The following is a 115,343-nucleotide window of genomic DNA, read 5'->3' on the forward strand; positions in this document are numbered from 1 at the left end:
TCAGTTCACTGCAAACCAAATACAAGAAGTGAAAGCAGCCGGATTCGACGTACAGGCAAGCCGGGTAATAGAAGAAGTCATATCGGGCAGCATCGCTGCCAGTGAACGCCAAGGGTTTCAAAAGCTATTGGATCGAATGGAAACAGGTGACGTACTGATTGTGACCAAACTGGACCGATTGGGTCGAAATGCAATGGATGTGCGTCAGACCGTTGAACATCTAGCAGGAATTGGAATTCGAGTACATTGCTTAGCATTAGGCGGCGTAGACCTGACCAGTCCGGCAGGCAAGATGACAATGCAGGTTTTGAGCGCCGTAGCTGAGTTTGAACGTGATCTGCTGATAGAACGTACTCAGCAAGGATTGATACGTGCCAAAGCTGAAGGAAAGCAGCTTGGTCGCCCAATCGCGGTAGATACTACAAACAAAGTGCAACGGTTAAAAAAGCAGGGGTTAATCCAGACACAGGTTGCCAGCGAACTAGGCATTGGGATTGCAACTGTCAAGCGTCACTGGAACACCCCCGGCACCCCTACGGGGGTCTAGATAAACGCCACCACCCTATTTGGGGTAAAGGGTAGATGGGTCCCATGCACGCTTGTACACCTACAACAATAAAAGTAAAGACTAAATATCAAGCATACATACTCATACGGCTGGGGCTGGGGCCACACCAGCGTCAATAGCATCCTTTGCCAAGCTATCATAATAACGCTTAGTAAGTTCCGACTGAAGAAAATCATCATTCAACAATTTCAAAAATAATGTTTGCGATGTTTTAGTACGCAAGTTGAACCGCTCTCCATCATCCGTTAGTTTAAACCGTCCTCGCAGGGCGGGGTGCGTACTTGCAAAACTGATGACTTCCGCGTTGGGGATCAGATTTAGAACCGGTGAAGCACTAGCGGCACGGACAAGCTTTCTCGAAAATGAAATATCATCCAGCCGGTCGGAAAGAACCTGTACATTATCAACAAGATCAGCCTGCCTGATATTTTCAATCCCTTTTGCAGCAATATTCTTAATAGCTTCATGAAATCCAAAAAAACGTTCCAACGCCTTCAAGTCCAAAATATAGTATTGACCATCTATTTTGAAGAACTCGAACTTTGCATTTATTTTCAACACGTCTTCATCAAGCTTTTTGAATCGATTGGTTCCGCGAGAACGCATCAAATTAAACCCTGTATCCTTTCTCAGCAATGACACCGGATATTGGTATTTGTAAAGCGCCATTTGATGTTCTGTATTACCAAGCAGAACCAGTATACCTTCAAGATTATTCAAATTATCATTGGCAAATGAAAACTCTTCAAAGTCATCCGCTGCTATGATGTTTCGCAGGTGTTGTAACTCCACAGGAACATCTGGTATATCATAATGATATATGGTTTCCCTGCGCTCATCCGCATTCGACAATTTGATCAGGGAAATCTCATCATTTAGAAGTATCTTATTGGTAATCGTATCTACAAACATTTTGGTTAGTTCTGCTTGGGGCACCTCGTCTATATCAGCCTTTTTAATTTGCATGCCATTATCAGAATCCAAAAGGAAAAATATTTCAGAACCGCAACCATCCGCTACAACTGCTGCTATTTTTGTTTTCAGATCGTCAATTGACATTACGCTTTCCTTACGAAGTAGACTTTATCATCTAGTCCCAAGCGACTTACTTGGTCCCCTTCAGCCAAACGTTCCTTTGAAATAACCACAACACCTTCAACCAATCCCAGACGCGTCTGCAAATTGACCTTATATACTCTAAATCCGAGTACAGCCAATGTAGGATTAGCATAAAACTTATCAGTCTTAACGTATATCACACCTATAACAAACAACAATATTCCCAAAGCAAGCAAATATCTGAAGCTGGTCAAATTGAAACAAATTAAAGGAATGATGTAAGTTGTTAGAAATGTAAGATGCTCATAATTCACATCTTCGATTTTCACAACTCTAGAAGCAATACTTTTACTTCCGGCGACCCGATAATCAAATCGAAAATAATACAAGGTGCCAAAAGCCAGAAACCCGAATGCAATAACAGAAATTATATTTCTCTGTAGTAAAGATGCCAAGCCTATAAACTTACAGTCTTCACCATAGCAAAATGGCACATCAATCGTAATTACGATAATTAAAAGAAATAAAAACCATAGCGAAAGTATATACAACTCAAACTTTTCACCACTGCCGCTGATCCGCATTGAGTCATCATCCCTTCGCCCAAGCTAGCTCATATATATGTCTATTTTCTCTACCGTATTCGATATCGAGATAGATGTCCATAGGCCAGCACAAAGCAATCTGCCATGAATACATGGCAGATGCGTGGGAGTGATTTTTGGGGGCGTCAGCGTTTCGGAGATGGTGAAGAATTTCGATTTTTGCCGACGATATTACTCGCCTTCTGCTTTGATGAATTGAGTCGACAGACTTGGTGCTCGTTCCCGAAGATAGGTGGAGGCATCATCCTCGATATCCTTCGCTTTCTCCGGCCGATCGGCAAGATTCATCGCCCATGAACGCCCTGGGTGTAAAACGTCCCAACGTGGACGCATGCCGGCGTGCCGACCTTTACCCGGATTATGGTTACCAAAACCATCGATTAGCGAATTCCAAACAGGGGTGAATCTCGCAATGATCAACGACTCTCCCAGAGGAATCCAAATATCGTCTACGACCAAAAACCGACAATGAAAATCATCGATACTCAGATTTTCTGCTGCGCGAATACTGTCTGCGTGCTCCTTCAATCGTTTTTGAAGAACCTTTCCAGGTGATGAACCTAAATCGCCACCCATACGGGCACCAGCAGGCACAGCTTTACCTACATAAATAGGCAACATGAACTGTCCATTTTGGTTCAATGACGCCAAACGCGCATACGCAGGAAAGTTGCCGGTGTAGTAAATCGCATACACACCTGCCCCGTCAAAAATGGGCAAAGCATTTAGAGGATGTACTTCCTTCGACAGCAACGCCTCTGCAACGCTGGCTCCCAGATTTTTCTTATCTAGCGGATTGAATGGAACGACCTTGCCCGTCATGCGACGTTTACCACCTTCTTGACGGTTTTTTGAATACGGATGATTTCAGCAATCGCCAATTTTTCCGCAACGCTCGACGCTACGTGCTGTGCCAACAATACAGGGACAGCATTGCCGAGCTGTCGCATGGTTTCGGACCAACTGCCATGGAACCGGAAACCGTCTGGGAACGTTTGAATACGGGCGCTTTCACGGACAGTGAAATAACGCACGTCTCCATTCTCCTTGACCAACATGTTCTCACCACCAGGTACGCCATGGTCACCAGCTTTCAGTGTTTTTGCTGGTAAATCTAACGGACTCCCAGTGTGGCCTGGGTAAGAGCGAGCCCCTCCCTGAAACGTATGGTTAGGCACTTTCAACGCTGCACGGGTTTCAGGATCAGGAAGATCAGCAATTGCATCACGAACTGTTCGCCATGGTGCTTTATCCACAGGAAACAGATCACTCTTCAACTTACGGACGCGTGACACCAGCTTTGCGGGAACTTCAGGCATTCTCAGACCGTGCCTGGCCCAGTATTCACCGGTAACCCACTGCGAATGCAACAAGGAATCATAGCTATGTGTCTCTTCCGGAAAGGACCATTCAACTCCAAGGTCGTCCCGAAATCCAACGATGAAGACCCTCTCCCTCTTCTGTGGTACGCCATAATCAGCAGCGTTCACAAGGGTTGGTACCACGTTGTAGGTGTGGCCTTTACCTTTGCGCTTACCAGAGGTTCGTTCGGCTTGCAGACGCATCAGATGGTCATGCCATCCCTCGTCCTTACGACGTGGTAACTCGGGGAACTCAAGCTGTAGCAAAATGTACTGGTAGTAATTTGCGAAAGCTGCACGCGTCAGACCTTTTACGTTTTCAACGATGAACGCTTTAGGCTTCAATCTGCGGATGATTTCAACGGTCGCAGGAAACATGTCACGACTGTCGTCGTATGCACCATGCTTACCGCCGATGGAGAACGGTTGACACGGAGGGCCACCGGCAAGCAATTCAATGCCCTCCGGGACGCTGCTCCAATCAAAACCACGCACGTCACCTTCGTGCAAATTCCAATGTTGCACCAATGGGTAGCCACGCTTCTGATTTTCGCGAACGGTATCGCAAGCCCACTTATCCCACTCAACGACAGCCAAATGTGAAAACCCAGCGATTTCACACCCCATAGCAAGGCCGCCCGCACCAGCGAATAGCTCAACGGATTTCATTGCGTGTTCCCCCGACCAAGAAAGCCATTCAGCATTTTCTCTAGTAAATTCAAATCTTTAAGCTCGCATTCCCAAATCACAAGAACATCCCATCCCAGTGAATTTAGCTGATGCAGCGTGCGTGTATCACGTTCCCTGTTGCCTTCCAATTTTGGAATCCAGAAGTCCAACCGAGACTTAGGTAATCGTGCGAGTGGGCAGCCATCATGTCGATGCCAAAAGCATCCATGGACGAAAATGACTTTCTTCCGACCTCTGAAAATAATGTCAGGGCTGCCTGGAAGGCTACGGTCGTGAAGCCGGTAGCGATACCCCATCGAAAAAAGTAGCCGTCGCACCACCATTTCCGGCTTGGTACCCTTTGACTTCACCCTAGCCATACGAAGGCTTCGATCAGAGGGGGTCAGCGTATCCACGAATCTTACCAGTCAGAAGGAATCCATTCATTATGAAATGCCCCGAATAGTGATGGCCTGATAACACTTGAAACGATGTTCGAAGGTATGAGGCCGGACCGCCCCTCATACCTGATGGCCATTACAGAGCGTTGCGCCTGCAATACTATCGTTGAGTTGCCCACGTTGGCATCAAACTCGGCTCGACCAACACATAGCTCAATCCGAGCACAATGGCCATAACGAGAAACCACATTTTCCCAGAGAAAAACATAGTGGCGCCAGTCAAAAACATCCAAAAACCTTGCAGTGGGCCATAGCTACGCTGGTTCATCAGTGCCAGATAGTGAAGCAGTGCGACCCCAGTGAAAACCATCACAAGAAAGATCAATGCCACACCAAAAACCTGAAAAATCATCAGGGACTGCCCGTATGTCGATAGGGTATGAACGTAAAAATCCAAAAACGTATGCTGAGATGCCAGTTGCGTTAGCTCAGGATCAAAAGATGCTTTTGCCAGCGATAGAAGGCGACCACAAACAGCAAGAATTACGACAGGCGCGGCTATGTAAACGCCCCAACTACTTGACGTGAACTGCCCTTTAACCAGAGAAACCAGGGCAGTGGTCAAGCTGAAAGACAGCAAAGTTGACAAAAGCGCCCAGAGACAATGATGCACAAGGTCGATATGTATCGCATATTTCCAGACCAGAAAGACCAGACCGAAACCTGCGGCGATTAGAACAGCCATAGCACCGCCACCATCGTCACCAGAACTTGAGCGTTGCTGGTTCACGACGACTTTTGTGATGTATGTATTTGTCGTCTGAGTCACGGTGACGGGTGCATTTACAGTTGGCGAATTAGTCACACCCGCGAACAAAGCACCAAAGACCACCCCCATCAAGGGTCCCCAAATCCAAGCCTGCATCGTTGCGTTTTCGATCAAATCCAAAATTGTCTGCATCAAATGTTCTCTGAGAGGTTTCATCCAAAACACTGGACAAATAACCAGTGATGGCCAATAAAACCATTTACCCGAAAGGAATGCAATTTTGACGTCAAAATCCCGTATCACCCTACCCAGCCTACATACCATTAAACCAACCGAGTCCGGGGAGCGATGAGACCAACCCAAGACTTTCAGTCCGTCCATATCGCTGATACATTTCCTATTCACTTCCTTGGGAAAGGGCTGTGAACGACGTGGCTTTCGGACGATGTATGCCCACTTTCCAATACATCGACTACCCGGCCGACAACCACAAGCTGGGCTGGAACGAGATGCTCGCGTGGCTGCGCGAGAAGCGCTGGCAGAGCATGAGCTTCGGCGGGATCGTTTATCTGGTGCTGCTGGTGCCGGTGGTCAACCTGCTGATGATGCCGGCGGCGGTGGCCGGGGCGACGCTGTTCTGGGTGCGCGAGCAAGGCGCCGAGGCGATGGCCACGCCTAAGGTGCCCAGGTCATAAATCCATCATCTGGATGACACAATGGCGACATGGCCCACCGGGACACTGTGGGTCATGACGACAGCTTCGCTCCATATCACCCTGATCACCGAAACCTTCCCGCCAGAGATCAACGGGGTGGCCAATACCCTTGGTCGCCTGTGCGACGGTTTGCGTGCGCGCGGCCATCAAGTCGAGCTCGTGCGCCCACGCCAGGGCGCTGATCAGAGCCGGCTCAGCGACGACGAACTCTTGCTGTGCCGCGGCTGGCCGCTGCCGGGTTATCCAGGCCTGCAATGGGGCCAGTCGTCGATGCACAAGTTACTGCGACGGTGGACACGCCAACGCCCGGACGTGCTCTACATCGCCACCGAAGGCCCGCTGGGATTGTCCGCACTGCGTGCAGCACGCCGCCTGGGAATCAGTGTGGTCAGTGGCTTTCACACCAACTTCCAGCAGTATTCGAACCAGTACGGCTTGAGCCTGCTGAGCCGTGTGGTCACGCATTACCTGCGCTGGTTTCACAACCGTTCGACCCTGACCCTGGTGCCCAGCGCCAGCCAACGCCTGGAGTTGGAGCGCCGGCATTTCGAGCGCCTTGGCATGTTGTCGCGCGGTGTCGACAGCCAGTTGTTCCACCCGGCCAAGCGTGACAATGCACTGCGTGAAAGCTGGGGTCTGGAGAACGACGATATTGCTGTGCTGCACGTTGGCCGCCTGGCCCAGGAGAAAAACCTCGGGCTGCTCAAGCGCTGCGTCGATGCGCTTCAAGCTACGTATCCATCGCGCCGCATGAAGCTGATCATCGTCGGCGACGGCCCGCAACGCGCACTGCTTGAGCGCGATCTGCCCGACGCGGTGTTCTGCGGAACTCAACGCGGCGAAGAGCTGGCACGGCATTACGCCTGCGGTGACCTGTTTCTGTTTCCCAGCCTGACCGAAACCTTCGGCAACGTCGTGCTGGAAGCCATGGCTTCAGGTCTTGGTGTGGTGGCCTACGATCAAGCGGCCGCAAGCCAGCACCTGCGACACGGCTATAGCGGCGCACTGGCGATGCCGGGGGATGAAGATGCGTTTTGCGATGCGGCCATCTGGCTACTGGAAGAGCGCGAAACGTTGCGCAGGGCGCGCCTGAACGCGCGCCAACATGCCAGTCGCCAGGGCTGGCCGGCGATTATCGAACAGTTTGAACGCCAGTTGCGCGGCGTGTGCAAGGACGGCCACCCAGTGCCCGCCCTGACGCCACTCAGACCAGAGTCGTCAACGCCTCACGACTGAACGGCAGAATGTCGCCCTCGCGACCTTCACGCACCTTCACGGCCCAATCCGGGTCAACCAACAGCGCACGACCTACGGCAACCAGATCAAACTCGTCGTTATTCAGACGCTCCAGCAGTTTTTCCAGGCTGGCCGGCTGCGCGACCTTGTCGGTGTTGACCATGAACTGCAGGAACTCTCCGTCCAGCCCGACGCTGCCGACGGTGATGGTCGGTTTGCCGGTGAGCTGGCGGGCCCAGCCGGCCAGGTTGAGGTCGGAACCTTCGAATTCCGGCTCCCAGAAACGGCGGGTGGAACAGTGGAAAATATCCACGCCGGCGTCGGACAAAGGCTTGAGGAATTCACCCAATGCCTCAGGGGTTTGCACCAGACGCGCGCTGTAGTCCTGCTGCTTCCACTGGGAGAAACGGAAGATGATCGGGAAATCCGGGCCAACGGCGGCGCGGGTGGCCTCGATCAGTTCGATGGCAAACCGCGAGCGGTTGGCGAGGCTGCCGCCGTATTCGTCGGTACGCTGGTTGCTGCCTTCCCAGAAGAACTGATCGACCAGGTAGCCGTGGGCGCCGTGGATTTCCACACCGTCCATGCCGATGCTTTGGGCGTCTTTGGCGGCTTGGGCGAAGGCGTTGATCACGTCCTTGATGTCCTGGGCGGTCATGCCGTGGACGACCACGTTGCCGTCCTTGAGTTTTTCCATCGGACCGTAGGCGGGAACGCTGGCGTCAGGCTCGGTGCCGATACGGCGCACGCTGCCTACATGCCACAGTTGCGGGACTATCTTGCCGCCTTCGGCGTGTACCGCATCGACCACTTTCTTCCAGCCGGCCAAGGCCGCTTCACCATAGAAATGCGGGACATTCGGGTAGCCGTTGGAGGCTTGGTGACCGACCACAGTGCCTTCGGTGATGATCAGGCCCACGCCAGCGGCAGCGCGGCGACGGTAGTATTCGATCACTTTGGAATTGGGTACGCCACCTGGAGAAAACGAGCGGGTCATCGGCGCCATGACCACGCGGGTCGACAGTTGCAATGCGCCGAGCTGGAAAGGTTTGAACAAGGCTTGGACGGGCATGGGGGCACTCCACGGGAGACGGGGTTTATGATGCAGATAATATGGAGAGTGCACAGCGCTGGGTAGCACTATTGATTGGGGTGATTAAGGGGTAAAAGCAGTGAGGTATTGGGCTGCTACCCAGCCCAGCGCGGGTGATGCGACGATTCGACAAACTCGCTCACCACACAAGCCCGCCGGCCAAAGGTTCAGCTCAGGGCTTTTTCGATGGCCTGGACGACTGCTGGATCATCCGGCGCTGTGCGCGGTGAGAAGCGCGCGAGCACGCGACCATCTTTACCGAGCAGGAATTTTTCGAAGTTCCAGGTGATATCCCCAGGAAATTCGGCGCCCTCACCTGCCAGCAAACGGTAGAGTTGGTGACGCTCCGGGCCGTTTACATCGAGCTTGCTGCCCAAGGGAAAAGTGACACCGTAGTTCAGGTCGCAGAACTTGCGGATTTCCTCTTCGGTACCCGGCTCCTGGCCGGCAAACTGGTTGCACGGCAGGCCCAGCACGGTAAATCCCTTGTTCTTGTACTGCTGATAGAGGTTTTCCAACGCCGCATATTGCGGGGTCAGGCCGCATTTGGAGGCCACATTGACCACCAGCACGACCTGCCCCTTGAAGGGCGCCAGTGGCAGCTCTTGTCCGTCCAAAGCTTTGAGTTTCAGGTCGTGGAAAGCACTCATGACGAACTCCAGATATCCCATATTCTTTACGTTGCGGCTCATCGAGATTACAACTCGCAAGCCTGCAATCATAGACGCCGATTACAAAACCCGCCTGCGGATTACTGAGCGGTCGGCCACGGCAAAATCGGAATCGCGGTCACGGCGTTCTGTGGGCTGCCTTCGATCAGGCGGTCGCTGTAGACCAGATACACCAGGGTGTTGCGCTTCTTGTCGAGGAAACGCACCACCTGCATGGTCTTGAACACCAGTGAGGTGCGCTCCTTGAACACTTCGTCGCCGTCCTTGAGCTCACCCTTGAAACGGATCGGGCCGACCTGGCGGCAGGCAATCGATGCTTCGGCACGGTCTTCGGCCAGGCCCAGGCCGCCCTTGACGCCGCCCGTCTTGGCACGGGACAAATAGCAGGTCACGCCGTCGACCTTGGGGTCGTCAAACGCTTCCACGACAATCCGGTCATTGGGGCCGACAAACTTGAACACCGTCGACACCTGGCCAATTTCTTCGGCCGAAGCCAGCAGCGGCGTCAGCAACAGCAGGCCCAGCGCGAACTTCACTAAACGCATCGTATATTCCTTTGGTTAAACCAGGATCAGGTTGTCGCGGTGAACCAGTTCCGGTTCGGCCATGTAACCCAATAGTCCGACAATCGCATCCGACGATTGTCCAATAATTTTCTGAGCTTCCAGGGCGCTGTAATTAGCCAGGCCGCGGGCGATCTCACGACCGTCGGGGGCCACGCACACCACCATTTCGCCACGGCGGAAACTGCCTTGTACCAGTTTGACGCCCACCGGCAGCAAGCTCTTGTTGCCTTGGGACAGCGCCGACACCGCGCCATCGTCCAGTACCAGGGTGCCACGGGTTTGCAGGTGACCGGCCAGCCACTGCTTGCGTGCCGCCAACATGCCGCGTTCCGGCGACAGCAGCGTGCCGATGCGCTCCCCAGCCTTTAGGCGATCCAGCACGCGCTCCAGGCGCCCACCGACGATGATGGTGTGTGCCCCGGACCGTGCAGCCAAGCGTGCAGCTCGCAGCTTGGTCTGCATGCCGCCACGGCCCAGGGCACCGCCGACACTGCCGGCCACGGCGTCAAGCGCCGGGTCATCGGCACGCGCTTCATAAATAAGCTGGGCATCAGGGTTGTTGCGCGGGTCGGCGTCGAACATGCCGTCGCGGTCGGTGAGGATCACCAACAGGTCGGCTTCCACCAGGTTGGCCACCAGGGCGGCCAGGGTGTCGTTGTCGCCGAAACGGATTTCGTCGGTGACCACGGTGTCGTTCTCGTTGATCACCGGGATGACCTTGAGCTCCACCAGTGCGCGCAACGTGCTGCGGGCGTTGAGGTAGCGCTTGCGGTCGGACAGGTCATCGTGGGTCAGCAGGATCTGCGCCGTGTGGCGGCCATGCTCGGCAAAGCTGGACTCCCATGCTTGCACCAGGCCCATCTGGCCGATGGCGGCAGCGGCTTGCAGTTCGTGCATCGCGCTGGGTCGCGCGGTCCAGCCGAGGCGGCTCATCCCGGCGGCTACCGCCCCGGACGACACCAGCACCAACTCGACGCCCGCTTCATGCAGGGCCACCATCTGCTCGACCCAAACGCTCATTGCTGCGCGATCCAGGCCTTTGCCATCCGCTGTCAGCAGCGCACTTCCGATCTTTACGACCCAGCGCTGCGCACCTGTCACTTTGCTCCGCATCATCTTCAACCTTAGATTGAGGGCTGCGCGACCCAGCGCGGCCCATAACGTTAAACCCGGATACTAAAACGCCGCTCTATAGAGAGCGGCGTTCAAGTTTACTGCAACGGATCAGTCACGCACGTAAATGATTTCCGGACCGTCTTCATCATCCACGTCTTCTTCGTCCCAATCGTCGTCGCCGATGTCATGGACCGACTTCACGCCGCTGCGGCGCAGGGCACGCTGGTCGTCCAGGGCTTGCAGCTGGGCGCGGGCTTCGTCTTCGATCTGCTGGTCGAGTTCGGCCAGTTCTGCCTTGAATACCGGGTCGGCGGCCAGGCGGTCGGCGCGGTCTTCGAGGTAGCGCATGATGTCGCGGGTCAGGCGCTCGGTGCCTTCTTTGGCGATGGCCGAGATCACGTAGACCGGACCGGTCCATTCCAGGCGGTCAACGATTTCCTTGACGCGCTCCTCGTGCTCTTCTTCGAGGATCTGGTCGCACTTGTTCAGCACCAACCAGCGATCACGCTCAGCCAGGGCCGGGCTGAACTTGGTCAGCTCGCTGACGATCACTTCGGCGGCGTCTGGTGCGCTGGTGTCATCCAGCGGCGCCATGTCGACGAGGTGCAGCAGCAAACGGGTACGGGACAAGTGCTTGAGGAAGCGAATCCCCAGGCCTGCGCCATCGGAAGCCCCTTCGATCAGGCCGGGAATGTCGGCGATCACGAAGCTTTTCCAGCGGTCGACGCTGACCACGCCCAGGTTTGGCACCAGGGTGGTGAACGGGTAGTCGGCGACTTTCGGCTTGGCGGCCGAGACCGAGCGGATGAAGGTACTTTTACCCGCGTTCGGCAGGCCCAGCAGGCCTACGTCTGCCAGTACTTTCATTTCCAGCTTGAGGTCACGCTGCTCGCCAGGCTTGCCCGGCGTGGTCTGGCGCGGTGCACGGTTGGTACTGGACTTGAATCGGGTGTTACCCAGACCGTGCCAGCCGCCCTGCACAACCATCAGCTTCTGGCCGGCCTTGGTCAGGTCGCCAATCACTTCCTGAGTCGCGGAGTCGATGATCGTGGTGCCGACCGGTACGCGCAGTACCAGGTCTTCACCTTTCTTACCGGTGCAGTCGGTGCTGCCGCCGTTGGAGCCACGCTCGGCATCGAAGTGCCGGGTGTAACGGTAGTCGACCAGGGTGTTGAGGTTCTCGTCGGCCATCATGTAGATGGAACCGCCGTCACCGCCGTCACCGCCGTTGGGGCCACCGTTTTCGATGAACTTTTCGCGACGGAAACTCATGCAGCCGTTACCGCCGTCGCCTGCTTTTACTCGGATGGAAACTTCATCAACGAACTTCATAACAAAACGCCTCTCGCCGCACGGACGAGCTTAAAAAACCAAGACATAAGACTCTTGCAAAAATGAGCGCAGCGACCTCAATCAGCGACCGCAAATCCAGCGCCGGAGCCCATCACAAACAGCTTTGCAAGAGACTCACCCCACAAACGAAAAAGCCCCGTCGCAAGACAGGGCTTTTCCAGCGATCTCGCAATTAAGCTGCGACAACGCTCACGTAACGGCGGTTGAACGCGCCTTTTACTTCAAACTTGATCACGCCTTCGATTTTCGCGAAGAGGGTGTGATCTTTACCCATGCCTACACCGTAACCGGCGTGGAATTGGGTGCCGCGCTGACGCACGATGATGTTGCCCGGAATGATTTTCTGGCCGCCATACATCTTAACGCCAAGGCGTTTGGCTTCTGAGTCGCGACCGTTACGGGTACTACCACCAGCTTTTTTGTGTGCCATGAGTCAATTCTCCTAGTGAGGAATTAGGCTGAAATTAAGCCTGAATACCGGTGATTTTGATCTCGGTGTACCACTGGCGGTGGCCCATACGCTTCATGTGGTGCTTACGACGACGGAACTTGATGATGCGGATTTTATCGTGACGCCCTTGGGAAATCACTTCAGCCACAACGGTAGCGCCAGCAACAACTGGAGCGCCGATGTTCACGTCATCGCCATTGGCGACCAACAGAACGCGATCAAAAGTAACGGATTCGCCAGTAGCGACTTCCAGTTTTTCGATCTTCAGGTATTCACCTGGGGCGACCTTGTATTGCTTGCCACCAGTAACAATTACTGCGTACGACATGGTATTTCTCCGATAATCCTGCTCACCCAGCTCTTTATAAGAAGAGGTATTGGCTGGCATGGCTGCATGGGATGGACGTCCCGAATGCAATTGCGTAAGGCAGGTGCTGCCCAGGAAGTTCAGGGTGCGCGATTGTACGCAAGGCAACGAGGCCTTGCAAGGGGCCGTCTATCGCGCCTTGACACTGCGGGGTCAGGGTCCTAGCATGCCGCGCAACCCTTCTGGAGCGACTGTCGCTGATGCAACCCCAAGCTTTCTACCGCGCGGTCGCGGACGATTTTAGCGCCGTCGACGGCATCATCAAGCAGCAGCTGACGTCTAAAGTGCCGCTGGTCTCCAAAATTGGCGACTACATTACGTCGGCGGGCGGTAAGCGCCTGCGTCCTTTATTAGTGTTGCTGTGTGGCAAGGCCCTGGGCCGCGAAGGCGATGACCTGCGCCTGCTGGCGGCCACCATCGAATTCCTGCACACCGCCACCCTGCTGCATGACGACGTGGTCGACATGTCCGGCATGCGCCGTGGTCGCGAGACCGCCAATGCCATGTGGGGCAACGCCCCGAGCGTGCTGGTGGGCGATTTCCTGTATTCGCGCTCGTTCGAGATGATGGTCGAACTGGGCTCGATGCCGGTGATGAAGATCCTGTCCCAGGCCACGCGCATCATCGCTGAAGGCGAAGTGTTGCAGCTGTCGAAGGTCCGCGACGCCAGCACCACCGAAGAAACCTACATGGAAGTGATTCGCGGCAAAACCGCGATGCTCTTCGAAGCCTCGACCCACAGTGCTGCGGCCCTGTGCGGTGCGACCGCCGAACAGGCCGAAGCCCTGCGTACCTTTGGTGATCACCTGGGCGTGGCCTTCCAACTGGTGGATGACCTGCTCGACTACAAAGGCGACGCCGAAACCCTGGGCAAGAACGTCGGTGACGACCTGGCCGAGGGCAAGCCGACCTTGCCGCTGATCTACACCATGCGCGAAGGTACGCCGGAACAGGCCGCCCTGGTACGCAAAGCGATCCAGAAAGGCGGGATCGAAGACCTGGAAAGCATCCGTGAGGCCGTAGAAGCTTCGGGCTCCCTGGAGTACACCGCACAGCTGGCGCGTGATTACGTGGCCCGTGCGATCCAGTGCCTGGAAGCCCTGCCTGCCAGTGAATACCGGGACGCCCTGGTTGAACTGAGTGAGTTTGCGGTCGCGCGTACTCACTAAGGCAGACCAATGTGGGAGGGGGGTTGCCCCCGATAGCGGTAGATCAGCCAGCCTCTGTATAGACTGGCACACCGTCATCGGGGGCAAGCCCCCTCCCACATTTAGATTTCATACAACCTGCAAGACTACAAAACCCTATATAATGTGCGACTTTTAGCCGTCCTGACCTTTAAGGAGCTTTAGTGAGCACGTTGCCACCCTGCCCGAAATGCAATTCCGAATACACCTACGAAGACGGCGCCCAGCTGATCTGCCCGGAATGCGCCCATGAATGGTCCGCCAATGGCGAGGCCGAAGTGGCCGGCGATGAAACCGTGAAGAAAGACTCTGTGGGCAACGTCCTGCAGGACGGCGACACCATCACCGTAATCAAGGACCTCAAGGTCAAGGGCACGTCCCTGGTGGTCAAGGTGGGCACCAAGGTCAAGAACATCCGTTTGTGCGACGGCGACCACGATATCGACTGCAAGATCGACGGTATCGGCCCGATGAAGCTCAAGTCCGAGTTCGTGCGCAAAGTCTGAATCCGCTGCATCCATCCCGCGCCCGCCGCGGGATGGCGTTTTGCCCTCCTTCCTGACCCACCTCAATATCCACACAGAAAAACCAACAAACTGCCAATAGACGCTTGCTATTCTACGAATAAGAATTATTCTCATTGAAACCCATCAAGGAGATGCACCATGACTTATTTGATAGATGCCTGGCTGGACCGCCCACACCCTTACCTGCGGATCCTGCATCGGGAAACCGGTGAAGTCTGTGCAGTGCTGGAAGAAGAAGCGCTGAATGAATTGCAGGACCAGGGTGACCTGGACGTCAACGGCCTGAGCTCAAGCGAACCCGGTGTGCTGAAGGAGGTGGTGCGTAATTTGTTTCTGTTCTGTTATGCCCGGGCGTTGCGCCCGGCGACGGAGCTCAATGGCAAGTTTCATCCATGAGCAAACGCGCAAAACACTGTTGGGGCGAACAGGTTCGCCCCAACAGGTAATCAGCAGGTCTTACAGAACGTCGAGCAGTTCGACGTCGAACACCAGCACGCTGTGCGGCGGAATGCTGCCAACGCCTTGAGCGCCGTAAGCCAGTTCGCTCGGCACGTACAGACGCCATTTGCTGCCGGCATTCATCAGTTGCAGGGCTTCGGTCCAACCGGCAATCACGCCGCCAACCGGGAATTCTGCTGGCTGGCCCCGCTCGTACGAGCTGTCGAACACAGTGCCGTCGATCAGGGTGCCGTGATAGTGGGTACGGACTTGATCTTCACGAGTCGGCTTGGCGCCTTCGCCGGCCGTCAGCACTTCAAATTGCAGGCCGGAAGCCAGGGTGGTGATGCCATCGCGCTTGGCGTTTTCAGCCAGGAAGGCCAGGCCAGCGCCAGCAGCGGCTTCAGCCTTGGCGGCTGCTTCGGCTTGCATGACTTCGCGGATCACCTTGAAGCTGGCAGCCATTTGCTCTTGGTCAACGCGGCTTGGCTTGCCAGCGAATGCGTCGGTCAGGCCAGCCAGGATTGCGTCAAGGTTTACGCCCGGTGGCGGGTTGTCGCGCAGTTGGTCGCCCAACTGACGGCCGATACCGTAGCTGACGCGGGTTTCGTCGGTGGACAGATTAACTTCGGACATGAAGAGGCTCCGCTGTAGGACAACGCGATTTCCCGCGCTGCCCGAAACTAAAAGGGCCCGCAGACTAGCACACAAGACCGCCCCTTGATGAGCCCTCAGTCGTGCTGCACACCGCTGGCGACCCTTCGTCGCCACATGGAATAAAACACCCTTCAGAATCAAGACCCGCCGCCGATACAGCGCTACACCTTGGCTGGCTCAAATAACAACACCGTCCAGCAAACAGACATCACTCTTGCGGAGCATTCGATGAATAGCTGGTTCGGTAACATAAGCGTCAACCTCAAACTGGGCCTGGGCTTCGGCCTGGTGCTTGTCCTCACCTCGATCCTGGCACTGACTGGCTGGACCAGCCTTGGCGGCCTGATCGACCGCAGCAACTGGATGAGCGACATCACCCAGCTCAACGCCTCGCTGACCAAACTGCGCATCGTGCGCCTTCAATACATGCTGGCCAACGGTGACGAAGCCGTGGCGCAAAACGTGCAGACCAGCCTCGATGCCTTCGCCGCCCAGCAGCAGAAACTGCTCGACAGTTTCAAGAGCCCGGAAAACCTCAAGCTGCTCAACGAGCAGAAAGCAGTCATCACCGCCTACCAGCAATCCCTGAACAAAATGCGCGAGGCTTACCGTAACGGCAATGCCTCTCGCCAGGTGATGGGCGACAAGGCCGACAGCGCCAACGCCCAGATCGACGCGCTGGAAGCCAGCGTCAAGCAGATGCCCGACAGCTCGGAGCATCTGGCCCAGTTCCAGGCCGTGGCCGAAGCCAAGATGCAATTCCAACTGGCCCGCTACGAAGTGCGCGGCTACACCGGCAACGTCAGCCCAGACACCGAAGCCCGCGCTGCCGCACAGATCGACAAAGCCATTGCCGGCTTGAAAGACCTCGGCGCCGCCGTTGGCGCCAGCCAGCAAAGCGCGCTGACCGCGCTGGAAACCGCTCTTGGCGCGTATCGCACGGCGGTGCAGAACTACAAGGCGGCCAACGCCAACATCGTTGCTGCCCGTGCTGAAATGACCACCCAAGGCGCTGATATCGTCACCATCAGCGACAAGCTCTACGATATCCAACTCAACCGCCGCGATGCCGAAAGCGCCCAGGCCCGCAGCCTGCAACTGATCAGCACCCTGCTGGCCCTGCTGGTTGGCATCATTGCCGCACTGGTCATCACCCGTCAGATCACCCGCCCGATCCAGGAAACCCTGGCCGTGGTGGAACGCATTGCCTCCGGCGACCTGAGCCACAACATCCAGGTGACCCGCCGCGATGAACTCGGCGTGCTGCAACAAGGCATCCAGCGCATGGGCACCACCCTGCGTGAGTTGATCAGCGGTATTCGTGACGGCGTGACCCAGATCGCCAGCGCCGCCGAGGAACTGTCGGCCGTGACCGAGCAGACCAGCGCCGGCGTGAACAGCCAGAAGATCGAGACCGATCAAGTGGCCACCGCGATGCATGAAATGACCGCCACCGTGCAGGAAGTCGCACGTAACGCCGAACAGGCTTCCCTGGCCGCTGCCGATGCCGACGGCCAAGCGCGCGCAGGCGACAAAGTGGTGGCCGAAGCCATCGCCCAGATCGAACGCCTGGCCGCTGAAGTGGCACGTTCCACCGACGCCATGAGCCACCTGCAACAAGAGAGCAACAAGATCGGCAGCGTGATGGACGTGATCAAGGCCGTCGCCGAACAGACCAACCTGCTAGCCCTCAACGCCGCGATCGAGGCGGCACGCGCCGGTGAAGCCGGTCGCGGGTTTGCCGTGGTCGCCGACGAAGTGCGCGGCCTGGCCCAGCGCACGCAAAAATCCACCGAAGAGATCGAAGGCCTGGTCGCCGGTTTGCAGAACGGCACCCAGCAAGTGGCCAACGTGATGAACAACAGCCGCAGCCTCACCGACAGCAGCGTGGAGCTGACGCGCAAGGCCGGTGTATCCCTGGAGAACATCACCCGGACAGTGTCGAACATCCAGTCGATGAACCAGCAGATCGCCGCCGCCGCCGAGCAACAAAGCGCCGTGGCCGAAGAGATCAGCCGCAGCATCGTCAATGTGCGCGACGTGTCGGAACAGACCGCCACCGCGAGTGACGAGACGGCGAAATCAAGTGTGGAACTGGCTCGTCTGGGCAGCCAGTTGCAGCAGATGGTCAGTCATTTCCGGGTTTAACAAACCAAAAAGCCGTCTCGGGATTAACCGAGGCGGCTCCACTTCTCAGACCTTACAGGTCATCAAAGCTGTCCCGCAGGAACTTCCATACGTGGTAAGCACGCAGGCAGTTCACTACGAGGTTCCAGGTACGTCGTGCAAATTTAGACATACTCGGCCCTCCGTGAGTTGGGCCTTACCTCCAGCGCACTTACCGGAACACGCGAGCCTTCGGACGCGGGTCAGCGCTTCCTGTGAGGCGGCCGGGCTAATGGGCCTCCCGCATTAATCCGGCACGGATTACTAGCCCGTGGCGGTTGGTCCAGAATTCGCGTGCACGCCCGGATCACCTCACATCGACGAACTTAGAACGGGGAGGAGCCTAACCAAAATCCCAGTCGAAGGTGTGACCAACGATGCTCAAACACCAGTATTGCTCGATAGATTCATTGCAAATTTTTACGGTGCAAAAAGGCAAGAGAAATCATCAAAACGATAATCCTCTGGCCTTGCGAGATGATATGAGCGGCGGTAGTATCCGCCTGTTGGTCAGCGCTTCCTGTGAGACCGCAACCCCAGCCGAAAACTGGGATTGCAATAAAAAACCGCCCTACTAAGGCGGTTTTTTATTGCCTGCGATTTGCCCTTCAGCCCTCACCTTCCTCGACAAACACCACCCGATTCCCAAACGGGTCCTTGATGCTCATCTCCCGCGAGCCCCACGGCGTTTCTTCAACACCGGGCTTGGCATAACGGTAGTCCTTCGCCTGCAATTGCTGCTGGTAGGCATCCACTCCCTGCGCCTGGATCCGCACCGCAGCCCCCGGCGAGGCATCGCCATGGTGCTCGGACAAATGCAGCACGCACTCACCCAACGACACTTGCAGGTACAGCGGGTAATTCGCTTCGAAACGATGCTGCCAATCGACCTTGAACCCGAGGAATTCCACATAGAATTCCAACGCCTTTGTCTCGTCGAAAATCCGCAGGATGGGGGTGACTTTTCCTAAGTGCATGGCAACCGCTCCGTGTAAAAGATCGCCCACTATAAAGACGAAAAACCGCGACGCAAATCCCCGCTGCGCGCAAGGAATCGCCCAGGGCGCTGACCGTTCGCCTGCCCGTCGCTGTAGCTCAGCACGCCATTGACCCACACCCCGTCAATGCCTTCTGCCGCCCGTTCCGGCATTTTAAAGTCCGCCATATCCCGCACCCGCAACGGATCAAACAACACCAGGTCGGCCCAATGCCCTTCACGAATGGCTCCGCGATCCGACAAGCCAAAGCGCGCTGCCGACAAGCCGGTCATCTTGTGCACCGCCGTATGCAGTGGAAACAACCCCACGTCACGGCTGAAATGCCCCAGCACCCGTGGAAACGCCCCCCACAAACGCGGATGGGGAAAGGGGTCTTCAGGCAACCCGTCCGAGCCTACCATCGACAACGGATGCGCCAGGATTCGCCGCACATCCGCCTCGTCCATCCCGTAATACACGGCGCCCGCCGGCTGCAGGCGGCGGGCGGCGTCCATTAATGAAACATTCCACTCGTCGGCGATAGCCTGTAGATCTCGCCCGCCCATGTCCGGATGGGGCGTGGACCACGTAATGGTGATGCGAAACGCGTCGGTCACCTGCTTCAAATCCAGGGTCGAAGAACTGGCCGCATAGGGATAGCAATCACACCCCACCGGATGGGTTTTCGCCGCCAGTTCCAGTGCGGCCAACAGCTGCGGACTGCGCCCCCAGTTCCCCGCCCCTGCACACTTGAGGTGGGAAATAATCACCGGTGCCTTGGCATGTCGGCCAATCTGAAACGCCTCGCCCATCGCCTCCAGCACCGGCTCGAATTCGCTGCGCAAGTGAGTGGCGTACACCGCACCGTAGGCCGTCAGTTCTTCACTGAGTTGCAGCACTTCATCGGTCTCGGCATTGAACGCGCTGGCGTAGGCCAGGCCTGTGGATAAACCGAGGGCGCCGGCTTCCAGACTCTCGTGCAGTTGCACCCGCATGGCGGCAATTTCATACGGTGTCGCAGTGCGATGCAGGTCGTCCATGTGGTTACTGCGCAGCGCTGTGTGGCCGATCAGCGCCGCGACGTTGACGGCTGGATGAGCGCTTTCCACGGCGCGGCGATAGTCGCTGAAACGCGGATACACAAACGCCGCAGCGCCACCCAGCAGGTTCATCGGGTCCGGCGGATCGCTGCGCAAACTGACCGGCGAGGCGCTGATGCCGCAGTTGCCGACAATCACTGTGGTCACGCCCTGACTGAGCTTGGGCAGCATCTGCGGGTGGCGTATCACCACGGTGTCGTCGTGGGTGTGCACATCGATAAAGCCTGGCGCCAATACGCGGCCGGTGGCGTCGATTTGATGCTCGGCCGTCGCAGCAGACAGATCACCGATTGTCTCGATACGCCCCTCGCGCACCCCCACATCCGCCACGTAACCCGGTGTGTTGCTGCCATCGATGATCAGCGCGTGGCGAATCAGCGTGTCGTACTTCATATCAGTCTCCAAGCGGCAGGCTACCGGGGCCGCCGCGATAATCGTCCAGGGCCAGTTTGATCCGGCGCAGGCGTTCCTGGTTAGCGTCCGGCAGGGCCAGCGCCAGCTCGGTAGCGAGCAGGTCGATGGCCAACAGCAGGCCATAGCGCGCTGCGGTGGGTTTGTAGATAAAACTGGTTTCGGCCGGTTGCAGGGGCAATACCACGTCCGCCAAACGCGCCAGAGGGGAATCGGCCAAAGTGATGGCGATGATGCGTGCGTCGTAGTTGCGCGCCAGCGCCACCACGTCCAGCAGTTCCGGCGTCAGGCCGGTCAACGAGCAGACGATCAGCGCATGTTCCGGGCCCAGCGTCGCAGCCGTGACGCGCATCATCACCGGATCGTGGCAAGCGGCAATCGGGTAGCCCAGGCGAACCAGGCGCACTTGTAACTCGTCGCTGCACAGGCTTGACGGGCCGCCCATGCCGAACGCATGGATCATCCGCGCCTTGCTCAGCAGGCTGACCGCATCGGCGAAACTGGCCTGGTCGAACCCCGATAAGTGCTGTCGCAACGTTGCCTCGATGTCCCCCAGAATCTGCCGATGAAACGCCGACTGTTCGGGCAACCCCGCCGGGTCCAGGAAACGACTGCCGACGCCACTGGCCTGGGCCAGTTGCAGGCGTAAATCGCGTAGGTCGCGGCAACCGACGCTGCGGGCAAATCGCGACAACGTTGCCGTACTGACCTCAGCCCGTTGGGACAACTCCTCCAGGCTGGCCGACGCCGCAAAACCGACGTCATCGAGCATCAGCTTGGCGATACGTCCTTCGCCGGCGCTGAAAGAAGCCTGGCGGGCGCGGATCTGGTAGAGGATGTCCATGGGGGCTCCAGGGTCAGAGGATGCAAGACAGACCGTACGTAAGACCGAAGGCGACCACCGAAATCAATGTCTCCAGCACGGTCCAGGTCTTGAAGGTCTGGATCACCGTCATATTGAAGTATTCCTTGATCAGCCAGAAGCCGCCGTCATTCACGTGGGAAAAAATCACCGAACCCGCACCGGTGGCCAGCACCAGTAATTCAGGGTGTGGATAACCCAAGCCCAGGGCGACGGGTGCGACCACGCCGGACGCGGTGGTCATCGCCACCGTGGCCGACCCGGTCGCAACGCGCATCAACGCTGCGAACAACCAGCCCATTACCAGTGGTGACAGGTGAAACGCATGGGCCAGGCCAAGAATTTCGTTGGTCACACCGGCGTCCACCAGGATGCGATTCAACCCGCCGCCCGCGCCCACCAGCAAGGTGATGCTGGCGGTCGGCGCGAGGCATTCGTTGGTGAACCTGAGGATCGATTCGCGGTTGAAGCCCTGGGCCAATCCCAACGTCCAGAAACTCACCAGGGTCGCCACCAGCAAGGCGATGACCGAGTTGCCGATAAACAGCAGGAATTGGTTGAAGCCGGTCCCCGGCGTGGAGATTACATTGGCCCAACCGCCAATCATCATCAGTACCACCGGCAACAGGATGGTGCCCATGGTCAGCGCGAAACTCGGCAAACGGGTGCGCGGTTCACGCTCGATAAACTGGCGCTCCAGCGGGTTTTCCGCCGGCAGGTGGATGTGCGGCACGATGAACTTGGCGTAAAGGGGGCCGGCAATGATCGCCGTGGGGATACCGATCAGAATCGCATACAGCACGGTCTGCCCCACCGACGCGTTATACGCCAGCACCGCCATCATCGCCGCCGGGTGCGGCGGCACCAGCGCGTGCACCACCGACAGGCCGGCGACCATCGGCAGGCCGACCATCAAAATCGACACGCCGACCCGTCGCGCCACGGTAAAGGCGATGGGCACCAGCAATACAAAACCCACCTCGAAAAACAGCGGCAGCCCCACCAGGAAGGCAATGCACACCATCGCCCAATGGGCATTGCGCTCGCCAAAACGGTTGATCAAGGTGCGCGCCACCTGCTCGGCGCCGCCGGACTCGGCCATCATCTTGCCGAGCATGGTGCCCAGCGCCACCACGAGCGCGATATGCCCCAGGGTCTTGCCGACACCCGCCTCATACGAGCCCATGATCGTGTCCGCCGGCATCCCGGCCATCAGCGCCAGGCCAATGGACACCAGGGTGATGACGATAAACGGGTTGAGTCGGTAACGTGCAATCAGCACGATCAAAGCAATGATGGCGATGGCAGCGTATGCCAACAGCCCGAAGCCCGGTGATGCGGCCATGCGGTACTCCTCGGAAAGGGTCACGTCGATTTGGTTGTGAAACTCATAAATCATTACCGAGGGGTGTTTTCAAATTTTATGAAAGTAAATTTCGCCCACAGACAAGCGCTGTCGCGTTGGGATATGCCCGACACCTGCGTATGAAAATTCAGAGGTTGTTCTTACATGAAGATCAGAGAACCGGAAACTCAACCCAGCCGGTTGAGTCATAGACTGCACATCCACTGTTGCCAGGAACATCGCCCATGATTCGCACGTCTCTCGCCGCCGGCGCCCTGCTTCTCGCCGTCTGCGGCGCGGCCACAGCCGCCGACAACCCAGCGCTGAAAAAATGCATGGACGGCGCCAACACCACCGCCGACATGGTTACTTGCAACGCCAAGCAAGCCAAGGTGCAGGACACGCGCCTGAACAAAGCCTACAAGATCGCCCTCGCCGCCCAGGAAGGTGCCCGCAAGCAGCAACTGCAAGACGTGCAGCGCCTGTGGATAAAGTACCGCGATGCCAACTGCGGGTTTATCGGCTCAGCCACCGGCGGCACCATCGATCAGGTCAATGGCACCGGCTGTGTGCTGGACATGACCCAGGCGCGCGCCCAGGAACTGGAAGACCTGGTCGGGCCGTGATCCCCCGCCACAGATGCTCCATCAGTCGTGATGCACCCGCGCCCGCTTGAGCAACTTCTTGCAGCGCTCCGACAAATGCAGCACCCGCAGATGCTTGCCGGCCTTGGTGTAGCGCTCGCGCAGGGTCATCAGCGCGGCAATCGCTGAATAGTCGACAAAACTCAGGTGACGGCAATCCAGCGTCACCTGCTCCGGGTCATTGGCCGGGTCGAACTGATTCAAAAACGGCGTAGTCGAGGCGAAGAACAAGGTGCCGTGCAGGCGATAGAGCTTGCTGCCGTCAGCTTCCTGGTGCTCATCGGCATACAACTCGCGGGCCTGTTGCCAGGCGAAGTTGAGCGCGGCGATCACGATACCGCACAGCACGGCGGTCGCCAGGTCGGTAAACACGGTAATCACCGTCACCGCGATAATCACCAGCACATCATTGAGCGGCACCTTGTTGATCACCCGCAGCGACGCCCAGGCAAAGGTCTGCTGGGACACCACGAACATCACCCCCACCAGCGCCGCCAGCGGGATCCGCTCGATCAGCGGTGACAGAAACAGAATGAACAGCAGGATCATCACCCCGGCAAACACCCCGGAAAAGCGCCCGCGCCCGCCGGAGCTGAGGTTGATCACGGTTTGCCCGATCATCGCGCAACCGCCCATGCCGCCGAACAGGCCCGAGACCATATTCGCCGCGCCCAATGCCACGCTTTCGCGGTCTGGGTAGCCGCGGGTTTCAGTGATTTCGTCGGTCAGGTTCAGGGTCAGCAGGGTTTCCAGCAGGCCGACCATGGCCATCAGGAACGCATAGGGCGCGATGATGCCGAGGGTTTCCAGGGTCCAGGGGATCTGCGGCAATGCAAAGGTCGGCAGGCCGCCGGCGATGTGGGCCATGTCACCGAGGGTACGGGTCGGCAGGCCAAGCAGGTACACCGTCAGGCCCACGCCGAGGATCGCCACCAACGCCGGCGGCACGGCGCGGGTCAGGCGTGGCAGCAGGTAGACGATGGCCATGGTCGCCGCCACCAACGCGGTCATCACATACAACGGCGTGCCGCTGAGCCAGGCTTCACCGCTCTTGAAATGCTCCAACTGCGCCAGCGCGATGATAATCGCCAGGCCGTTGACGAAGCCGAGCATCACCGAATGCGGCACCATGCGCACCAGCTTGCCCAGGCGCAGCAGGCCGAAGGCGACCATGATCAACCCGCCCAGCAGCACCGTCGCCAGCAGATACTCCACGCCGTGCTGCACCACCAACGCCACGATCACCACCGCCATCGAGCCCGCCGCACCGGAAACCATACCGGGCCGGCCGCCAAACAAGGCCGTCAGGGTGCAGATGATAAACGCGCCGTACAGGCCCATCAGCGGGTTGAGATGAGCCACCAGGGCAAAGGCGATGCATTCGGGCAGCAGCGCGAAAGACGTGGTGAGGCCGGCCAGGGCATCGGCGCGCAGACGGGTGAGGTTCATGAGGTACCAGGGAATTGCGGGGGATAAGGCAAGGGATGGTACGGAATTGATCAACTCGGGGCTAGTCTGGAAGAGCGAGTCGCCGCCATCGGGAGCAAGCCCCCTCCCACACTTGACCGCATTCCAATGTGGGAGGGGGCTTGCCCCCGATTGCAGCGACTCGGTCTCAAGCGAACCTCACACCCTCTCGCTGCAAATCCACTCAACGACCGACGTGCGCGTCTCAGCACGCATACCGCGCCAGCTTGGCCTGGATAAAGTCCAGGAAGCACTGAATACGCAACGCCAGTTGCGAGTTACGGTAGAACACCGCGTGGATCGGCTGGCGATAACCGCTGTTGAACGCCTCCAGCACTGGCACCAGCCGCCCGGCGTCGATGTCGGCGCTGGTCATGAAGTTCGACAGGCAACAAATGCCCTGCCCTTCCAACGCCAGCTGGCGCAAGGTTTCGCCGCTGGACGCGGCGATGCTCGGCTGGATCAGCCAGCGGTCGCCTTCCACATGGCGCAGCGGCCAGTGGTTGAGGGTTTCGGTCTGGGTGAAGCCGAGCAACGTGTGGTCGGCCAACTCGGCGACGGTCTGCGGCGCGCCGTACTGCTTGAGGTAGTCAGGGCTGGCGAGGATGTGCAGCGGTGTACACCCGAGGGCGCGCGCATACAGGGTCGAGTCGGCCAGAGCGCCGATGCGGATGGCAATGTCGGTGCTCTGTTCCAACAGGTCGATGATCAGGTCATCGCTGTTCAACTCCAGCTGGATCTCCGGGTACAGGCTGCGAAACTCGGCGATGTACGGCACGATCCCATGCAGCATGAACGGCACCGCGGCGTTGATACGCAGCCGGCCGGCCGGTTTTTTCTGGCGTGACGACAAGCGCTCTTCCAGCTCATCCATGTGCGCCAGGATCAGCTTGGCCTGTTCGAAGAAGTACTTGCCCTCTTCGGTCAGGTCCATGCGCCGCGTGGTGCGGTTGATCAGCGTGGTGTCGAGTTTGGCTTCCAGGCGCGACAAGGTACGACTGACCGCCGACGGCGTCTGCCCGACCTGCTCCGCCGCAGCGGAAATCGAGCCGCACTCGATCACGCTGACGAAGATCTGTAGCTCATCGGATCGGGCTTTCACGGGCGGTCCTCGTTATCGGTTCACCGCAGCTTACACCGAGAGGTTGAACACCTGCGCCAGATGCTGCTCGTAGCGCGCCACGTCCGCCTCGATGGCCGGGCGTTTCATCACATCCACGCACAGGAAAGTCGGCAGGCCGGTCATGCCGAGGAACTCGCTGGCCTTGTGGAACGGGAAGTACACCGCGTCCACGCCTTTGGCTTCGAAGAAATCGCTCGGGTCGTCGAAGGCTTGCTGCGGCGCGTTCCAGGTCAGTGAGAGCATGTACTGCTTGCCCTGGATCAGGCCGCCACTGCCGTATTTCTGCGAAGCATCGGAACGGGTGCGGCCGTCGCTGGCGTAGAGGCTGCCGTGGCCTTCGGTGAAGACTTCGTCGATGTACTTCTTGACGATCCACGGTGCGCCCATCCACCAGCCGGGCATTTGGTAGATGATCACGTCGGCCCAGAGGAATTTCGCGACTTCGTCGGCGACATCGTAGCCTTCGTCGATATGCGTGACTTTGACGTCGATACCGTTGCGGTCCAACAACGCCAGTGCGGTGTCATGCAAGGTGGTGTTGTAGCGGCCATCGGAGTGGGCGAACTTTTTGCCGCCGTTGAGCAGGAGTACTTTTTTCATGGGAGGGCATCCAGAAGTTGAAAATGTCTGGACGCAGACTATCGGCCCCAACCCTTCGGAATAAGCCGTGACCCCGCAAAATACCTTTGATCAAAAAGCACGAATCCAGCGAGCATTGTTAACCACCGATCAGCAGATGACCGCCCAGCAGCGCCATGCCGATGAAAAATACCCGCTTGAACAGCACCGCACTGATGCGCTGGCGCAGCACCTGGCCCAGCCACATACCCAGCAACGCCGGGACCAGCGCCAGCAGCGAGGCACTGACCTCACCGCCGCCCAAGGTACCGCGCCAGGCCAAGCCCGCCGCCAGCGCCAGGGTCGACACGGTGAACGACAGACCCAATGCCTGCACCAGTTGATCGCGATTCAAGCCCAGTGCTTGCAGATACGGCACGGCAGGAATCACGAACACGCCGGTGGCCGAGGTGATTACGCCGGTGATCAACCCACACAGCGGGCCCAACCAGCGTTCGGTTGACGGCTTGAGCTTGAAGGCGGGCAAAAACAATCCGCTCAGCGCATACACCAGCAACGCCGCGCCCAACGCCCGCACCACCCAGTGTCCGCCGTCCATGCCCAGCCACAGCGTGCCCAGCCCGGTACCGAGGAAAATCAGCAACAGCATCGGCCACAGGCGTTTGAGCAAGGCACTCAGGTGACCGCCGAATGCCAGTTGCCAGAGGTTGGTGACCGTTGAAGGAATGATCAGCAATGCCGCAGCCTGCGCCGGCAACATAGCCAGGCCGAGCATGCCCATGGCCACTGTCGGTAAGCCCAGACCGATGACCCCTTTGACCGTGCCGGCCAGCACAAAGGTGCCGATCACCAGCAGGGTCAAGGCGGGGCCGAGATTTTGGTAGAACGCGAGGAAGGTCGTCATGGGGGGATTGTGCGGGTTTGGATGTGCGCTGGAAATTCGCCATATACTGAGGCTGCCTCTTGTTTTGCGGGAGGCTGAAGGCCTCATCGAGAACCCCAGCCATGCACTTTGACCTCACCGACTTGCGCCTCTACCTGCACACCCTCGACACCGGCAACATCACCGCCGGCGCCAGCCGCAGCCATTTATCCCTGGCGGCGGCCAGCGCCCGCATCCGTGCGATGGAAGCGTCTTTTGGCATTGAACTGCTGGAGCGCGGCCGTCGTGGCGTTACCCCCACCGCCGCCGGTAAGGCTCTGGCCCGCCATGCGCGCCTGCTGCTGCAACAGGCCGAGCACCTGCAACAGGACCTGGCGGAATACGCCAACGGCATCAAAGGCCAGGTGCGCCTGCTGTGCAACACCACGGCGCTCAGTGAATACCTGCCGGAACTGCTGGCGGATTTTCTGCGCGAACACACCAACCTCGACATCGATCTGCAGGAATTGCCCAGCCTGCGCATCACCCAGGCTTTGCGCCAGGGCACGGCGGATCTGGGCATCATCTCCGATGCGGTGGATACCCACGGTTTGCAGACCCTGCCCTTTCGCGATGACCCACTGGTGCTGATCATGCCCCTGGATCATCCCTTGGCTGCCAGCCCGGTGAGTTTTATCGACAGCCTGCCACACGATTACGTCGGCCTCGCGGCCCACAGCGCACTGGCGGTGTACCTGGAAGAGCAAGCGCTGAACGCGGGGTTTCGCTTACACACGCGCATCCGCGCCGAGGGCTTTGATGGGGTGATTCGGATGGTCGCACGGGGCGCTGGCCTGGGCATCGTGCCCCAGGCCGCGCTGGATCGCTGGCCTTTGGAGCGCCACTTCCAGGCCCAGCCTCTGGCAGAAGACTGGGCCTGCCGACAGCTATTGCTGTGCACACGTTCGTTCGAACAACTGCCCGGTTACGCCAAAGCCTTGTTCGACGCCTTGGCCCTGCCCTTGCGGAAGAACCCGTAATACACCGCCGACAGAATCAGCAGGAACGGCACGCCAAACACCAACGTCATCTTGAACGCCTCGGTGAAATACGTGGTGATCATCACCGCGCCCATCAGCACCAGGCCCAGCAAGGTGCTGTAGGGAAACAGGCGCAGCTGGAATGAGAGCTTCGGCCCGCCGTGACGCTTGCGATAACGGCGGAAAAACAGGTGCGTGAGGAAGATCATGAACCAGGTGAAGATCGCGCCGAACATCGAGATCGCCATCATCAAGGTGAATGAGCTTTGCGGGTACACCACATTCAACAAGGTCGCCAGGGCAATGCCCGAACTGGACAGCAGCAGCGCATTCAGCGGGATGCCGCTTTTGCTCAGGGCGCCCATGGACTTGGGCGCGAAGCCGGCGCGGGACAAGCTGAACATCATGCGCGTGGTGATGTAGAGCTGGCTGTTCATCGCCGACAGCGCGGCAATCAGGATCACAAAGTTCATCACCCCGGTGGCGCCGGGAATGCCGATGGTCTGCATCACCGTGACGAACGGGCTCTGGGTCTGCCCGGCCTGGCTCCACGGCACGATGGCGAGCATCAGCGCCAGGGTCAGCAGGTAGAACACCACCAACCGCACGATGGTTGCGCGAAAGGCCTTCTTCACCGCCTGCTCCGGGTCGGCGGCTTCACCGGCAGCCACCGCGATCATCTCCACGCTGAGGTAGCTGAAGATCGACACAATCACCGCGATCCACATGCCGCTCAAGCCATGGGGGAAAAATCCGCCGTGTGCGGTGTAGTTCTGCACGCCGTAATCCGGGTTGCCGGAGCCGAACACCACGTACACGGCCAGGATGATGAAGCCGACAATGGCGCTGATCTTGATGGTGGAAAACCAGTATTCGAAGTTACCGAAGGTCTTCACGCTGATCGCATTGAGCACAATCAGCACACTGGAAAACGACACGATCCACACCCACTCCGGCACGTTGGCGAACCAGTACTTCATGTACATCGCCACCGCCGTGACCTCGGCGCCCACCGCCAGCACAATCGCCGCCCAGTACGCATAACGCACCAGGAACCCGGCCAGCGGGCTGATGTAGAACTCGGCGTAGGCGCCGAAGGAGCCCGAGGTGGAATGGGCCACCGTCATCTCTGCCAGACACCCCATCAGCAGCAAAGTGATCAGCGCGCCGATGGCGTAACTCACCAGCACACTCGGCCCGGCATAACCGATGGCATAGGCGCTGCCCATGAACAGCCCGGTGCCAATGGCACCACCGATGGCGATCATGCTCATCTGGCCGGAAGTCAGCTGGCGCCGCAGGCCCAGTTCGCGTTGGGTGATTTCGGCAAAGCCGGTGTCGGGTGTGGTCACGTTGGTGTGCCTCTTTATTATTGTGGTTGCACTGTTTGGATATTGTCGCGGATCCCTGTGGGAGGGGTTTAATCAGGTAACGCTGTGGCGCACTTTGAATTGCGGCTGGTCCCAGGTGTTTTCGTCGAGAATCTCACCGAGGATTTCCACGGCGTCCCACACCTCGGTAAAGCTCGTATACAACGGCGTAAACCCAAACCGCATAATCCGCGGCTCGCGGTAATCACCGATCACGCCACGGGCAATCAGGGCCTGGATCACCGCATAACCTTCAGGGTGCTCAAAGCTCACATGGCTACCGCGCCGCGCATGTTCACGCGGAGTGATCAACAGCAGGCCGTGCGCCGCGCAACGGGCTTCAACCAGCTCGATAAACAGGTCAGTCAACGCCAGAGATTTGCTGCGCAGGCTGGCCATATCGGTCTGTTCGAAAATCTCCAGGCCACACTCCACCATCGCCAGCGAAGTGATCGGCTGGGTGCCGCACAGGTAGCGCGCGATGCCGGCGCTCGGCGCATAGTTGGACTCCATGGCGAACTGCCGGGTATGCCCGAACCAGCCCGACAGTGGCTGACGCACCAAATCCACCAGCGCCGGGTTAACCCACACGAACGCCTGGGAGCCGGGGCCGCCATTGAGGTACTTGTAGGTGCAGCCAATCGCGTAATCGGCTCCCGCGTTGTGCAGGTCGATGGGCACCGCGCCTGCCGAGTGCGCCAAGTCCCAGATACTCAGCGCACCACATTCATGGCTCAAGGCAGTGAGCGCCTGCATGTCGTACATGTAGCCGGTCTTGTAGTTGACGTGAGTGAGCATCACCACCGCCACATCGCCGTCGATGGCCTGGGGCAGTTCATCCGGGCTGTTCACCAGACGCAGGGAGTAACCCTGTTGCAGCAACTCGGCCAGGCCTTCGGCGATGTACAGGTCGGTGGGAAAGTTGCTCGCTTCGCTGACGATCACCTTGCGCGCGGGTGCGCGTTGGCGCTGCACCGTCAGCGCCGCGCTGAGCACTTTGAACAGGTTGATGGAGGTGGTATCAGTGATCACCACTTCAGCGTCCCGCGCACCGATCAGCGGTGCCAGGCGATTGCCCAGCCGCTGTGACAAATCCGCCCAGCCCGCGCTGTTCCAACTGCGGATCAAGCCATTGCCCCACTCCTGCGCAATCACCTGTTGCGCCCGCGCCAGCGATGCCGCCGGGCGGGCGCCGAGGGAGTTGCCATCGAGGTAAATCACGCCCGCAGGCAAGGTGAACTGATTGCGCAACGGCGCCAGCGAATCCTGGGCGTCGAGGGCTTGGCAATGGCTTCGGGTGGTCATGGTCTGTCCTGGTTTTTATAAGTGAAGATGGACTAGATAATGAACGAAGATTTACAGAATTTTCGTGCAAAGTGGTGGGCAACCAGCTAATTAAGCTGTAGGAAATTCGAAGTTAACCCCCAAATACGCGGATTTATTCTAACCATGATTCTTGACGCCACCGACCTGCGCCTCCTGCATTTCCTGCAACAGGATGGCCGTATCAGCAACCAGGAACTGGCGGAAAAAGTCGCGCTGTCGCCCTCCGCCTGCCTGCGCCGTCTGCGCCTGCTGGAGAGCGAAGGCATCATCAGCGGCTACCGCGCGGTGCTGAACGCCGAACAATTGGGGATCGAGCTGGAAGCCATCGTCCACCTGTCGTTGCGCCAGGACGTGGAGGATTGGCATGAGACCTTTATCAAGAAGGTGCAGGGCTGGCCGGAAGTGGCCAGCGCCTATGTGATCACCGGCGCCAGCAACTATGTACTGCGGGTACAGGCGCGCAACCTCAAGCACTTCTCGGACTTTATCGTGAACCACCTGAACCGCACGGCGGGGGTGATGGATATACGCTCGGAGATTGTGTTGCAGAAGATCAAGGATCGGGATGAGGTGTTGAATTTGGTGCTGCGCAAATAACTGAAACACCATAAATCCAATGTGGGAGGGGCGGTGCGACGATTCGACTTGCCCCCGATAGCAGTGTGACAGTCACTGAATATTTGGCTGATGCACCGCCATCGGGGCATGGGTATCTACACAACTCTCAAAGGCTTATACATAACTCTGTGGTGAGCGGGCTTGTCCCGCTCACCACAACAGCCCAGTTGCCATAGATTCAGCATCCACGGGAAGTTGTGTAGATACCTATGCCCATCGGGGGCAAGCCCCCTCCCACAATTTTGACCGCATTTAGTCTTCGAGGGCACGAACCCGCTGCATGCGTTTCTGTTCTATCGGCGCGTCAGCCACCTGCAATTCAAAGTCAAAATCAATCTGCGCAAACCGCCCTTGCACACCAAACTCCCGCGCCAGTTGCTGATCGTCACTGAAGCGAATTTCAGCAATCAATTCATCCCGCGTCGCGTAGGCGAAGTCATCGTGCAGGTAAGGATCGTCCGACAGGTTGATCTGGGTGGTCAGGTGCCGGTGGCCCGGCGCCGAGATAAAGAAGTGGATATGCGCCGGCCGCTGCCCATGACGCCCGAGCTGATCAAGCAGTTGCTGGGTCGGCCCGGTCGGCGGACAGCCGTAGCCGGACGGCACGATGCTGCGAAAACGGTAGTTGCCCTGGGCGTCAGTCTCGATGCGGCGGCGCAGGTTGAACTCCGACTGAGCGGGATCAAACCACGAATAAGTGCCGCCGGTGTTGGCCTGCCATACGTCCACGATCGCCCCGGCCAACGGCTTGCCGTCGGTGTCGCGCACCTGCCCGCGCATGAACAGCGGCACCGCCGCATCTGTCCCATCATCCAGGCGCGCTTCGTACGTGGACAGCGGCGCACCGGCCACATACAGCGGGCCTTCGATGGTGCGCGGGGTGCCGCCGGATTTGCCGGCTTCTTCGTCGGCGGCGTCCATCAACAGGTCCAGGTAGTGTTCCAGGCCCAGCCCGGCGGCGAGCAGCCCGGCTTCCTGATTCTTGCCCAGCTCGTTGAGGTAGTTGACCGCCTTCCAGAACTCTTCAGGGGTCACGTCCAAGTCTTCGATGATGTTCACGGTGTCGCGCAAAATCCGGTAGATCAGCGCTTTGGTGCGCGGGTTACCGCCGTCATTGAGGTTGCCGCTGGCTTCTTCGAGAAACCGTTGGGCGTGGGCAGTCTGGGACAGTCGGGTGGACATGGTGCAATCCTCATCTTGTAATTATTGGGTGTGGAGCAGGCTCAACGGTCGTCCTCATGGATCGACGAAGGGTGTCGGCACAGGGCGTTCACTTCGATGGCCATGTAGGGATAAAGCGGCAGTTGCATCAGCAGGTCGTGCAGTTCTTGCACGCTGTCGACGTCGAACACGCTGTAGTTGGCGTAGAGCCCGGCGATGCGCCACAGGTGGCGCCATTTGCCCTGCTGCTGCAGGCGCTGCGCCAGGGCTTTTTCGTCGGCCTTGAGGCTGGCGGCGCGCTCGGGGTTCATGTCGACGGGCAGGTTCACGGTCATTTTTACGTGGAACAACATGGCAGGCGCCTCTTAGTGTTTATCACGACGCAAGAACGCCAGGCGCTCCTCGTCGATGGCCAGGCCCAAGCCCGGCGCGTGGGAAACATGCAGCTGGAAATCGCGGTACACCGGCGGTTCGGTGAGGATGTCTTCGGTGAGCAGCAGCGGGCCGAATAGTTCGGTGCCCCACGCCAATTTGTCGAGAGTCAGGAACGCATGGGCCGAGGCCAGGGTGCCGATGCCGCCTTCCAGCATGGTCCCGCCGTACAGACCAATACCGGCGGCTTCGGCAATCGCCGCCGTGCGTAACACCGCACGTGGGCCGCCGTTCTTGGCGATCTTGAGGGCGAATACCGACGCCGCGCCTTCACGGGCCAGGTTGAAGGCATCCTCGACACACTCGATGGACTCATCCGCCATGATCGGCGCCGGGCTCGACAGGTTCAGCCGCGCCATGCCGCCACGGTTGTTGCGCGAGATCGGTTGTTCGATCAGGTCGATACCGTTGTCGCCCAGTACCTTGCAGGCCCGCAGCGCGACGGCTTCATCCCAGGCCTGATTGACGTCGACGCGCACACTGGCGCGCTCGCCCAAAGCCTTTTTGATCGCAATCACATGGGCCAGGTCGCGGCCTACTTCGCCTGCGCCAATCTTCAGTTTGAAGATGCGGTGGCGGCGCAGGTCGAGCATCTTTTCAGCCTCGGCAATGTCTTGCTCGGTGTTGCCACTGGCCAAGGTCCAGGCCACCGGCAGCGCGTCACGCACGCGACCGCCGAGCAGCTCGCTCACCGGCAGGTTCAGGCGCTTGCCCAGCGCATCGAGCAACGCACTTTCAAGCCCGGATTTGGCAAAGGTATTACCGCGAATACTGCGCTCCAGGCGCAACATGGCGGCGTTGATGTTGCTGGCGTCCTGGCCGATCAACAGCGGCGCAAAGTGGCGGTCGATGTTGATCTTGATGCTGTCGGGGCTTTCGTTGCCGTAGCTCAAGCCGCCGATGGTGGTGGACTCACCGATGCCTTCGATGCCATCGGCGCAACGCACGCGGATGATCACCAGGGTCTGGTTTTGCATCGTGTGCATTGCCAGCTTGTGCGGGCGGATGGTGGGGAGGTCGACGATGATGGTCTCGATCGACTCAATGGCGCAAATCGGCATGGCAATACCCGTTGGGTTCTTTATAGGTTTGCGCTGATTCTGTTCCCGGTCTTTCCAGGGGGCCAATATAGAATTAGTCTCGAACAATACTCTTAAGGTATGAAAGGAGCCGTTATGGAGCTGCGTCATCTGCGCTATTTCCAGGTGCTGGGCGAAACCCTCAACTTCACCCGCGCCGCCGAACGCCTGCACATCGCCCAGCCGCCGTTGAGCCGGCAGATCCAGCAATTGGAGGATGAGCTGGGCGTGATTCTGCTTGAGCGCGGCCGACCGCTGCGGCTGACCGAAGCCGGGCGGTTTTTCTATGAGCACGCCAATCTGTTGCTGGAACAGTTGAACAAGGTCTGCGACAGCACCCGGCGCATCGGCCAGGGTGAAAAGACCTGGCTGGGCATCGGTTTTGCGCCCTCGACCTTGTATGGCGTGTTGCCCGAGCTGATCCGCCGCCTGCGCAGCCATGAGGCGCTGGAGCTGGAATTGGGCCTGTCGGAGATGACCACCTTGCAGCAGGTCGAAGCGCTCAAGGCCGGGCGCATTGATGTGGGGTTCGGGCGTATCCGCATCGACGACCCGGCCATCGACCAGCGCGTACTGGTGGAGGATCGGCTGGTGGCGGTGCTGCCTGCCGGGCATCCGCTGCTCACCGCCCCCGTCACCCTCGCCCAACTGGCCGCCGAGCCCTTTGTGCTGTACCCCGGCAACCCGCGCCCCAGTTATGCCGACCATGTGATCGCCCTGTTCGACACCCACGGCTTGAGCCTCAAGGTGGCGCAGTGGACCAACGAGCTGCAGACCGCGATTGGCTTGGTCGGCGCGGGCATGGGCGTGACGCTGGTGCCCGCCTCGGTGCAGGTGCTGCATCGGGCGGACATCGGTTACACGCCGATTGTGGAAACCACAGCGACCTCGCCGATTATTCTCAGCCGAAGGGTGAATGATCAGTCGCCGGGGCTCAGGCATTGTTTGCAGTTGGTTGAAGAGCTGATCTGAAGGGTCAGAGGCTGCGTAGGCGATTGCGCTGCAAGGTCTGGCTGGGAGATTCATCAAAGAGTTTTCTGTACTCCGCCGAAAACCGCCCAAGGTGGGTAAAGCCCCACCCCAGGGCGATCTCGGAGATGGTGCGGATAGAGCCATGTTCAAGAATTTCCTGGCGCACCGCACCCAGTCGGTACTTCTTCAGGTAGGCCATCGGCGACAAGGCAAAGTACTTGCGAAACGCGTCGAACAGCTTGAAGCGCGACACGCCCGCGGCGGCTTCCAAGTCTTCCAGGTGCACCGCTTCGCGGGCGTTGTCGTGAATGTACTGACGCGCGCGGATCAAATAATGCGGCAGCTTCACGCCGAGTACGTCACGCAGTTCCTCGGAGTAGTTATTCGGCTGGGCCAGGATCAAACCCTTGATCAGCGAGCTTTCCAGGTCGCGGGTAAACGCGGCCTGCTCGTACAGCTCGCTGCTGCGCTCCAACTCGGCGATAAAGTAGCGCGCCATGCGCCACCACGACGCCGGGGCGCCGTCCACCGCGTCCATCACGGATTCAAAGCGCAGCGGCGCGTCAATGGGCCGTTGCAGCAAACCTTCCAGGGATTCACTCATCGCCGCCCGCGTAATCACCACTTGCAGCTTGCGGCAGTCGCCGGAAATCGCCAGCACCTGGTGCTCGTTGGGCGAGATGATCACGCCTTGATCGCGGTTGGAACTCAGGCGCTCACCGTTTTTGCTCAACTCCTGTTCACCCACCAGCGGCAGGCTGAGGCTATAGCTGCTGAAGTGCTCGGCATCCTCGATGTCGATGGTCACGTCGGTGCCGTACTCGATCACACCCAACGTCGTGGCGCGGGACTTGAACACATTGGCGCTGTGGTGGAAACGCAGGCGCTCGGGGGTCGTCGTCGCCAGGCGGTGCGGCCCGCAGATGCCGGACATCCAGCTGCGGGCGCCTTCCAGGTCGAAGCGTTGGATATGGATATCGCGTGTCTGGCTGCTCATCAGGGTGCACCCACGGCGGTTAGGCGTTTGCGCGCTCTGGCGGCGCGTCGTTATCGTTGTTGGACAGCAAGTTCTGCGCCACGCCGGCAGTATCGCCACTGAGTGGATAGCAACGGCCGACTATGTGGATAAGTCACCGCATTTCACGTCCCTTGCGCCCTCTGACAGTAGCGCATGGCGTTACCCCGCCGCACCGTGATGGGTACTGCGCGCCCAACTTTGCGGCCCATCTTCCCCCATTAAGCGGATAGCCCGCGCCCTGCCCCGCTGCCTCTAATAAACCACCGATTAGCCCCTATCAAAAAAGGTGCCTCCCATGAGTGGTGCAAGAAGCGTCGAGCAGTGGAAAAGCTTTATCGATAGCTGCCTGGATTTTCGTCCGGCAGACGAAGTGTTCCGTATCGCCCGGGACATGTTCACCGAGCCTGAGCTGTTCGACCTGGAGATGGAACTGATCTTCGAAAAGAACTGGATCTATGCCTGCCACGAAAGCGAACTGGCGAATAACCACGACTTCGTGACCCTGCGCGCCGGGCGCCAGCCGATGATCATCACCCGCGATGGCGAAGGCCAGCTTAATGCGCTGATCAACGCCTGCCAGCATCGCGGCACCACCCTGACCCGCGTCGGCAAGGGCAACCAGTCGACGTTTACCTGCCCGTTCCACGCCTGGTGCTACAAAAGCGATGGCCGGCTGGTGAAGGTCAAGGCGCCGGGGGAATACCCGGAGGGTTTCGACAAAGCCACCCGCGGCCTGAAAAAGGCGCGCATCGAAAGCTACAAGGGTTTTGTGTTTATCAGCCTGGACGTGAACGGCACGAACAGCCTGGAAGACTTCCTCGGCGACGCCAAAGTGTTTTTCGACATGATGGTCGCGCAGTCCGCCACCGGTGAACTGGAAGTGCTGCCGGGCAAATCCGCCTACACCTACGACGGCAACTGGAAGCTGCAGAACGAAAACGGCCTGGACGGTTATCACGTGAGCACCGTGCACTACAACTACGTGGCCACCGTGCAGCATCGCCAACAGGTCAATACCGAGAACGGCACCGCTTCAGGCACAACACTGGACTACAGCAAACTCGGCGCGGGTGATGCGAACACCGATGACGGCTGGTTCGCCTTCAACAATGGCCACAGCCTGTTGTTCAGCGACATGCCCAATCCCTCCGTACGTTCCGGCTACAGCACCATCATGCCGCGCCTGGTGGAAGAGCACGGCCAGCAAAAAGCCGAATGGATGATGCACCGCCTGCGCAACCTGAATATCTACCCGAGCCTGTTCTTCCTCGACCAGATCAGCTCGCAGTTGCGCATCATCCGCCCGGTGGCGTGGAACAAGACCGAAATCATCAGCCAATGCCTGGGGGTGAAAAACGAGTCCGACGCCGACCGCGAAAACCGCATTCGCCAGTTCGAGGACTTCTTCAACGTATCGGGCATGGGCACGCCGGACGATTTGGTGGAGTTTCGCGAAGCCCAGCGCGGTTTCCAGGGGCGCCTGGAGCGCTGGAGCGATATCTCCCGTGGCAGCCATCGCTGGGAAACCGGGCCGACGCCCAACAGCGAAGCCATCGGCATCCAACCGGCGATGACCGGCACCGAATTCACCCACGAAGGGCTGTACGTCAACCAGCACCGCAATTGGCAACAGTTCCTGCTCAAGGGCCTGGACAAACAAGCGCTGACACTGCGGGAGGTGGAATGATGAACGCGCAATTGCAGTACCGGATCGAGCAGTTCTTCTACCGCAAGTCCGAACTCTGCGACGCCCAGGACTGGGACGGCTATGTGCAGTTGTTCGACCCGCAGAGTGAATTCCACCTGCCGCAATGGGACTCGGAACATGTGTACACCCGCGACCCCAAACGCGAGATGTCGCTGATCTACTACGCCAACCGTTCCGGCCTGGAAGACCGCATTTTTCGCCTGCGCACCGGCAAGGCCGCGTCAGCCACGCCAATGCCGCGCACTTTGCACCTGATCAATAACGTGCGCATTGCCGAACAGGCGGATGGCGCGCTGGAGGTGAAGCTGAACTGGCACACGCTGTTCTATCGGCTGGCGACGTCGGAGCAGTTTTACGGACAGGCCACCTACAGCCTCAAGCCCGATGGCGACAGCTGGTTGATCACCCGCAAGCATGCGTTGTTGCTCAACGACACCATCAACTCGGTGCTGGATTTCTATCACCTCTAAAGCGCCCTTGTTGTGGTGGTGAGCATGCTTTTTGTGGTGAGCGGGCTTGCCACAACAACCCGTGCGTACGTCATAAATAGGTGGGGAACAACACATGAATCACAAAGTGGCCTTCAGTTTTGCCGACGGCAAGACCCTGTTTTTCCCGGTGGGCGCCAATGAAATCCTGCTGGATGCAGCCTTGCGCAATGGCATCAAGATCCCGTTGGACTGCCGCGAAGGTGTGTGCGGCACCTGCCAGGGTCGTTGCGAATCGGGCGATTACACCCAGGATTACGTGGACGACGAGGCCCTCTCCAGCCTCGACCTGCAACAACGCAAGATGCTCAGTTGCCAGACGCGGGTGAAGTCCGACGCCACCTTTTACTTCGACTTTGATTCAAGCCTGTGCAATGCGCCGAACCCGGAGCAGGTGCGCGGGACAGTCAGCGAAGTGCAGCAGGTGTCGGCCAGTACAGCGATTCTCCACGTGCAATTGGACGCGCCGCTGGAGTTTCTGCCCGGCCAATATGCACGCCTCTCGGTGCCTGGCACGAACAGTTGGCGCTCCTACTCGTTCGCCAACCTGGCGGGCAATCAATTGCAGTTCCTGATCCGCTTGCTGCCCGATGGGGTGATGAGCAACTACCTGCGTGAGCGCTGCCAAGTCGGCGATGAACTGCTGATGGAGGCACCGCTGGGTGCGTTCTACCTGCGGCATGTCACCCAGCCGCTGGTGCTGGTCGCCGGTGGCACTGGGTTGTCGGCGCTGCTGGGCATGCTTGATCAACTGGCTGCCACCGGCTGCGAGCAGCCGGTGCATCTCTACTACGGCGTGCGCGGCGCCGAGGATTTATGCGAAGCGCCACGCATCGCGGCCTACGCGGCGCAACTGCCGGGTTTTCGCTACACCGAAGTCCTCAGCGACGCCGCAGATGAATGGCCGGGCAAGCGCGGCTACCTGACCCAACATTTCGACCTGGCCGAATTGCGGGACAGATCGGCGGATATGTATGTGTGCGGCCCCCCTCCGATGGTCGAATCCATCCAACAATGGCTGTCGGATCAGGCACTTGATGGCGTTCAGCTGTATTACGAAAAGTTTACGCAGAGTAATATCTGACTCCTCAGCACTTCTGAGGGGCGGGTGCGGCGTGCAATCAACCCCAAGAAAAACAAGTAGAAGGGAACGTTAATGGCGGATGACATGGTTAACCCGGTAGGCCTCAAGCGTGGCCTGAAGAACCGGCATATTCAGCTGATCGCCTTGGGAGGGGCGATTGGCACGGGATTGTTCCTCGGCTCGGCCGGGGTACTCAAGTCGGCGGGCCCGTCGATGATCCTGGGCTACGCGATTGCAGGTTTCATTGCGTTCCTGATCATGCGCCAGCTCGGCGAGATGATCGTCGAAGAACCGGTGGCCGGCTCCTTCAGCCACTTCGCGCACAAATACTGGGGCGGTTACGCGGGCTTCCTCGCCGGCTGGAACTACTGGGTGCTCTACGTGCTGGTGGGCATGGCCGAACTGACGGCCGTAGGCAAGTACATCCAGTTCTGGTGGCCGGAGATCCCGACCTGGGTCAGCGCGCTGGTGTTCTTTGTCGCGGTGAACCTGATCAACACCCTGAACGTGAAGTTCTTCGGTGAAACCGAGTTCTGGTTCGCAATCATCAAAGTGGTGGCGATTGTCGGCATGATCGTGCTCGGCTGCTACCTGCTGTTCAGCGGCACCGGCGGCCCGCAAGCGTCCGTCAGCAACCTGTGGAGCCACGGCGGGTTCTTCCCGAATGGCGGCATGGGGCTGTTGATGTCGATGGCGTTCATCATGTTCTCGTTCGGTGGCCTGGAGTTGGTAGGCATCACCGCCGCCGAAGCCAGCGAACCGCGCAAGGTGATCCCCAAGGCGATCAACCAGGTGGTCTACCGGATCCTGATTTTCTACGTCGGCGCCCTGACCGTACTGCTGTCGCTGTACCCATGGGACCAACTGCTGCAAACCCTCGGCGCGTCGGGCGACGCGTACAGCGGCAGCCCGTTTGTGCAGATCTTCTCGCTGATCGGTAACGACACCGCTGCGCACATCCTCAACTTCGTGGTGCTGACGGCGGCGCTGTCGGTGTACAACAGCGGCGTGTACTGCAACAGCCGCATGTTGTTTGGCCTGGCCGAACAAGGCGATGCGCCCAAGGCGCTGATGAAACTCAACAAGCAAGGCGTGCCACTGCGAGCCCTGGCGATTTCGGCGTTGGTGACGATGCTGTGCGTGGTGGTCAACTACGTGGCGCCGCAAAGTGCCCTGGAGTTGCTGTTTGCGCTGGTGGTTGCGTCGCTGATGATCAACTGGGCGCTGATCAGCATCACCCACATCAAGTTCCGCAAGGCCATGGGCGAGCAAGGCGTGACGCCATCGTTCAAGACCTTCTGGTTCCCGTTCAGCAACTACCTGTGCCTGGCGTTCATGCTGATGATCATCAGCGTGATGCTGGCGATTCCGGGGATTCGCGAGTCGGTGTATGCGATGCCGGTGTGGGTGGGGATTATCTACATTGCCTATCGGATGCGGGTTCGCAAAAGCAACGCGGTAGTGAACGCACAGTGATTCCTGTGGGAGCCCGGCTTGTGTGGGAGCCGGGCTTGCCCGCGATGCAGACGACTCGGTTTACAGTGAGACCCAAGTGATGCCATCGCAGGCAAGCCAGCTCCCACAGTTTTGAATGCATTCCAAATGAAAAAGCCCCGGTAATCCGGGGCTTTTTGTTTAGAGCGTGGAACGTACTCGCCAGAGCTCTGGGAACAGCACGGTGTCGAGCATCTTGCGCAAATACCCCACCCCTTCCGTGCCGCCGGTGCCCGGCTGGAAGCCGATGATGCGCTCAACCGTGGTCACATGGCGGAAGCGCCACTGGCGGAACGAGTCTTCCAGGTCAATGAACTTCTCGGCCAACTGATACAAGTCCCAATACCGGTTCGGATCGCGATACACCTCGCGCCACGCCGCCTCCACCGACTCGTCGTGCACGGTCGCTGCGGTCGGGTCACGCTCGGCACGTTTCGGATCAATCGCCAGGCCCGCCTTGATCATCAGGTTGATCGCTTCGTCATACAGCGACGGCGTGGCAATCGCCACTTTCAACTCGTTCAACAGCTCCGGCCGATGGGCATGGGGCCGCAACAGCGCCGCGCTTTTATTGCCGAGGATAAATTCGATCTCACGGTACTGGAACGACTGGAACCCGGACGATTGCCCCAGGAACGGGCGGATCGCCTTGTATTCCGACGGGGTCATGGTCGCCAGCACGGCCCACGCATGAACCAGTTGGTCAAAGATCCGCGACACCCGCGCCAGCATCTTGAACGCCGGCGGCAACTCGCCCAGGCGCACATGTTCGCGGGCTGCCTTGAGTTCGTGGAGCATCAGTTTCATCCACAGTTCAGAGGTCTGGTGCTGGATGATGAAGAGCATTTCGTTGTGGTCTGGCGACAGCGGGTGCTGGGCGCTGAGGACTTTGCCCAGGTCCAGGTAATCGCCGTAGCTCATGGACTCGGAAAAATTCAGTTCGGCGTTATGCCATTCTTCCGGCGGTTGGTAATCAGCAGAAAAGGGACATTGGCTCATCGCGTGGGCTCCTTGAGCGGACGGAGAATGGCGCGGACCGGGCTGGCGTCCAGGTTGGCAAAGCGTAGCGGCAGGGCGATCAGTTCATAGTCGCCCTCCGGTACGTCATCGAGCACGATGCCTTCGAGAATCGCCATGCCATGCCGGGCTACGGCGTTATGGGAATCCATGGTCTTGGACTGTTGCGGGTCCAGCGAGGGCGTGTCGATACCGATCAAGCGCACGCCGAGGCTGGCGAGCAGCTCAATGGTTTGCGGCGCGATGGCGGTGAAGTCCGAGTCCCACTCAGTCAGTGGCGCTTGTGGATAAGTGCGCAGCAACACCCGCTCCGGCAGGTTATCCACACGCCCTTCCAGTTGATGCGGTTGCACCAACGCGCCGCTGGCGAGGCAATGCAGCACCCGGCATGGGCCCATATACACGTCCAACGACACCTCGCCGATTGGCGCGCCGTCTGCGCTGTAGTGCAGCGGTGCGTCCACGTGGGCGCCGGTGTGCGGCGACAAGGTAATGCGCCCCACATTCACCGGGCACTCCGGGCCAAACTGCCAGACGCGCTCTTCCTGGAACGGCGTATCACCCGGCCAGGTCGGGGTCGCCGTACTCAAGGGTGGGCTGATGTCCCACCACGTTTTTATTGGGTTCATTTGAAGGCTCTCGGCGGTTACTGAAGTGAATGATACGAGGGCCAGCTGTGAATTTTCTTGCGAATTCTGGCGCGAGGCGGGAAATCTTTCGCACTTACTGCGAGGAAATCGCCTCTTTACGCTCAGAAGTGTCGCCTGGCCACAGTGGAGCTGCCACCAGGGATTAATGATTGACCTCGCTGTACCAGCAGAACCGTATTCACCTGCGCTTCTGGGCATCCCGATGTCGAGTTCAGACCACTGGCACAACGCTCAAGGCCTTAGGGTGCATCTTTCCATTCCCTGCCTCGGAGCCATCATGTCCAAGCCCATCACCGTACTGCGCGACACCCATCCCCTGCCGGTCCTGGATGCCTGCAAATGGGAGAAACTGGAAGGCGACCCGCACACCGTCAACCTCAACGCCTACACCAGCGAAGACGGCAGCAAGATCATGGGCACCTGGATCTGCACCCCAGGCAAGTGGTACGTGGACTACGTGAAATGGGAATACTGCCACTTCCAGGAAGGCTACTGCATCATCACCCCTGAAGGGATGGAGCCGATCCATTTGCGGGCTGGGGATATCTTCGTGGTAGAGCCGGGGATGAAGGGGACGTGGGAAGTGGTTGAGACAGTGCGTAAGTATTTTGTGTTTGCCTGAGTTTTTTGCGGTGCACCGATTGGTTGGGGTAAGCCACTTATCAGCGGTGCACTCGCTTTGTGCGGTGAGCGGATTTGCCCCGCGCTGGGCAAGCCCGCTCACCACAATGCTCGCCCCCGAATGCCCTTACTTGGGCTTGCGATAGCTGTTGATGATCGCCGAGAAGTCCTTGCCCCCCTCCCCACGCTGGCTCATCGATTGGTACAACTGCTGGGCCACAGCCCCCAGGATCACCGGCTGTTTCGCCTGACGTGCCGCCTCGGTAGCCAGGCCCAAATCCTTGAGCATCAGGTCGGCACCAAACCCGCCGGTATAACCCCGGGATGACGGCGCGGTTTCAATCACGCCCGGCCATGGGTTGTAGGTGTCCGAACTCCAGCAGCGCCCGGTGGAGCTGTTGATGATCCCGGCCAGCACTTGGGTGTCGATGCCCAGCGCATCGCCCAGCGCCATGGCTTCGCTGACGCCGACCATGCTGATGCCCAGCAGCAGGTTGTTGCAGATTTTGGCGATTTGCCCGGTGCCCACAGCGCCACAGTGCACAATGTTGCGCCCCATCTGCGCCAGCACCGGTTGCAGGGTGGCGAACAGTTCCGGGGTGGCGCCAACCATGAACGTCAAGGTCCCCGCTTGTGCACCACCGGTGCCACCGGAAACCGGCGCGTCTGCCATCACCACGCCTTGCCTGGCCGCCGCCGCCGCCACATCGCGGGCGGTCTGCGGGTCGATGGTGCTGCAATCCACGGCAGGTACGCCATTGCCGATCCCGGCTAATACACCGTCTTCATTCAGCCACACGCTGCGCACATGGGCGGCAGCGGGTAGCATGGTAATCACCAGTTCAGCGCCTTGGGCCGCATCACGCGGCGAGTCGCTGATGCTGCCGCCCAGCTCGGCGAGTTCCTTGAGTACCGTCTGGTTCAGGTCGAACAGATTCAGCGCGTGGCCAGCCTTGATCAGGTTGCGGGCCATGGGCGCGCCCATGTTGCCCAGGCCGATAAATGCAATCTTCATGGTCGTCTCCCGGAATCAGCGCAGGTTGATGGTGGTGTTCACGCCATCGTTGACCGTGTCGTCATCGAACCAGCGGCTGGTGACGGTTTTGGTTTGGGTATAGAACTGCACCACTTGCTTGCCGTACGGACCGAGGTCGCCAAGTTTGGAGCCACGGGAGCCAGTGAAGCTGAAGAACGGTACCGGCACTGGGATCGGGATGTTGATGCCGACTTGGCCTACATCGATTTCACTCTGGAACTTACGCGCCGCTGCACCGCTTTGGGTGAACAGGCCTGTCCCGTTGCCGAATGGGTTGGCGTTAACCAGCGCGATGGCCTGGTCGAGGGTGTCGACTTCCAGCACTACCAGCACCGGGCCGAAGATTTCCTGGGTGTAGATCTGCATATCGGTGGTCACACCGGAGAACAGGGTCGGGCCGACAAAGTTGCCTTGCTCGAAGCCCGGCACCTGGATGTCACGGCCGTCCAGCTCCAACTTGGCGCCTTCTTTCACGCCGCTTTCGATCAACTCCAGGATGCGGGCCTTGGCACGCTTGGAAATCACCGGGCCTACATCAGTCCCGGCTTCACTGCCGGCATTGACCTTGAGTTTCAGCGCCAGCGCCTTGAGGTCCGGCAGCCACTGCTTGGCCGCTCCCACCAGCACCACCACCGAGGTGGCCATGCAACGCTGGCCCGCTGCGCCGAAACCGGCACCGACCAAAGCATTGAGGGTATGTTCGCGGTTGGCATCCGGCAGCACCACGGCGTGGTTCTTGGCGCCCATCATCGATTGCACGCGCTTGCCGTGCTTGCCGGCCAAGTCGTAGACATGCGTGCCGACGGCGGTGGAACCCACAAAGGACACGGCCTTGATGTCTTTATGGGTGCACAGTGCATCCACTACATCCTTGCCGCCGTGCACCACGTTGAGCACCCCTGGCGGCACACCGGCTTCCAGCGCCAGTTCTACCAGCAACAGGGTCGACAGCGGGTCTTGCTCGGAAGGCTTGAGTACGAAGGTGTTACCGCAGGCGATGGCCATCGGGAACATCCACAGTGGGATCATCGCCGGGAAGTTGAAGGGGGTAATACCGGCGCATACGCCGATGGGTTGGCGCAGGGTGTAGGTGTCGACGCCGCCCGCGACGTTTTCAGCGAATTCGCCCATCTGCAAAGTACCGATGGAGCACGCATGCTCGACCACTTCCAGGCCACGGAAAATATCGCCATCGGCATCGGCAATGGTCTTGCCCTGCTCGGCGCTGAGGACTACGGCGATGCGCTTGGAATGTTCACGAATGAGGGCTTGCAGCTTGAGCATGATGCGCATGCGTGCGCCGATCGGCGTCAGCTTCCAGGTCTGGAAGGCGCGATGGGCGGCGTCGATGGCGGCGTTGACTTCATCGGCCGTGGCGAACGGGACTTTCGCCAGCACCTCTTGGGTGGCCGGGTTGACGATGTCTTGCCATTGGGAGGTCTTGGACTCGACCCACTCGCCATTGATCAGCAACTTGACCTGTTTAACGGAAATATCGGCAGATGCGTTCATGTGGTCTCCAACTCTTATATTTATGTAGAGACAAGGCGCGTGGATCGCCTTGAAGAATGAGGCGTTCGGACTGTTTTTGGAGTATAGATGTGCAAATCTCTAATAAGAACGCACATAAAAGCCGGTCCAATATGCAAAAAAACATCACATCATTGGGCTCCCTTAACTGGGACGACCTGAAGTTTTTCCTCGAAGTGGCCCGCACCCGCAAGGCAAGCGTCGCCGCCAAACGCCTGGCGGTGGACTACACCACCGTGTCGCGGCGCATCAGTTCATTGGAAGTGTCCCTCGGCACGTTGCTGTTCGAAAAATCCCGGACCAACGGCTTCGTGCTCACTCCAGAAGGCCAGCGCCTGCTGGGTTACGCCGAGTCCATCGAAAGCACCTTGCACATGGCCTGCGAGCAAGTCTCCGGCTCAGGCGTGGCGCTGTCCGGTCACGTGCGCATGGGCTGCACCGAAGGCTTTGGCAGCTTCTTCGTGACCCCGCAGTTGAGCCATTTCGTCGACACCTACCCGGCCATCTCGGTCGACATCCTGCCCCTGCCCCACTTCATCAGCCTGTCCAAGCGCGAAGCCGACATCGTCATCGCCCTGGAACGCCCGGAACATGGGCCGTATGTGTGCTGCAAACTGTGCGACTACAAATTGCAGCTGTACGCGACCCAGGACTACCTCGACCAACACCCGCCCATCCGCAAACCGGCGGATTTGGCCGAGCATCCGTTTATCAGCTATGTGGATGACCTGGCGTTCAGCTCGGAGCTGCTGTACCTCGCGAACGTAGTGCCCGGCGCCAGCGCGAGCTTGCGCAGTACCAGCGTGATTGCGCAGTACGTCGCGGCGCAGCAAGGCCGGTCGATGGCGATATTGCCGTGCTTTTTGGCGGCGCAGGATCCACGGTTGTTGCCGGTGCTGGGGGAGCAGATTGCGATTACGCGGCAGTTCTGGATGTATTGCCGGGAGGACTTGCGCAAGCTGAAACGGATTACGTTGTTGTGGGACTACATCCGGGAAGTGACGGAGCAGAACCAGGGGTTGTTGATGGGGGAGACGCGGGAGATCAGGTTTGCGGATTAAAGGGCCAGCGACGACGTGAGATGAGCAAGGCCGTGGTGGATGACTTGAGCCAGGCGATGACGCCCCGCAGTTAAATATGGGAGGGGGCTTGCTCCCGTGACAACCTGATAGCCGACGCGTATCTAATTGATGCCCGCGATTTAAATGTGGGAGGGGGCTTGCCCCCGATGGCGGCTTGACAGCCGACCAGGATGTTGGATCTGACCGAGTACATATCCGTTTCTGCGGTAACGGCTACTTAGGGTTACGCCCTTACGGCGTGTCACTTTTGTAAAGGCACAAAAGTAACCATGGACTTGCTCCCTCAAAACGTACGCCATAAAGCGAGCGTTAAGCAGTTTGCTTCAGTTGCTTTGCGTAGTCATTAGGTGAGCTGTATCCCAGCGCCGAGTGCAGCCGTGTCGGGTTGTAAAAACCATGGATGTAGCTCGCGATAGATGCGTGAGCCTGTGCTTTGCTGGGATACACACCGGTAGCTTCTTCCTTCTTGAGTGTGGCAAAAAAGCTCTCTGCTACAGCGTTATCCCAGCAGTTGCCCTTACGGCTCATGCTTTGCACAAACCCCCTGTCCAAGATCATGCTGCGAAAACCGCTGCCCGTGTATTGCCGACCTCTATCAGAGTGAAAAATTACACCCTGATCAACTGGTGTATTCGTCCAGGCGTTCAAAAAAGCCTGCTGCACCAGACCCTCAGGCATCCGTTCCGACAGGCTGTAACCGAGTACCTGGCGTGTTTGGATGCTCAGCACCACGGCCAAATATAGCCACCCCTGACGCGTCGAAATATAGGTGATATCGCCCACCCACGCGGGAGTTGGGCTTGTCACAGAAAAACGTCGTTTCAACACGTTGTCGGAAATTGGCTGGATATACCGATTATCCATCGAGTGTTTGAACCGAGCCTTGATTTTCCCTCGCAACATTTCTTCTCGCATCAACCGGGCCACTCGCTTATGCCCAACTGAAAAAGATCGGTTATGAAGTGCCTTGACCATCCGCGGGCGCCCATAAGTGCCGCGACTGGCATGATGAATCGCACGAATTTCCAGGCGAATTTCAGCGTCTGGATCAGGACGTTCCCGGCGTTTCAAATAGCCGTGAAAGCCCGACACCGAGACTTCCATCACTCGACATAACAACCTGACTGGAAAGCGAGTCCGTTCACGGGCGACGAAGGCGTATCTCAGTTGGACTCTCTGGCAAAGAACGCCGTCGCTTTTTTTAGGATTTCTCGTTCCATTTTAAGCGTGGCATTTTCAGCTCGAAGCCGGGCCAGCTCGCTTTCCAGGTCAGAGACCGGATGCCGGGCAGGAGAACTGAGAGGACGCCCGTTGCGTGCGGCGTCCAGCCAATTACCTAAGGTTTTGACCGAGATATCTAACTGTCGAGCTGCTTCTCCTCGACCAATGCTTTCAGCGAGTGTCACTGCCTGAGCTTTGAAGTCGTCGGTGTAACTGCGGCGGGTTTGCTGTGACATAGGTGCCTCCAAGGTTGCGATTAAAATATCGCTTCTTGGCGTCCGCTGCGAGGGAACAAGTCCACCAAAAGGCCTTCGCCCCAACACTCGGCACCTCGCTTAGGCTCGGTGTGCCCTCACTCCGGCTTGAATCCGTGGGCCGCCGCGATGGGCCATCCTTGGCCCAGCGCGGCTAACCCGGCGTCCTGCCGGGTTACCCACGGATTCAAGCCTGCGTTCGGCCAGCGTGTTTTACGGGGCGCCTGAGATCAAGATCAAAAGCCAGAGCCAGAGCAACAGCAGCGCAAGAGGCAGTTGTGTAGATACCTATGCCCCGATAGCGGAGTGTCAGATCAAATGTACAGGCTGACACACTGCTATCGGGGGCAAGCCCCCTCCCACACTTTGATTGCATTTCAAGTTGAGAGGGGTGAGGCGACTCAGTCCGCGATGACCACAATCGATACCCGACGATTCTCCGTACGCCCCGCCGCCGTGGTGTTGGACGCCACGGGCTCGGCGCTGCCCAACCCGCGCAGTTGAATGTTTTCTTCTTTCATGCCCACGCCTTGCAGCACCGTGGCGACGCTTTTGGCGCGGCGCAAGGAAAGTTGTTGGTTGTAGATTTCCTTGCCCGATGCATCGGTGTGGCCGTCGACGCGCACGCGTTCGATGCCCACGCCCAGCAGGGCTTTGCCGATGCGTTGGACGATGTCAGTGCTGGGCTGGTTGAGGGTTTCGACGTCGCTGCCGAACAGTACTTTGCCCGACAGGCCGAATGCCCAGCCTTCGTCGGTGAGTTCGAAGCCTTGCTGTTTAAGGACCGCGACCTGCGCCGGGGTCAGGCCTTTGGGTGGGGCGGTCTGGCAACCGCCGAGGGCAAGGAAAGCCACCAGCAATGAGATGAATAAAACGCGCGCGGTCGAGAACAAGGGATCAACTCCTGTGTTGAGTGTTGACGGTAAAGTGCTCCGACTCTGCCGTTTGCTGGCCGCCCTGAGAAAACCGTTTGGCCTGGTACATCGCCGCGTCAGCGGCATTGAGCAAGGTGCCGGGAGTGACACCATGATCGGGATAAATGGCGATGCCGATGCTCAAAGAGGTCGATACGTGAGTATTGCCGGGCACGGCAATCGGCAGGTCCATGCTGGCGATGATCTTGTCGGCGATGCGCTGGGCATCCTCCACTTTGTGCAGCGGCGCCAGCAGGATGGCGAACTCATCACCGCCCAGGCGCGCCACCAGGTCATCGTCACGCAGTTGTGCACGCACGCGGTCGGCGACGGCCACCAGCACGGCGTCGCCGGCGGCATGGCCGAAGTTGTCGTTGATGTCTTTGAAGCGGTCACTGTCGAGGAACAACACGGCGACCCGTTCGTTGACCTTGGCAGCGCTGCGCAGTGCGCGGATCAGCCGGCCTTCGAAGAACGCCCGGTTGGGCAGGCCGGTGAGGCTGTCGTGGTTGGCCTGGTGGGCGAGGGTTTCGTTTTCGCTTTGCAGGTGGCTTTGCCAGGCTTCCATCTCGCCGAGCAAGGCATTGAAGTCGCTGCCCAGGCTGTCGAGTTCGGCGATGCGCGCCGGTGGCACGCGACGGTCGAAGTCGCGTTCGCTGCGCGCAGCGTGGGCCACCGCGGCGAGGCTTTGCAGCGGCCCGGTGATGCCCTTCAGCAGCCGGCGCGCCAGGTGCAGGGCAACCCAGGCGCTGAGGACGGTACAGATCAGGATGCCCGCCAGCCCGCTGAGCAGGAAGCGCAGCAAACTGCCACCGTGGCCGGTCAAGTGGATGCTGCCGATGGTACGGCCCTGGTGCAGGATCGGCTGGCTGATGGGCTGTTCAAGCAGGGTATGCGCCAGCGCCAGTTCAACCCGTGAAAGCATGCCGGTTTCCGGGCGTTCCCAATGCGCCAGCAGCCTGCCGCTGGCATCGAACACATCGGCCTGGGCCACTTCTTCCGTAGAAGCAATCAGGCTAAGCGCCTCGGTGGCCGCCGCGCGGTCGTTGAACACTACCGCCGCTTCGACGGTGTAATTGATGGAACGTGCGATCAGGTGCAGGTTGTGTTCGGCGTAGACCCGCAGCGCCAACACGCCAAGCAGGGTCAGGGACACGCTGGCCAGGGTCACGGCCACCAGCGCCAGGATCAGGTGCCCTCGGCCAATGACCGAGCGCAGGGTTGGGCGCACAATCACGGCTGTCATGAGGCCGGCGCCCGGCGACGGGACAGTTGCAGCACACTGGGGTGAATACGCACGCCGCTGCGTGCCACCGAGTCGAGGTTGACCTCGAACGACACTTGCTCATCGCCCACCCGCAGGCAGAACAGGCTGCCGACGGTGCACTGGTCGCCGCCTTCGCTGATGCTGAGCACCGGGTGACCGATCAACGAGGCAAACAGGCGGCTGCGTTCATCCGTGCTGAGTTTGCCGATGTACACGGCGTCGCAGGCGCTGACGATGTCGGGATGGTCGGCCAACAGGCGGCGCACCACCACCGGACGGCCGGTGGCCTGGGTGGTGCCTTTGATCAGGTCGTCGGTGTATTGGGTGGGGCCGACGATGCACAGGCGCAGTTGTGCAGGCTCCACGGGCCAGCGGGCATAGCTGAGGATGCCGAGGACCACTTGGGTGACCGCCTGGGCGCGTTGGACAGCCGGGCCTGGGGCCTCAGCAAACACGCAGGGCGCCAGCAGCCACAAAACCGCCACAAGCAGCAGGCGTCTCCAGCTCAAACTTCGCTCTGTGGGCGAGACGGCCACGTTCATGCAGCGATACTCTCAGGTGTTTTCGGAGTGATGCCGCAACGATAGCACAGCATCAGAAATTTCTGACTCCTGACCCAACTCCAGCATTAGCCCACTCAAGCGCTTGACCTTGCGTCGCACGGCCTCTTCAAACACTCCGCCACGGGGTTCGATCAGGCTGAACCAGCGCTTGGCGCGGGTGATGCCGGTGTAGATCAGTTCCTTGGTCAGCACCGGGTTCAAGGCGTCCGGCAGGATCAGCGCGGTGTGGGTGAATTCCGAGCCTTGGGATTTGTGCACGGTCATGGCGTACACGGTTTCCACATCATTCAAACGGCTGGGTAGTACAAATCGCACGCCGCCTTGCCCGTCGTTACGTGGGAAAGCGACGCGCAACACCGGGTCGCCGCCGTCACTTTCGGGCAGCTTCAGGGCAATGCCGATGTCGCCGTTCATCAGCCCCAGGCCGTAATCGTTGCGCGTCATCAGCACCGGGCGGCCTTCGTACCATTGTTCGTCACCCTCGATCAGCCGCACTTTGCGCAAGGCTGCGGTGATGCGCAGGTTCAGTCCTTCCACGCCCCAAGGGCCTTTGCGCACGGCGCAGAGCAGTTGGAACGCATCGAAGGCCTGCAGCAGTTGTTGCGCCCAGTGGGTCCAGGCGAGGTTGTCACGTGGGGTGTCGAGGGTGGGACGCGCGCTGTGCAACAGGTTGAGGTAATAGCGATAACCCTCAGCGCCGTCGCCCTGCCCATCCAGCACCAGGCGTTCCAGGGCATGGTCGTGCTCACCTTTGAGGCTGACACAGAACAGGTCGCCGTGACTGCGAGCGGCCAGCAGCTTGCGGGCCTCTTCGGCGTTTTGCTGATTGACCCAGCGCGCCAGTTGGCCGATGCCGCTACCTTCGCCGAAACGCCGCGAGTAACGCAGCATTACCACTTGCTGAGCCAGGGGATGGCTGCCGTCGAGGTCTTCTTGCAGGCCGCTGGCGTCGAGGTCTTCACCGCTGACGGCTTGCAGCCATTGACGAGTCTGGGGGCTGTACCAGCCGGCTTCGGCGTCGCGGCACAAATCACCGAGTACGGCGCCGGCCTCCACCGAGGCGAGTTGGTCTTTGTCGCCCAGCAGCACCAGGCGCGCATGGGGCGGTAACGCGTCCAGCAGGTTGGCCATCATTTCCAGGTCGATCATCGAGGCTTCGTCCACCACCAGCACATCCAGGGGCAACGGGTTGCCAAGGTGATGGCGGAAGTGTCGGGTGCCGGGGCGACTGCCCAGCAAGCGGTGAACAGTGGTGACCTGGGTCGGGATCTTTTCCTTCACGTTTTCCGGCACTTTCAGCGACAGCACTTGCTGGCTGATGGATTCGGTCAAACGCGCAGCAGCTTTACCGGTGGGCGCGGCCAAGCGGATACGCAACGGGCTGCCGGTTTCCACCGCGGGTGCTTGTAACAGGGCGAGCAGGCGCACCACGGTGGTGGTCTTGCCGGTGCCGGGGCCGCCGGTGACGATGCTGAAAGCACCGCGCGTGGCCAGGGCGCAGGCAAGTTTTTGCCAGTCAATCACGCCATCGGGCGCCGGCTGGTCAAACAGGCCGTTCAAGCGTTGGGGCAAGTCGGCGGCGACGGCTTCCTGGGTCGCCAGGCGCAGGCGCAGAGCGGTGTCGATGCGCCGTTCGTAGGTCCAGTAACGGCGCAGGTACAGGCGTTTGCCCGACAGCACCAAGGGGCGACTGTGCGCCGACTCGCTGCCATCCAACGCCAGGGCGACCAACGGGCTGGCGGCCAACGCATGGCACCAGTGGGCGCCATCGAGGCCGTCGAGCAACTGCGACGGTAGCAGCATGGCGCCGGTTTGCAGGTCGCCTTCGGGCGGCAGAGACAAAGCAAAGTCCGGTGCCTTGAGGGTTTCGAACAGGTCCAGACACACATGGCCGTGGCCCAGCTGGTGGCTGGTCAGGGCGGCCGCCAGCAACACCAACGGGTCGGCGTGTGGGTCGAGTTCGTGCAGGAAGCCGACAAAGGCTTTGTCCAACGCCCGCAGCCAGCCACGATCAACCCAACGGTCCAGCAACTGGAGCAGGTCAGCGGCGCGGTCCAGAGGCTCCAGCGCCTCCAGCGGTAAGGGCGACAGGCTCATAACAACACTCCTTGTTCCCAGGCGGGCTCAACCTTGGGCGGGATGGGCTTGCCCTGGAACAACAGGTCCAGGCCTTCGATCAGCTCACGCGGAGGCCGAGTAAAAAACGCGCCTCGGCTGACGGCTTGGGTGCCACGCAGGAATACATATAGCGCGCCGCCGACGTGGCGGTCGTACTCGTAGCCCGGCAGACGCGCCTTGAGTTGGCGATGCAGTGCCAGTAGGTAAAGGACGTATTGCAGGTCGTATCGATGCTCAAGGATCGACTGTTCCATGGCCGCTTGCGTGTAGGCCAAATCGTCAGGGCCGAGCCAGTTGGATTTGTAGTCAGCCACGTAGTAGCGGCCGTCGTGTTCGAAGGTCAGGTTGATAAAGCCTTTGAACATGCCGTTGAGCAGCACCGGTTCGGCAGCCACGCGCGAGACGCCGTTATGGGTGTGCTGGCACACCAGTTTGTCGAGGGCGAGCACATCGACTTTATGGCTGGCGAACCAGAACTCCATTTCAATCTGGTACTGCTGCAGGCTGCTCAGGGTGACGTGAGCGTTGTCCACCGGCAGCGGCGTGTGCAGCAAGTGGCCGAGCCAATCGCTGAGGGTGATGATCCAGCCTTCCCAGTTGCGGCGATTGCAGCGCGCGCCGACGGCGTTTTCGATGGCGTCCGGCGTCACATTGAAGCCCTCTTCACCTGCCCACTCCAGCAGGCCGTGAAGGAAGGTCCCTGGGTTGGGACCGCGTGGGAAACGGTGAATATCGCCGCCGGACGCCGCCACTTCACGCGGCGCGTCAGGGTCGAGGCGTTCGTCATCAAACAGCTTTTGCGCTTGTGGGCTTTCGGGCGCTTCGAGGCTGGCGACACTCATGCTTTCACCAATGCGCAAGGCGCTGTAGGACGCGATCCACCAGTTTTCGGCAGCCTTGCGTCTGGGCAGCAGCGGTGCAAGCAAAGTCGCTTGGTTGCGCGGCGGGTGGAACACGCTGTCTTGGGCCTCGGGCACGTGTGCATAGTGGATGGCCGGGCAGCCTTCCTGCAGGTCCAGCAGCCAGCGCGCCAGGCCGGCTGACTCACCCAGCGCAGCACCCGCGCCGAGCAGGTAGCCCAGCGCTGACAGGTGCAATACCGAGTTGCTGCTGTTGCCGCGCTTGAGGTCGCCAACGCCAAGCCAGCAGGCGTGTTTGGCGCGGGTCAGGGCCACGTAGAACAAACGCAGATCTTCGGCCAGACGCTCGTCATCAGCCTGGGCGATCAACTCAGGCGTAGGACGCAGGCTGACATGGGACTTGCCGTGTTCGTCGTGGTAATGCAGCGGCAGGCGACTGCCGTCCACCGGCTTGGCCGAGCAGATGAACGGCAGGAAGACCAGGTCGTACTCCAGGCCCTTGGACTTGTGGATGGTCACGACCTTGACCAGTTGCTCATCGCTTTCCAGGCGCAGGATCTGCTCTTCGCCGGCCTGGCCCGATAACGCGAGCTGTTCGGCCAAGTGGCGGATCAGCGCTTGTTCGCCGTCCAGCTCGGACGCGGCCTGTTGCAGCAGTTCGCTGAGGTGCAGCAGGTTGGTCAGCACCCGTTCGCCGTCGCTGCGGGCAATCAGGGCTTGCGGCAGTTTGAAGTCGTGCAGCAGACGGCGCAGCATCGGCAGCACGCCTTGGGTGCGCCAGATCATACGGTAGCCACGGAACTGCATCACGCGGGCTTCCCACGCCAGCTCGTCCTGATTCAGACGCTCCAGTTCCGGCAGTGACAGGTTCAGGGTGACACAGGCCAGAGCGGCCCGCAGTGGACGCTCAACGTCCGGCTCGGCGCAGGCCTTGAGCCACGCCAGCAGGTCGTGGGCCTCCTGGGCGGCGAACACTGAATCCTTGTCGGACAGGTACACGCTGCGCACACCGCGGTCGGCCAGCTCGGCCCGCACGGCTTGGGCTTCCTTGCCGTCGCGCACCAGAATGGCAATGTCTGACGGCAGTACGCCGCGGAAGCTGTCGTCCGGTTGTAGGAAACCGGCCGTACCCTGCTGGCCACCGTTGAGCAATTCGACGATCCGCGTGGCACACGCGGCGGCCAATTGCTGACGGTACACGGCATTGGAAACAGGCTGGTCGGTGGGCAGGTGCCAGAGGTTCATCGCTGGCAATGTTTGACCATCGACCTGCAGCTTTTCCTTGCGGCCTTGGGATAACACCGCGTGGAACGGCACCGGGTTTTCGCCTGTCGGCTCGCGGAACAGGAACGCGCCCCGGCCCGTTTCTGCGCGCTGGAACACATGGTTCACGGCCTCGACCATCGCATGGCTGGAACGGAAGTTGGTGCCCAGGGTGTGGTGACGCCCAGTGGTGGACTGGCGGGCGCGCAGGTAGGTGTAGATGTCGGCGCCACGGAACGCATAGATCGCTTGCTTGGGGTCGCCAATCAGGAACAGGCCACTGTCGAGGTGGTTGTCTTCGATGCGGTAAATGCTGTCGAAGATGCTGTATTGCACCGGGTCGGTGTCCTGGAATTCGTCGATCAGGGCCACCGGGAATTGCTCGCGGATCACGCTGGCCAGACGCTCGCCGCCCTCTGCGTGCAGGGCAGCGTTGAGGCGGATCAGCATGTCGTCGAAACCCATTTCGGCGCGACGGCGTTTTTCTTCTTCGAAGCGTTTGCCCACCCAGCCGGCGGCGTGTTGCATCACGGCGGCGTCAGGGGTTGGCAGGGCGTCGAGAGCGGCTTTGAGGCCGGCCATGGCCTCGATGCCGGGGTGCTGCGGCGGGTCGCCCTTCCAGGCTTCGGCCATACCGTCGGGGGTCAGGCGGGTGAAGCCGGTGCCGATGTCCAGTTGTTCAAGGGTTTCATCGGCAGCCCAGGCACTGATTTTTTCGAACCAGGGCTCAAAGTAACGCGCTTGCATCTTGCGGCCGTCGACGGCTTTGGCGGCCACGGCTTGCAGGCAGATATCGCGCAGCTCTGCTGCCCATTGCTGCCAAGGTGCCTTGAGTTGTATCAGGGCTTCTCGGCGCTCTTGCAGACAGGCGTTGATCAGTTCCGCTGGCTCACGGGTTTCATCTGCAGGCCGTTCGCTGCCAAACAGTGCGCGCACCCGAGGCATCAAGGCGGCGGGCCCACCCCAATTGTTGCGCACCCAGTTGAGCGCATCGTCATGCATCGGGTAACAAAACAGCCGCCAGTAGTCACGCAGCACTTCGCCAAGCAGGTCGCTGTGGTCGGTTTCCAGGGTTTGGGTGAACAGGCTGCCGCTGTCAAATGCGTGTTCGCGCAGCATGCGCTGGCACCAACTGTGGATCGTGGAAACCGCCGCTTCGTCCATCCACTGGGCGGCGATGTCCAGGCGGTTGGCGCAGGCGGACCATTGCTCGGGCAGGTATTGCGCGCGCAGGTCGGCGATCAACGCATCAGGTTGTTCAATCTCATCGCGGAAGAAGCGTGCGGCTTCGGCCAGGCGGATACGAATACGCTCGCGCAGTTCTTTGGTGGCGGCATCGGTAAAGGTGACGACGAGGATTTGCGGTGGCAGCAACTCGCGACCGAACCCGGACTCCTCACCACCATGACCTAGCACCAGGCGCAGGTACAGTGCGGAAATAGTGAAGGTCTTGCCGGTGCCGGCGCTGGCTTCGATGAGTTGGCTGCCGCGCAGCGGGAAGGCAAGGGCCAAGGGTTTGCTGCTCATGCGCCGGCCTCCTCGCCTGTGAGTGATCGCCATGGGGCGTTGATCAGTGGTCGATACAGGGTTTCGCACCAGCCTTCGAATTCTTCGCTGGCAATCAAGGCAGCGTAATCAGGGAATTGCCGGGTGAGCGCCGGGGTTTCGCGGCGTTCGCCGTCGGTGGTCAGGCCGTCGCCTTCATAGGCTTTGCTCGCTGCGGCGTGGGCTTTGGCCGGGTCGGTTTGGCTGAGCCAGGCGAAGGCGGTTTTGACGGCGACTGGCAGTGGTTTTCTCATTGCGCTGTGCCAGGCCAACAGCAGGTTGCGGAGGATTTCCTGGGCGGCGGGTTTATCCAGCGGCGCCAGTAGCAACGTGTCGTCACTGGCCACCAAACCGGTGCTCAGCGGCAGGCCACAGGCGCACGCCACCACATGGTTGACCCAAGGACGGATCAGACGATGCCACTTGCGTGTCTTGATCGACCCGATGCTATTGGGGATGGTGGTGACACTCAGCAATCCGCCATCACTGCGTCGATGCAGGCCGCTGATCCAGCCTTCCAGCGCAATGCCTTGATGCTCAAAACTGATCGGTTCGGCGCCGGAGTGCGGAGTGGGCCAGAGGGCCAGCAACTGTTGGTAGCGTTGCAGCAGGCCGGGCAAGGGCTCGATCAGTTCGTTGCGCAAGCATTCGCCGAAACCGACCATGGGCAGCAGGCCACTCCCCTGCAGACGCAAGGCCTGGGCGTTGAGGGCCAGGTCGAGGTGATCGGGTTGGGACAGCGCTGCATTTAACAGGCTGTCGCTGAGGCTGTAGCGTTGCAGCGCATCGAGGACAAACGGTTCTTCATCGGACAAGGGTACTTCGGCCGCCTCGAAGAATACTTTCAGGCGCTGGCTGAAGAAGTGTTTGACCGGGTTGCGTAGGAAATCTTGCAACTGGCCGAGGCTCAGGGGTTCTTCCTGATGGTGTTGTGCCAGATCGTCTTGTTCAGGCGTCGCGACCTGCATTTCATGGAGTAACTGCCATTCGCGGGCGTAGCTGAACAGTGGATCGCCCGCGTGGAAGTAGCGGGCGCTGAACGGTTGGAGTGGGTGCTCCTGAGTCATCGCTTCGAGCAGTGGTTGTTCTGCTTGTGCGTTATGCCAGCCGCTGGCGATATGGTCGCGCAGTTGGCCGATCAGGACGGAGGCCGGGCGCTCGCTGTTATCGCGGATGCTGCGGCCGACCCAACTGATGTAGAGCTGGTCCCGGGCCGACAGGAGGGCTTCGAGGAGTAGATAACGGTCATCTTCGCGGCGCGAACGGTCGCCGGGCCGGTAGTCGCTGCCCATCAGGTCGAAATCCAGCGGGGGTTGGGCGCGTGGGTAATCGCCGTCGTTCATACCGAGCAGGCAAACCAGCTTGAACGGTATCGCACGCATCGGCATCAAGGTGCAAAAATTGACAGCACCGGCGAGGAAACGCTGGGATAGACGGCCTTGGTCCAGGCCGGCGAGCCAGGCTTCGCGGACTACGGTGAGCGGTAACTCGTCCTGCAGGCCAACTGACTCGCAGGTTTCCAGCCAGGTTTCTCTGAGCTGCTCAAGCTGCCCCAACAGGAAATCGTCGTGCTCACTGCTGGGCAGAAAGAACAGTTGCATCAGGCGTTGCAGACGTTCGCCCCATTCGTGGGGAGCCGCTGGTTGTGACAGGGCCTGATGGGCATCGCTGAGCGCGTCGAGCAACGCTACTAGCGGGCCGATCAAGGCCGCATCGAGCCCACCGATTTCGTCGTAAGGCTCGATGCCTTCGCAGGCAGCACCGGTGCCAACGGCATAACCCAGCAGCATACGGCGAAGGCCGAAACGCCAGCTGTTCTGCTCCAACTCGCTTGGCAAACCGAGGCCAGCACGTTGTTCGGCGTTGAGACCCCAACGGATGCCAGCACCTTCGATCCAGCGGTGCAAGGTAGGTAGGTCCCGTTCCTTGATGGCAAAGCGTTCGCGCAAGGCCGGGACATCGAGCAGATCAAGAACTTCGCTGACGGGGAAGCGGCTGTCGGGGAGTTTTAACAGGTGTTCGACGGCGATCAGCAAAGGGTCGCGGCCACGTTGGCCTTGATCGGTCAGGGTGAAGGGAATGAAACGTGGGTCGTTTCTTTCCAACTGGCCGAATACTGCACGGATATGCGGCGCGTAGCTGTCAACGTCGGGGACCATGACGATGATGTCCCTTGGGCGAAGCGTGGAGTCGGCGCTGAAACGTTGGAGCAACTGGTCGTGGAGGATTTCTACTTCGCGCTGGGCGCTGTGAGCGATGTGGAAGCGGATTGAGGCGTCACGCTCCAGGTCGACGGCGGGCCACAGGTCTCGAGTCTCATTGAGTGGGCGCAGTTCGAGGATATCGTCCTGCAGTTGGTTGAGCAGCGTGGTGGGTTCGCTGTCGCTGAACAGATCGATGCGTCCATCACGGAAGGCAGCGCGGTAACTGTTGGGATCGTCGTAACTGTCCAACAGGCTGATGTAGTCGCGGCCTTGTTTGCCCCAGGCGGCGAGAAGCGGGTGGGCGTGCTGGTGCAGGGTCTGCGGGTCGATGGTGACCGGCATGCCGGCTTTGCGCGCTTGGCGTTTGTATTCGTTACGCAGTAGGTCTTTGTCGGCGACGATGTCGGACCAATGGTGCCGACAAGGGTTGTGCACGCACAGCAAGACTTGGCTGAAACGGGCCAGGCCGGCCAATGCTTCGAGTGCTTGAGCGGGCAAAGAAGAAATCCCGAAGACAATCACCCGCGAAGGCAAGCCCTTCGGCGCCTCTTCAAGGGTATTGATACGTTCGATGAAACGCTGGTGAACGCCAGCGCGGCTTTCGGCCATGCCCTCTTCACCGACATCCAAGAGCAGCGCGCGCCATAGCTCGGCTTGCCAGCAATTGGCAGGATTGAGCGGCTTGGATTCCCCTCGACCATTGCGCAATTGGTGGCGGCCGGCGGCCCAGTCTTCCAGCCAGTCGGCACGGTAGACCTGATATTGGTCGAACAGATCGGCCAGGCGTTCCGATAGCTGGTAGCGTTTACGCAGGTCTGTGTCGTTAGTCAGAAAGCGCTGCAATGGCTCGAAGTGCGGTTGACCGATGAGTTCAGGGAGCAGGCGCATCAGGCGCCAGGTGAGCGGAGCTTTATCGAGCAGGGACTTGGGAGGAATTTCGTCACGTCCCAGGACCATGCGATAGAGCTGCCACATAAAGCTGCCAGGGAGCTGAACATTGATGGCGGCGGCGATTCCGCAGCCGCCCATGTCGTCGTCTTCCGGGTCTTCAGCCAGGGCCAGTTTGAGCCACTGAGCAATACCGTTGCTTTGTACCAGGGCGATTTCGTTTTCCAGGGGCGCCAGGGGGTAACGGCGCATCCAACTCACCACCAGGCTGCGCAGTTCGTCCAGCCGGTTGCCGTGAACGACCATGAATCCAGCACTGAGGGACGTCGCACCCGGCATAACGGCTTCCTTGGGAAAAACAATATCGAGGTATGGACTTTAGCACTGAAGGTGGCCGAGATGACCGCCTCAGCCTTTTCCCAGCGCCCAAAACAAAACCCCATCTGCTTTCGCAAATGGGGTTTCGGAATTTAATCTTGACGATGACCTACTCTCACATGGGGAAACCCCACACTACCATCGGCGATGCATCGTTTCACTACTGAGTTCGGGATGGGATCAGGTGGTTCCAATGCTCTATGGTCGTCAAGAAATTCGGGTACTGACTCGTGACCTGTTGGCCTCGCTTCAGCAAATTGGGTATGTGATAGCTTTCGGTGTTTTGTGAGCGTCGAACTTTCGGTTCATCTCGTCTTCACACACCGCAATCTGGCCTTTCGACGCAAATTGCTTGGGTGTTATATGGTCAAGCCTCACGGGCAATTAGTATTGGTTAGCTCAACGCCTCACAGCGCTTACACACCCAACCTATCAACGTCGTAGTCTTCGACGGCCCTTCAGGGAACTCAAGGTTCCAGTGAGATCTCATCTTGAGGCTAGTTTCCCGCTTAGATGCTTTCAGCGGTTATCTATTCCGAACATAGCTACCCGGCAATGCCACTGGCGTGACAACCGGAACACCAGAGGTTCGTCCACTCCGGTCCTCTCGTACTAGGAGCAGCCCCTCTCAAATCTCAAACGTCCACGGCAGATAGGGACCGAACTGTCTCACGACGTTCTAAACCCAGCTCGCGTACCACTTTAAATGGCGAACAGCCATACCCTTGGGACCGGCTTCAGCCCCAGGATGTGATGAGCCGACATCGAGGTGCCAAACACCGCCGTCGATATGAACTCTTGGGCGGTATCAGCCTGTTATCCCCGGAGTACCTTTTATCCGTTGAGCGATGGCCCTTCCATACAGAACCACCGGATCACTAAGACCTACTTTCGTACCTGCTCGACGTGTCTGTCTCGCAGTCAAGCGCGCTTTTGCCTTTATACTCTACGACCGATTTCCGACCGGTCTGAGCGCACCTTCGTACTCCTCCGTTACTCTTTAGGAGGAGACCGCCCCAGTCAAACTACCCACCATACACTGTCCTCGATCCGGATAACGGACCTGAGTTAGAACCTCAAAGTTGCCAGGGTGGTATTTCAAGGTTGGCTCCACGCAGACTGGCGTCCACGCTTCAAAGCCTCCCACCTATCCTACACAAGCAAATTCAAAGTCCAGTGCAAAGCTATAGTAAAGGTTCACGGGGTCTTTCCGTCTAGCCGCGGATACACTGCATCTTCACAGCGATTTCAATTTCACTGAGTCTCGGGTGGAGACAGCGCCGCCATCGTTACGCCATTCGTGCAGGTCGGAACTTACCCGACAAGGAATTTCGCTACCTTAGGACCGTTATAGTTACGGCCGCCGTTTACCGGGGCTTCGATCAAGAGCTTCGCGTTAGCTAACCCCATCAATTAACCTTCCGGCACCGGGCAGGCGTCACACCCTATACGTCCACTTTCGTGTTTGCAGAGTGCTGTGTTTTTAATAAACAGTCGCAGCGGCCTGGTATCTTCGACCGGCATGAGCTTACGGAGCAAGTCCTTCACCCTCACCGGCGCACCTTCTCCCGAAGTTACGGTGCCATTTTGCCTAGTTCCTTCACCCGAGTTCTCTCAAGCGCCTTGGTATTCTCTACCCAACCACCTGTGTCGGTTTGGGGTACGGTTCCTGGTTACCTGAAGCTTAGAAGCTTTTCTTGGAAGCATGGCATCAACCACTTCGCTAACTAAAAGTTAGCTCGTCATCAGCTCTCGGCCTTAAGATCCCGGATTTACCTAAGATCTCAGCCTACCACCTTAAACTTGGACAACCAACGCCAAGCTGGCCTAGCCTTCTCCGTCCCTCCATCGCAATAACCAGAAGTACAGGAATATTAACCTGTTTTCCATCGACTACGCTTTTCAGCCTCGCCTTAGGGACCGACTAACCCTGCGTCGATTAACGTTGCGCAGGAAACCTTGGTCTTTCGGCGTGGGTGTTTTTCACACCCATTGTCGTTACTCATGTCAGCATTCGCACTTCTGATACCTCCAGCAAGCTTCTCAACTCACCTTCACAGGCTTACAGAACGCTCCTCTACCGCATCACTTACGTGATACCCGTAGCTTCGGTGTATGGTTTGAGCCCCGTTACATCTTCCGCGCAGGCCGACTCGACTAGTGAGCTATTACGCTTTCTTTAAAGGGTGGCTGCTTCTAAGCCAACCTCCTAGCTGTCTAAGCCTTCCCACATCGTTTCCCACTTAACCATAACTTTGGGACCTTAGCTGACGGTCTGGGTTGTTTCCCTTTTCACGACGGACGTTAGCACCCGCCGTGTGTCTCCCATGCTCGGCACTTGTAGGTATTCGGAGTTTGCATCGGTTTGGTAAGTCGGGATGACCCCCTAGCCGAAACAGTGCTCTACCCCCTACAGTGATACATGAGGCGCTACCTAAATAGCTTTCGAGGAGAACCAGCTATCTCCGAGCTTGATTAGCCTTTCACTCCGATCCACAGGTCATCCGCTAACTTTTCAACGGTAGTCGGTTCGGTCCTCCAGTTAGTGTTACCCAACCTTCAACCTGCCCATGGATAGATCGCCCGGTTTCGGGTCTATTCCCAGCGACTAGACGCCCTATTAAGACTCGCTTTCGCTACGCCTCCCCTATTCGGTTAAGCTCGCCACTGAAAATAAGTCGCTGACCCATTATACAAAAGGTACGCAGTCACCCAACAAAGTGGGCTCCCACTGCTTGTACGCATACGGTTTCAGGATCTATTTCACTCCCCTCTCCGGGGTTCTTTTCGCCTTTCCCTCACGGTACTAGTTCACTATCGGTCAGTCAGTAGTATTTAGCCTTGGAGGATGGTCCCCCCATATTCAGACAAAGTTTCTCGTGCTCCGTCCTACTCGATTTCATGACTAAGAGATTTTCGCGTACAGGGCTATCACCCACTATGGCCGCACTTTCCAGAGCGTTCCGCTAATCTCAAAGCCACTTAAGGGCTAGTCCCCGTTCGCTCGCCACTACTAAGGGAATCTCGGTTGATTTCTTTTCCTCAGGGTACTTAGATGTTTCAGTTCCCCTGGTTCGCCTCTTACGCCTATGTATTCAGCGTAAGATAACCATCTTATGATGGCTGGGTTCCCCCATTCAGACATCTCCGGATCAAAGTCTGTTTGCCGACTCCCCGAAGCTTTTCGCAGGCTACCACGTCTTTCATCGCCTCTGACTGCCAAGGCATCCACCGTATGCGCTTCTTCACTTGACCATATAACCCCAAGCAATCTGGTTATACTGTGAAGACAACATTCGCCGAAAATTCGAATTTCTCAATTAAGAGAACTCACAAATTTTACCTTAGCCTGATCCGTTACCAGTGAAAGTAACGTTCAGTCTATCTTTCTATCACATACCCAAATTTTTAAAGAACGATCTAATCAAAGACTAGAAATCAACATTCACCATCATCACAATGGAATGCTCATTTCTAAGCTTTCAACAAACAGAAGCAGTAGTGGTGGAGCCAAACGGGATCGAACCGTTGACCTCCTGCGTGCAAGGCAGGCGCTCTCCCAGCTGAGCTATGGCCCCGTATTTCTACAGGCGTTTCCCACACAAAATTGGTGGGTCTGGGCAGATTCGAACTGCCGACCTCACCCTTATCAGGGGTGCGCTCTAACCAACTGAGCTACAGACCCAATTTCGGGCTGCTTCTTTATCGTCTTCTTCAATGAATCAAGCAATTCGTGTGGGAACTTATGGAGCAGCTGATGTCGTCGATTAAGGAGGTGATCCAGCCGCAGGTTCCCCTACGGCTACCTTGTTACGACTTCACCCCAGTCATGAATCACACCGTGGTAACCGTCCTCCCGAAGGTTAGACTAGCTACTTCTGGTGCAACCCACTCCCATGGTGTGACGGGCGGTGTGTACAAGGCCCGGGAACGTATTCACCGCGACATTCTGATTCGCGATTACTAGCGATTCCGACTTCACGCAGTCGAGTTGCAGACTGCGATCCGGACTACGATCGGTTTTATGGGATTAGCTCCACCTCGCGGCTTGGCAACCCTCTGTACCGACCATTGTAGCACGTGTGTAGCCCAGGCCGTAAGGGCCATGATGACTTGACGTCATCCCCACCTTCCTCCGGTTTGTCACCGGCAGTCTCCTTAGAGTGCCCACCATTACGTGCTGGTAACTAAGGACAAGGGTTGCGCTCGTTACGGGACTTAACCCAACATCTCACGACACGAGCTGACGACAGCCATGCAGCACCTGTCTCAATGTTCCCGAAGGCACCAATCTATCTCTAGAAAGTTCATTGGATGTCAAGGCCTGGTAAGGTTCTTCGCGTTGCTTCGAATTAAACCACATGCTCCACCGCTTGTGCGGGCCCCCGTCAATTCATTTGAGTTTTAACCTTGCGGCCGTACTCCCCAGGCGGTCAACTTAATGCGTTAGCTGCGCCACTAAGAGCTCAAGGCTCCCAACGGCTAGTTGACATCGTTTACGGCGTGGACTACCAGGGTATCTAATCCTGTTTGCTCCCCACGCTTTCGCACCTCAGTGTCAGTATCAGTCCAGGTGGTCGCCTTCGCCACTGGTGTTCCTTCCTATATCTACGCATTTCACCGCTACACAGGAAATTCCACCACCCTCTACCATACTCTAGTCAGTCAGTTTTGAATGCAGTTCCCAGGTTGAGCCCGGGGATTTCACATCCAACTTAACAAACCACCTACGCGCGCTTTACGCCCAGTAATTCCGATTAACGCTTGCACCCTCTGTATTACCGCGGCTGCTGGCACAGAGTTAGCCGGTGCTTATTCTGTCGGTAACGTCAAAACAATCACGTATTAGGTAACTGCCCTTCCTCCCAACTTAAAGTGCTTTACAATCCGAAGACCTTCTTCACACACGCGGCATGGCTGGATCAGGCTTTCGCCCATTGTCCAATATTCCCCACTGCTGCCTCCCGTAGGAGTCTGGACCGTGTCTCAGTTCCAGTGTGACTGATCATCCTCTCAGACCAGTTACGGATCGTCGCCTTGGTGAGCCATTACCCCACCAACTAGCTAATCCGACCTAGGCTCATCTGATAGCGCAAGGCCCGAAGGTCCCCTGCTTTCTCCCGTAGGACGTATGCGGTATTAGCGTCCGTTTCCGAACGTTATCCCCCACTACCAGGCAGATTCCTAGGCATTACTCACCCGTCCGCCGCTCTCAAGAGAAGCAAGCTTCTCTCTACCGCTCGACTTGCATGTGTTAGGCCTGCCGCCAGCGTTCAATCTGAGCCATGATCAAACTCTTCAGTTCAAACATCTTTGGGTTTTTAAGAAACCCTAAACTTGGCTCAGCAATCGTTGGTTACATCTTTGATTTCTCGCGGAGTAACTTGTGATGCTGATAATCTTGTTGACTATCAGTCTGACTCCACAAGCACCCACACGAATTGCTTGATTCAGTTGTTAAAGAGCGGTTGGTTAAGATCTTTCGTCTCAACCGAGGCGCGCATTCTACAGCAGCCTCATTTGCTGTCAAGTGATTATTTTCAGAAGCTTTCGAAGATTTCTTCAACAACTTCAACCACTTGCGCTTCAGATCTCTCATCAGCGGGAGGCGAATTCTACAGCGTTACACGCTGCTGTCAACACCTCTTTTTCAACTTCCTTTTGGCTTCGATGAACTGAAGCAACCTGCTGCCGAAAACTGCGTAACTCATTGTTTACCAAGGAGTTTTCCGTTTCGACTGCGCCGGAAGTGGGGCGAATTATAGGCTTCCAAAATCTGCGGTCAAGCGTTAATTACGTTTTTTCTGCAGAAGGTGCTTTTTTCGTAATAAGCCTAGGGATTCGGCGCATTACCGCAGGTATACGCAATGCCAGCAGCAGCGCACCTATAGATGCATAGATTGCCCACTCCTTCAGGTCGGCCCGCACGATCCACAACATATGCAGCAGCCCAAGCCCAAGAATCACGTAGACCAAGCGATGCAGCTTCTTCCAACGATTTCCCAGTCGACGCTGGCTATAGCGATTAGACGTCACCGCCAACATCAACAATGACAAGAAACCCAACGTACCCACAATAATGTAAGGCCGCTTACGTAGCTCAACTCCAAGCTGCGACCAATCAAGGCCCAGAACAAATACACAATAGGCCGCCAGATGCAGCACCACATAAGCAAAGCACCACAACCCAAGCTGCCGGCGCACCGCTATCCACCCCGCCCAGCCGCTCAACTTTTGCAGCGGCGTCATCCCCAGCGTGATCAGCAGCAGGATCAACGTGCCCAACCCCAGCCGATCAACCAGCACCTTTCCCGGATCTGGACCCAAGGCAAAATTCCACGCTTCATATAGCCATATCAACGGCCACACTGCCGCCGCTATAAAAACGCCGATACGCCAGACGGGATAACGCATCAGTAGTTCTTCCGCAGATCGAGGCCAGCATATAAAGAAGCAACCTCCTCCGAGTAGCCATTGAACATCTGCGTCTCACGCACATTCGGACTGAATAGACCACTTGGCAGACGACGCTCCCGTGCCTGGGTCCAACGTGGATGGTCCACGGTAGGGTTCACATTCGCATAAAACCCATACTCGTCCGCGGCAATGCTCTGCCAAGTGGTTTTCGGCTGCTCACTCACAAGGCTGATCCGCACGATGGACTTCACACTCTTGAAACCGTACTTCCAAGGCACGACCAGACGTAACGGTGCACCATTCTGATTGGGCAACTCGCGCCCATACATGCCAACGGCAAGAATCGCCAAAGGGTTCATCGCCTCATCCAGGCGCAACCCCTCTACATAAGGCCAGTCGATCAAGCCAAAACTCGAACGCTGACCAGGCATACTCTTGGGGTCCTGGAGGGTTTCAAAACGAATGTACTTAGCCTTGGAGGTCGGCTCAACTTGCTTGAGCAAGGCAGAGATCGGAAAGCCCATCCACGGTATGACCATCGACCACGCCTCGACACAGCGCAGCCGGTAGATCCGCTCTTCCAACTGATAGGGCTTCATGAAGTCTTCCAGGGCATAACGCCCCGGCTTGGCAACCTCACCATCAATCACAACACTCCAGGGTTCGGTCTTGAGCGAACCCGCATTCTTCGCAGGATCGCCCTTGTCAGTGCCAAACTCATAAAAGTTGTTGTAGTGGGTTGCGTCCTTGAACGGGGTGATAGCTTCACCTGCAACCGTCACCGCCTGCCATTTCGTGCCTGGCAGCTTGTCAGCAAACCAGCCCGGCGCCTTCCCCGGCTCAACATCGGCATAACGCGCAGCCTCATCCGCACTGGCCCAGCGTGGCAAGCTACTGGCGGCGATACCGGCAAGCGCACCACCGAGCAAGCTGCGGCGAGAGAGGTAGAAAGATTCAGGGGTGACGTCCGACTCGTGGCAATCGGACGCTTTAGGCAATTTGATTAACATGGCAACTCCGCAGCATTGGAGGACTGATGCACCAATAGACTGCGGAGTATGGGGGAAATTACATTAAGGCAATGTTTTGTCCCGACGCATATGCAGCAAGTACTGAACCGGCCCGGAAGCAGCGTAGGCCAGGAAGGCCAACAGCAGAATCCGCGGCGGATCGCTGAAGACCACGGCAAATACCAGCACCACGGCCAGGATCGCCACAAAAGGTACGCGCCCCTTGAGGTCAAGCTCCTTGAAGCTGTTGTACTTGATGTTGCTGACCATCAGCATACCGGCCGCTGCCACCATCAACGCCACCAGGAACGACATCTTAGAACCCTGGATGCCGTAGTCACTGAATGCCCAGACGATACCCGCCACGACACCCGCTGCTGCCGGACTGGCCAGCCCGATGAAGTAGCGCTTGTCGGCAGTACCTACCTGGGTATTGAAACGCGCCAGACGCAACGCGGCGCCCGCAACATAGATGAAGGCCACCATCCAGCCAACCTTGCCCATGTCACCCAGCGCCCAGGCAAATGCCAACAATGCCGGAGCCACCCCAAACGCGACCATGTCCGACAGCGAGTCGTACTCCGCACCGAAGGCACTTTGGGTGTTGGTCATACGTGCAACACGACCATCCAGACCGTCGAGCACCATGGCCACGAAAATGGCGATCGCCGCAAAACCGAAGTACTTGCTGGCATTCGCGGCATCACCTGCCGCCAGCGCACTCTGGGCGCTCATGGAGTTGATGATGGAATAGAAACCGGCAAACAGGTTCGCCGTGGTAAACAGATTGGGCAGCAGATAGATGCCACGGTGCCGGACCTTACGGCCTTCCGCGTCATGCCCCTCTTCGACATGCTCATCGATCGGTAGCAGGCTTTCGGCGTCAGGAGCCTGGTTAGGCTCGTCGGGACGTTCGCTCATGGACTTTACCTTGCAACGGTGTGAAAAAAATTCAACCAATACTTGCGGCGAGTGTTCGCCCGCAAACGATGCAGCTTTATACCAGAACCCGCCCCCAAACGAAAAAACGCGGCCTAAGCCGCGTTTTCTCTTGATGCGTACGACTTAGTTTTTGGCTTTGTCGACGATCTTGTTGGCACCGATCCACGGCATCATGGAGCGCAGTTGCTCGCCGATGACTTCGATACCGTGAGCGGCGTTGTTACGACGCTTGGCGGTCATCGAAGGGTAGCCGGTAGCGCCTTCGGTGATGAACATTTTGGCGTATTCGCCGTCCTGAATACGTTTCAGGGCATTGCGCATAGCCTGACGGGACTCGGCGTTGATAACTTCCGGGCCTGTCACGTACTCGCCGTACTCAGCGTTGTTGGAGATCGAGTAGTTCATGTTGGCGATACCGCCTTCGTACATGAGGTCAACGATCAGCTTCAGTTCGTGCAGGCATTCGAAGTAGGCCATTTCCGGCGCATAGCCAGCTTCAACCAGGGTTTCGAAACCGGCTTTCACCAGCTCAACGGTACCGCCGCACAGAACGGCTTGTTCGCCGAACAGGTCGGTTTCGGTCTCGTCCTTGAAGGTGGTTTCGATGATGCCGGTACGACCGCCACCCACGCCAGCAGCGTAGGAAAGTGCAACGTTCTTGGCATTGCCCGACGCGTCCTGGTAGATCGCGATCAGGTCAGGGATACCGCCGCCTTTGACGAACTCGGAACGCACGGTGTGGCCCGGTGCTTTCGGCGCGATCATGATCACGTCCAAGTCAGCGCGTGGCACAACCTGGTTGTAGTGAATCGCGAAACCGTGGGAGAAGGCCAGGGTGGCGCCCTTCTTGATGTTCGGTTCGATTTCGTTCTTGTACAGCGCGGACTGGAACTCGTCCGGGGTCAAGATCATGACCAGGTCGGCAGCAGCAACAGCGGAAGCAACATCAGTCACTTTCAGGCCGTGGGCTTCTGCCTTGGCAACAGTGGCCGAGCCTTTGCGCAAGCCAACGGTTACGTCAACGCCAGAGTCTTTCAGGTTGCAAGCTTGCGCGTGACCCTGGGAGCCGTAGCCGATGATGGCGACTTTCTTGCCCTGGATGATCGACAGGTCACAATCTTTTTCGTAATAAACTTTCATGAGGTTCCTCTATATATCCAGGCCGTAAGGCCATTCACTAATTTGGGTTAGATGCTGAGTACTTTGTCGCCACGGGCAATCCCGGTGACACCACTGCGTACCGTTTCCAGAATCGAGGCCGTCCCGATCGACTGGATGAAGCTGTCCAGCTTGTCGCTTGTACCGGTCAGTTGCACGGTATAAACGCTGGCGCTTACATCCACGATCTGCCCGCGATAGATGTCGGTGGTGCGTTTGATCTCGGCACGTTGGGCACCGGTGGCCTTGACCTTGACCAGCATCAGCTCGCGCTCGATGTGGGCACTTTCCGACAGGTCGACCAGCTTGACCACTTCGATCAGCTTGTTGAGGTTCTTGGTGATCTGCTCGATCACCTCATCGTGGCCCACGGTAGTCAACGTCAGGCGCGACAGTGTCGGGTCTTCCGTCGGGGCCACGGTCAGGCTTTCGATGTTGTAGTTGCGTTGCGAAAACAGGCCGACAACACGAGACAGAGCGCCGGGTTCGTTCTCCAGAAGCAGGGAGATAATGTGCCGCATGATTAAGTACGCTCCGTCTTGTTCAGCCACATGTCGCGCATCGAGCCGTCTTTGATCTGCATCGGATAGACGTGCTCGCTGGTATCCACCTTGATATCGATGAACACCAGACGGTCCTTCATGGCGAACGCCTCTTCCATCTTCGGCTTGAGATCTTTCAGATCGGTGATGCGAATGCCGACATGGCCATAGGCTTCAACCAACTTGATGAAATCCGGCAACGATTCCATGTAGGAATGGGAGTGACGGCTACCGTAGCTCATGTCCTGCCACTGACGAACCATGCCCAGTACGCCGTTGTTCAAGCAGACAATCTTCACCGGAAGACCGTACTGCAGGCACGTCGACAGCTCCTGGATGTTCATCTGAATGCTGCCTTCACCGGTGACGCACGCCACGTCGGTGTCCGGGAAGCTCAGTTTCACCCCCATGGCCGCCGGGAAACCGAAGCCCATCGTGCCCAAGCCGCCGGAGTTGATCCAGCGGTTAGGCTTGTCGAACTTGTAGTACTGCGCCGCGAACATCTGGTGCTGACCCACGTCGGAGGTCACAAAGGCGTCGCCCTTGGTCACTTCGCACAGGGTTTCGATCACGGTTTGTGGCTTGATGATGCTGCCGTCGCCCTTGTCATAAGGGAACAGGCCGCGATCGCCACGCCATTCATCGATCTGCTTCCACCAACTGGCAACCGAGTCTTTGTTTGGCGTCTCGCCGATGTCCTTGAGCGCAGCGACCATTTCGGTCAATACGCTTTCCACAGGCCCCACAATCGGCACGTCGGCCTTGATGGTCTTGGAGATGGATGCCGGATCGATGTCGATGTGGATGATCTTGGCATTCGGGCAGAACTTGCTCGCGCCGTTGATCACGCGGTCATCAAAACGTGCACCCACAGCCAGAATCACGTCAGCATGGTGCATGGCCAGGTTGGCGGTGTAGCTGCCGTGCATGCCGAGCATGCCGACGAACTGACGGTCCGTACCCGGGAAGGCGCCGAGGCCCATCAGGGTATTGGTGACCGGCAGGTTGAGCAGCTTGGCCAATTCGGTCAACGGTGCGGAACCGCCACCCAGGATCACGCCGCCACCCGAGTACAGCACAGGGCGCTTGGCCGCCAGGAGCATTTCTGCCGCCTTGCGGATTTGCCCCGAGTGCCCACGAACGGCCGGGCTGTAGGAGCGCAGCTTGGCTTTTTTCGGGAAGACGTATTCGAATTTTTCAGCCGGGTTGGTCATGTCTTTCGGGATATCGACCACGACAGGCCCCGGGCGACCGGACTGCGCGAGGTAGAAGGCCTTTTTCATGACTTCCGGAATTTCCGAGGCGTGCTTGATCATGAAGCTGTGTTTCACGATCGGCCGGGAGATACCGATCATGTCGGTTTCCTGGAACGCGTCGGTGCCGACCATGGTGCTAGGCACCTGGCCAGAGATGATCACCATCGGGATGGAGTCCATATAGGCAGTCGCAATGCCAGTAATGGCATTCGTTGCGCCTGGGCCGGACGTTACCAGTACCACGCCGGCTTTACCGGTGGCACGGGCATAACCGTCAGCCATATGGGTCGCGGCCTGTTCGTGGCGAACCAGGATGTGGGTAACAGCAGGTTCCTTGAACAGTGCGTCGTAAACATGCAGCAGAGCACCACCTGGGTACCCGTAGATATAGTCGACGCCTTCGTCACGCAAAAAGCGGACGAGCATCTCACCGCCAGATAAAAGCTCCACGTTGTTCACCTCTAAAACGCCAGAATACCGTCCGTTGAAAACCGACGGGTCTTAATAGGTTTACTTCTCAACAGAGCATGAGCGACGGTGGTCGCCGACTACGTCAGCACTGACTGAGCAAGTATTGGGATCGTCCCAAGTGTTGCGGGCTTTTCCCACCCAGCGCGAGGTAACGCGTTGCGGGTGTAACAGGTCGGCGCGGATGTGCGCCTCATGATCTGCTGAGCGGGCCTGCTTCTGGCAGTCCCGATACAGCGGACTTTGGATTCTTCTGTTTCAGGCCGTTCAAGTCAAGCAATAATTGCGCTTTTTTCCAACTAAGCGCATGAGAACGCAGAAGAAAGGGCTTTGAGGAGGGATAAAACTCGCCTGAATGTCGTCAAGCGGTAGAAATGTGCGCAAGACTGCCGGAAAACCCGGCAGTCAGGCAATTAACGAGCGTCGACGATCAATTGATCGAACTTTTTCAGCGCATTACGCAAGCCAACGCTTTCTCGCGGCCTATCGGCATAGACCATCTCGGCCATTTCCAGGATCCCCGATGCGCTGGGCAACGGCAGGTCCTGTTCGAGGATCTGCTTCATGCGCGCCAGGAAGATCCATTGCAGCCACTGGTGAAAGTCCAGGGTATCCACCGAAAACGGCTCAACGCTGCTAAGCGCCTCGACGCCGGGGGAGACCTCATCCCACCAGCCCTGAATGCGCAATTCGCGCTCGATCAGCAATAACTGCTCGGCAATCGCAGGAAACCGTACATCCATCAGAGGCTGACCTTAGCTTTTTGACGGGCCTGGGCGGCACCCGCGGCATCACCTTGTGCGGCACGCGCATCTCCGATCAACGCCCACAGGCTGGCTTGCAGATCAGGACGACCGCTGGCCATCGTGAGGCCACGGCGGGCGAACTGCTCGGCTTGCGGCGCATCGCCCTGGGCCATGCGCACCTGCGCCAGGCGATACAGCACTTGTGGTTCACGCGGTGCAACGCGTTGCGCACGCTCAAGACTCGATGACGCACCGTTCAGGTCGCCACCGGCCTGTTGTTGCTGAGCCGTCGTCAGCAAGGCCAACACTGGGCCATCCAACTGTTCGTCAGCCGACAAGCCGCCCGAGTTGGAGGAGGATGGAATGCCACTTGGCGTCGACGGCATGTTGTAGGTGCCCTGGTTGATCGGCGCAGCCTGAATCGGCGTGGAGTCGATCGGCCCAGAGGTGCTTGGACCAGGCGTCCATGGCTCAGCGCTGATCGGGGCCGACGTAGCCGCGCCGCCGCCCGGCACCATCACCACCACGCCCGAATCCTGCGGCACGGCCTGAGGCTTGGCCTGAGCCGGACGATTGGTCACGGTCTGGCGGAAACCGCCATTGGCCGAGATCCGGTCGTTATTGGAGACGGCTGTGCTCGAATCCACCACGGGGATGGAGCCGCGCTGCACGCTGGAGCAACCGCTGAGCAAAGCCAATATTGGAATAGCTGGAATCAACCACTTGTTCACTTGAAACCCTCTTTGCTTAATTCATCCAGCCCTTGACCCAATCCATCACCGATTCCGCGTCCGCAGGGGCACCGCCACCGCACGCAGCACCGGGTGGTGGTTCGCTGCCGCGAATATACGGCATCTGGACTGCGCCCGGACAATTGGCATCGGAGCCCTGGCCGGTATGTGGATCAATCCAGGCCTGCACGATGTTATCCGGCTGCGGCATGTTCAATGGCAACGGATCGGCCTTGCGCATAAAACTGGTCCAGACCTGCAACGCACCGGTAGCACCGGTAAACGGCGTCTTGCCATTGTCGTCACGGCCCAACCACACCACGGCCAGTACATCCTGACCGAAACCTGCAAACCAACTGTCGCGCGAATCGTTACTGGTACCGGTCTTGCCCGCCAGCGTCAGATTGGACGGCAGCACCTTGTAGACCGAGCTACCGGTACCTTCACGCATCACACGCTGCATGGCGTTCTGGATCAAGTAGATCGAGCCCGCATCGAAACGCTGCTGGATCTGGAACGGGTAGCGCTTGAGCGGCTCGCCCTCGGCCGTCAGCACACTGCGGATCCCGCGCATCGGGGTGTTGAAGCCACCGTTGGCGAGGGTCTGGTACATGGTCGCGACTTCCATCGGCGTCATGGCACCAGCACCCAGCAGGATCGATGGGAACGCGGGAAATTCGCGGGTTATACCCAGTCGCGCCAGCGTCTTGAGCACATTCGGCACGCCCACTTCCAGGCCAAGCCGAGAGGTGGAGATGTTGTAGGAATGCGCCAAGCCCTGATACAGGAACACCGTGCCGTGAGAGCGGCGATCGAAGTTCTGTGGTGTCCACACCTGGCCGTCGCCGCCTTTGACGGATAGCGGATCGTCCGACAGCCAACTGGTCAGGGTGTACTTGCTCGGTTTTTCCAACGCGGTAAGGTAGACCGCAGGCTTGACCAGCGAACCGATCGGCCGCACAGCATCCAGCGCGCGATTGAATCCGGCAAAACTCGCCTGACGACTGCCGATCATGGCTTGAACTTCACCGGTTTCCGGGTTCGTGACCACCATGGCGGCTTCTACTTCATCGGAACCTTTACGCCCCGTCAGACGCTTGAAAGTGTCGCTGACAGACGCTTCGGCCTTCATCTGCAGAATCGGATCAAAACTGGTGAAGATTCGCAGGCCTTCTTCGGTCAAGTCTTCGTCGCGGTAGTCTTCACGCAGTTGGCGTTTAACCAGATCGATAAAGCCGGGGAATGAACTGTCCGCCAACTTGCCGCGGGTTGTCACACCCAGTGGCATTTTCTTCGCTGCGGCTACTTGTTCAGCCGTGGCCACGCCTTGCTGTTCAAGCACATCCAGCACCAGGTTACGGCGCTCCAGCGCACGCTCCGGATTACGACGCGGGTTGTAATAGGAAGGCCCTTTGACCATACCCACCAACAACGCCACTTGATGCAGCTTCAACTCGGACAGCGGCTGACCGAAGAAGAACTGGCTGGCCAGACCGAAGCCGTGCACCGCGCGCTGGCCGTCCTGGCCGACGAAGACTTCGTTGAGGTACGCCTCAAGGATTTCCTGCTTGCTGTAGTGCAGCTCAAGCAGCATCGCCATCATCGCTTCGGTGAGCTTACGGGTCAGACTGCGCTCGTTGGTGAGGTAGAAGTTCTTCACCAACTGCTGGGTCAGCGTACTGCCGCCCTGGGTCATCCTGCCGCCGGACGTATTTACCCAAACCGCACGGGCAATCGACTTCGGCGACACACCCCAGTGGCTATAAAAGTCGCGATCCTCTACCGCAACCAGGGTTTCCAGCAGGTAAGGCGGCACCTGATCAAGCTTGATCAGGATGCGATCTTCAAGGTTCTTCGGGTAAATCCCGCCGATCATCAACGGTTCAAGGCGGACCACCGGTAATTTCGAGCCGTTGAGGGAGGACAGCTCGGCCACGTAGTCACCGGAGAAGCGCACGCGCACCGGCTGGGCTTTTTCCAGGCCTTCATAGAACTGGAAGCCACGGGTATTCAGGTCGACCGTGTTACCGCTGACGGCGGCCGCGCCCGGGCCATTGCTCACGGGTTCGCGGCGGTAGCCGAGGGCGTCAAGTTCGGTGAGGAAGTCATCCTTGCTCAGCTTCTGTCCGCTGAACAGTTCCAGCGGGCGTGCATACACCTTGGCCGGGATGGTCCAGCGCTTGCCGGAGAACTTCTCCTGGACCACTGCGTCGAGGTACACCGCGAAGCCGGCGAGCACCACAAGGCCTACAAGGCCGAGCTTGAGCGCCCAGCCAAGCCACGGACGCAGGCCGCGGGAAGGAGGTTTTTTACGGGAACGGGGAGATCGGGATCGAGTCATGGCGGCGGATTATACGCACTTTATTGATGATCAACATGAGCCGGACAGCGGTTTGCACGACCGTCCGTAGCAGCCATAATGCGCGCCATGATTTCCCCCAGACTCTGAAGGATCGCCCGTGAGCCAGTCACTGATCGCCGCCCTGCAAAACCCGGCTTTGTACCCTCATCCGGTCGAAGCGTTCCAAGTCATCGAGACCCATATTTCGTGGGTCGTATTGACCGGCCCTTTCGCTTACAAATTGAAGAAACCGATGAACTTCGGCTTTCTGGACTTCACCGACCTGGAAAAGCGCGGGCACTTCTGCAATGAAGAGCTGCGCCTGAACCAGCGCCTGACGGACGATTTGTATCTGGATGTGCTGCCGATTACCGGCACCGCCGAAGCCCCCCAATTGGGCGGCGACGGCCCGGTGATCGAATATGCACTGAAGATGCGCCAGTTCCCGCAAAGCCAACTGCTCAGCACCCTGCAGGCCAATGGCGAATTGACTGCCGCGCACATCGATGAAATGGCCAAGCAGATCGCACACTTCCATCTCACCGCGCCGAAAGTGCCACAAACCCACCCAGCCGGCACTCCCGACGAAGTGATGGCACCGGTACGGCAGAACTTCGACCAGATCCGTCCGTTTTTGAGCGACAAGGCCGACCTGATTCAACTGGAAGCCCTGCAAGCCTGGGCCGAAAGCAGTTTCGACCGCCTCAAGCCGCTGCTGGCACAGCGCAAGCTCGATGGCTTCACCCGCGAGTGCCACGGTGACATCCACCTCGGTAATGCCACCTTGATTGATGGCCAGGTGGTGATTTTCGACTGCATCGAGTTCAACGAGCCGTTTCGCTTCACCGATGTGTACGCCGACACCGGCTTCCTGGCCATGGACCTGGAAGACCGAGGCCTCAAGTCCCTGGCCCGCCGCTTCATCAGCCAGTACCTGGAGCTGACCGGCGACTATCAGGGCCTTGAAGTGCTGAACTTCTATAAAGCCTATCGCGCCCTGGTGCGTGCCAAGGTGTCGTTATTCAGCATGCCGAGCGAAGCAAGCCCGGTACAACGTGCCACAACACTGCGCCAGTACCGCAACTACGCCAACCTGGCAGAAAGCTACAGCACCATTCCGTCACGTTTTCTGGCGATTACCCACGGTGTCTCCGCTGTGGGCAAAAGCCACGTATCCATGCGTCTGGTAGAGGCGCTCGGTGCCGTACGCGTGCGCTCGGATGTGGAGCGCAAGCGCCTGTTCGGCGAGCAGCACGTGGAGAACACGCCACAGGCCGGCATTTATGCGTCCGATGCCAGTGCCAAAACCTACGCTCGCTTGAACGACATCGCCGATACCGTGCTGCGCGCCGGTTTCCCGGTGGTGCTGGATGCCACCTTCCTGAAACGCGAACAACGTGAAACCGCCGCCAAGGTTGCCGAAGCTACCGGTGCGCCCTTCCTGATTCTGGATTGCAACGCACCCCAGGCCGTTATCAGCAGCTGGCTGGCGCAACGTCAGACAGACAAAAACGACCCATCCGACGCGACCCTGGCCGTTATCGAAGCCCAGCAGGCAAACCGTGACCCACTTACAGCTGAAGAGCTGTTGCTGAGCAAACGCGTGGAGACCAATCAAAGTGGGACCCTCGACGCGGTGGTCGCGCAAATTCGCCAGCGCTTGCCAGGCCTGTAAGAAAAATTTCTTGGTCGTGTCGTCTACTTGGGCGCACGACCGAGCAATAGTGGCACTATAATGGCGTCATAAATCCAACAGGAGTTCGCCGTCATGACTCAGCCCAAGCTTCTTGATACCCCGCTCTACTCGCTCCTGCATAAAGACGATATTCGCGGCTTCAACCAGGAGCGTCCGAAAGACGGCGCTATCGACATGCGCGGTGGTGACTTCCGTGGGCTGGACTTGCGTGAATTGAACGCCAGCGGCGTCGACTTTACCGACGCATACTTCCGCTCCGCCGACTTGCGCGGCCTGGATTTACGCGACTGCTCGCTGGAAGGCGCCAGCCTGGCCCATGCGCAGATTTCGGGCACCTACTTCCCACCTGAATTGACCGCTGACGAGATCCTCATGTCGGTCAATTTCGGCACGCGCCTGCGCTACCGCACTAAGTAACACGCGCCCCAAGCCCGACTACGCGCAACGCGTAGCGGGCTGCTCATGCCTGCCCGCTGTCAAAATCCCCGCGCCATTCTTATAAGCGTTTGGGCCGTTTCGGACCAAAGAACCACGCTTTTCCTACTGAACGCTACACTCCTGTTCAGGCTTGCCTGGTCACGAATACCCACCGCACCCTTCGGCCGTCGCAAGGAGGCTTGATGAACGATGAGCTGCAACACCTGAAAAACCTTGGCAAGACGTCAGCGCAGTGGCTGCATGCGGTGGGCATCCACAGCGCGTCCGACTTGCGGCGCCTGGGCGCAGTCGATGCGTATCGCGCAGTAAGAACTCGTGGGTTCCGCGCATCGAAGGTTTTGCTGTATGCGATCGAGGGGGCGCTGATGGACGTGCATTGGAACGATATTCCCGTTGAGCGCAAGGAAGCGTTGAACCGCCAACTGGATGCCATTTCAACGCGGCAAAAGAATTAGATCGACCAGAAGACCCAATGTTTACGGAGGTTTCGAACGAACGTTTGAGAAAAACGGAAGATCGACCAAAAACTAGTATTGACTCTCAAATGAGAATCGTTATGATTATCACAACTGATCGCGAGATCAGCCGATAACTGAAAGACCATTGGTTCGGACTCTCAGATTATCTCCTCATCAGGCTAATCACGGTTATTTGACCCGGCTCTTGCCGGGTCTTTTTTTGCCTGCAAGAAAGCAGACTTCAGCGCGCAATGATCAGCGGATGCCCACGCTCCGGGTGTGGCTGTACCAACACATCCAGACCAAATACAGCCTTGAGCGGCTCAGGCCGCAGCACCTTCACCGGCGTGTCCAAAGCGTGGGGGCGCCCCTCCTCCAGCAGCAGAATACGATCACAGTAACGCGCCGCCAGGTTCAGGTCGTGGAGGATCACCAGCACGGCCGCGCCCCGATCGGCAAAGGTACGGATGGCCTGCAATGTCGTGTGCTGATGCAGGGGATCAAGCATCGACGTCGGCTCATCCAGCAGCAACGTCTGCCCCGCTTCACCCGGCCATAGCTGCGCCAGCACCCGGGCCAGGTGCACGCGCTGGCGCTCGCCACCGGACAATGCCAGGTAACTGCGGCCACTCAAGTGTGCGACGTCCGCGGCCTGCAAGGCTGCGTTGATGATTTCGTCATCGCGCACACGTCCAGTCTGGTGGGGGAGACGGCCCATGCCGACAACCTCTTCGACGCGAAAGGCGAAATCCAGGGTCGAGCTTTGTGGCAACACCGCCAGACGCTGGGCGCGCTGCGACCCGGTCCAGTCTTTCAACGCCTGCTGGCCCAGCCACACCCTGCCTTGATCGGGGTGTAACTCACCGCACAATGCCCCCAGCAAAGTACTCTTGCCGGCGCCATTGGGACCCAGCACGCCAAGCACTTCGCCTGGCAGCAGGTCCAGAGTGACATCCGCCAGCACGGTTTTGCGACCGCGGCGGACCTGCAGGTCTTCAACACGCAGCATCAGGCACGCCCCCGCAGCAACAGGTAAAGAAAAAATGGCGCACCAATGAACGCAGTCACTATGCCAATCGGCAACTCTGCTGGCGCCAAGGCCAGCCGTGCAACCAAGTCGGCAAACAGCAGCAGACTCGCGCCCGCCAAGATTGAAGCCGGCAGTAACACGCGGTGATCAGGCCCTGCCAGCAATCTGACCAGATGCGGCACCACCAGCCCCACAAAACCAATCATGCCCGCTGCAGCCACCGCAGCACCGACACCCAATGCGGTACAGAACACCAACTCGCGTTTGAGCGCTTCAACATCGATACCCAAGTGGCTGGCCTCAGACTCACCCAGCAGCAGCGCATTCAACGCCTTGGCCCGGCGCGGCAACCACAGCGCCACCCCCGCACTCACCAGCAACAACGGCCACAGCCGCGAATAGCTCGCACCGTTGAGGCTGCCCAGGTTCCAGAACGCCAGCGTGCGCAACGTTGCGTCGTCCGCCAAATAAGTGAACAGGCCCACAGCCGAGCCAGCCAGCGCAGTGAGAGCAATGCCGGCGAGCAGCATCGTCGCCACATTCGTCTGGCCGTTGCGCCGCCCCAGTCGATAGACCAGCGCAGTCACTCCCAACCCACCAAGGAATGCACACAGCGACAGCAGGTACGGCCCGAACGCATCCGGCAAGCCACCAAAAAACGAACCTCCGACGATGGCGACGGCCGCTCCGAGCGCCGCACCACTGGACACCCCCACCAACCCAGGATCGGCCAGCGGGTTGCGAAACAACCCTTGCATGGCCACGCCCGACAATGCCAACACGCCACCCACCGCCAAGCCCAGCAAGGTACGCGGCAACCGAATCTGCCCCAGGATAAGCTCGGCCTGCTCCAGCCCCTGCGCCTCAATCGGCACGCCCACCAAACGCAAGGCCGCCTTGAGCGTATCCAGCAATGGCAGACTCACCGGCCCCAGCGCCAAAGAGAGCCAGATCGCCAATACGCACAACAGCGTCAGCCCGATAAACAGGGTTTTGGGCTTGACCAGTGCGGTCATGGGGCCGGTTTAGCCTGGGACGGATAAAACCCGGCGGACAACTTCGCCAGGCTTTGCGGCAGACGCGGCCCGAGCCCGCCCACCAGCAGTGTTGGGTCCAGCTCAAACACCCGCCCGCTCTTGGCCGCCGGCGTCGAAGCGAGGATCGGATTTTCTTTGAAGAGGGCCGCACGGGCTGCATCCCCCGTGAGGGCACGATCAGCGAACACCAGTACATCCGGGCTCAGCCCTGCCAGCGACTCCACCGAAAACGGTTTGTAACCCGTATGGGTGGCCAGGTTGTGCCCGCCCGCCTGCTGCACCATCCAATCACCGGCCGTGCCCTTGCCGGCAATCAGCGGCTTGCCGCCGGCGTGACCAACCAACAGCAAAACGCCAGGGGCCTTTTGCGAGGCCTGGGCCTTGGCGAGCGAGCTTTTCTGCTGATCAAGCGCCTGCTCATACCCGGTAAATAATTCGTTGGCCTTGGCCTCATCGCCCAGCAATTTGCCCAGGTGCTGAAGGTTGCCTTTCAAAGTCGCCAGATCCGGCTGCGCCGAAAACATTTCAACCTGGACGCCCGCGCTGCGAATCTGCGCAAGTACCGGCGGCGGCCCCATCTCTTCTGTGCCCACCAGCACTTGAGGGCGCAGGCTGAGAATGCCCTCGGCCGACAATTGCCGCTGATAGCCAATACTGGGCAACGACTTGAGCGACTCAGGATGCTGGCTGGTGGTATCCACGCCAACCAACTTCGGTTCACCGCCCAGAGCCGTCACCCATTCCGACAGCGCCCCACCGGCACTCACCCAGCGTTGTGGCTGTTCCGAGGCGTGCGCCCCAGGGTTGACCAGCAGTCCGACAACAAGCGCAATAGCGCTGGTACTCAGGCGCATAACAGGGTTTCCTTCCGAGGGCAGGGCCTTTCGAGCACTCGTTGATGTGACAGGTAATCCCTGCCGGGCATCGAACTGAGCACCCAGTCAGCTAATGGGCGAAGCCGGCATTTGATAATTGTTTGCATTTGAACGTCAAGGCACTTAAGGATTGAAATGAAGTTTCTCTGCCCCTCCAAGACCCTCGCGCCAGACAGCAGCCTCGGTTTTGAAATCGATGGTTGCAAATTGTTGGCCGTACGCCGGGACGGCATTGCCTACTTCTATATCAACCGCTGCCCCCATCGCGGCATCCCGCTCGAATGGCGGCCCGACCAGTTCCTCGATGACAGTGCCAGCCTGATCCAATGCGCCACCCACGGCGCCCTGTTCCTGATCGAGAGCGGTGAGTGCATTGCCGGCCCCTGCGCCGGTAAAAGCCTCGAAGCCCTGCGCGGTCGCGAAGACGAACAGGGCCTGTGGGTGGACCTCTAGTCGAGCAGCACGTCCAACCGGCGATCCACGCATACCTCCTCGGCCGTCACGCGCACGCCATATGCCAATACTTCCACTCCGGCCGCTTTAGCTTCGCGCAAGGCAGCACCATAGGCGGCATCGATTTCCAGGGCTGGGCGCACGGCGTCAATTCCCGAGAGGTTGACGCAATACAACTGCACCGCTCGCACACCTTCACGCGCCAGGTAGGCCAACTCCCGCAGATGTTTGGCGCCACGCTGGGTCACCGCGTCAGGGAAAGCAGCAACACGGGTGTCATCGAAACCCAGGGTGACACTTTTGACTTCGACGTAGGCGGCGCCATCGGGGTACTCCAGGCGAAAGTCGATACGGCTTTTCTCCTGCCCGTAAGGCACTTCGCGCTTGAGTGCGGTAAAGCCATTGAGCTCCGTGATCACGCCAGCGCGTAACGCCTCCTCGACCAACTGATTGGCGCGCGCCGTGTTAACGCACGCCAGGCGGCCCTGGGGCGTTTCGGCGATTTCCCAAGTGCCGGGCAGCTTACGCTTGGGGTCGGTGGAACGGCTGAACCAGACCTGGCCACCTTCAACCATGCAATTGAGCATCGAACCGGTGTTCGGGCAGTGAATGGTCAACAACTCGCCGGTAACGGTCTCGATATCGGTGAGAAAACGCTTGTAGCGGCGAATCAATCGGCCTTCTTCGAGGGGAGGATGAAAACGCATCAGCCTTGCCAGCTCCGCAAGCCACGGGCGATGCGCTCCACCGCCTCCTGTAGTCGATCAAGATTTTGCGTGTAGGCAAAACGCACATGATGGCCGGCTTGATAACGACCAAAATCCAGACCCGGTGTGAATGCGACATGCTCGGTTTCGAGAAAATGCCGGCAAAACGCGAAGGCATCCCCGCCGAACGCACTGATATCGGCGTACAAATAGAACGCCCCCTCCGGCTCGACGGCGATGCCAAAACCCAACTCGCGCAGGGCGGGCAGCAAGAAGTCGCGGCGACGGCCGAATTCGGCGCGGCGCTCTTCGAGGATGCTCAAGGTTTGCGGGGTAAAGCACGCCAGCGCCGCATACTGGGCCATGCTTGGCGCGCTGATATAAAGGTTTTGCGCCAACTTCTCCAACTCACTCACCGCAGCGGGCGGGGCCACCAGCCAACCCAGGCGCCAGCCGGTCATCCCGAAATACTTCGAAAAACTATTCAGCACGAAGGCGTCGTCGTCGACTTCCAGCACGCTGGCCGCGTCGGTGCCGTAGGTAAGGCCGTGATAGATCTCATCGACTACCAGATGGCCGTCGCGCGCCTTGATTGCGCCGGAAAGCCCGGCCAACTCTTCGCGAGTGAGGATCGTGCCGGTGGGATTCGCCGGGGAGGCAACCAATGCACCTACGCTGTCCTGATCCCAATGTTTGGCCACCAGGTCGGCGGTCAGTTGATAGCGCACTTCAGGCCCTACCGGCACTAGTTGCGCGGCGCCCTCAACCAGTCGCAGGAAATGCCGGTTACACGGGTAGCCCGGATCTGCCAACAACCAATGCTTGCCCGGATCCACCAGCAGGCTGCTGGCCAGCAACAACGCGCCGGAGCCTCCGGGAGTGATCAGAATACGCTCGGGATCTACACTCAAGCCGTACCGCTGCTGGTAGAAACCGCTGATGGCTTCACGCAATTGCGGCAGGCCACGGGCTGCGGTGTAGCGCGTCTTGCCATTGGCGAGCGCCGCCTGACCGGCCTGGATGATCGGTTCCGCCGTGGTGAAATCCGGCTCGCCAATCTCCAGATGGATGACATCGTGGCCGGCGGCCTGCAGCTCATTGGCCCGCGCCAGCAACGCCATGACATGAAAAGGTTCGATGGCGCGACTGCGCGCACTGTAGGGCTGGGCCATTAGCCTTCCTTAACGGTGAGGACAAAATCAGGATTCTACCGAACCCGCGCGGTAAAACATGTTCTATTGCCTGCCTGGCCACCCAAGCGGCCACAGCAAGCGCGCACAAAACGACTAAAATCAACATTCGAGCCAAAACATACCCAGTCACGACGGGCCGCTACAGTTTGCAACCCCGACGCGACAGGCTCGACAACCGGGAGTGGCGCACCCCGAATCTATCTGGTAAGTTCGCCCGCTTGCAGCCGCAGGGCCGGCAGGTGTCGGTGACGTTGCAATCCTGCGCAATGGATTAGAAGAGTGAGAGGCGGTCTAGTCATGTCCACCCAAGCAAAGCAACAGCAGACTCAAGGCCTCGGCGGCTTCGAACCCTATGTAGAAAAAAAGGGCGAGGAGTACATGGGCGAGCCCATGCGCGAGCACTTCACCAAGATCCTGAACAAGTGGAAACAGGACTTGATGCAGGAGGTCGACCGTACCGTTGACCACATGAAGGACGAAGCAGCCAATTTCCCTGACCCGGCCGACCGTGCCAGCCAGGAAGAAGAGTTCGCCCTCGAACTGCGCGCCCGTGATCGCGAGCGCAAGCTGATCAAGAAGATCGACAAGACGCTGCAGCTGATCAAGGACGAAGAATACGGCTGGTGTGATTCCTGCGGCATCGAAATCGGTATCCGCCGACTCGAAGCCCGTCCTACCGCTGATATGTGCGTGGACTGCAAGAACCTGGCAGAGATCAAGGAAAAACAGGTCGGCAAATAATTCAGCCGGTCTGAACGGGTGGGGCGTGCGAACGCCCCATTTTTGTTTCTGGCGTTTACCGAATTTCCAGTAGTATCCGGCCCATGAAAGCCTCTACCTATATCGGGCGTTTCGCCCCCACGCCCAGCGGCCATTTACACTTTGGCTCCCTGGTCGCCGCCCTCGCCTCCTATCTTGATGCCCGCGCCAACCAAGGCCGCTGGCTGATGCGCATGGAGGACCTCGACCCACCCCGCGAAGAACCCGGTGCCCAGGCGGCGATCCTGCATGCCCTGGAAAGCTATGGTTTTGAATGGGACGGTGAACTGGTCCGACAAAGCGAGCGGCATGAGGCCTACGCCAAAGTGCTGAACGACATGTTCAACCACGGCCTTGCCTACGCCTGCACCTGCTCGCGCAAACAACTGGAACCCTACAACGGGATCTACCCTGGCCTGTGCCGCAACGCCGGCCACGAGCAGCAAGATGCCGCCATCCGCTTACGTGTTCCTGAGCTTTCATATCACTTTACTGACCGTGTACAGGGCGAATTCCGACAACACCTGGGGCGCGAAGCGGGCGACTTTGTCATCCGTCGCCGCGACGGCCTCTATGCCTACCAACTGGCCGTGGTCCTGGATGACGCCTGGCAAGGTGTTACCGATATCGTGCGGGGCGCCGATTTACTCGACTCCACGCCGCGCCAACTGTATCTGCAAGAACTGCTGGGCCTGCGCCAACCGCGCTACCTGCATGTGCCGTTGATCGTCCAGCCGGACGGTAACAAACTGGGCAAATCCTACCGCTCGCCGCCGTTGACGCCCGACCAGGCCACGCCCTTGCTAGTAAGAGCGCTGCGCTCCCTCGGCCAGCAACCCGGCAGCGAACTGCTTCACGCCAGCCCGCGGGAACTGCTGGATTGGGGCATACGGCACTGGGATCCCACGCGGATCCCGCGCACACTCACCCTGGCCGAAGCGCAATTGAGCTGAAGGCGCTTGCAGCTTGCCAAGCATCCGTTACCATCGCCGCAGTTTTTTAATCAGAGGCCAACATGTACATCTATCGATTGGTCCTGCTGCTGGTCGTCGGGATCTACCTGTTTTCTCCCGCCATCATGGATTGGTGGATCGACGCCACGGGCGCCTGGTATCGCCCTTATCTGCTGTGGCTGATCCTGATCGTCGTGACCTTCATCCTGCAGAGCCAAAAAGATGCCGATGAGCTTTAGCCTCACCCAGATGCTGCTGATCAGCGCCGCCTACCTGGCCGCACTGTTCGGCGTTGCCTGGATCAGTGAGCGCGGAATGATTCCGCGGGCGATCATTCGCCATCCGTTGACCTACACCTTGTCCCTCGGCGTGTACGCCAGTGCCTGGGCCTTCTATGGCACCGTGGGCCTGGCCTATCAGTACGGCTACGGCTTTCTCTCCAGCTACCTTGGCGTGTCCGGCGCGTTTTTGCTGGCGCCGGTATTGCTGTACCCGATCCTGAAAATCACCCGCACCTATCAGCTGTCGTCCCTGGCCGACCTGTTTGCCTTCCGCTTTCGCAGCACCTGGGCCGGGGCCCTGACCACGGTGTTCATGCTGATCGGTGTGCTGCCCTTGCTGGCCCTGCAAATACAAGCGGTGGCTGACTCCATCAGCATCCTCACCCGTGAGCCGGTGCAGCATCGGGTGGCCCTGGCGTTCTGCGCGCTGATTTCACTGTTCACGATCTTCTTCGGCTCACGCCATATCGCCACCCGCGAAAAACATGAAGGCCTGGTGTTTGCGATTGCCTTCGAGTCTGTGATCAAGCTGATCGCCATCGGCGGCGTCGGCCTCTATGCGCTGTATGGCGTGTTCGACGGCCCGCAACAGCTGGAACTGTGGCTGCTGCAAAACCAGACCGCCCTCGCCGCCCTCCACACTCCGCTGCAGGAAGGTCCATGGCGAACGCTGCTGCTGGTGTTTTTCGCCTCGGCGATCGTGATGCCGCACATGTACCACATGACCTTTACCGAAAACCTCAACCCGCGCTCGCTGGTCAGCGCCAGTTGGGGGTTGCCGCTGTTCCTGCTGCTGATGAGCCTGGCAGTGCCGTTGATCCTGTGGGCCGGCCTCAAGTTGGGCGCCACCACCAACCCCGAATATTTCACCCTTGGCATCGGCATTGCCGCCAATAGCCCGGCATTGGCGCTGCTCGCTTATGTCGGCGGCTTGTCGGCGGCCAGCGGGCTGATCATCGTCACGACCCTGGCCCTGTCCGGCATGGCACTCAATCACCTGGTGCTGCCGCTTTATCAGCCACCGGCCGAAGGTAATATCTACCGCTGGCTGAAGTGGACGCGCCGCGCGCTGATCGTCGCGATCATCATGGCCGGTTACTGTTTTTACCTGTTACTCGGCGCCGGGCAAGACCTGGCCAACCTGGGTATCGTCGCGTTTGTCGCCACCTTGCAGTTCCTGCCGGGCGTGCTGTCGGTGCTGTATTGGCCGACGGCCAACCGCCGAGGGTTTATCGCGGGCCTGCTCGCCGGAATTCTGGTGTGGATCGTCACCATGCTGTTGCCGCTGGTCGGCAACCTGCAGGGTTTCTACATCCCGCTGCTGAACATGATTTACGTGCTGGACGACACCAGTTGGCACATGGCCGCGATTGCTTCGTTGGCCGCCAACGTCCTGATGTTCACCCTGATCTCGCTGTTCACCAACGCCAGCCCCGAAGAAACCAGCGCCGCCGAAGCATGCGCGGTGGATAACGTACGTCGCCCGCAACGGCGCGAACTGCATGCGGCCTCGCCCCAGGAGTTCGCCACTCAACTGGCCAAGCCCCTGGGCGCCAAAGCCGCGCAAAAAGAAGTTGAACAGGCGCTGCGCGATCTCTACCTGCCATTCGACGAGCGGCGCCCGTATGCGCTACGCCGGTTACGCGACCGCATCGAAGCCAACCTGTCCGGCCTGATGGGCCCCAGCGTGTCCCAGGACATGGTAGAGACCTTTTTGCCCTACAAGGCCGGCGGCGAAAACTACGTTACCGAAGACATCCATTTCATCGAGAGCCGGCTGGAGGATTACCACTCACGCCTCACGGGCCTTGCCGCCGAGCTCGATGCCTTGCGCCGCTACCATCGCCAGACGCTGCAAGAGTTGCCCATGGGCGTGTGCTCCCTGGCCAAGGATCAGGAGATCCTGATGTGGAACAAAGCCATGGAAGAACTCACCGGTATCGCCGCCCAGCGCGTCGTCGGCTCGCGCCTGAATACACTCGGCGATCCATGGAAAGAGTTGCTCCAGGGTTTTATCAACCTGCCCGACGAACACTTGCACAAGCAACATCTGGCCCTGGATGGCCAGACCCGCTGGCTCAACCTGCACAAAGCCGCCATCGACGAACCCCTCGCCCCCGGTAACAGCGGCCTGGTGCTGTTGGTGGAAGACCTGACCGAAACCCAGATGCTCGAAGACAAACTGGTGCACTCCGAGCGCCTGGCCAGTATTGGGCGCCTGGCGGCGGGTGTGGCCCACGAGATTGGCAACCCGATCACCGGTATTGCCTGCCTCGCGCAAAACCTGCGCGAAGAGCGCGAAGAAGACGGCGAAATTACCGAGATCAGCGGGCAAATCCTCGAACAGACCAAACGCGTGTCACGCATCGTGCAGTCGCTGATGAGCTTTGCCCATGCCGGCGCCCATCAGAATCAGGACGAAGCCGTCTGTCTGGCCGAAGTGGCGCAGGATGCCATTGGGCTGCTCGCCTTGAACCGACGCAATTTCGAAGTACAGTTTTTCAACCTGTGCGACCCCGATCATTGGGTCGATGGCGACTCACAACGCCTGGCCCAAGTACTGATCAACCTGCTGTCCAACTCCCGCGACGCAACACCGGCTGGTGGTGCAGTACGCGTCAAGACCGAGGCTTTCGAACACACGGTCGATCTGATCGTCGAAGATGAAGGTAGCGGCATTCCACAGAACATCATGGACCGATTGTTCGAACCCTTCTTCACCACCAAGGATCCAGGTGAAGGTACCGGTCTGGGCCTTGCACTGGTCTATTCCATCGTTGAAGAGCATTATGGACAAATCACCATCGACAGCCCGGCTGACACCGAAAGCCAACGCGGTACCCGTATTCGGGTGACCTTGCCGCGTCATGTCGAAGCGACGTCCGCTGTGAACTGAGACCGTCGAGAGAATTGAATCAATGCCGCACATTTTGATCGTCGAAGACGAAACCATTATCCGCTCTGCCTTGCGTCGCCTGCTTGAACGTAACCAGTACCAAGTCAGCGAAGCCGGCTCGGTGCAGGAAGCCCAAGAGCGTTTCAGCATTCCCACGTTCGACCTGATTGTCAGTGACCTGCGCCTGCCTGGCGCGCCGGGCACCGAACTGATCAAGCTTGGCCAGGGCACGCCCGTGCTGATCATGACCAGCTACGCCAGCCTGCGCTCGGCAGTGGACTCCATGAAGATGGGCGCGGTGGATTACATCGCCAAACCCTTCGACCACGATGAAATGCTCCAGGCCGTGGCGCGCATCCTGCGTGACCGTCAGTCGGCCAGCAGCGCGCCAGCCGAACAACGGCCCGCCGGCAAGGCTGCCGAAAAACCGGGTGTCGACAACAGCAACGGCGAGATTGGCATCATCGGCTCCTGCCCACCGATGCAGGACCTGTACAGCAAGATCCGCAAAGTGGCGCCTACCGACTCCAATGTATTGATCCAGGGCGAGTCAGGCACCGGTAAGGAATTGGTGGCCCGCGCCCTGCACAACCTGTCCAAACGCGCCAAGGCGCCGATGATCTCGGTGAACTGCGCGGCGATCCCCGAATCCCTGATCGAATCCGAACTGTTTGGCCACGAAAAAGGCGCGTTCACTGGCGCCAGCGCCGGACGTGCGGGCCTGGTGGAAGCGGCGGACGGCGGCACGCTGTTCCTTGATGAAATCGGCGAGCTGCCACTGGAAGCACAAGCGCGCTTGCTGCGCGTGCTGCAGGAAGGTGAAATTCGTCGGGTGGGTTCGGTGCAATCCCAGAAGGTCGATGTGCGCCTGATCGCGGCGACCCACCGGGACCTCAAGAGCCTCGCCAAGATCGGCCAGTTCCGTGAAGACTTGTACTACCGCCTGCACGTGATCGCACTCAAGCTGCCGGCTCTGCGTGAACGCGGCGCCGACGTCAACGAGATCGCCAGCGCGTTCCTGCTGCGCCAGAGTGCGCGCATCAACCGTACCGACCTGAAGTTTGCACCGGACGCCGAGCAGGCCATTCGACATTACTCGTGGCCGGGTAACGTACGTGAGTTGGAGAATGCGGTAGAACGCGCGGTGATTCTGTCGGAGAGCCCGGAAATTTCCGCCGAGCTGCTGGGTATCGATATCGAGCTCAGTGACTTGGAAGACGACGACTTCATGGGTCTGGCCCCGCAACAGGGCGCCAGCAATACCAGCCATGAGCCGACAGAGGATTTGTCACTGGAGGATTACTTCCAGCACTTCGTCCTTGAGCATCAGGACCACATGACCGAGACCGAATTGGCACGCAAACTGGGCGTGAGCCGCAAATGCCTGTGGGAACGGCGCCAGCGCCTGGGTATTCCACGCCGCAAGACCGGTGTGGCCAGCGAAAGCTGAGGGGGTCGCCCCTACAGGTAACACCCAGTAATGTGAAAAAACTGTTACCGCTGATTTTTTGCGTAACAAAAGCCGGGGCTTACGGTAACGGAGCCCCGGCTTTTTTTGGTCCGTCAAAAACCCGAAAACCCCTCAACCCCCCGGTTTTATTGGGCCTCGCAAAAGTTGGCACGCACCCTGCTATATGCTTAGTACAAAAACAATAACAAGCTTTGTACAAGACAATAAAAATAAGACGAATCGACTCACGCATAACAAAAACAACACGGCGGAGGCGCAGCTAACTGATTCTTTTGGAGAGGCGTTGCATTTGGGGCTTGCCCCGCAACCAGGCCGAGAACAACAAAAACTGCCCTAAGGCAGAGCCTGAACTGGTTGGATCGTAGATCAGCAACACAGCGACCAAAGCAATCCGTTTGCTCTTGACTCCCGACTGGGAGTGTCATGAAGGTGAAGCTTCATGGCGAGGGCGATCAACAAAAACAAAAAGCCCGAAACCAATAATAAAAATAGAGCACGCAACTACTTCTGGGGGAGCTTCGGCTCCCCTTGTAGTTTCTGGAATTTGACGTTTCAAAGGCTTATGGCGCAATGCCTGTAGCTTGTTCCTACACCATCCCCTGACTAAATGCTAGAATCCCCGCCCATCATGCGGTCATTCTTCGTTATGGCCGAACATTCCTTCAAACAGTGCATCCCATGCTGAAGAAGTTGTTCCAGTCATTCCGTTCTCCCTTGCGTCGTACGCAACACATTCGCAGCACGCCTGAAGTGCTTAACAGCAATCAGCATTCATTGCAGCGCGCTCAGTTCAGCCGTTATGCGGTGAACATCGTCGAACGTTTGCAGAACGCCGGCTACCAGGCTTATCTGGTGGGCGGCTGCGTACGCGACATGCTGCTCAATATCACGCCCAAGGACTTCGACGTCGCCACCAGCGCCACGCCTGAGCAGGTCCGCGCCGAGTTTCGCAATGCGCGGATCATCGGTCGGCGTTTCAAGTTGGTGCATATCCACTTCGGTCGCGAAATCATCGAAGTCGCGACGTTCCGCGCCGGTCACCCGCAAAACGATGACGAGGAAGACACCAATCAGTCTTCGCGCAACGAGAGCGGGCGCATTCTGCGCGACAACGTCTACGGCACCCTGGAAGAAGACGCGCAACGCCGTGACTTCACCATCAACGCCCTGTATTACGATCCGGTCAGCGAGCGCATCCTCGATTACGCCAATGGCGTACACGATATCCGTAACAACCTGATCCGCTTGATCGGCGACCCGACACAGCGCTACCAGGAAGACCCGGTGCGCATGCTGCGGGCCGTGCGTTTTGCCGCCAAGCTCAACTTCGGCATCGAGAAACACACTGCCGCGCCGATTCGCGACTTGGCACCGATGCTGCGGGAAATCCCGTCCGCGCGCCTGTTCGAAGAAGTGCTCAAGCTGTTCTTGTCGGGCTACGCCGCCGACACATTTGAGATGCTCGTGGACCTGCAGTTGTTCGACCCACTGTTCCCGGCCAGCGCCGAGGCACTGGAACACAACCCGACTTATACCCACACGCTGATCAGCGAAGCCTTGATCAACACCGACCTGCGCATCAAGCAGAACAAACCGGTCACCCCGGCGTTCCTGTTTGCTGCCCTGTTGTGGCCGGCCCTGCCAAAACGCGTACTGCGTTTGCAGGACCGTGGCATGCCGCCGATTCCGGCGATGCAGGAAGCCGCCCACGAGTTGATCGCCGAACAGTGCCAGCGTATCGCCATTCCGAAACGTTTCACTATGCCGATCCGCGAAATCTGGGACATGCAGGAACGCTTGCCCCGCCGTAGCGGCAAGCGCGCCGACCTGCTGCTGGACAACCCGCGCTTCCGGGCGGGCTATGACTTCCTGCTGCTGCGCGAAAGTGCCGGCGAGCAGACCGATGGCCTGGGCGAATGGTGGACCGACTACCAGGACGCCAACGACAGCCAGCGCCGCGACATGATTCGCGACCTCGGCAGCAAGGGTGATGGTGTCGGCGAAGGACCTAAAAAGCGTCGTCGCAGCGGCAGCAAGCGCAAACGCAGCGCTGATGCCTCGGGCGCCGCAGGCGAATAAACGTGGAACGTATCTACATCGGCATGGGCAGCAACCTCGCTGCCCCGGAGCAACAATTGCGCAGCGCTATCGAAGCGCTGGCGCAGTTGCCCGGCACCCACGTCTCAGGCGTCTCTGCCTTCTATCAAAGTGATTCCCTGCTCCCAGGCCAGCCGCGCTACACCAATGCGGTCGCCGCCTTGGACAGCAGCCTCGCGCCCCTGGACCTGCTGGATGCGCTGCAAGCCATCGAGAACGACCAAGGCCGCGAACGCCTTGAGCGCTGGGGGCCGCGCACGCTTGACCTGGATATCCTGCTGTTTGGCGATCAACTGATCGATGAACCGCGCCTCAAGGTCCCGCACTACCAGATGCACCTGCGCGCATTTGTGCTGTATCCACTGGCCGAGCTAGCGCCCGCATCGCTGCAACTGCCCAACGGTCAAACGCTCAACGACTTGCTGACCGCCTGCCCGTTTGTCGGCCTGGAACGCTTGCCCCAAAACTGACTCGATCAATGTGGGAGCTGGCTTGCCTGCGATAGCATCACCTCGGTTTCACTGAAAGACCGAGGCGCCTGCATCGCAGGCAAGCCAGCTCCCACATTTTGATCACCTACACCCTCAAAATCGCTTTCCCACTTGCTGAATCGCGTCAGTAACAGCGGTAACACCGTCATCGTAACAATGCGGTAACACATCCAATTGACTTCCCGTGTCCTCCTCACGACTATAGGCGTCCCGCTGCCGCCAACCCGGCGCTGAAGGGCGCAATCCAGGCCTTATAAGCACTGCTCTCAAGACGGTGCGCCTGTATAAAACGAAGACTCACGCGCGTAACTCGCTGTTTCCAAGCGCCTGAACGAGGACCCTTTTTCATGCCAGACATTACCCTGACCACCTTGCAGAGCCTCAAGCTCAAAGGTGAAAAAATCACCATGCTGACCTGCTACGACGCTACCTTCGCCCACGCCAGCTGCCAGGCAGGGGTTGAGGTGTTGCTGGTAGGCGACTCCCTGGGCATGGTTCTTCAAGGGAATGACAGCACCCTCCCCGTGACCACCGATGAACTGGCCTACCACACGGCCAGCGTCAAGCGCGGTAACAACGGCGCCTTCATCATCGCCGACCTTCCGTTCATGGACTACGCCACGGTCGAACAGACCTTCCTCAACGCTGGCAAACTGATGCGCGCCGGTGCGCACATGGTCAAAGTGGAAGGTGCCGTGTGGCTCGCCGAGTCGATTCGCCTGCTGGCTGAACGCGGCGTGCCGGTGTGCGCACATATGGGCCTTACGCCACAGTCGGTGAACATCCTCGGCGGCTACAAGGTACAAGGCCGCAATGAGGCCCAGGCGCGGCAGATGCGTGCCGATGCCATTGCCCTGGAGCAAGCGGGCGTTGCGATGATCCTGCTTGAATGCGTGCCCAGCGAACTCGCCGCCGAAATCACCCAGGCCGTCAAAGTGCCAGTGATCGGCATTGGCGCGGGCTCGGCCACCGATGGGCAGGTGCTGGTGCTCCACGACATGCTTGGCCTGTCGATTACCGGCCGCGTGCCCAAGTTCGTGAAGAACTTCATGACCGGCCAGGACAGCATCCACGCGGCATTGAGCGCTTACGTCAGCGAAGTCAAAGGCGTGACCTTCCCAGGCGCCGAACACGGATTTTCTGCATGAACACCGTAAGAACCGTACGCGAACTACGATCCGCCGTCGCCCACGCCCGCAAAGCCGGTAAACGCATTGGCTTCGTGCCCACCATGGGCAACCTGCACAGCGGCCACGCCACCCTGGTGACCAAGGCTGTGCAGCAAGCGGACTTTGTCGTCGCCAGCATCTTCGTCAACCCGCTGCAATTTGGCGCGGGTGAAGACCTGGACAAGTATCCCCGCACCCTCGCCGCCGACCAGGAAAAGCTCCTGCAAGCGGGCTGCAACCTGCTGTTCGCACCGACCGTCGAAGAGATGTACCCCGGTGGCATGACCGGCCAGACCCGCGTCAGCGTGCCGCAACTGTCCGAAGGCTTGTGCGGCGCCAGCCGTCCTGGGCATTTCGAAGGCGTGGCAACCGTGGTCAGCAAACTGTTCAACATGGTCCAGCCGGACATCGCTGTATTTGGTCAAAAGGATTACCAGCAACTGGCCGTGATTCGCGCCATGGTCCATGACCTGAACATGCCGATCCAGATCATCGGCGAGCCCACCGTGCGCGCCGAAGACGGCCTGGCGCTGTCCTCGCGCAACGGTTTCCTCAATGCAGAGGAACGTGGGATCGCGCCGGTGCTGTATCGCTGCCTCAGCCAGATTGCCGCCGCCATCAAGAACGGTGACCACGACTTTGCCGCGCTGCGCGCCGAACAGGTCAAGCAGATCGAAGCGGCCGGGTTGCGCCTGGATTACCTCGAAGTGCGCCAGGGCGTGCATCTGCGCCCGGCAACCCCCGAGGACAAGGACATCGTCATCCTGGTGGCGGCCTTCCTGGGCACGACCCGCCTGATCGACAACCTGCATCTGAACCTCATTTAAACCCCGCAATACACCCCGCCGATTGCCCTGCTCGCCGTGCCGGTATAAAAAAGTACCGGCCACAGCGCAGACAAAGCCAAGACATATCGACACGCTAGGTTTAATGTAATCGCCCGGCGCTATAGTTAGCGCTGTCTGGAACCCATTCCTTGAGATAAGACTGGATGTTCCGGGCTTTGAAGTGTCCTAAAGGCAGTCCCCGTAATAAAAGGAAACCCGCAGCGATGGCGTACTACCGCACCCCTCATGACGTTACCGCTCTGCCCGCCTGGCAAGCGCTCAATCAACATCGCCAAGCCATGCAGGATTTCAGCATGCGCGAAGCGTTCAATGCCGATCCCCAGCGATTTTCCCAATTCACCTTGAGCAGCTGCGGACTTTTCCTCGATTACTCGAAAAACCTGATCACCAGCGAAACCCGCGACCTGCTCGTCGGCCTGGCCAAGGAAGTCGGCCTCAAGGACGCGATCGACTCGCTGTACGCTGGCGAGCCGGTCAACTCGTCCGAAGGCCGCCCTGCCCTGCACACCGCCCTGCGCCGCCCGGTGGGCGACAAGCTGTCGGTCAACGGCGTGAACATCATGCCGGACGTGCACAAGGTGCTGAACCAGATCACTGACCTGGTCGGCCGCATCCATGACGGCCTGTGGCGTGGCTACACCGAGAAGCCCATCACCGACGTGGTGAACATCGGCATCGGTGGCTCGTTCCTCGGCCCGGAACTTGTCTCCGAAGCGCTGTTGTCCTACGCCCACAAAGGCGTGCGCTGCCATTACCTGGCGAACATCGACGGCAGCGAGTTCCACGAGCTGACCATGAAGCTGCGCGCCGAGACCACGCTGTTTATCGTCTCGTCGAAATCCTTCAACACCCTCGAAACCCTGAAAAACGCCCAGGCCGCCCGCGCCTGGTACCTGGCCCAGGGTGGCTCGGAAGCCGAGCTGTACCGCCACTTCATTGCTGTGTCGAGCAACAACGCGGCAGCCGTGGCCTTCGGTATCCGCGAAGAAAACATCTTCCCGATGTGGGACTGGGTCGGCGGCCGGTACTCGCTGTGGTCGGCCATCGGCTTGCCTATTGCCCTGGCCATCGGCATGTCCAACTTCAAGGAACTGCTGTCCGGTGCCTACACCATGGACCAGCATTTCCAGAACGCGCCGTTCGAGCAGAACATGCCGGTGCTGCTGGGCCTGCTGGGCGTGTGGTACGGCAACTTCTGGGGTGCGCAGAGCCATGCGATCCTGCCGTACGATCACTACCTGCGTAACATCACCAAACATTTGCAACAGCTGGATATGGAATCCAACGGCAAGAGCGTGCGCCAGGATGGCAAACCGGTGTCCACCGATACTGGCCCGGTGATCTGGGGTGGCGTGGGTTGCAACGGTCAGCATGCTTACCACCAGTTGCTGCACCAAGGGACTCAACTGATCCCGGCCGACTTCATCGTGCCGATCGTCAGCTTCAACCCGGTGTCCGATCATCATCAGTGGCTGTACGCCAACTGCCTATCCCAGAGCCAGGCCCTGATGCTCGGCAAAACCCGCAGCGAAGCCGAATCCGAGCTGCGCGACAAGGGCATCCCGGAAGACGAAGTGCAGAAGCTGGCCCCTCACAAGGTGATCCCGGGCAACCGTCCGAGCAATACCCTGGTGGTGGAGCGCATCAGCCCGCGTCGCCTCGGCGCGCTGGTTGCCATGTATGAGCACAAAGTGTTCGTGCAGAGCGTGATCTGGGGTATCAACGCCTTTGACCAATGGGGCGTGGAGCTGGGTAAAGAGCTGGGCAAGGGCGTCTACAACCGCCTGACCGGCGCCGAAGAAACCTTGGCCGAAGACGCTTCGACCCAGGGCCTGATCAACTACTTCCGCGGCCGTCACCGCGGCTGATCCAGGTATCGCAGGGCCAACGTCCGTTTGGACGTTGGCCTTGAACCCTCCTCACACAGGGTGCATCTTTATAGCTTGTCGCAAAAACAAGAATAAGGATCGCTCATGTTCGATATCAGCACGTTTCCCACCGCCGATGCCGTCCGTCGGGCTGCGCAACTCAGTCAAGAGGACTACCAGCGCCTCTATCGTCAATCCATTGAGCAACCCGATACGTTCTGGGCCGAACAGGCCAAGGGCTTTCTCGACTGGACCACCCCCTGGCACACCGTTCAACACTCGGACATCCACACGGGCGCGGCCCAATGGTTTGCCGGTGGCCAACTGAACGTCAGCTACAACTGCATCGACCGTCACCTGGCACAGCGCGCCGATCAGCCGGCCTTCATCTGGGAGGGCGATGATCCGACAAACTCTTGCACCATCACCTACCGCCAACTGCACAAAAACGTCTGCCGCCTGGCCAACGTGCTGAAAAGCCGTGGGGTGAATAAAGGCGACCGCGTGTGCATCTACATGCCGATGATCCCGGAAGCGGCCTACGCCATGCTGGCCTGCACGCGGATTGGCGCCGTGCACTCAGTCGTGTTTGGTGGTTTTTCGCCGGATGCGCTGCGCGACCGTATTCTCGACGCCGACTGTCGGACCGTGATCACCGCCGATGAAGGCGTGCGCGGCGGCAAGCCCGTGGCCTTGAAACAGAATGTCGACAAGGCCCTGGCCAGTTGTCCGAATGTCAGCACCGTCGTGGTGGTGCAACGCACCCGTGCCGCCGTGAACTGGAGCGAAGACCGCGACCTCAACTACCAGCAGGCCGTGGACGCGGCCAGCGACGATTGCCCGCCAGAGCCGATGGACGCCGAAGACCCGCTGTTCATCCTCTACACCTCCGGCAGCACCGGGAAACCCAAAGGCGTGCTGCACACCACCGGCGGCTACCTGCTGCAGGCGGCCATGACCTTCAAATACGTGCTCGATTACCGAGACGGCGAGGTGTTCTGGTGCACCGCCGATGTGGGCTGGGTCACCGGCCATAGCTACATCGTGTATGGCCCGCTGGCCAATGGCGCCACCTCGCTGATGTTCGAGGGCGTGCCGAGCTACCCGGATAGCTCGCGGTTCTGGCAGGTCATCGATAAACACCAGGTGAATATTTTCTACACCGCCCCAACGGCCTTGCGCGCCTTGATGCGCGAGGGCCACGGCCCACTGGAAAACACCTCCCGCGCCAGCCTGCGTTTACTGGGCAGCGTGGGCGAGCCGATCAATCCGGAGGCTTGGGACTGGTACTTCAACGCCGTGGGCGAACAAAGCTGCCCGATTGTGGATACCTGGTGGCAGACCGAGACCGGCGGCATCATGCTCAGCCCGTTGGTCAGCGCCGAGCGGATCAAGCCGGGCTGCGCCACCCAGCCGATGCTTGGTGTGCAACCGGTGTTGCTGGATGAGCAGGGCAAGGTGATCACGGGCGCCGGCAGCGGCGTGCTCGCGATCAAGTCAAGCTGGCCGGGGCAGATCCGCAGTGTCTACGGCGACCCACAGCGGATGATCGACACCTATTTCAAGCCCTACCCCGGCTACTACTTCACCGGCGACGGCGCACGTCGCGATGAAGACGGCGATTATTGGATCACCGGGCGTATCGACGATGTGATCAACGTGTCCGGGCACCGTATCGGCACCGCCGAGGTGGAAAGTGCGCTGGTGCTCCACGACCAAGTGGCCGAGGCTGCGGTGGTGGGCTACCCCCACGATGTCAAAGGCCAGGGCATCTACGCCTTCGTCACCCCCATGAACGGCGTGGAACCCAGCGATGAGCTGAAAAAACACCTGCTGGAGCTGGTCAGCAAGGAAATCGGCAGCTTTGCCAAGCCGGAACTGATCCAATGGGCACCGGCCTTGCCGAAAACCCGCTCCGGCAAGATCATGCGCAGGATTTTGCGCAAGATCGCCTGCAACGAACTGGACAGCCTCGGCGATACCTCGACCCTCGCCGACCCCAGCGTCGTGGACGGCCTGATCGACAAACGCCTGAACCGCTAGGAACCCCTGACTCGCCATGGAATTTATCCGCAGCCGTATCGAAACCCAACTGATGAGCCTCACCGGCTTGTCACTGGGCCAACTGGACCTGGAAAACCCCAAGGGCGATCCCGGCCTGTTCGGGCCGGACTCGGTCAGTTGGCAAGTTCATGGCGACTTCAGCAGCATGCTCATCGGCGGTATCAGTGCGTTGATGCTGCAAGCCCTGCATCCTCTGGCCCTGGCCGGCGTGTGGGACCATTCGAACTTTCGCCAGGACATGCTCGGGCGCCTGCGGCGCACTTCGCAGTTCATTTCCGGCACTACCTTCGGTTCGCGCAAAGATGCCGACTGGCTGATCGAAAAAGTGCGCACCATTCATTTGCAGGTGGTCGGCCATGCCCCGGATGGGCGGCCTTATGCGGCAAGCGACCCGGACCTGCTGACCTGGGTGCATGTAGCGGAGGTGAGTAACTTTCTCGCCGCCCATTTGCGCTATCGCAACCCGACGCTTTCGGGGCGCGACCAGGATCGTTACTACAGCGAAATCGCCTTGATAGCGGAGCGCTTGGGCGCACGGAATGTACCGCGATCACGGCAGGAAATTTCCGATTATCTGGAGCGCATCCGCCCGCAATTGCTGTGTGACGAACGCAGCCGCGAAGTACTGCGCCTGCTGCTGAACGCGCCTTCGCCCAGCACGTTGGCCAAGCCGTTTGGCGCCTTGATGATGCAGGCCGGAATCGACCTGCTGCCGGACTGGGCCAGCGCCATGCTCGGTCAGCGGCAGAACCCGATGCAACGCCAGATGATCCGCGCCGGGGTCAAGCGCAGTGCGCCGCTGCTGCGCTGGGCGATGCGCAATGGTTCGGTACAACGGGCACACCGACGGATGGGGTTGATGTAGGCAAGGCCCTATAGCTGTTAAACTTCGCGCCCTCATTTACAGCCAGGCGCGCTCCATGTCTCCTTTGAATCAGGCGCTGCGCGCCGCCCTCGATCATCGCCAAGACCTGATCAACGAGCTGCACGCCCAAGGCACCGATTGCTATCGCCTGTTCCACGGCAGCCAGGAAGGTGCCGGCGGCCTGACCATCGACCGCTACGGCCCGCAGTTGCTGGTGCAGAGTTTCCACCAGTCGCTGGAAACAGCAGACCTGCTGGACCTGCATCAACTGATCAACCAGTACCTGGGCCTGGAGTTGCTGCTGGTCTACAACGACCGCTCCCATGGCAACTCGCGGATCGACCGCGAAGACACGGTCTATCGCGCCGAACCCGCAGCACTGGAAGACCTGGTCGGCCACGAATGGGGCCTCAATTACCGTGTGCGTGGCCGCCATGCCGGGCAGGATCCTTTACTGTTCCTCGACCTGCGCAATACACGCGGCTGGGTCAAAGAGCACAGTGCCGGCAAAAGCGTGCTGAACCTGTTCGCCTACACCTGCGGCGTGGGCCTGAGCGCCGCGGCCGGTGGCGCGAGTGAGGTGTGCAACCTGGACTTCGCTGAAGGCAACCTGGCGGTCGGGCGTGAAAACGGCCTGCTCAACCCAAAACTGCCGAGCATGGCGTTTGTGCAGTCCGACTACTTCCCGGCGATTCGCCAGCTGGCCGGACTGCCGATTACCCAACGGCGCGGGCAGAAACTGCCGAGCTACCCGCGTCTTGAACAGCGTCAATATGACTTGGTGCTGCTCGATCCTCCGGCCTGGGCCAAGAGCGCCTTCGGCACCGTCGACCTGTTGCGCGACTACCAGAGCCTGCTCAAGCCCGCACTGCTCGCGACGGCGGATAACGGCGTGCTGATTTGCTGCAACAACCTGGCAAAAGTCAGCATGGAGGATTGGCGCGAACAGGTCTTGCGCTGTGCGGAAAAAGCCGGGCGCCCCGTGCGCGACTGGCAAATCATGACACCGGGGGCGGATTTTCCTTCACAGGATCAGCAGCCACCCCTGAAAACACTGATACTCCAGCTGTAGGACACGTCCCAAAGCCCCGGTTCTTCGGAACCGAAAACCCGTGCCATACTCCAAGGCACTCCTGTTCGATATAGATGGCGCCGCCCCATGTCCAAAGGATTGATTCGCGCCACTGGCGCCTTGTTGACCGCCCTTGCCCTGTACAGCTTGCTGGGCTTTTTGATTCTGCCGGGCATCGCCCTTCGCATTGCCAACCAACAACTGGCCAATTACGCCACGGTGCCGGCGCGGATCGAGCGCATCGAGCTCAATCCGTTCAGCCTGGAAGTCACCGCATGGGGCCTGAAGATTGGTGAACCCGGCAAGGAACAGGTAGGTTTTGAGCGCCTCTACGCCAACCTGCAGATCGACAGCCTGTGGACTCGCGCCCTGCATCTGGCCGATGTGCAATTGGATCAGCCCAAGACCGAGCTGCTGTTCGACAAGTCCGGCCAATTGAACCTGGCGCGGTTGTTCAAATTGCCTGCGAGCGAACCCTCTCCCGCCGATCCCGACGCCAAGCCGTTCCCACTGCGTATCGACAGCATCAAGCTGGCCGGCGGTTATGTGCACTTCCAGGATCTACGCCCCAGCGAGCCGATCGAATTTCTCTACGACAAACTCGACTTTGAGCTCAAAAACCTCAGCACCTTGCCTGAAGACAATGCCGACATGACCTTGGTCGCGGCTGGCCCTGAGGGCGGGCAGATCGATTGGAAAGGCAACTTCAGCCTGGTGCCGATCACGTCCGAAGGTACGCTGAAGGTCACTGACGGCAAGATGAAAGCCTGGTGGCCGTATGTGCGTGACGCGCTGCCCCTGGTCCTCGAAGACGGTGTGCTCAACTTCAGTACCGACTATAAATTCAGCCTGGCCAAAGAAACCGAGCTGAACCTGACAAACACAGCCGCCAGCATCGCGCCGTTCGCCATCAAGGCGCCGGATGGCCGCCCGCTGGTGCGCCTGGAGCGCCTGGACGTCAGCGAGACCACAGTGGACCTGGCCAAGCAGCAAGTGGTGGTCGGCAAGATCCGCAGCAACAAACTGGAAACCTGGGCCGCCCGTGAAGCCGATGGGCAACTGGACTGGCAGAAACTGTTCGCCAGCCAACCGAGCAAGCCAGCCAAGGCGCCGGAGCCAGCCACGGCGCCCGCCACCGCCGATTCGCCAAAGCCTGCACCCGCTGCGCCAAGCAAACCTTGGCAGGTGCTGCTCAAGGACGTGCAACTGCGCAACTATCAAGTGCACTTGGCCGACCGACAGGTCAAACCAGCCGTAGCGCTGGAGCTGGGCCCGTTGAATGTCGATGTACAGAATTTCGACAGCCTCAACCAGAGCCCATTCACCCTCAAGGTCGACAGCGGCCTGGGCAAGCAAGGCAAGATCCAGGCAACCGGCGAAGTCAACCTCAACCCGGTCAGCGCCAAGTTGAAGGTCACCACCAAGGACATCGACCTGCGGGTCGCCCAGTCCTATATCAGCCCGTTTATCCGTCTTGAACTGCGTAGTGGCATGCTCGGCAGTGACCTCGACGTGAACCTGAAAAGCACCGAGCCCCTGGCGCTGCAGATTACCGGGCGGGCGCAGGTTGACCAGTTGCACACCTTGGACACCCTGAAGACCCGTGACTTCCTCAAATGGCAGCGTCTGGTCGTCGAGGGTCTGAACTATCAGCACGGCAACAGCCTGTCGATCGACAAGGTCAACCTGTTGCAACCCTATGCGCGGTTCATGATCAACGATGACCGCACCACCAACGTCGACGACCTGCTGATCCCGCAGCCAGCCGACACGGGTGCCAAATCGGCGGCCAAGCCTGCTGCGAGCAACGATAAACCCCTGGGCATTCGTATCGGGCAGATTGCTATCAACGACGGCTCGGCCAATTTTGCCGACTTCAGTCTTACACCCAACTTCGCCACCGCCATTCAACAGCTCAACGGACAGATCGGCACGATTGACAGCCGTCAGGCCAAACCGGCCAGCGTCGATATCAAGGGCAAGGTGGACCGCTATGCGCCGGTCACGATCAAAGGCAGCGTAAACCCGTTTGACCCCATGTCAGCGCTGGACATCGCCACCAGTTTCAAACGCGTTGAGCTGACCACATTGACGCCTTATTCAGGCAAGTTCGCCGGCTTCCGTATCCGCAAGGGCCGCCTGAACCTCGACCTGCACTACGTGATCACCAAAGGCCAGTTGAAGGCCGAGAACAAAGTGGTGGTCGAGCAACTGCAACTGGGTGAGAAGGTCGACAGCGCCGATGCCGTGGACTTGCCGATTCGTCTGGCAATCGCCTTGCTCAAGGACACCGACGGCAAGATCTCGATCGAGCTGCCGGTTACTGGCGACCTGAACAACCCGCAATTCAGCGTGATGCCGATTGTGTGGCAGACCCTGCGTAACCTGGTGGTCCGTGCAGCGACAGCGCCGTTCAAGTTTATCGGCGGGTTGGTCACCGGGGGCGGCTCGGAGGACTTGGGCAATGTGTCCTTCGCCCCGGGTTCCACCGAGTTGAGCAAAGACGCCGAGAGCGCGCTGAACACACTGGCCAAGGCACTCAAGGAACGCCCAGCCCTGCGCCTGGAAATTGAAGGCACAGCGGCTGCCAGCAGCGACGGCCCTTTCCTGGCCGCCGAACGCCTGGAACGCGAATACCAGTACAACTACTACAAAATCCTCCAGCGCCGCGGCGATAAAGTCCCGGCTCAAGCGTCGTTGCTGGTCGTTCCGGAAAGCGAAAAAGCACCGTTGCTCGAAGGCATCTACCGTACCCGCGTGAAACAACAGCCACCTGCGGAGTGGAAAGACCTGAGCCGCGATGACCGGTCAGCCAAGCTGCGTGACGGCGTGATCAAGTTCTGGAGCAATAGCGACGTGCTGCTGCGGCAACTCGGCCAGGATCGTGCCAGCACCATCAAGGATTACCTGGTGGACAAGGGCCAGCTGGAAGACGACCGCGTGTACTTTATTGATGCCAACCTGGGCCAGGCGGAGAAAGATGGCCGTGTGGTAACGCTTATGCACCTGGATGCCGAATAACCTGGCCCAATAGAACAGGCCCCGACACAAGTGCCGGGGCCTGAGTTGACCACATCCTTGTGGTCGGTCGCATGAACCTTAGAGGTGCATTGAGTGGATATCTAGCTCACTCGTGGCCGCCGCTTAAGTCAAACGAACTGTCCAGCGTTACTCTGCTTTCAGGCCATCGGCCGAGACAGCTTTAACGCCTTTGATTTTCTTGGTAATCGCTACAGCAGTGGTTTTCTGCGCTTCGCTAACGGCTACGGTCGACGACAGGGAAACAACGCCTTTATTGGTTTCGACCTTGATGTCGGTGCCAGGAATACCCTTTTCGGTAACCAGGTCAGCTTTTACCTTGGTGGTGATCCAAGTGTCGCTGGTGGTTTCTTTGGCGTCATGGGCTGCGCCTTTGGTTTTGTCGATGCCATCTGCTTTGGTAGCACCGCCAGCCATCAGGCCATCAGCGGAAACAGCAGTGACGCCTTTGATCTTTTTGGTGATCGCGACAGCAGTAGCTTTCTGTGCGTCAGAGATAGCGACTGTCGAGGACAGGGAAACCACGCCTTTGTTGGTTTCAACCTTGATGTCCGAACCAGGAATGCCCTTTTCGGTCAGCAGGTCGGATTTGACTTTGGTGGTGATCCAAGTATCCGAAACGCTTTCCTTGGCCTTGGTAGCTTCGCCAGCCGCCAACGTCATAGGGGCTTGGGAAGTCTGAGCAAAGGCTACGTTAGCACCCATGGCCAGAGTCAGAGCGGTAGCAGTAGCGAGAGCGAACTTCTTCATACGAGTAACTCCTGTTTTATTAAAAGTCTGCAGTACATGAACCTTGATGCTGCAGCGTTAACAGGGATATTGCAGGCAGTGTGCCAAGTCGAAGCCTTCAATTAAACCCTTATAAAACAACAACTTATGAATATTGAATATTTCCGGAATCGTGCAACTTGCATGAAGGCCGTCGTGCCTGCATGCAAGTTGCGGCTTTTGCATTGGGCTAAACGGCTGATTTCGCTTCACTTTCCCGCGCCCATGAAAAAAGGACCCCGAAGGGTCCTTTTGTTCAGCTTAAACCTGCGGGTAATTAAACTCCCGAAGCCTTGGCTGCTGCTACGTCCTTGATGGACAGCTTGATACGGCCGCGGTTGTCCACGTCCAGTACCAGCACTTCCACTTCCTGGCCTTCTTTCAGAATGTCGGTCACTTTCTCAACACGAGCGTCGCTCAGCATGGAGATGTGAACCAGACCGTCTTTGCCCGGCAGGATGTTGACGAATGCGCCGAAGTCGACGATGCGCTCAACCTTACCCACGTAGATCTTGCCGATCTCGGCTTCAGCGGTGATGCCCAGGACGCGCTGACGTGCAGCTTCAGCCGCTTCCTTGGTTTCGCCGAAGATCTTGATCGAGCCGTCGTCTTCGATGTCGATCGAAGCCTTGGTTTCTTCGCAGATCGCACGGATGGTCGCGCCACCTTTACCGATAACATCACGGATTTTGTCGGTGTCGATTTTCATCGCGATCATGGTCGGAGCATTTTCCGACAGCTCGGTACGCGACTGGCCAATGATCTGGTTCATCTGGCCGAGAATGTTCAGGCGCGCTTCCAGGGCTTGGCCCAGAGCGATCTCCATGATTTCTTCGGTGATGCCTTTGATCTTGATGTCCATCTGCAGCGCGGTAACACCTTTAGCGGTACCGGCTACTTTGAAGTCCATGTCGCCCAGGTGGTCTTCGTCGCCCAGGATGTCGGTCAGGATGGCGAACTTCTCGCCTTCTTTAACCAGACCCATGGCGATACCAGCAACCGGTGCCTTCATCGGTACACCGGCGTCCATCAGGGCCAGGGAAGCACCGCAAACGGAAGCCATGGAGCTGGAACCGTTGGATTCAGTGATTTCCGACACAACACGGATGGTGTACGGGAACACGTCAGCAGCAGGCAACATTGCGGAAATCGAACGACGGGCCAGACGGCCGTGACCGATTTCGCGACGACCAGCACCACCCATACGACCACACTCGCCCACCGAGAACGGAGGGAAGTTGTAGTGCAGCATGAACGGGTCTTTTTTCTCGCCTTCCAGGGTGTCCAGCAGCTGTGCGTCACGGGCGGTACCCAGGGTCGCAACTACCAGAGCCTGAGTTTCACCACGGGTGAACAGTGCCGAACCGTGGGTCTTCGGCAGAACGCCGACTTCGATGTTCAGCGGACGTACGGTGCGGGTGTCACGACCGTCGATACGTGGCTTGCCGTTAACGATGTTTTCGCGAACGGTGCGGTATTCGATTTCACCGAATGCAGCTTTGACTTCGCTGGAAGAAGGCTGGCCTTCTTCACCGGACAGCTTGGCTACAACCTGATCCTTCAGCTCGCCCAGGCGAGCGTAACGGTCGGCCTTGACGGTGATGGTGTAGGCGTCGGAGATGGCAGCGCCGAACTCGGAGCGGATAGCGCCCAGCAGTTCGGTAGCTTCGGCTTGTGGAGCCCAGGCCCAAGTAGGCTTGGCAGCTTCGGCAGCCAGTTCTTTAACTGCGTTGATCACAACCTGGAATTCGTCGTGAGCAAACAGTACGGCGCCCAGCATCTGGTCTTCGGTCAGCTCTTTGGCTTCCGATTCAACCATCAATACGGCTTCCGAGGTACCGGCAACGACCATGTCCAGGCTCGATGCTTTCTGTTGCTCGTAAGTCGGGTTCAGCAGGTAGCCGGTGCTTTCGTGGAAAGCAACGCGGGCAGCGCCGATCGGGCCATCGAAAGGAATACCGGAGATCGCCAGGGCAGCCGACGTACCGATCATTGCAGCAACGTCCGGATCGGTTTTCTTGCTGGTGGAAACGACGGTGCAGACAACCTGCACTTCGTTCATGAAGCCTTCAGGGAACAGCGGACGGATCGGACGGTCGATCAGTCGGGAAGTCAGGGTTTCTTTCTCGGAAGGACGACCTTCACGCTTGAAGAAACCGCCAGGGATCTTACCGGCAGCGTAAGTCTTTTCCTGGTAATGAACAGAAAGAGGGAAGAAGCCCTTGCTCGGATCAGCGGTCTTGGCGCCAACAACGGTCACCAATACGGTAACGTCGTCATCAACGGTAACCAGCACTGCGCCGGAGGCTTGACGGGCGATACGGCCTGTCTCAAGGGTAACGGTCGACTGACCGAACTGGAATTTTTTGATAACCGGGTTCACGGTGTCCTACCTTCTTTGTGGCTCTTGGGGAACTTGTTTTCTTGCGAAATTCTTGGGCAATGTCGGGAATCGGCCCGACCCTTGTCCAGGGGGTAAAACGTGTATCCAGATAAAACTTGAGGCTGGGAGCCTACCATGAGCCCACGGGAATCCCGATGACACACGGCAGACAACCAACCTCTAGCGCAATCGCTTATTAGCGACGCAGACCCAGGCGACCGATCAGAGCCTGATAACGACCCAGATCCTTGCCTTTCAGGTAATCCAGCAGCTTACGACGCTGGTTTACCATGCGGATCAGACCACGACGGGAGTGGTGATCTTTACCGTTGGCCTTGAAGTGACCTTGCAGCTTGTTGATGTTGTGGGTCAGCAGTGCAACTTGCACTTCTGGCGAACCAGTGTCACCAACAGCTTGCTGATAGTCAGCAACGATTTGTGCTTTTTCTTGAACGTCGAGAGCCATGAGGCAATCCTTTTTTCAGGAAACCACCCAAAGGGCAGTTTCAACAGGCCAGGGACAAATCCCTGTATCTAAAAATGAGTGTTGACCGTGCCTGTTAACAGCCACACTCGTCCGGTCATTCTGACCGAATCAGTCTACGCGGCGCGATGCGCCCGTCTTCGCTCACTTCACCGATACCGATAAAGCGACCGTTATGATCCTGTACCCGCACCATGCCGAACTTCGGAGCATCCGGGGCACGTACCGGCTGGCCGTTGAGCCAGTAGAACGCGCTGTGCTCCGAGAAGTGCAGCAACGGCCAATCCAGCAAACCGCTGTCCGATGGCATCAGGAAGCGATCAACCGCTTCATTGCCGCCTTCGGCGTGTACCGCTTCCAACTCTTCCAGCGTGACCGTCTGAGCGAGGCTGAAAGGTCCGGCCTGGGTGCGTCGCAGTTCTGCAACGTACGCGCCGCAACCGAGCTGTTCACCAATATCTTCCACCAGGGTACGGATATAGGTGCCTTTGCTGCAGTCCACGGCCAGGCGTGCGGTTTCACCTTCACAGGCGAGCAATTCCAAGCGCGCAATAGTAACAGAACGCGGTTCACGCTCCACTACTTCGCCCGCACGTGCCAGCTTGTAAAGTGGCTGCCCGTCACGCTTGAGAGCCGAGTACATCGGCGGTATCTGACTGATTTGCCCACGAAAAGCGGGTAAAGCGGCTTCGATATCAGCACGACCAACGGTCACCTCGCGAACCTGCAAAACATCACCTTCGGCATCCGCCGTGGTGGTGGTCTTGCCCAGTTGCATCAGGGTTTCGTAACCCTTGTCGGAATCCAGCAGGTATTGCGAGAACTTGGTCGCTTCGCCAAAGCACAACGGCAGTACGCCGGTAGCCAGGGGATCGAGGCTACCGGTATGCCCGGCTTTCTCGGCATTGAGCAGCCAGCGGACCTTCTGCAACGCGGCATTGGAGGTAAAGCCAATGGGTTTGTCGAGCAGAATGATGCCGCTGACGTTGCGACGGATACGTTTGACCTGAGCCACCGCTTACTCCTTGGCGTCTTCAGGTGTGGACGGATGCTGGCTGTCTTCAGCCACGGCGCGCTCGATCAACGCCGACAGGTGCGCACCACGCACGACGCTTTCGTCGTAGTGGAAGTGCAACTGCGGAACACTGCGCAACTTCATTTCGCGGGCCAACTGCATGCGCAGGAAACCGGCGGCAGAGTTGAGCACCTTGATGCTTTGTGCGATTTCTTCGCTGTTGTCCTGCCCCATCACAGTGATGAAGATCTTGGCGTGACCCACGTCACGGCTCACTTCAACGGCGGTGATAGTGACCAGGCCAACGCGCGGGTCTTTGACTTCGCGACGGATCAGTTGGGCCAGCTCGCGCTGCATCTGATCGCCGATACGTTGGGTACGGCTGTATTCTTTTGCCATGTCTTGTTACCTGTTACTGCCACACGGTGAAACCCGTGGGGTCTGAAAGCGGCAAACGCCCGGCCTGACAAAAGCCAGACCGGGCGTTGCGTTTAGAGTCCGTACGCTGCGCGGGGCATTTTCATGCCCACACGCGACGTGGCTCCGGAAGTGCGCGAGTTAGAGGCTGCGAGCAACCTGAACCTTCTCGTAGACTTCGATCTTGTCGCCAGGCTTGACGTCGTTGTAGCTCTTGACGCCGATACCGCATTCCATGCCGGCACGTACTTCGGAAGCGTCATCCTTGAAGCGGCGCAGGGATTCCAGCTCGCCTTCGAAGATAACGATGTCTTCACGCAGTACACGGATCGGACGGTTACGGTACACAGTACCTTCGATAACCATGCAACCGGCGATCGCACCGAATTTCGGCGAGCGGAACACGTCACGCACCTCGGCGATACCCAGGATATTTTCCCGAACGTCGCTGCCAAGCATGCCGGTGAGGGCTTTCTTGACGTCTTCGATGATGTCGTAGATGACGTTGTAGTAACGCATGTCCAGGCCTTCCTGCTCGACGATCTTCCGTGCGCCAGCATCGGCACGCACGTTGAAGCCGAACAATACAGCGTTGGAAGCCAGTGCCAGGTTAGCGTCGGATTCGGTGATACCACCGACACCGCCACCCACAACACGCACTTGCACTTCGTCGTTACCCAGGCCATTCAAGGCGCCGTTCAACGCTTCGAGGGAACCACGAACGTCAGATTTGAGGACGATATTCAGCGTCTTCTTCTCTGCCTGGCCCATGTTCTCGAAGATGTTTTCCAGCTTGCCGGCGTGAGCGCGAGCCAGTTTGACTTCGCGGAACTTGCCTTGACGGAACAGAGCCACTTCACGGGCTTTCTTCTCGTCCGACAGGACGCTCATCTCGTCGCCAGCGTCCGGGGTACCGTCCAGGCCGAGGATCTCGACAGGGATGGAAGGACCGGCTTCCTTGATTGGCTTGCCGTTCTCGTCGAGCATGGCACGTACACGGCCATAGTTCGAACCGACCAGGACCATGTCGCCTTGGCGCAGGGTACCGTCTTGAACCAGAACGGTTGCAACCGGGCCACGACCTTTGTCGAGACGCGATTCAACCACAACGCCACGACCTGGGGCCGATGGGGTTGCTTTCAGTTCGAGCACTTCAGCTTGCAGCAGGACCGCTTCGAGCAGTTCGTCCACGCCAGTACCGACTTTCGCCGAAACCGAAACGAACGGCGTATCACCGCCCCACTCTTCAGACGTCACGCCGTGAACCGACAGTTCGCTACGGATGCGATCAAGATCGGCGCCCGGCTTGTCGATTTTGTTCACGGCAACAACCAGTGGAACACCAGCGGCCTTGGCGTGCTGGACAGCTTCAATGGTCTGCGGCATCACGCCGTCGTCCGCTGCAACTACCAGGATCACGATGTCAGTCGCCTTGGCACCACGGGCACGCATTGCGGTAAACGCGGCGTGACCAGGGGTGTCGAGGAAGGTGACCATGCCGCGCTCGGTTTCAACGTGGTATGCACCGATGTGCTGGGTGATACCGCCGGCTTCGCCAGCAGCTACCTTGGCACGACGGATATAGTCGAGCAGCGACGTCTTACCATGGTCAACGTGGCCCATTACGGTCACAACTGGCGCACGGGAGAACGTCTCACCTTCAAACTTCAGGGACTCTGCCAGGGAATCTTCCAGGGCGGTGTCGCTGACCAGGGTCACTTTGTGGCCCAGTTCTTCGGCTACCAGCTGAGCAGTTTCCTGATCAAGCACCTGGTTGATGGTCGCTGGAGTACCCAGTTTGAACATGAACTTGATGATTTCAGCAGCCTTGACCGACATCTGGTTGGCGAGATCGCCAACAGTGATGGTCTCGCCGATCTGCACATCACGCACGACAGGGCCGGTTGGGCTCTGGAAACCGTGGGCGTTGCGCTTCTTCAGCTTGGCCTTGCCGCGACCACCACGACGGAAGCCATCGCTTTCTTCGTCGGTAGTACGTGGGGCAACGCGTGGCGCAGGCGCTTTCTCTTTGACCGAAGCGCGATGCGGAGCGTTTTTGCGCTCGCCATCGCCACCGCCACCGCGACGATTGTTATCGTCGGCACGTGGTTTGTCCGGACGACGAGGTTCCTCGCGCTTGCGGGCATCGGCAGCAGGTGCTGGTGCAGCGGCAACCGGAGCGGCCTCACGCACAGCTTCTGCAGGAGCAGCGACCGCATCAGTCGAAGCAGTTTGCGCAGCAGCAGGCTGACGGCGCGCTTCTTCTTCGGCGCGACGCTTGGATTCTTCTTCAGCCTTCTGACGAGCAGCATTTTCTACTGCGCGACGTTCATCCAGTTCGCGTTTGCGCTCGGCTTCGATTTCTTCCGGGCTGCGCTGTACGAAGACTTTTTTCTTGCGTACTTCAACGCTGATGCTCTTGCTACCAGCAACACGCAGGGTGCTGGTAGTTTTGCGCTGCAATGTAATCTTGCGCGGTTCTTCCACTTTCGCCTTGTGGCTGCTCTTCAAGTGAGTCAGCAAAGACTGCTTCTCACTATCGCTCACACCTTCATCGGCGGCGGTGTGCGGCAGACCTGCCTCACGCATCTGCTGCAACAGGCGCTCTACCGGTGTTTTGACCTCATCGGCCAGTTGTTTCACCGTGACTTGCGTCATGCACTTCTCTCCTCAGGCCGCGCCTAATTACTCGAACCAATGGGCTCGGGCGGCCATGATCAACTTGCCGGCACGATCATCGTCAATGCCGTCGATGTCGAGCAGGTCGTCAATAGACTGCTCGGCCAGGTCTTCGCGGGTAATTACGCCGCGCACCGCCAGTTCCATCGCCAAATCCTTGTCCATACCCTCAAGCGAGAGCAGGTCTTCGGCCGGATGGGCGTCTGCCAGCTTTTCCTCAGTAGCGATGGCTTTAGTCAACAAACGATCCTTGGCCCGAGCGCGAAGCTCGTTGACGGTGTCTTCGTCAAAGCCGTCGATGTTGAGCATTTCTTCCAACGGTACGTAGGCAATCTCTTCCAGGCTGGTAAAGCCTTCATCTACCAGCACCTGTGCCAGGTCTTCGTCGACTTCCAACTCGTCGATGAAGTTGCGCAGGATGTCACCGGTTTCAGCTTGCTGCTTAGCCTGGATGTCCGATTCGGTCATCACGTTCAGGGTCCAACCGGTCAGTTGGCTGGCCAGACGCACGTTCTGACCACCACGACCAATGGCCTGAGCCAGATTGTCTGCGCCAACGGCGATGTCCATTGCATGGGCATCTTCGTCAACGATAATTGCCGCCACTTCAGCAGGCGACATTGCGTTGATCACGAACTGCGCCGGGTTATCGTCCCACAGGACGATGTCCACACGCTCACCGCCCAATTCGCCCGACACTGCCTGGACGCGCGAACCGCGCATACCAATGCAAGCACCTTGCGGGTCGATGCGTTTGTCCTTGGAGCGGACCGCGATCTTGGCGCGCGAGCCCGGGTCGCGGGACGCAGCCATGACTTCAATCAGGCCTTCGGCGATTTCCGGCACTTCGATACGGAACAGCTCGATCAGCATTTCCGGCGCGGTACGCGACAGGATCAACTGAGGGCCGCGGTTCTCGGTGCGGATTTCCTTGAGCAGTGCACGCAGGCGCACGCCAACACGGAAGGTTTCGCGAGAGATGATGTCTTCGCGGGCCAGCAACGCTTCGGCGTTGTTGCCCAAGTCGACGATCACATTGTCGCGGGTCACTTTTTTCACGGTGCCGGAGATGATTTCACCCAGGCGCTCGCGATAAGCGTCGACAACTTGAGCGCGCTCAGCTTCGCGAACCTTTTGCACGATCACCTGTTTGGCGGTCTGTGCAGCAATACGGCCGAACTCGATGGATTCGATCTTTTCTTCGACGACATCACCGACCTGGGCGCCCGGGTGCGTTTCAGCAACCTTGCTTGGCCAGGTTTCGATGGCCGGATCATCAAGATCGGCTTCTTCGACGACCGTCCAGCGACGGAAAGTCTCATAGGCACCGGTGTGGCGGTTAATTTCCACACGCAGATCAACTTCGTCTTCAAAACGCTTTTTGGTAGCAGTGGCCAGGGCCAGCTCCAGCGCTTCAAAAATCACGTTTGCCGGTACGCCCTTTTCATTGGATACCGACTCAACAACCAGCAGTACTTCTTTGCTCATCGTACGCCTCGCCTTTCGCAAGCCATTGGATCCGCGGGATCCGCGTCTCAGTCAAAACTGGGAATAATGTTGGCCTTGTCGATCATATCGATCGGCAACAGGAACTCATGGTCTTCTACCTGCACCACGACATCCTGTTCTTCTACACCGCGCAGAAGGCCCTGAAAGTTGCGTCGCCCTTCAAAAGGAGACCGCAGCTTGATCTTCACTTGTTCACCGGCAAATTTTGCAAACTGCTCAATAGTGAACAGTGGGCGTTCCATGCCTGGCGAGGAAACTTCGAGGGTGTATTCAACGGAAATTGGATCTTCAACATCCAGGACACCGCTGATCTGACGGCTGACAATGGCACAATCGTCCACCAGCACACCGCCCTCTTTATCGATATAAACGCGCAACATTGAGTGGCGACCTTGAGCCGAAAACTCAATACCCCAGCATTCATAGCCTAGGGCCACGACCACCGGGGCCAGCAAGGCCTGCAACTCTTCTAGCTTGCTCGACACCTGAACCCCCTCGTGCATGTATGTGCATGCTGTGCAAAATAAAAAAATGGGCGAAACGCCCATCCTTGAAACGCCGTCGAACAGCGGCGTTGAAAGTGTCCAGCTAACAAAAAGCCCCTTAAAAGGGGCTCCGCTAAAACTGGTTGCGGGGGCCGGATTTGAACCGACGACCTTCGGGTTATGAGCCCGACGAGCTACCAGACTGCTCCACCCCGCGACAAAGCTGGGGCGGAAGTATACGACCGATCCCTTACAGGGTCAATGTAACCTTCCACCTACAAAAAAGCCCGCAACAGCGGGCTCTTCTGATAATTGGTACCGAGAAGGGGACTCGAACCCCTACACCCTATGGGCACAACCACCTCAAGGTTGCGTGTCTACCAATTCCACCACCTCGGCAATACAGCGCTTACAACCCTTCTTACTTCTGCTCTTGAGCTGGAGGTACGTCAGTCGCTGGAGTAGCCGACTTTTGCTCTTGAAGCACCGGGACATCATCAGAAGCCGGTTTTGCTTTTGGAACTTCCAACACTGCTGGGTTTGGCAAACCTACTTGAGTCAGCACATGAGCTTTCTCTTTAGCAAAGTAACCTAACCCTAAGCTGGTTATGAAGAAACCGGCGGCAAGTATAGCAGTAAACTTACTAAGAAAGGTAGAGGAACCTTGGCTTCCGAACACAGTATTTGAAGCACCTGCACCGAAAGACGCACCAGCATCCGCACCTTTACCCTGTTGCAACAAAACCAGGGCAACTACGCCCAGGGCAGCCAACAGATGAAAAACGACTACGACTGTTTCCAGCATTTTTTCAGTTTCCCGCGGCGCGACAGATCGCACCGAACTCATCTGCATTCAGGGAAGCTCCACCAATGAGCCCCCCATCGATATCCGGCATGCCGAACAGTTCGACCGCATTGGCCGCCTTCACGCTGCCGCCGTATAGAAGCCGCACACCTTGTGCGATTTCAGAATTCTCTGCCGCCAACTGCGCGCGGATGGCTGCGTGCACATCCTGCGCCTGTTGCGGTGTAGCAGTCAGCCCGGTACCAATGGCCCAGACCGGCTCGTAAGCAATTACCGCCTTTGCAAACGCACCAACACCCAGATCCTCGATGATGCCGCCCAACTGACGCGAGACAACTTCAAGAGTCTTGCCTGATTCGCGCTGCTCTAGGGTCTCGCCTATGCACAACACTGGAATCAAGCCACAAGCCTGTGCCGCTGCGAACTTGCGATTGAGTGTTCCATCACGCTCGCCCATCATCTGACGACGCTCGGAGTGCCCAACAAGCACATAGGAACAACCCGCATCGACCAGCTGACTCGGTGCAATCTCACCGGTCAACGCACCTTGCATGGCCTCCACCGCAGAATTCTGCGCGCCAACCTGAATCGACTTACCTTTCAAGCCATCAACCACTTGGGTGATATGCAAGCAAGGCGGGAAAACCGCGACATCAACACCGCTAGGCAAGGCCAGGTGACGAAGGCCATTGATCAGCTCAGCGACACTGGCGCGGGTACCGTGCATCTTCCAGTTACCAGCTACCATAGTGCGACGCATGCTGTACCTCGTCGGTCAAAGTGGGCGCAGATGTTACCCAACCACATCATTACTGGCAAGCCGAATTCAGGCGCAAACTTCAGTTACCAGTTTTGCCAGGTCTTCGGCGTGGCCGCGAAC

100 protein-coding genes, 4 tRNA genes, 3 rRNA genes and 2 pseudogenes (2 of these 109 cut by a window edge) are annotated in these 115,343 nt (G+C 58.9%); 37 read left to right on the top strand and 72 right to left on the bottom strand.

Annotation, left to right across the window (positions count from 1 at the left end; genetic code table 11):
* Positions 1–547: the 3' portion of a recombinase family protein gene (locus AB3G88_RS23480; protein ID WP_104994796.1), read on the top strand. It extends 41 nt beyond the left edge of the window; the window shows 547 of its 588 coding nt (coding positions 42–588); its start codon lies beyond the left edge, outside the window; it ends in the stop codon at positions 545–547.
* A gap of 102 nt (positions 548–649) precedes the next feature.
* Here the strand turns inward: AB3G88_RS23480 and kwaB are convergent, their stop codons facing one another.
* The 6 genes from kwaB to AB3G88_RS23510 form a co-directional block, all read right to left on the bottom strand.
* A complete protein-coding gene (gene kwaB / locus AB3G88_RS23485) occupies positions 650–1,627 on the bottom strand; it encodes an anti-phage protein KwaB (protein WP_480451879.1) in 978 nt (325 codons plus the stop codon).
* Entirely contained in the window at positions 1,627–2,211 is a 585-nt protein-coding gene (gene kwaA, locus AB3G88_RS23490) for an anti-phage protein KwaA (protein ID WP_480451881.1), read from the bottom strand. Before kwaA ends, kwaB begins: the two co-directional genes overlap by 1 nt.
* 192 nt (positions 2,212–2,403) lie before the next feature.
* Positions 2,404–3,054 carry an Eco29kI family restriction endonuclease gene (locus AB3G88_RS23495; protein ID WP_104994799.1) on the bottom strand — a complete coding sequence of 217 codons (651 nt, stop codon included), beginning with the start codon at positions 3,052–3,054 and terminating at the stop codon, positions 2,404–2,406.
* Positions 3,051–4,262, bottom strand: a complete 1,212-nt coding sequence (locus AB3G88_RS23500) for a DNA cytosine methyltransferase (protein ID WP_104994800.1) — start codon at positions 4,260–4,262, stop codon at positions 3,051–3,053. Before AB3G88_RS23500 ends, AB3G88_RS23495 begins: the two co-directional genes overlap by 4 nt.
* Entirely contained in the window at positions 4,259–4,678 is a 420-nt protein-coding gene (locus AB3G88_RS23505) for a very short patch repair endonuclease (RefSeq protein ID WP_104994801.1), read from the bottom strand. Before AB3G88_RS23505 ends, AB3G88_RS23500 begins: the two co-directional genes overlap by 4 nt.
* A 145-nt stretch (positions 4,679–4,823) precedes the next feature.
* Positions 4,824–5,624, bottom strand: coding sequence for a hypothetical protein (locus tag AB3G88_RS23510; RefSeq protein WP_480451884.1), 801 nt, complete (start codon positions 5,622–5,624; stop codon positions 4,824–4,826).
* 263 nt (positions 5,625–5,887) lie between these two features.
* Between AB3G88_RS23510 and AB3G88_RS23515 the strand changes: the two are divergent.
* Positions 5,888–6,127, top strand: a pseudogene (locus tag AB3G88_RS23515) (EI24 domain-containing protein); the annotation flags it as partial.
* Positions 6,128–6,181: 54 nt separating this feature from the next.
* Positions 6,182–7,384: a glycosyltransferase family 4 protein gene (locus AB3G88_RS23520; RefSeq protein ID WP_099587300.1), complete on the top strand. Its 1,203-nt coding sequence runs from the start codon at positions 6,182–6,184 to the stop codon at positions 7,382–7,384.
* Here the strand turns inward: AB3G88_RS23520 and AB3G88_RS23525 are convergent.
* The 7 genes from AB3G88_RS23525 to rplU form a co-directional block, all read right to left on the bottom strand.
* The gene (locus AB3G88_RS23525; RefSeq protein ID WP_480451887.1) at positions 7,353–8,456 is read right to left on the bottom strand and encodes an NADH:flavin oxidoreductase; all 1,104 of its coding nucleotides are present in this window, start codon (positions 8,454–8,456) and stop codon (positions 7,353–7,355) included. The genes AB3G88_RS23520 and AB3G88_RS23525 overlap by 32 nt on opposite strands.
* Positions 8,457–8,644: 188 nt before the next feature.
* Positions 8,645–9,127: a glutathione peroxidase gene (locus AB3G88_RS23530; RefSeq protein ID WP_480451889.1), complete on the bottom strand. Its 483-nt coding sequence runs from the start codon at positions 9,125–9,127 to the stop codon at positions 8,645–8,647.
* 101 nt (positions 9,128–9,228) lie between these two features.
* Complete coding sequence (locus AB3G88_RS23535) at positions 9,229–9,693, bottom strand: CreA family protein (protein ID WP_099587254.1); 465 nt, start codon at positions 9,691–9,693, stop codon at positions 9,229–9,231.
* Positions 9,694–9,708: 15 nt separating this feature from the next.
* Positions 9,709–10,827, bottom strand: a complete 1,119-nt coding sequence (gene proB, locus AB3G88_RS23540; RefSeq protein WP_026013771.1) for a glutamate 5-kinase — start codon at positions 10,825–10,827, stop codon at positions 9,709–9,711.
* A 111-nt stretch (positions 10,828–10,938) separates the two neighbouring features.
* Positions 10,939–12,162, bottom strand: a complete 1,224-nt coding sequence (cgtA, locus tag AB3G88_RS23545; RefSeq protein WP_015885843.1) for an Obg family GTPase CgtA — start codon at positions 12,160–12,162, stop codon at positions 10,939–10,941.
* Positions 12,163–12,355: 193 nt separating this feature from the next.
* Entirely contained in the window at positions 12,356–12,613 is a 258-nt protein-coding gene (gene rpmA / locus AB3G88_RS23550; protein ID WP_003176049.1) for a 50S ribosomal protein L27, read from the bottom strand.
* 34 nt (positions 12,614–12,647) lie between these two features.
* Positions 12,648–12,962: a 50S ribosomal protein L21 gene (gene rplU / locus AB3G88_RS23555; protein WP_026014348.1), complete on the bottom strand. Its 315-nt coding sequence runs from the start codon at positions 12,960–12,962 to the stop codon at positions 12,648–12,650.
* 239 nt (positions 12,963–13,201) lie between these two features.
* Here rplU and AB3G88_RS23560 point away from each other — a divergent pair, with 239 nt between their 5' ends.
* The 3 genes from AB3G88_RS23560 (at position 13,202) to AB3G88_RS23570 (ending at position 15,111) form a co-directional block, all read left to right on the top strand.
* The gene (locus tag AB3G88_RS23560) at positions 13,202–14,170 is read left to right on the top strand and encodes a polyprenyl synthetase family protein (protein WP_112196723.1); all 969 of its coding nucleotides are present in this window, start codon (positions 13,202–13,204) and stop codon (positions 14,168–14,170) included.
* A gap of 182 nt (positions 14,171–14,352) precedes the next feature.
* Positions 14,353–14,694, top strand: coding sequence for a zinc ribbon domain-containing protein YjdM (locus AB3G88_RS23565; protein WP_003230858.1), 342 nt, complete (start codon positions 14,353–14,355; stop codon positions 14,692–14,694).
* A 159-nt stretch (positions 14,695–14,853) separates the two neighbouring features.
* Complete coding sequence (locus AB3G88_RS23570) at positions 14,854–15,111, top strand: PA4570 family protein (protein WP_003194088.1); 258 nt, start codon at positions 14,854–14,856, stop codon at positions 15,109–15,111.
* Positions 15,112–15,171: 60 nt separating this feature from the next.
* On the opposite strand, the gene bamJ is transcribed toward AB3G88_RS23570, so the two are convergent.
* Positions 15,172–15,789 carry a BamJ family beta-barrel-assembly machinery protein gene (bamJ, locus tag AB3G88_RS23575; protein WP_099587252.1) on the bottom strand — a complete coding sequence of 206 codons (618 nt, stop codon included), beginning with the start codon at positions 15,787–15,789 and terminating at the stop codon, positions 15,172–15,174.
* 384 nt (positions 15,790–16,173) lie between these two features.
* On the opposite strand from bamJ, the pseudogene AB3G88_RS23580 reads away from it, so the two are divergent.
* From AB3G88_RS23580 to AB3G88_RS23590, 3 genes and pseudogenes are all read left to right on the top strand, one after another.
* A pseudogene (locus AB3G88_RS23580) lies at positions 16,174–17,103 on the top strand (methyl-accepting chemotaxis protein); the annotation flags it as partial.
* The gene (locus AB3G88_RS23585) at positions 17,095–17,958 is read left to right on the top strand and encodes a methyl-accepting chemotaxis protein (RefSeq protein ID WP_371260691.1); all 864 of its coding nucleotides are present in this window, start codon (positions 17,095–17,097) and stop codon (positions 17,956–17,958) included. The pseudogene AB3G88_RS23580 and the gene AB3G88_RS23585, both read left to right, overlap by 9 nt.
* A gap of 395 nt (positions 17,959–18,353) precedes the next feature.
* Complete coding sequence (locus AB3G88_RS23590) at positions 18,354–18,554, top strand: hypothetical protein (RefSeq protein ID WP_480451892.1); 201 nt, start codon at positions 18,354–18,356, stop codon at positions 18,552–18,554.
* Between the two features lie 30 nt (positions 18,555–18,584).
* Here AB3G88_RS23590 and AB3G88_RS23595 read toward each other — a convergent pair whose 3' ends face one another.
* From AB3G88_RS23595 to AB3G88_RS23610, 4 genes are read right to left on the bottom strand one after another with little or no spacing between them, the layout of a single operon-like run.
* The gene (locus AB3G88_RS23595) at positions 18,585–18,953 is read right to left on the bottom strand and encodes a glyoxalase superfamily protein (RefSeq protein WP_158878359.1); all 369 of its coding nucleotides are present in this window, start codon (positions 18,951–18,953) and stop codon (positions 18,585–18,587) included.
* 29 nt (positions 18,954–18,982) lie between these two features.
* Entirely contained in the window at positions 18,983–20,446 is a 1,464-nt protein-coding gene (locus tag AB3G88_RS23600) for an N-acyl-D-amino-acid deacylase family protein (RefSeq protein ID WP_480451894.1), read from the bottom strand.
* A gap of 1 nt (position 20,447) precedes the next feature.
* Positions 20,448–21,308 carry a MurR/RpiR family transcriptional regulator gene (locus AB3G88_RS23605; RefSeq protein WP_099587248.1) on the bottom strand — a complete coding sequence of 287 codons (861 nt, stop codon included), beginning with the start codon at positions 21,306–21,308 and terminating at the stop codon, positions 20,448–20,450.
* Positions 21,309–21,321: 13 nt separating this feature from the next.
* Positions 21,322–22,671, bottom strand: coding sequence for a GntT/GntP/DsdX family permease (locus AB3G88_RS23610; protein ID WP_244653895.1), 1,350 nt, complete (start codon positions 22,669–22,671; stop codon positions 21,322–21,324).
* Positions 22,672–22,916: 245 nt separating this feature from the next.
* On the opposite strand from AB3G88_RS23610, the gene AB3G88_RS23615 reads away from it, so the two are divergent.
* A complete protein-coding gene (locus AB3G88_RS23615) occupies positions 22,917–23,297 on the top strand; it encodes a lysozyme inhibitor LprI family protein (protein WP_099587246.1) in 381 nt (126 codons plus the stop codon).
* Between the two features lie 21 nt (positions 23,298–23,318).
* Here the strand turns inward: AB3G88_RS23615 and AB3G88_RS23620 are convergent, their stop codons facing one another.
* The 4 genes from AB3G88_RS23620 to AB3G88_RS23635 all read right to left on the bottom strand — a co-directional run bounded on the left by AB3G88_RS23620 (position 23,319) and on the right by AB3G88_RS23635 (position 27,388).
* Positions 23,319–24,764 carry a SulP family inorganic anion transporter gene (locus AB3G88_RS23620; RefSeq protein ID WP_112196729.1) on the bottom strand — a complete coding sequence of 482 codons (1,446 nt, stop codon included), beginning with the start codon at positions 24,762–24,764 and terminating at the stop codon, positions 23,319–23,321.
* 223 nt (positions 24,765–24,987) lie between these two features.
* Positions 24,988–25,884: a LysR substrate-binding domain-containing protein gene (locus AB3G88_RS23625; RefSeq protein ID WP_480451897.1), complete on the bottom strand. Its 897-nt coding sequence runs from the start codon at positions 25,882–25,884 to the stop codon at positions 24,988–24,990.
* Positions 25,885–25,914: 30 nt separating this feature from the next.
* Complete coding sequence (gene mdaB / locus AB3G88_RS23630) at positions 25,915–26,505, bottom strand: NADPH:quinone oxidoreductase MdaB (RefSeq protein ID WP_480451899.1); 591 nt, start codon at positions 26,503–26,505, stop codon at positions 25,915–25,917.
* Between the two features lie 118 nt (positions 26,506–26,623).
* A complete protein-coding gene (locus AB3G88_RS23635; RefSeq protein ID WP_191948331.1) occupies positions 26,624–27,388 on the bottom strand; it encodes a sulfite exporter TauE/SafE family protein in 765 nt (254 codons plus the stop codon).
* 101 nt (positions 27,389–27,489) lie between these two features.
* Here AB3G88_RS23635 and AB3G88_RS23640 point away from each other — a divergent pair, with 101 nt between their 5' ends.
* Positions 27,490–28,386: a LysR family transcriptional regulator gene (locus tag AB3G88_RS23640; protein ID WP_480451901.1), complete on the top strand. Its 897-nt coding sequence runs from the start codon at positions 27,490–27,492 to the stop codon at positions 28,384–28,386.
* Here AB3G88_RS23640 and AB3G88_RS23645 read toward each other — a convergent pair.
* Together AB3G88_RS23645 and kynU are read right to left on the bottom strand one after the other, a co-directional pair.
* The gene (locus AB3G88_RS23645) at positions 28,332–29,738 is read right to left on the bottom strand and encodes an amino acid permease (protein WP_099587240.1); all 1,407 of its coding nucleotides are present in this window, start codon (positions 29,736–29,738) and stop codon (positions 28,332–28,334) included. The genes AB3G88_RS23640 and AB3G88_RS23645 overlap by 55 nt on opposite strands.
* A gap of 72 nt (positions 29,739–29,810) precedes the next feature.
* Positions 29,811–31,061, bottom strand: a complete 1,251-nt coding sequence (kynU, locus tag AB3G88_RS23650) for a kynureninase (protein ID WP_480451903.1) — start codon at positions 31,059–31,061, stop codon at positions 29,811–29,813.
* A gap of 144 nt (positions 31,062–31,205) precedes the next feature.
* Here kynU and AB3G88_RS23655 point away from each other — a divergent pair, with 144 nt between their 5' ends.
* Positions 31,206–31,679, top strand: a complete 474-nt coding sequence (locus AB3G88_RS23655) for an Lrp/AsnC family transcriptional regulator (protein WP_480451905.1) — start codon at positions 31,206–31,208, stop codon at positions 31,677–31,679.
* Between the two features lie 273 nt (positions 31,680–31,952).
* Here the strand turns inward: AB3G88_RS23655 and catA are convergent, their stop codons facing one another.
* Genes catA through AB3G88_RS23670 form a run of 3 tightly spaced genes read right to left on the bottom strand, consistent with a single transcriptional unit; the run spans position 31,953 to position 34,354 of the window.
* The gene (gene catA / locus AB3G88_RS23660) at positions 31,953–32,882 is read right to left on the bottom strand and encodes a catechol 1,2-dioxygenase (RefSeq protein ID WP_099587238.1); all 930 of its coding nucleotides are present in this window, start codon (positions 32,880–32,882) and stop codon (positions 31,953–31,955) included.
* 41 nt (positions 32,883–32,923) lie between these two features.
* Complete coding sequence (catC, locus tag AB3G88_RS23665) at positions 32,924–33,214, bottom strand: muconolactone Delta-isomerase (RefSeq protein WP_112196736.1); 291 nt, start codon at positions 33,212–33,214, stop codon at positions 32,924–32,926.
* A gap of 12 nt (positions 33,215–33,226) precedes the next feature.
* Positions 33,227–34,354: a muconate cycloisomerase family protein gene (locus AB3G88_RS23670; protein ID WP_112196737.1), complete on the bottom strand. Its 1,128-nt coding sequence runs from the start codon at positions 34,352–34,354 to the stop codon at positions 33,227–33,229.
* Positions 34,355–34,468: 114 nt separating this feature from the next.
* On the opposite strand from AB3G88_RS23670, the gene AB3G88_RS23675 reads away from it, so the two are divergent.
* Positions 34,469–35,344 (top strand): LysR family transcriptional regulator, encoded by an 876-nt coding sequence (locus AB3G88_RS23675; protein WP_480451908.1) that lies wholly within the window; start codon positions 34,469–34,471, stop codon positions 35,342–35,344.
* A gap of 4 nt (positions 35,345–35,348) precedes the next feature.
* Here the strand turns inward: AB3G88_RS23675 and AB3G88_RS23680 are convergent, their stop codons facing one another.
* Positions 35,349–36,341 (bottom strand): AraC family transcriptional regulator, encoded by a 993-nt coding sequence (locus tag AB3G88_RS23680; protein WP_099587234.1) that lies wholly within the window; start codon positions 36,339–36,341, stop codon positions 35,349–35,351.
* A 316-nt stretch (positions 36,342–36,657) separates the two neighbouring features.
* On the opposite strand from AB3G88_RS23680, the gene antA reads away from it, so the two are divergent.
* From antA to AB3G88_RS23700, 4 genes are all read left to right on the top strand, one after another.
* A complete protein-coding gene (gene antA / locus AB3G88_RS23685; protein ID WP_191948335.1) occupies positions 36,658–38,049 on the top strand; it encodes an anthranilate 1,2-dioxygenase large subunit in 1,392 nt (463 codons plus the stop codon).
* Positions 38,049–38,540 carry an anthranilate 1,2-dioxygenase small subunit gene (gene antB, locus AB3G88_RS23690; protein WP_099587232.1) on the top strand — a complete coding sequence of 164 codons (492 nt, stop codon included), beginning with the start codon at positions 38,049–38,051 and terminating at the stop codon, positions 38,538–38,540. Before antA ends, antB begins: the two co-directional genes overlap by 1 nt.
* Positions 38,541–38,634: 94 nt before the next feature.
* A complete protein-coding gene (gene antC, locus AB3G88_RS23695) occupies positions 38,635–39,642 on the top strand; it encodes an anthranilate 1,2-dioxygenase electron transfer component AntC (protein ID WP_158878346.1) in 1,008 nt (335 codons plus the stop codon).
* A 72-nt stretch (positions 39,643–39,714) separates the two neighbouring features.
* Positions 39,715–41,118, top strand: a complete 1,404-nt coding sequence (locus tag AB3G88_RS23700; RefSeq protein WP_099587230.1) for an amino acid permease — start codon at positions 39,715–39,717, stop codon at positions 41,116–41,118.
* Between the two features lie 159 nt (positions 41,119–41,277).
* Here the strand turns inward: AB3G88_RS23700 and kynA are convergent, their stop codons facing one another.
* The gene (gene kynA / locus AB3G88_RS23705) at positions 41,278–42,135 is read right to left on the bottom strand and encodes a tryptophan 2,3-dioxygenase (protein WP_015885870.1); all 858 of its coding nucleotides are present in this window, start codon (positions 42,133–42,135) and stop codon (positions 41,278–41,280) included.
* Positions 42,132–42,782: an arylformamidase gene (gene kynB / locus AB3G88_RS23710; RefSeq protein WP_099587229.1), complete on the bottom strand. Its 651-nt coding sequence runs from the start codon at positions 42,780–42,782 to the stop codon at positions 42,132–42,134. The genes kynA and kynB overlap by 4 nt, the downstream gene beginning before the upstream one ends.
* A 298-nt stretch (positions 42,783–43,080) precedes the next feature.
* On the opposite strand from kynB, the gene AB3G88_RS23715 reads away from it, so the two are divergent.
* On the top strand, positions 43,081–43,425 hold the full coding sequence (locus AB3G88_RS23715) for a cupin domain-containing protein (protein ID WP_015885872.1): 345 nt from the start codon (positions 43,081–43,083) through the stop codon (positions 43,423–43,425).
* A 126-nt stretch (positions 43,426–43,551) separates the two neighbouring features.
* Here the strand turns inward: AB3G88_RS23715 and mmsB are convergent, their stop codons facing one another.
* Positions 43,552–44,439 carry a 3-hydroxyisobutyrate dehydrogenase gene (gene mmsB / locus AB3G88_RS23720; protein ID WP_099587228.1) on the bottom strand — a complete coding sequence of 296 codons (888 nt, stop codon included), beginning with the start codon at positions 44,437–44,439 and terminating at the stop codon, positions 43,552–43,554.
* Between the two features lie 15 nt (positions 44,440–44,454).
* Positions 44,455–45,972: a CoA-acylating methylmalonate-semialdehyde dehydrogenase gene (locus AB3G88_RS23725; RefSeq protein ID WP_480451913.1), complete on the bottom strand. Its 1,518-nt coding sequence runs from the start codon at positions 45,970–45,972 to the stop codon at positions 44,455–44,457.
* Between the two features lie 131 nt (positions 45,973–46,103).
* On the opposite strand from AB3G88_RS23725, the gene AB3G88_RS23730 reads away from it, so the two are divergent.
* Positions 46,104–47,051, top strand: a complete 948-nt coding sequence (locus AB3G88_RS23730; RefSeq protein ID WP_099587226.1) for a LysR family transcriptional regulator — start codon at positions 46,104–46,106, stop codon at positions 47,049–47,051.
* A 330-nt stretch (positions 47,052–47,381) separates the two neighbouring features.
* Here AB3G88_RS23730 and AB3G88_RS23735 read toward each other — a convergent pair whose 3' ends face one another.
* The 22 genes from AB3G88_RS23735 to mrcB all read right to left on the bottom strand — a co-directional run bounded on the left by AB3G88_RS23735 (position 47,382) and on the right by mrcB (position 76,158).
* Positions 47,382–48,239, bottom strand: coding sequence for an IS3 family transposase (locus AB3G88_RS23735; protein ID WP_218573960.1), 858 nt, complete (start codon positions 48,237–48,239; stop codon positions 47,382–47,384).
* Complete coding sequence (locus AB3G88_RS23740; RefSeq protein WP_064452164.1) at positions 48,236–48,529, bottom strand: transposase; 294 nt, start codon at positions 48,527–48,529, stop codon at positions 48,236–48,238. Before AB3G88_RS23740 ends, AB3G88_RS23735 begins: the two co-directional genes overlap by 4 nt.
* 419 nt (positions 48,530–48,948) lie before the next feature.
* Positions 48,949–49,440, bottom strand: coding sequence for an outer membrane lipoprotein YfiB (gene yfiB / locus AB3G88_RS23745; protein WP_099587223.1), 492 nt, complete (start codon positions 49,438–49,440; stop codon positions 48,949–48,951).
* Between the two features lie 4 nt (positions 49,441–49,444).
* Positions 49,445–50,707 (bottom strand): diguanylate cyclase DgcN/YfiN, encoded by a 1,263-nt coding sequence (gene dgcN / locus AB3G88_RS23750; protein ID WP_480451917.1) that lies wholly within the window; start codon positions 50,705–50,707, stop codon positions 49,445–49,447.
* Positions 50,704–51,270, bottom strand: coding sequence for a regulatory sequestration protein YfiR (gene yfiR, locus AB3G88_RS23755; RefSeq protein ID WP_112196745.1), 567 nt, complete (start codon positions 51,268–51,270; stop codon positions 50,704–50,706). Before yfiR ends, dgcN begins: the two co-directional genes overlap by 4 nt.
* A 12-nt stretch (positions 51,271–51,282) precedes the next feature.
* Positions 51,283–53,388, bottom strand: coding sequence for an exodeoxyribonuclease V subunit alpha (recD, locus tag AB3G88_RS23760; RefSeq protein ID WP_191960080.1), 2,106 nt, complete (start codon positions 53,386–53,388; stop codon positions 51,283–51,285).
* Positions 53,385–57,059: an exodeoxyribonuclease V subunit beta gene (gene recB, locus AB3G88_RS23765; protein ID WP_480451919.1), complete on the bottom strand. Its 3,675-nt coding sequence runs from the start codon at positions 57,057–57,059 to the stop codon at positions 53,385–53,387. The genes recD and recB overlap by 4 nt, the downstream gene beginning before the upstream one ends.
* Positions 57,056–60,508, bottom strand: coding sequence for an exodeoxyribonuclease V subunit gamma (gene recC, locus AB3G88_RS23770; protein WP_480451921.1), 3,453 nt, complete (start codon positions 60,506–60,508; stop codon positions 57,056–57,058). Before recC ends, recB begins: the two co-directional genes overlap by 4 nt.
* A gap of 135 nt (positions 60,509–60,643) precedes the next feature.
* Positions 60,644–60,759 (bottom strand): 5S ribosomal RNA (gene rrf / locus AB3G88_RS23775).
* A gap of 151 nt (positions 60,760–60,910) precedes the next feature.
* Positions 60,911–63,802: ribosomal RNA gene (locus AB3G88_RS23780) — 23S ribosomal RNA — on the bottom strand.
* 247 nt (positions 63,803–64,049) lie between these two features.
* A tRNA-Ala gene (locus AB3G88_RS23785) sits at positions 64,050–64,125 on the bottom strand.
* 30 nt (positions 64,126–64,155) lie between these two features.
* Positions 64,156–64,232: transfer RNA gene (locus AB3G88_RS23790), tRNA-Ile, on the bottom strand.
* A gap of 83 nt (positions 64,233–64,315) precedes the next feature.
* Positions 64,316–65,852: ribosomal RNA gene (locus tag AB3G88_RS23795) — 16S ribosomal RNA — on the bottom strand.
* The 16S, 23S and 5S rRNA genes sit together here with 2 tRNA genes alongside, the layout of an rRNA operon.
* A 488-nt stretch (positions 65,853–66,340) precedes the next feature.
* Positions 66,341–66,961, bottom strand: a complete 621-nt coding sequence (gene msrQ, locus AB3G88_RS23800; RefSeq protein WP_112196749.1) for a protein-methionine-sulfoxide reductase heme-binding subunit MsrQ — start codon at positions 66,959–66,961, stop codon at positions 66,341–66,343.
* A complete protein-coding gene (gene msrP, locus AB3G88_RS23805) occupies positions 66,961–67,974 on the bottom strand; it encodes a protein-methionine-sulfoxide reductase catalytic subunit MsrP (RefSeq protein ID WP_099584824.1) in 1,014 nt (337 codons plus the stop codon). The genes msrQ and msrP overlap by 1 nt, the downstream gene beginning before the upstream one ends.
* A 63-nt stretch (positions 67,975–68,037) precedes the next feature.
* Positions 68,038–68,895, bottom strand: coding sequence for a CDP-diacylglycerol--serine O-phosphatidyltransferase (gene pssA / locus AB3G88_RS23810; protein WP_250925248.1), 858 nt, complete (start codon positions 68,893–68,895; stop codon positions 68,038–68,040).
* A 144-nt stretch (positions 68,896–69,039) separates the two neighbouring features.
* Complete coding sequence (ilvC, locus tag AB3G88_RS23815; protein ID WP_099584822.1) at positions 69,040–70,056, bottom strand: ketol-acid reductoisomerase; 1,017 nt, start codon at positions 70,054–70,056, stop codon at positions 69,040–69,042.
* A 47-nt stretch (positions 70,057–70,103) separates the two neighbouring features.
* The gene (ilvN, locus tag AB3G88_RS23820) at positions 70,104–70,595 is read right to left on the bottom strand and encodes an acetolactate synthase small subunit (RefSeq protein WP_003176102.1); all 492 of its coding nucleotides are present in this window, start codon (positions 70,593–70,595) and stop codon (positions 70,104–70,106) included.
* Between the two features lie 2 nt (positions 70,596–70,597).
* Positions 70,598–72,322, bottom strand: a complete 1,725-nt coding sequence (locus tag AB3G88_RS23825) for an acetolactate synthase 3 large subunit (protein WP_158877897.1) — start codon at positions 72,320–72,322, stop codon at positions 70,598–70,600.
* 431 nt (positions 72,323–72,753) lie between these two features.
* Positions 72,754–73,083 (bottom strand): YqcC family protein, encoded by a 330-nt coding sequence (locus tag AB3G88_RS23830; protein WP_112196750.1) that lies wholly within the window; start codon positions 73,081–73,083, stop codon positions 72,754–72,756.
* Positions 73,083–73,817, bottom strand: a complete 735-nt coding sequence (locus tag AB3G88_RS23835) for a tetratricopeptide repeat protein (protein ID WP_480451925.1) — start codon at positions 73,815–73,817, stop codon at positions 73,083–73,085. Before AB3G88_RS23835 ends, AB3G88_RS23830 begins: the two co-directional genes overlap by 1 nt.
* 16 nt (positions 73,818–73,833) lie before the next feature.
* A complete protein-coding gene (gene mrcB / locus AB3G88_RS23840; RefSeq protein WP_099584819.1) occupies positions 73,834–76,158 on the bottom strand; it encodes a penicillin-binding protein 1B in 2,325 nt (774 codons plus the stop codon).
* Between the two features lie 118 nt (positions 76,159–76,276).
* On the opposite strand from mrcB, the gene AB3G88_RS23845 reads away from it, so the two are divergent.
* The 3 genes from AB3G88_RS23845 (at position 76,277) to AB3G88_RS23855 (ending at position 78,747) form a co-directional block, all read left to right on the top strand.
* Positions 76,277–77,833 carry a bifunctional aminoglycoside phosphotransferase/ATP-binding protein gene (locus AB3G88_RS23845; RefSeq protein WP_158877896.1) on the top strand — a complete coding sequence of 519 codons (1,557 nt, stop codon included), beginning with the start codon at positions 76,277–76,279 and terminating at the stop codon, positions 77,831–77,833.
* Positions 77,834–77,926: 93 nt separating this feature from the next.
* The gene (locus AB3G88_RS23850; protein ID WP_480451928.1) at positions 77,927–78,271 is read left to right on the top strand and encodes a pentapeptide repeat-containing protein; all 345 of its coding nucleotides are present in this window, start codon (positions 77,927–77,929) and stop codon (positions 78,269–78,271) included.
* 203 nt (positions 78,272–78,474) lie between these two features.
* On the top strand, positions 78,475–78,747 hold the full coding sequence (locus tag AB3G88_RS23855; RefSeq protein WP_032884753.1) for a TfoX/Sxy family protein: 273 nt from the start codon (positions 78,475–78,477) through the stop codon (positions 78,745–78,747).
* A gap of 244 nt (positions 78,748–78,991) precedes the next feature.
* On the opposite strand, the gene AB3G88_RS23860 is transcribed toward AB3G88_RS23855, so the two are convergent.
* From AB3G88_RS23860 to AB3G88_RS23870, 3 genes are read right to left on the bottom strand one after another with little or no spacing between them, the layout of a single operon-like run.
* Positions 78,992–79,759, bottom strand: coding sequence for a heme ABC transporter ATP-binding protein (locus tag AB3G88_RS23860; protein WP_191947613.1), 768 nt, complete (start codon positions 79,757–79,759; stop codon positions 78,992–78,994).
* Positions 79,759–80,796, bottom strand: a complete 1,038-nt coding sequence (locus tag AB3G88_RS23865; protein WP_099584815.1) for a FecCD family ABC transporter permease — start codon at positions 80,794–80,796, stop codon at positions 79,759–79,761. Before AB3G88_RS23865 ends, AB3G88_RS23860 begins: the two co-directional genes overlap by 1 nt.
* Positions 80,793–81,671, bottom strand: a complete 879-nt coding sequence (locus AB3G88_RS23870; protein WP_112196752.1) for a heme/hemin ABC transporter substrate-binding protein — start codon at positions 81,669–81,671, stop codon at positions 80,793–80,795. Before AB3G88_RS23870 ends, AB3G88_RS23865 begins: the two co-directional genes overlap by 4 nt.
* A gap of 156 nt (positions 81,672–81,827) precedes the next feature.
* On the opposite strand from AB3G88_RS23870, the gene AB3G88_RS23875 reads away from it, so the two are divergent.
* Positions 81,828–82,145: a Rieske (2Fe-2S) protein gene (locus AB3G88_RS23875; protein ID WP_099584813.1), complete on the top strand. Its 318-nt coding sequence runs from the start codon at positions 81,828–81,830 to the stop codon at positions 82,143–82,145.
* Here AB3G88_RS23875 and sfsA read toward each other — a convergent pair.
* Together sfsA and AB3G88_RS23885 are read right to left on the bottom strand one after the other, a co-directional pair.
* On the bottom strand, positions 82,142–82,852 hold the full coding sequence (sfsA, locus tag AB3G88_RS23880; protein ID WP_099584812.1) for a DNA/RNA nuclease SfsA: 711 nt from the start codon (positions 82,850–82,852) through the stop codon (positions 82,142–82,144). The genes AB3G88_RS23875 and sfsA overlap by 4 nt on opposite strands.
* A complete protein-coding gene (locus AB3G88_RS23885) occupies positions 82,852–84,024 on the bottom strand; it encodes a pyridoxal phosphate-dependent aminotransferase (protein WP_112196754.1) in 1,173 nt (390 codons plus the stop codon). The genes sfsA and AB3G88_RS23885 overlap by 1 nt, the downstream gene beginning before the upstream one ends.
* Positions 84,025–84,342: 318 nt before the next feature.
* On the opposite strand from AB3G88_RS23885, the gene dksA reads away from it, so the two are divergent.
* The 14 genes from dksA to AB3G88_RS23955 all read left to right on the top strand — a co-directional run bounded on the left by dksA (position 84,343) and on the right by AB3G88_RS23955 (position 103,900).
* Positions 84,343–84,786, top strand: a complete 444-nt coding sequence (gene dksA / locus AB3G88_RS23890; RefSeq protein WP_099584810.1) for an RNA polymerase-binding protein DksA — start codon at positions 84,343–84,345, stop codon at positions 84,784–84,786.
* Between the two features lie 83 nt (positions 84,787–84,869).
* A complete protein-coding gene (gene gluQRS, locus AB3G88_RS23895; RefSeq protein WP_480451932.1) occupies positions 84,870–85,757 on the top strand; it encodes a tRNA glutamyl-Q(34) synthetase GluQRS in 888 nt (295 codons plus the stop codon).
* Positions 85,758–85,819: 62 nt separating this feature from the next.
* Positions 85,820–85,996, top strand: a complete 177-nt coding sequence (locus AB3G88_RS23900; RefSeq protein WP_003176118.1) for a hypothetical protein — start codon at positions 85,820–85,822, stop codon at positions 85,994–85,996.
* On the top strand, positions 85,980–88,934 hold the full coding sequence (locus AB3G88_RS23905; RefSeq protein ID WP_160385051.1) for a sensor histidine kinase: 2,955 nt from the start codon (positions 85,980–85,982) through the stop codon (positions 88,932–88,934). Before AB3G88_RS23900 ends, AB3G88_RS23905 begins: the two co-directional genes overlap by 17 nt.
* A gap of 22 nt (positions 88,935–88,956) precedes the next feature.
* The gene (locus AB3G88_RS23910; protein ID WP_099584807.1) at positions 88,957–90,384 is read left to right on the top strand and encodes a sigma-54-dependent transcriptional regulator; all 1,428 of its coding nucleotides are present in this window, start codon (positions 88,957–88,959) and stop codon (positions 90,382–90,384) included.
* 699 nt (positions 90,385–91,083) lie between these two features.
* Entirely contained in the window at positions 91,084–92,484 is a 1,401-nt protein-coding gene (locus AB3G88_RS23915) for a polynucleotide adenylyltransferase PcnB (protein ID WP_099584806.1), read from the top strand.
* A 2-nt stretch (positions 92,485–92,486) separates the two neighbouring features.
* Positions 92,487–92,972: a 2-amino-4-hydroxy-6-hydroxymethyldihydropteridine diphosphokinase gene (gene folK / locus AB3G88_RS23920; protein ID WP_112196756.1), complete on the top strand. Its 486-nt coding sequence runs from the start codon at positions 92,487–92,489 to the stop codon at positions 92,970–92,972.
* Positions 92,973–93,340: 368 nt separating this feature from the next.
* Positions 93,341–94,141 carry a 3-methyl-2-oxobutanoate hydroxymethyltransferase gene (gene panB, locus AB3G88_RS23925; protein WP_099584803.1) on the top strand — a complete coding sequence of 267 codons (801 nt, stop codon included), beginning with the start codon at positions 93,341–93,343 and terminating at the stop codon, positions 94,139–94,141.
* Positions 94,138–94,989 carry a pantoate--beta-alanine ligase gene (gene panC, locus AB3G88_RS23930; protein WP_250925254.1) on the top strand — a complete coding sequence of 284 codons (852 nt, stop codon included), beginning with the start codon at positions 94,138–94,140 and terminating at the stop codon, positions 94,987–94,989. Before panB ends, panC begins: the two co-directional genes overlap by 4 nt.
* A gap of 224 nt (positions 94,990–95,213) precedes the next feature.
* Positions 95,214–96,878 (top strand): glucose-6-phosphate isomerase, encoded by a 1,665-nt coding sequence (gene pgi, locus AB3G88_RS23935; protein WP_099584801.1) that lies wholly within the window; start codon positions 95,214–95,216, stop codon positions 96,876–96,878.
* 105 nt (positions 96,879–96,983) lie between these two features.
* A complete protein-coding gene (gene acs, locus AB3G88_RS23940) occupies positions 96,984–98,921 on the top strand; it encodes an acetate--CoA ligase (RefSeq protein WP_480451935.1) in 1,938 nt (645 codons plus the stop codon).
* A gap of 16 nt (positions 98,922–98,937) precedes the next feature.
* The gene (locus AB3G88_RS23945) at positions 98,938–99,807 is read left to right on the top strand and encodes an oxygenase MpaB family protein (protein ID WP_099584799.1); all 870 of its coding nucleotides are present in this window, start codon (positions 98,938–98,940) and stop codon (positions 99,805–99,807) included.
* Between the two features lie 55 nt (positions 99,808–99,862).
* On the top strand, positions 99,863–100,879 hold the full coding sequence (locus tag AB3G88_RS23950; protein WP_112196759.1) for a class I SAM-dependent rRNA methyltransferase: 1,017 nt from the start codon (positions 99,863–99,865) through the stop codon (positions 100,877–100,879).
* A gap of 87 nt (positions 100,880–100,966) precedes the next feature.
* Complete coding sequence (locus tag AB3G88_RS23955; protein WP_480451938.1) at positions 100,967–103,900, top strand: DUF748 domain-containing protein; 2,934 nt, start codon at positions 100,967–100,969, stop codon at positions 103,898–103,900.
* 147 nt (positions 103,901–104,047) lie between these two features.
* On the opposite strand, the gene AB3G88_RS23960 is transcribed toward AB3G88_RS23955, so the two are convergent.
* From AB3G88_RS23960 to glmM, 13 genes are all read right to left on the bottom strand, one after another.
* Positions 104,048–104,668 (bottom strand): BON domain-containing protein, encoded by a 621-nt coding sequence (locus AB3G88_RS23960; RefSeq protein ID WP_099584796.1) that lies wholly within the window; start codon positions 104,666–104,668, stop codon positions 104,048–104,050.
* Positions 104,669–104,963: 295 nt separating this feature from the next.
* Positions 104,964–107,069, bottom strand: a complete 2,106-nt coding sequence (pnp, locus tag AB3G88_RS23965) for a polyribonucleotide nucleotidyltransferase (protein WP_099584795.1) — start codon at positions 107,067–107,069, stop codon at positions 104,964–104,966.
* 196 nt (positions 107,070–107,265) lie between these two features.
* Positions 107,266–107,535 carry a 30S ribosomal protein S15 gene (rpsO, locus tag AB3G88_RS23970; protein WP_003176135.1) on the bottom strand — a complete coding sequence of 90 codons (270 nt, stop codon included), beginning with the start codon at positions 107,533–107,535 and terminating at the stop codon, positions 107,266–107,268.
* 115 nt (positions 107,536–107,650) lie between these two features.
* Positions 107,651–108,568: a tRNA pseudouridine(55) synthase TruB gene (gene truB / locus AB3G88_RS23975; protein WP_099584794.1), complete on the bottom strand. Its 918-nt coding sequence runs from the start codon at positions 108,566–108,568 to the stop codon at positions 107,651–107,653.
* A gap of 3 nt (positions 108,569–108,571) precedes the next feature.
* On the bottom strand, positions 108,572–108,967 hold the full coding sequence (rbfA, locus tag AB3G88_RS23980) for a 30S ribosome-binding factor RbfA (protein WP_003176137.1): 396 nt from the start codon (positions 108,965–108,967) through the stop codon (positions 108,572–108,574).
* Positions 108,968–109,126: 159 nt separating this feature from the next.
* The gene (gene infB / locus AB3G88_RS23985) at positions 109,127–111,643 is read right to left on the bottom strand and encodes a translation initiation factor IF-2 (protein WP_099584793.1); all 2,517 of its coding nucleotides are present in this window, start codon (positions 111,641–111,643) and stop codon (positions 109,127–109,129) included.
* Between the two features lie 27 nt (positions 111,644–111,670).
* The gene (gene nusA, locus AB3G88_RS23990) at positions 111,671–113,152 is read right to left on the bottom strand and encodes a transcription termination factor NusA (RefSeq protein WP_003212187.1); all 1,482 of its coding nucleotides are present in this window, start codon (positions 113,150–113,152) and stop codon (positions 111,671–111,673) included.
* A 47-nt stretch (positions 113,153–113,199) separates the two neighbouring features.
* Positions 113,200–113,658: a ribosome maturation factor RimP gene (gene rimP / locus AB3G88_RS23995; RefSeq protein WP_038843818.1), complete on the bottom strand. Its 459-nt coding sequence runs from the start codon at positions 113,656–113,658 to the stop codon at positions 113,200–113,202.
* 140 nt (positions 113,659–113,798) lie between these two features.
* Positions 113,799–113,875 (bottom strand) — tRNA-Met (locus AB3G88_RS24000).
* A 96-nt stretch (positions 113,876–113,971) separates the two neighbouring features.
* Positions 113,972–114,057, bottom strand: a tRNA-Leu gene (locus AB3G88_RS24005).
* 22 nt (positions 114,058–114,079) lie between these two features.
* Positions 114,080–114,463, bottom strand: coding sequence for a preprotein translocase subunit SecG (gene secG / locus AB3G88_RS24010; RefSeq protein WP_010206600.1), 384 nt, complete (start codon positions 114,461–114,463; stop codon positions 114,080–114,082).
* Positions 114,464–114,467: 4 nt separating this feature from the next.
* Positions 114,468–115,223 (bottom strand): triose-phosphate isomerase, encoded by a 756-nt coding sequence (gene tpiA, locus AB3G88_RS24015; protein WP_480451942.1) that lies wholly within the window; start codon positions 115,221–115,223, stop codon positions 114,468–114,470.
* Between the two features lie 66 nt (positions 115,224–115,289).
* A protein-coding gene (gene glmM, locus AB3G88_RS24020; RefSeq protein ID WP_191959292.1) for a phosphoglucosamine mutase crosses the window boundary here: on the bottom strand, positions 115,290–115,343 show its 3' end. It continues 1,284 nt past the right edge of the window; only the last 54 of its 1,338 coding nucleotides appear in the window; its start codon lies off the right edge, out of view; the stop codon is at positions 115,290–115,292.

The organism is Pseudomonas arvensis (assembly GCF_056688935.1).

Excerpts from the sequence above, each read along its gene's own strand:
- kwaB (WP_480451879.1), bottom strand. The coding sequence starts at position 1,627 with ATGTCAATTGACGATCTGAAAACAAAAATAGCAGCAGTTGTAGCGGAT.
- kwaA (WP_480451881.1), bottom strand. The coding sequence starts at position 2,211 with ATGCGGATCAGCGGCAGTGGTGAAAAGTTTGAGTTGTATATACTTTCG.
- AB3G88_RS23495 (WP_104994799.1), bottom strand. The coding sequence starts at position 3,054 with ATGACGGGCAAGGTCGTTCCATTCAATCCGCTAGATAAGAAAAATCTG.
- AB3G88_RS23500 (WP_104994800.1), bottom strand. The coding sequence starts at position 4,262 with ATGAAATCCGTTGAGCTATTCGCTGGTGCGGGCGGCCTTGCTATGGGG.
- AB3G88_RS23510 (WP_480451884.1), bottom strand. The coding sequence starts at position 5,624 with ATGCAGACAATTTTGGATTTGATCGAAAACGCAACGATGCAGGCTTGG.
- AB3G88_RS23520 (WP_099587300.1), top strand. The coding sequence starts at position 6,182 with ATGACGACAGCTTCGCTCCATATCACCCTGATCACCGAAACCTTCCCG.
- AB3G88_RS23525 (WP_480451887.1), bottom strand. The coding sequence starts at position 8,456 with ATGCCCGTCCAAGCCTTGTTCAAACCTTTCCAGCTCGGCGCATTGCAA.
- AB3G88_RS23530 (WP_480451889.1), bottom strand. The coding sequence starts at position 9,127 with ATGAGTGCTTTCCACGACCTGAAACTCAAAGCTTTGGACGGACAAGAG.
- AB3G88_RS23535 (WP_099587254.1), bottom strand. The coding sequence starts at position 9,693 with ATGCGTTTAGTGAAGTTCGCGCTGGGCCTGCTGTTGCTGACGCCGCTG.
- proB (WP_026013771.1), bottom strand. The coding sequence starts at position 10,827 with ATGCGGAGCAAAGTGACAGGTGCGCAGCGCTGGGTCGTAAAGATCGGA.
- cgtA (WP_015885843.1), bottom strand. The coding sequence starts at position 12,162 with ATGAAGTTCGTTGATGAAGTTTCCATCCGAGTAAAAGCAGGCGACGGC.
- rpmA (WP_003176049.1), bottom strand. The coding sequence starts at position 12,613 with ATGGCACACAAAAAAGCTGGTGGTAGTACCCGTAACGGTCGCGACTCA.
- rplU (WP_026014348.1), bottom strand. The coding sequence starts at position 12,962 with ATGTCGTACGCAGTAATTGTTACTGGTGGCAAGCAATACAAGGTCGCC.
- AB3G88_RS23560 (WP_112196723.1), top strand. The coding sequence starts at position 13,202 with ATGCAACCCCAAGCTTTCTACCGCGCGGTCGCGGACGATTTTAGCGCC.
- AB3G88_RS23570 (WP_003194088.1), top strand. The coding sequence starts at position 14,854 with ATGACTTATTTGATAGATGCCTGGCTGGACCGCCCACACCCTTACCTG.
- bamJ (WP_099587252.1), bottom strand. The coding sequence starts at position 15,789 with ATGTCCGAAGTTAATCTGTCCACCGACGAAACCCGCGTCAGCTACGGT.
- AB3G88_RS23585 (WP_371260691.1), top strand. The coding sequence starts at position 17,095 with ATGGGCACCACCCTGCGTGAGTTGATCAGCGGTATTCGTGACGGCGTG.
- AB3G88_RS23590 (WP_480451892.1), top strand. The coding sequence starts at position 18,354 with ATGCTCAAACACCAGTATTGCTCGATAGATTCATTGCAAATTTTTACG.
- AB3G88_RS23595 (WP_158878359.1), bottom strand. The coding sequence starts at position 18,953 with ATGCACTTAGGAAAAGTCACCCCCATCCTGCGGATTTTCGACGAGACA.
- AB3G88_RS23600 (WP_480451894.1), bottom strand. The coding sequence starts at position 20,446 with ATGAAGTACGACACGCTGATTCGCCACGCGCTGATCATCGATGGCAGC.
- AB3G88_RS23605 (WP_099587248.1), bottom strand. The coding sequence starts at position 21,308 with ATGGACATCCTCTACCAGATCCGCGCCCGCCAGGCTTCTTTCAGCGCC.
- AB3G88_RS23610 (WP_244653895.1), bottom strand. The coding sequence starts at position 22,671 with ATGGCCGCATCACCGGGCTTCGGGCTGTTGGCATACGCTGCCATCGCC.
- AB3G88_RS23615 (WP_099587246.1), top strand. The coding sequence starts at position 22,917 with ATGATTCGCACGTCTCTCGCCGCCGGCGCCCTGCTTCTCGCCGTCTGC.
- AB3G88_RS23620 (WP_112196729.1), bottom strand. The coding sequence starts at position 24,764 with ATGAACCTCACCCGTCTGCGCGCCGATGCCCTGGCCGGCCTCACCACG.
- mdaB (WP_480451899.1), bottom strand. The coding sequence starts at position 26,505 with ATGAAAAAAGTACTCCTGCTCAACGGCGGCAAAAAGTTCGCCCACTCC.
- AB3G88_RS23635 (WP_191948331.1), bottom strand. The coding sequence starts at position 27,388 with ATGACGACCTTCCTCGCGTTCTACCAAAATCTCGGCCCCGCCTTGACC.
- AB3G88_RS23640 (WP_480451901.1), top strand. The coding sequence starts at position 27,490 with ATGCACTTTGACCTCACCGACTTGCGCCTCTACCTGCACACCCTCGAC.
- kynU (WP_480451903.1), bottom strand. The coding sequence starts at position 31,061 with ATGACCACCCGAAGCCATTGCCAAGCCCTCGACGCCCAGGATTCGCTG.
- AB3G88_RS23655 (WP_480451905.1), top strand. The coding sequence starts at position 31,206 with ATGATTCTTGACGCCACCGACCTGCGCCTCCTGCATTTCCTGCAACAG.
- catA (WP_099587238.1), bottom strand. The coding sequence starts at position 32,882 with ATGTCCACCCGACTGTCCCAGACTGCCCACGCCCAACGGTTTCTCGAA.
- catC (WP_112196736.1), bottom strand. The coding sequence starts at position 33,214 with ATGTTGTTCCACGTAAAAATGACCGTGAACCTGCCCGTCGACATGAAC.
- AB3G88_RS23670 (WP_112196737.1), bottom strand. The coding sequence starts at position 34,354 with ATGCCGATTTGCGCCATTGAGTCGATCGAGACCATCATCGTCGACCTC.
- AB3G88_RS23675 (WP_480451908.1), top strand. The coding sequence starts at position 34,469 with ATGGAGCTGCGTCATCTGCGCTATTTCCAGGTGCTGGGCGAAACCCTC.
- AB3G88_RS23680 (WP_099587234.1), bottom strand. The coding sequence starts at position 36,341 with ATGAGCAGCCAGACACGCGATATCCATATCCAACGCTTCGACCTGGAA.
- antA (WP_191948335.1), top strand. The coding sequence starts at position 36,658 with ATGAGTGGTGCAAGAAGCGTCGAGCAGTGGAAAAGCTTTATCGATAGC.
- antB (WP_099587232.1), top strand. The coding sequence starts at position 38,049 with ATGAACGCGCAATTGCAGTACCGGATCGAGCAGTTCTTCTACCGCAAG.
- antC (WP_158878346.1), top strand. The coding sequence starts at position 38,635 with ATGAATCACAAAGTGGCCTTCAGTTTTGCCGACGGCAAGACCCTGTTT.
- AB3G88_RS23700 (WP_099587230.1), top strand. The coding sequence starts at position 39,715 with ATGGCGGATGACATGGTTAACCCGGTAGGCCTCAAGCGTGGCCTGAAG.
- kynA (WP_015885870.1), bottom strand. The coding sequence starts at position 42,135 with ATGAGCCAATGTCCCTTTTCTGCTGATTACCAACCGCCGGAAGAATGG.
- kynB (WP_099587229.1), bottom strand. The coding sequence starts at position 42,782 with ATGAACCCAATAAAAACGTGGTGGGACATCAGCCCACCCTTGAGTACG.
- AB3G88_RS23715 (WP_015885872.1), top strand. The coding sequence starts at position 43,081 with ATGTCCAAGCCCATCACCGTACTGCGCGACACCCATCCCCTGCCGGTC.
- mmsB (WP_099587228.1), bottom strand. The coding sequence starts at position 44,439 with ATGAAGATTGCATTTATCGGCCTGGGCAACATGGGCGCGCCCATGGCC.
- AB3G88_RS23725 (WP_480451913.1), bottom strand. The coding sequence starts at position 45,972 with ATGAACGCATCTGCCGATATTTCCGTTAAACAGGTCAAGTTGCTGATC.
- AB3G88_RS23730 (WP_099587226.1), top strand. The coding sequence starts at position 46,104 with ATGCAAAAAAACATCACATCATTGGGCTCCCTTAACTGGGACGACCTG.
- AB3G88_RS23740 (WP_064452164.1), bottom strand. The coding sequence starts at position 48,529 with ATGTCACAGCAAACCCGCCGCAGTTACACCGACGACTTCAAAGCTCAG.
- dgcN (WP_480451917.1), bottom strand. The coding sequence starts at position 50,707 with ATGACAGCCGTGATTGTGCGCCCAACCCTGCGCTCGGTCATTGGCCGA.
- yfiR (WP_112196745.1), bottom strand. The coding sequence starts at position 51,270 with ATGAACGTGGCCGTCTCGCCCACAGAGCGAAGTTTGAGCTGGAGACGC.
- recD (WP_191960080.1), bottom strand. The coding sequence starts at position 53,388 with ATGAGCCTGTCGCCCTTACCGCTGGAGGCGCTGGAGCCTCTGGACCGC.
- recB (WP_480451919.1), bottom strand. The coding sequence starts at position 57,059 with ATGAGCAGCAAACCCTTGGCCCTTGCCTTCCCGCTGCGCGGCAGCCAA.
- recC (WP_480451921.1), bottom strand. The coding sequence starts at position 60,508 with ATGCCGGGTGCGACGTCCCTCAGTGCTGGATTCATGGTCGTTCACGGC.
- msrQ (WP_112196749.1), bottom strand. The coding sequence starts at position 66,961 with ATGCGTTATCCCGTCTGGCGTATCGGCGTTTTTATAGCGGCGGCAGTG.
- msrP (WP_099584824.1), bottom strand. The coding sequence starts at position 67,974 with ATGTTAATCAAATTGCCTAAAGCGTCCGATTGCCACGAGTCGGACGTC.
- pssA (WP_250925248.1), bottom strand. The coding sequence starts at position 68,895 with ATGAGCGAACGTCCCGACGAGCCTAACCAGGCTCCTGACGCCGAAAGC.
- ilvC (WP_099584822.1), bottom strand. The coding sequence starts at position 70,056 with ATGAAAGTTTATTACGAAAAAGATTGTGACCTGTCGATCATCCAGGGC.
- ilvN (WP_003176102.1), bottom strand. The coding sequence starts at position 70,595 with ATGCGGCACATTATCTCCCTGCTTCTGGAGAACGAACCCGGCGCTCTG.
- AB3G88_RS23830 (WP_112196750.1), bottom strand. The coding sequence starts at position 73,083 with ATGGATGTACGGTTTCCTGCGATTGCCGAGCAGTTATTGCTGATCGAG.
- mrcB (WP_099584819.1), bottom strand. The coding sequence starts at position 76,158 with ATGACTCGATCCCGATCTCCCCGTTCCCGTAAAAAACCTCCTTCCCGC.
- AB3G88_RS23850 (WP_480451928.1), top strand. The coding sequence starts at position 77,927 with ATGACTCAGCCCAAGCTTCTTGATACCCCGCTCTACTCGCTCCTGCAT.
- AB3G88_RS23855 (WP_032884753.1), top strand. The coding sequence starts at position 78,475 with ATGAACGATGAGCTGCAACACCTGAAAAACCTTGGCAAGACGTCAGCG.
- AB3G88_RS23860 (WP_191947613.1), bottom strand. The coding sequence starts at position 79,759 with ATGCTGCGTGTTGAAGACCTGCAGGTCCGCCGCGGTCGCAAAACCGTG.
- AB3G88_RS23865 (WP_099584815.1), bottom strand. The coding sequence starts at position 80,796 with ATGACCGCACTGGTCAAGCCCAAAACCCTGTTTATCGGGCTGACGCTG.
- AB3G88_RS23870 (WP_112196752.1), bottom strand. The coding sequence starts at position 81,671 with ATGCGCCTGAGTACCAGCGCTATTGCGCTTGTTGTCGGACTGCTGGTC.
- AB3G88_RS23875 (WP_099584813.1), top strand. The coding sequence starts at position 81,828 with ATGAAGTTTCTCTGCCCCTCCAAGACCCTCGCGCCAGACAGCAGCCTC.
- sfsA (WP_099584812.1), bottom strand. The coding sequence starts at position 82,852 with ATGCGTTTTCATCCTCCCCTCGAAGAAGGCCGATTGATTCGCCGCTAC.
- AB3G88_RS23885 (WP_112196754.1), bottom strand. The coding sequence starts at position 84,024 with ATGGCCCAGCCCTACAGTGCGCGCAGTCGCGCCATCGAACCTTTTCAT.
- dksA (WP_099584810.1), top strand. The coding sequence starts at position 84,343 with ATGTCCACCCAAGCAAAGCAACAGCAGACTCAAGGCCTCGGCGGCTTC.
- gluQRS (WP_480451932.1), top strand. The coding sequence starts at position 84,870 with ATGAAAGCCTCTACCTATATCGGGCGTTTCGCCCCCACGCCCAGCGGC.
- AB3G88_RS23900 (WP_003176118.1), top strand. The coding sequence starts at position 85,820 with ATGTACATCTATCGATTGGTCCTGCTGCTGGTCGTCGGGATCTACCTG.
- AB3G88_RS23905 (WP_160385051.1), top strand. The coding sequence starts at position 85,980 with ATGCCGATGAGCTTTAGCCTCACCCAGATGCTGCTGATCAGCGCCGCC.
- AB3G88_RS23910 (WP_099584807.1), top strand. The coding sequence starts at position 88,957 with ATGCCGCACATTTTGATCGTCGAAGACGAAACCATTATCCGCTCTGCC.
- AB3G88_RS23915 (WP_099584806.1), top strand. The coding sequence starts at position 91,084 with ATGCTGAAGAAGTTGTTCCAGTCATTCCGTTCTCCCTTGCGTCGTACG.
- panB (WP_099584803.1), top strand. The coding sequence starts at position 93,341 with ATGCCAGACATTACCCTGACCACCTTGCAGAGCCTCAAGCTCAAAGGT.
- panC (WP_250925254.1), top strand. The coding sequence starts at position 94,138 with ATGAACACCGTAAGAACCGTACGCGAACTACGATCCGCCGTCGCCCAC.
- pgi (WP_099584801.1), top strand. The coding sequence starts at position 95,214 with ATGGCGTACTACCGCACCCCTCATGACGTTACCGCTCTGCCCGCCTGG.
- acs (WP_480451935.1), top strand. The coding sequence starts at position 96,984 with ATGTTCGATATCAGCACGTTTCCCACCGCCGATGCCGTCCGTCGGGCT.
- AB3G88_RS23945 (WP_099584799.1), top strand. The coding sequence starts at position 98,938 with ATGGAATTTATCCGCAGCCGTATCGAAACCCAACTGATGAGCCTCACC.
- AB3G88_RS23950 (WP_112196759.1), top strand. The coding sequence starts at position 99,863 with ATGTCTCCTTTGAATCAGGCGCTGCGCGCCGCCCTCGATCATCGCCAA.
- AB3G88_RS23955 (WP_480451938.1), top strand. The coding sequence starts at position 100,967 with ATGTCCAAAGGATTGATTCGCGCCACTGGCGCCTTGTTGACCGCCCTT.
- AB3G88_RS23960 (WP_099584796.1), bottom strand. The coding sequence starts at position 104,668 with ATGAAGAAGTTCGCTCTCGCTACTGCTACCGCTCTGACTCTGGCCATG.
- rpsO (WP_003176135.1), bottom strand. The coding sequence starts at position 107,535 with ATGGCTCTCGACGTTCAAGAAAAAGCACAAATCGTTGCTGACTATCAG.
- rbfA (WP_003176137.1), bottom strand. The coding sequence starts at position 108,967 with ATGGCAAAAGAATACAGCCGTACCCAACGTATCGGCGATCAGATGCAG.
- infB (WP_099584793.1), bottom strand. The coding sequence starts at position 111,643 with ATGACGCAAGTCACGGTGAAACAACTGGCCGATGAGGTCAAAACACCG.
- nusA (WP_003212187.1), bottom strand. The coding sequence starts at position 113,152 with ATGAGCAAAGAAGTACTGCTGGTTGTTGAGTCGGTATCCAATGAAAAG.
- secG (WP_010206600.1), bottom strand. The coding sequence starts at position 114,463 with ATGCTGGAAACAGTCGTAGTCGTTTTTCATCTGTTGGCTGCCCTGGGC.
- tpiA (WP_480451942.1), bottom strand. The coding sequence starts at position 115,223 with ATGCGTCGCACTATGGTAGCTGGTAACTGGAAGATGCACGGTACCCGC.